Annotated in this window: 105 protein-coding genes and 3 tRNA genes (2 of these 108 only partly in view); 37 read left to right on the plus strand and 71 right to left on the minus strand. The window is 65.4% G+C overall.

Annotated elements, in window-relative coordinates; all coding sequences use genetic code 11:
- Positions 1–769, minus strand: partial view of a threonine--tRNA ligase gene (gene thrS, locus ACZK4H_RS15050; protein ID WP_099551922.1) — the 5' end (the start) only. 1,133 nt of this gene lie to the left of the window's left edge; 769 of the gene's 1,902 nt are visible here — the first part of the coding sequence; the start codon lies at positions 767–769; the stop codon falls past the left edge of the window.
- Between the two features lie 429 nt (positions 770–1,198).
- On the opposite strand from thrS, the gene ACZK4H_RS15055 reads away from it, so the two are divergent.
- The 3 genes from ACZK4H_RS15055 to ACZK4H_RS15065 are packed head-to-tail and all read left to right on the plus strand — an operon-like array spanning position 1,199 to position 3,328.
- The gene (locus ACZK4H_RS15055; protein ID WP_005410439.1) at positions 1,199–1,495 is read left to right on the plus strand and encodes a hypothetical protein; all 297 of its coding nucleotides are present in this window, start codon (positions 1,199–1,201) and stop codon (positions 1,493–1,495) included.
- A complete protein-coding gene (locus ACZK4H_RS15060; RefSeq protein WP_099551923.1) occupies positions 1,495–1,758 on the plus strand; it encodes a hypothetical protein in 264 nt (87 codons plus the stop codon). Before ACZK4H_RS15055 ends, ACZK4H_RS15060 begins: the two co-directional genes overlap by 1 nt.
- A gap of 10 nt (positions 1,759–1,768) precedes the next feature.
- The gene (locus tag ACZK4H_RS15065; RefSeq protein WP_099551924.1) at positions 1,769–3,328 is read left to right on the plus strand and encodes a PepSY-associated TM helix domain-containing protein; all 1,560 of its coding nucleotides are present in this window, start codon (positions 1,769–1,771) and stop codon (positions 3,326–3,328) included.
- A gap of 24 nt (positions 3,329–3,352) precedes the next feature.
- On the opposite strand, the gene ACZK4H_RS15070 is transcribed toward ACZK4H_RS15065, so the two are convergent.
- Both ACZK4H_RS15070 and ACZK4H_RS15075 read right to left on the minus strand, forming a co-directional pair.
- Complete coding sequence (locus tag ACZK4H_RS15070) at positions 3,353–3,757, minus strand: VOC family protein (protein WP_099551925.1); 405 nt, start codon at positions 3,755–3,757, stop codon at positions 3,353–3,355.
- 97 nt (positions 3,758–3,854) lie between these two features.
- Positions 3,855–5,045: a glycoside hydrolase family 18 protein gene (locus ACZK4H_RS15075; protein WP_099551926.1), complete on the minus strand. Its 1,191-nt coding sequence runs from the start codon at positions 5,043–5,045 to the stop codon at positions 3,855–3,857.
- Positions 5,046–5,267: 222 nt separating this feature from the next.
- On the opposite strand from ACZK4H_RS15075, the gene ACZK4H_RS15080 reads away from it, so the two are divergent.
- Entirely contained in the window at positions 5,268–6,263 is a 996-nt protein-coding gene (locus ACZK4H_RS15080) for a tetratricopeptide repeat protein (RefSeq protein ID WP_239503786.1), read from the plus strand.
- A gap of 125 nt (positions 6,264–6,388) precedes the next feature.
- Here the strand turns inward: ACZK4H_RS15080 and pnp are convergent, their stop codons facing one another.
- From pnp to ACZK4H_RS15215, 27 genes are all read right to left on the minus strand, one after another.
- The gene (pnp, locus tag ACZK4H_RS15085; protein ID WP_032128652.1) at positions 6,389–8,497 is read right to left on the minus strand and encodes a polyribonucleotide nucleotidyltransferase; all 2,109 of its coding nucleotides are present in this window, start codon (positions 8,495–8,497) and stop codon (positions 6,389–6,391) included.
- A gap of 151 nt (positions 8,498–8,648) precedes the next feature.
- Entirely contained in the window at positions 8,649–8,909 is a 261-nt protein-coding gene (rpsO, locus tag ACZK4H_RS15090) for a 30S ribosomal protein S15 (RefSeq protein WP_005410445.1), read from the minus strand.
- 173 nt (positions 8,910–9,082) lie between these two features.
- Positions 9,083–9,991, minus strand: a complete 909-nt coding sequence (truB, locus tag ACZK4H_RS15095) for a tRNA pseudouridine(55) synthase TruB (protein ID WP_099551928.1) — start codon at positions 9,989–9,991, stop codon at positions 9,083–9,085.
- Positions 9,992–10,100: 109 nt separating this feature from the next.
- Positions 10,101–10,484, minus strand: a complete 384-nt coding sequence (gene rbfA / locus ACZK4H_RS15100; protein WP_005410447.1) for a 30S ribosome-binding factor RbfA — start codon at positions 10,482–10,484, stop codon at positions 10,101–10,103.
- Positions 10,485–10,606: 122 nt separating this feature from the next.
- Positions 10,607–13,249: a translation initiation factor IF-2 gene (infB, locus tag ACZK4H_RS15105; RefSeq protein WP_099551929.1), complete on the minus strand. Its 2,643-nt coding sequence runs from the start codon at positions 13,247–13,249 to the stop codon at positions 10,607–10,609.
- A gap of 92 nt (positions 13,250–13,341) precedes the next feature.
- A complete protein-coding gene (nusA, locus tag ACZK4H_RS15110) occupies positions 13,342–14,853 on the minus strand; it encodes a transcription termination factor NusA (protein WP_006458580.1) in 1,512 nt (503 codons plus the stop codon).
- Between the two features lie 4 nt (positions 14,854–14,857).
- Positions 14,858–15,448 carry a ribosome maturation factor RimP gene (gene rimP, locus ACZK4H_RS15115; protein WP_005410450.1) on the minus strand — a complete coding sequence of 197 codons (591 nt, stop codon included), beginning with the start codon at positions 15,446–15,448 and terminating at the stop codon, positions 14,858–14,860.
- 356 nt (positions 15,449–15,804) lie between these two features.
- A tRNA-Met gene (locus ACZK4H_RS15120) sits at positions 15,805–15,881 on the minus strand.
- Positions 15,882–15,963: 82 nt separating this feature from the next.
- Positions 15,964–16,040, minus strand: a tRNA-Met gene (locus ACZK4H_RS15125).
- A 127-nt stretch (positions 16,041–16,167) separates the two neighbouring features.
- Complete coding sequence (nuoN, locus tag ACZK4H_RS15130) at positions 16,168–17,628, minus strand: NADH-quinone oxidoreductase subunit NuoN (protein ID WP_099551930.1); 1,461 nt, start codon at positions 17,626–17,628, stop codon at positions 16,168–16,170.
- 15 nt (positions 17,629–17,643) lie between these two features.
- Positions 17,644–19,152 (minus strand): NADH-quinone oxidoreductase subunit M, encoded by a 1,509-nt coding sequence (locus tag ACZK4H_RS15135; protein ID WP_005410452.1) that lies wholly within the window; start codon positions 19,150–19,152, stop codon positions 17,644–17,646.
- Between the two features lie 23 nt (positions 19,153–19,175).
- The gene (gene nuoL, locus ACZK4H_RS15140; RefSeq protein ID WP_099551931.1) at positions 19,176–21,350 is read right to left on the minus strand and encodes an NADH-quinone oxidoreductase subunit L; all 2,175 of its coding nucleotides are present in this window, start codon (positions 21,348–21,350) and stop codon (positions 19,176–19,178) included.
- Between the two features lie 7 nt (positions 21,351–21,357).
- Positions 21,358–21,663, minus strand: coding sequence for an NADH-quinone oxidoreductase subunit NuoK (gene nuoK, locus ACZK4H_RS15145; protein WP_005410454.1), 306 nt, complete (start codon positions 21,661–21,663; stop codon positions 21,358–21,360).
- Positions 21,660–22,316, minus strand: coding sequence for an NADH-quinone oxidoreductase subunit J (locus ACZK4H_RS15150; RefSeq protein WP_099551932.1), 657 nt, complete (start codon positions 22,314–22,316; stop codon positions 21,660–21,662). The genes nuoK and ACZK4H_RS15150 overlap by 4 nt, the downstream gene beginning before the upstream one ends.
- Before the next feature lie 9 nt (positions 22,317–22,325).
- Positions 22,326–22,814 carry an NADH-quinone oxidoreductase subunit NuoI gene (gene nuoI, locus ACZK4H_RS15155; RefSeq protein WP_005410456.1) on the minus strand — a complete coding sequence of 163 codons (489 nt, stop codon included), beginning with the start codon at positions 22,812–22,814 and terminating at the stop codon, positions 22,326–22,328.
- 4 nt (positions 22,815–22,818) lie between these two features.
- A complete protein-coding gene (gene nuoH / locus ACZK4H_RS15160; RefSeq protein ID WP_005410457.1) occupies positions 22,819–23,913 on the minus strand; it encodes an NADH-quinone oxidoreductase subunit NuoH in 1,095 nt (364 codons plus the stop codon).
- Positions 23,910–26,144, minus strand: a complete 2,235-nt coding sequence (nuoG, locus tag ACZK4H_RS15165; protein WP_099551933.1) for an NADH-quinone oxidoreductase subunit NuoG — start codon at positions 26,142–26,144, stop codon at positions 23,910–23,912. The genes nuoH and nuoG overlap by 4 nt, the downstream gene beginning before the upstream one ends.
- Positions 26,141–27,481, minus strand: coding sequence for an NADH-quinone oxidoreductase subunit NuoF (gene nuoF, locus ACZK4H_RS15170; RefSeq protein ID WP_005410459.1), 1,341 nt, complete (start codon positions 27,479–27,481; stop codon positions 26,141–26,143). Before nuoF ends, nuoG begins: the two co-directional genes overlap by 4 nt.
- A 4-nt stretch (positions 27,482–27,485) precedes the next feature.
- Positions 27,486–28,013: an NADH-quinone oxidoreductase subunit NuoE gene (nuoE, locus tag ACZK4H_RS15175; RefSeq protein WP_006381132.1), complete on the minus strand. Its 528-nt coding sequence runs from the start codon at positions 28,011–28,013 to the stop codon at positions 27,486–27,488.
- A gap of 97 nt (positions 28,014–28,110) precedes the next feature.
- Positions 28,111–29,418 carry an NADH-quinone oxidoreductase subunit D gene (locus ACZK4H_RS15180; RefSeq protein WP_099551934.1) on the minus strand — a complete coding sequence of 436 codons (1,308 nt, stop codon included), beginning with the start codon at positions 29,416–29,418 and terminating at the stop codon, positions 28,111–28,113.
- Complete coding sequence (locus ACZK4H_RS15185) at positions 29,415–30,164, minus strand: NADH-quinone oxidoreductase subunit C (protein ID WP_099551935.1); 750 nt, start codon at positions 30,162–30,164, stop codon at positions 29,415–29,417. Before ACZK4H_RS15185 ends, ACZK4H_RS15180 begins: the two co-directional genes overlap by 4 nt.
- Positions 30,165–30,197: 33 nt before the next feature.
- Complete coding sequence (locus ACZK4H_RS15190; protein WP_005410463.1) at positions 30,198–30,752, minus strand: NuoB/complex I 20 kDa subunit family protein; 555 nt, start codon at positions 30,750–30,752, stop codon at positions 30,198–30,200.
- Positions 30,743–31,099, minus strand: a complete 357-nt coding sequence (locus ACZK4H_RS15195; RefSeq protein WP_005414075.1) for an NADH-quinone oxidoreductase subunit A — start codon at positions 31,097–31,099, stop codon at positions 30,743–30,745. Before ACZK4H_RS15195 ends, ACZK4H_RS15190 begins: the two co-directional genes overlap by 10 nt.
- A 111-nt stretch (positions 31,100–31,210) precedes the next feature.
- Positions 31,211–31,295: transfer RNA gene (locus ACZK4H_RS15200), tRNA-Leu, on the minus strand.
- A gap of 51 nt (positions 31,296–31,346) precedes the next feature.
- Complete coding sequence (secG, locus tag ACZK4H_RS15205; protein ID WP_099551936.1) at positions 31,347–31,784, minus strand: preprotein translocase subunit SecG; 438 nt, start codon at positions 31,782–31,784, stop codon at positions 31,347–31,349.
- Between the two features lie 31 nt (positions 31,785–31,815).
- Positions 31,816–32,571, minus strand: a complete 756-nt coding sequence (gene tpiA / locus ACZK4H_RS15210) for a triose-phosphate isomerase (protein WP_099551937.1) — start codon at positions 32,569–32,571, stop codon at positions 31,816–31,818.
- A 429-nt stretch (positions 32,572–33,000) separates the two neighbouring features.
- Positions 33,001–33,978 (minus strand): isopenicillin N synthase family dioxygenase, encoded by a 978-nt coding sequence (locus ACZK4H_RS15215; RefSeq protein WP_099554899.1) that lies wholly within the window; start codon positions 33,976–33,978, stop codon positions 33,001–33,003.
- Positions 33,979–34,129: 151 nt separating this feature from the next.
- Here ACZK4H_RS15215 and ACZK4H_RS15220 point away from each other — a divergent pair, with 151 nt between their 5' ends.
- The 4 genes from ACZK4H_RS15220 to galE all read left to right on the plus strand — a co-directional run bounded on the left by ACZK4H_RS15220 (position 34,130) and on the right by galE (position 39,133).
- Entirely contained in the window at positions 34,130–36,010 is a 1,881-nt protein-coding gene (locus ACZK4H_RS15220) for a DUF3413 domain-containing protein (protein WP_099554901.1), read from the plus strand.
- An 18-nt stretch (positions 36,011–36,028) separates the two neighbouring features.
- Positions 36,029–37,174: a glycosyltransferase family 4 protein gene (locus ACZK4H_RS15225; RefSeq protein WP_099554903.1), complete on the plus strand. Its 1,146-nt coding sequence runs from the start codon at positions 36,029–36,031 to the stop codon at positions 37,172–37,174.
- Complete coding sequence (locus ACZK4H_RS15230) at positions 37,167–38,024, plus strand: polysaccharide deacetylase family protein (RefSeq protein ID WP_005410470.1); 858 nt, start codon at positions 37,167–37,169, stop codon at positions 38,022–38,024. The genes ACZK4H_RS15225 and ACZK4H_RS15230 overlap by 8 nt, the downstream gene beginning before the upstream one ends.
- Before the next feature lie 68 nt (positions 38,025–38,092).
- Positions 38,093–39,133, plus strand: a complete 1,041-nt coding sequence (gene galE / locus ACZK4H_RS15235) for a UDP-glucose 4-epimerase GalE (RefSeq protein WP_099554905.1) — start codon at positions 38,093–38,095, stop codon at positions 39,131–39,133.
- A gap of 169 nt (positions 39,134–39,302) precedes the next feature.
- Here galE and glmM read toward each other — a convergent pair whose 3' ends face one another.
- The 5 genes from glmM to trpB form a co-directional block, all read right to left on the minus strand.
- The gene (gene glmM, locus ACZK4H_RS15240; protein ID WP_099554907.1) at positions 39,303–40,664 is read right to left on the minus strand and encodes a phosphoglucosamine mutase; all 1,362 of its coding nucleotides are present in this window, start codon (positions 40,662–40,664) and stop codon (positions 39,303–39,305) included.
- Positions 40,664–41,539: an acetyl-CoA carboxylase, carboxyltransferase subunit beta gene (gene accD, locus ACZK4H_RS15245; protein WP_005410473.1), complete on the minus strand. Its 876-nt coding sequence runs from the start codon at positions 41,537–41,539 to the stop codon at positions 40,664–40,666. Before accD ends, glmM begins: the two co-directional genes overlap by 1 nt.
- A 260-nt stretch (positions 41,540–41,799) precedes the next feature.
- Positions 41,800–42,609 carry a tryptophan synthase subunit alpha gene (gene trpA / locus ACZK4H_RS15250; RefSeq protein WP_099554909.1) on the minus strand — a complete coding sequence of 270 codons (810 nt, stop codon included), beginning with the start codon at positions 42,607–42,609 and terminating at the stop codon, positions 41,800–41,802.
- A gap of 1 nt (position 42,610) precedes the next feature.
- On the minus strand, positions 42,611–43,291 hold the full coding sequence (locus ACZK4H_RS15255) for a hypothetical protein (RefSeq protein WP_099554911.1): 681 nt from the start codon (positions 43,289–43,291) through the stop codon (positions 42,611–42,613).
- Positions 43,288–44,505 carry a tryptophan synthase subunit beta gene (gene trpB / locus ACZK4H_RS15260; RefSeq protein ID WP_099554913.1) on the minus strand — a complete coding sequence of 406 codons (1,218 nt, stop codon included), beginning with the start codon at positions 44,503–44,505 and terminating at the stop codon, positions 43,288–43,290. The genes ACZK4H_RS15255 and trpB overlap by 4 nt, the downstream gene beginning before the upstream one ends.
- 96 nt (positions 44,506–44,601) lie before the next feature.
- On the opposite strand from trpB, the gene ACZK4H_RS15265 reads away from it, so the two are divergent.
- Positions 44,602–45,489, plus strand: a complete 888-nt coding sequence (locus tag ACZK4H_RS15265; protein WP_099554915.1) for a LysR family transcriptional regulator — start codon at positions 44,602–44,604, stop codon at positions 45,487–45,489.
- Between the two features lie 72 nt (positions 45,490–45,561).
- Here the strand turns inward: ACZK4H_RS15265 and ACZK4H_RS15270 are convergent, their stop codons facing one another.
- From ACZK4H_RS15270 to prmB, 13 genes are all read right to left on the minus strand, one after another.
- On the minus strand, positions 45,562–46,671 hold the full coding sequence (locus tag ACZK4H_RS15270) for a toxic anion resistance protein (RefSeq protein ID WP_099554917.1): 1,110 nt from the start codon (positions 46,669–46,671) through the stop codon (positions 45,562–45,564).
- Between the two features lie 40 nt (positions 46,672–46,711).
- Positions 46,712–47,419 (minus strand): cell division protein FtsY, encoded by a 708-nt coding sequence (locus tag ACZK4H_RS15275; protein ID WP_099554919.1) that lies wholly within the window; start codon positions 47,417–47,419, stop codon positions 46,712–46,714.
- Positions 47,416–52,812, minus strand: a complete 5,397-nt coding sequence (locus ACZK4H_RS15280; RefSeq protein ID WP_099554921.1) for a DNA repair ATPase — start codon at positions 52,810–52,812, stop codon at positions 47,416–47,418. The genes ACZK4H_RS15275 and ACZK4H_RS15280 overlap by 4 nt, the downstream gene beginning before the upstream one ends.
- Before the next feature lie 84 nt (positions 52,813–52,896).
- On the minus strand, positions 52,897–54,915 hold the full coding sequence (locus ACZK4H_RS15285; RefSeq protein ID WP_197577770.1) for a hypothetical protein: 2,019 nt from the start codon (positions 54,913–54,915) through the stop codon (positions 52,897–52,899).
- Positions 54,915–55,586 (minus strand): OB-fold-containig protein, encoded by a 672-nt coding sequence (locus ACZK4H_RS15290; protein WP_099554923.1) that lies wholly within the window; start codon positions 55,584–55,586, stop codon positions 54,915–54,917. The genes ACZK4H_RS15285 and ACZK4H_RS15290 overlap by 1 nt, the downstream gene beginning before the upstream one ends.
- Positions 55,587–55,754: 168 nt before the next feature.
- Positions 55,755–56,411: a phosphoribosylanthranilate isomerase gene (locus ACZK4H_RS15295; protein ID WP_019660598.1), complete on the minus strand. Its 657-nt coding sequence runs from the start codon at positions 56,409–56,411 to the stop codon at positions 55,755–55,757.
- Positions 56,408–57,178 (minus strand): tRNA pseudouridine(38-40) synthase TruA, encoded by a 771-nt coding sequence (gene truA, locus ACZK4H_RS15300; RefSeq protein WP_049429514.1) that lies wholly within the window; start codon positions 57,176–57,178, stop codon positions 56,408–56,410. The genes ACZK4H_RS15295 and truA overlap by 4 nt, the downstream gene beginning before the upstream one ends.
- Before the next feature lie 32 nt (positions 57,179–57,210).
- Complete coding sequence (locus ACZK4H_RS15305) at positions 57,211–57,573, minus strand: VOC family protein (RefSeq protein ID WP_049429540.1); 363 nt, start codon at positions 57,571–57,573, stop codon at positions 57,211–57,213.
- Positions 57,574–57,599: 26 nt separating this feature from the next.
- Positions 57,600–59,642, minus strand: coding sequence for a motility hub landmark protein FimV (locus ACZK4H_RS15310; RefSeq protein ID WP_099554925.1), 2,043 nt, complete (start codon positions 59,640–59,642; stop codon positions 57,600–57,602).
- 104 nt (positions 59,643–59,746) lie between these two features.
- Positions 59,747–60,775 carry an aspartate-semialdehyde dehydrogenase gene (locus ACZK4H_RS15315; RefSeq protein ID WP_099554927.1) on the minus strand — a complete coding sequence of 343 codons (1,029 nt, stop codon included), beginning with the start codon at positions 60,773–60,775 and terminating at the stop codon, positions 59,747–59,749.
- Between the two features lie 92 nt (positions 60,776–60,867).
- Positions 60,868–61,905, minus strand: coding sequence for a 2-hydroxyacid dehydrogenase (locus tag ACZK4H_RS15320; RefSeq protein WP_099554929.1), 1,038 nt, complete (start codon positions 61,903–61,905; stop codon positions 60,868–60,870).
- Positions 61,898–63,001, minus strand: a complete 1,104-nt coding sequence (aroC, locus tag ACZK4H_RS15325; RefSeq protein WP_099554931.1) for a chorismate synthase — start codon at positions 62,999–63,001, stop codon at positions 61,898–61,900. Before aroC ends, ACZK4H_RS15320 begins: the two co-directional genes overlap by 8 nt.
- Positions 62,998–63,927, minus strand: coding sequence for a 50S ribosomal protein L3 N(5)-glutamine methyltransferase (prmB, locus tag ACZK4H_RS15330; protein WP_005410487.1), 930 nt, complete (start codon positions 63,925–63,927; stop codon positions 62,998–63,000). The genes aroC and prmB overlap by 4 nt, the downstream gene beginning before the upstream one ends.
- A 122-nt stretch (positions 63,928–64,049) precedes the next feature.
- Here prmB and ACZK4H_RS15335 point away from each other — a divergent pair, with 122 nt between their 5' ends.
- The gene (locus tag ACZK4H_RS15335; RefSeq protein ID WP_049432390.1) at positions 64,050–64,700 is read left to right on the plus strand and encodes an SCO family protein; all 651 of its coding nucleotides are present in this window, start codon (positions 64,050–64,052) and stop codon (positions 64,698–64,700) included.
- Positions 64,697–65,539, plus strand: coding sequence for an archaetidylserine decarboxylase (gene asd / locus ACZK4H_RS15340; protein ID WP_099554933.1), 843 nt, complete (start codon positions 64,697–64,699; stop codon positions 65,537–65,539). The genes ACZK4H_RS15335 and asd overlap by 4 nt, the downstream gene beginning before the upstream one ends.
- Positions 65,540–65,650: 111 nt before the next feature.
- Here asd and ACZK4H_RS15345 read toward each other — a convergent pair whose 3' ends face one another.
- On the minus strand, positions 65,651–65,998 hold the full coding sequence (locus ACZK4H_RS15345; protein ID WP_099554935.1) for a ribonuclease E inhibitor RraB: 348 nt from the start codon (positions 65,996–65,998) through the stop codon (positions 65,651–65,653).
- A 24-nt stretch (positions 65,999–66,022) separates the two neighbouring features.
- On the minus strand, positions 66,023–67,627 hold the full coding sequence (locus tag ACZK4H_RS15350; RefSeq protein ID WP_099554937.1) for a transglycosylase SLT domain-containing protein: 1,605 nt from the start codon (positions 67,625–67,627) through the stop codon (positions 66,023–66,025).
- A 122-nt stretch (positions 67,628–67,749) separates the two neighbouring features.
- Here ACZK4H_RS15350 and ACZK4H_RS15355 point away from each other — a divergent pair, with 122 nt between their 5' ends.
- Positions 67,750–69,255 (plus strand): helicase HerA-like domain-containing protein, encoded by a 1,506-nt coding sequence (locus ACZK4H_RS15355; RefSeq protein ID WP_099554939.1) that lies wholly within the window; start codon positions 67,750–67,752, stop codon positions 69,253–69,255.
- Between the two features lie 85 nt (positions 69,256–69,340).
- Complete coding sequence (gene greB / locus ACZK4H_RS15360) at positions 69,341–69,847, plus strand: transcription elongation factor GreB (protein WP_099554942.1); 507 nt, start codon at positions 69,341–69,343, stop codon at positions 69,845–69,847.
- A 156-nt stretch (positions 69,848–70,003) separates the two neighbouring features.
- On the opposite strand, the gene ACZK4H_RS15365 is transcribed toward greB, so the two are convergent.
- Positions 70,004–70,840 carry a DUF3025 domain-containing protein gene (locus ACZK4H_RS15365; protein ID WP_099554944.1) on the minus strand — a complete coding sequence of 279 codons (837 nt, stop codon included), beginning with the start codon at positions 70,838–70,840 and terminating at the stop codon, positions 70,004–70,006.
- Positions 70,837–72,198, minus strand: a complete 1,362-nt coding sequence (gene rimO / locus ACZK4H_RS15370) for a 30S ribosomal protein S12 methylthiotransferase RimO (RefSeq protein WP_099554946.1) — start codon at positions 72,196–72,198, stop codon at positions 70,837–70,839. Before rimO ends, ACZK4H_RS15365 begins: the two co-directional genes overlap by 4 nt.
- Positions 72,199–72,306: 108 nt before the next feature.
- Between rimO and ACZK4H_RS15375 the strand changes: the two genes are divergently transcribed.
- The 3 genes from ACZK4H_RS15375 to ACZK4H_RS15385 all read left to right on the plus strand — a co-directional run bounded on the left by ACZK4H_RS15375 (position 72,307) and on the right by ACZK4H_RS15385 (position 73,842).
- On the plus strand, positions 72,307–72,630 hold the full coding sequence (locus ACZK4H_RS15375) for a recombinase family protein (protein WP_239503768.1): 324 nt from the start codon (positions 72,307–72,309) through the stop codon (positions 72,628–72,630).
- A 147-nt stretch (positions 72,631–72,777) separates the two neighbouring features.
- The gene (locus ACZK4H_RS15380; protein WP_239503767.1) at positions 72,778–73,062 is read left to right on the plus strand and encodes a recombinase family protein; all 285 of its coding nucleotides are present in this window, start codon (positions 72,778–72,780) and stop codon (positions 73,060–73,062) included.
- Positions 73,063–73,134: 72 nt separating this feature from the next.
- Positions 73,135–73,842 carry a hypothetical protein gene (locus ACZK4H_RS15385; protein ID WP_239503766.1) on the plus strand — a complete coding sequence of 236 codons (708 nt, stop codon included), beginning with the start codon at positions 73,135–73,137 and terminating at the stop codon, positions 73,840–73,842.
- Between the two features lie 32 nt (positions 73,843–73,874).
- On the opposite strand, the gene ACZK4H_RS15390 is transcribed toward ACZK4H_RS15385, so the two are convergent.
- Both ACZK4H_RS15390 and ACZK4H_RS15395 read right to left on the minus strand, forming a co-directional pair.
- Entirely contained in the window at positions 73,875–74,603 is a 729-nt protein-coding gene (locus ACZK4H_RS15390; RefSeq protein ID WP_099554948.1) for a hypothetical protein, read from the minus strand.
- Positions 74,604–74,697: 94 nt separating this feature from the next.
- Positions 74,698–75,204: a hypothetical protein gene (locus ACZK4H_RS15395; protein ID WP_197577771.1), complete on the minus strand. Its 507-nt coding sequence runs from the start codon at positions 75,202–75,204 to the stop codon at positions 74,698–74,700.
- Positions 75,205–75,674: 470 nt separating this feature from the next.
- On the opposite strand from ACZK4H_RS15395, the gene ACZK4H_RS15400 reads away from it, so the two are divergent.
- The 4 genes from ACZK4H_RS15400 to ACZK4H_RS15415 all read left to right on the plus strand — a co-directional run bounded on the left by ACZK4H_RS15400 (position 75,675) and on the right by ACZK4H_RS15415 (position 76,772).
- Positions 75,675–75,872 carry a hypothetical protein gene (locus ACZK4H_RS15400; protein ID WP_099554950.1) on the plus strand — a complete coding sequence of 66 codons (198 nt, stop codon included), beginning with the start codon at positions 75,675–75,677 and terminating at the stop codon, positions 75,870–75,872.
- Between the two features lie 92 nt (positions 75,873–75,964).
- A complete protein-coding gene (locus tag ACZK4H_RS15405; RefSeq protein WP_239503765.1) occupies positions 75,965–76,240 on the plus strand; it encodes a Ref family recombination enhancement nuclease in 276 nt (91 codons plus the stop codon).
- A complete protein-coding gene (locus tag ACZK4H_RS15410) occupies positions 76,237–76,440 on the plus strand; it encodes a hypothetical protein (protein WP_143567705.1) in 204 nt (67 codons plus the stop codon). Before ACZK4H_RS15405 ends, ACZK4H_RS15410 begins: the two co-directional genes overlap by 4 nt.
- Positions 76,437–76,772 (plus strand): Lar family restriction alleviation protein, encoded by a 336-nt coding sequence (locus tag ACZK4H_RS15415; RefSeq protein WP_099554952.1) that lies wholly within the window; start codon positions 76,437–76,439, stop codon positions 76,770–76,772. Before ACZK4H_RS15410 ends, ACZK4H_RS15415 begins: the two co-directional genes overlap by 4 nt.
- A gap of 23 nt (positions 76,773–76,795) precedes the next feature.
- Here ACZK4H_RS15415 and ACZK4H_RS15420 read toward each other — a convergent pair whose 3' ends face one another.
- Positions 76,796–77,416, minus strand: a complete 621-nt coding sequence (locus ACZK4H_RS15420; protein WP_143567707.1) for a hypothetical protein — start codon at positions 77,414–77,416, stop codon at positions 76,796–76,798.
- A 175-nt stretch (positions 77,417–77,591) separates the two neighbouring features.
- On the opposite strand from ACZK4H_RS15420, the gene ACZK4H_RS15425 reads away from it, so the two are divergent.
- Positions 77,592–78,302, plus strand: coding sequence for a hypothetical protein (locus ACZK4H_RS15425; protein ID WP_308304014.1), 711 nt, complete (start codon positions 77,592–77,594; stop codon positions 78,300–78,302).
- Positions 78,303–78,396: 94 nt separating this feature from the next.
- Here ACZK4H_RS15425 and ACZK4H_RS15430 read toward each other — a convergent pair whose 3' ends face one another.
- A complete protein-coding gene (locus tag ACZK4H_RS15430) occupies positions 78,397–78,615 on the minus strand; it encodes a hypothetical protein (protein WP_099554958.1) in 219 nt (72 codons plus the stop codon).
- A gap of 129 nt (positions 78,616–78,744) precedes the next feature.
- Between ACZK4H_RS15430 and ACZK4H_RS15435 the strand changes: the two genes are divergently transcribed.
- The gene (locus tag ACZK4H_RS15435; protein WP_099554960.1) at positions 78,745–79,194 is read left to right on the plus strand and encodes a glycoside hydrolase family 24 protein; all 450 of its coding nucleotides are present in this window, start codon (positions 78,745–78,747) and stop codon (positions 79,192–79,194) included.
- Here the strand turns inward: ACZK4H_RS15435 and ACZK4H_RS15440 are convergent.
- From ACZK4H_RS15440 to ACZK4H_RS15450, 3 genes are all read right to left on the minus strand, one after another.
- Positions 79,124–79,384 (minus strand): hypothetical protein, encoded by a 261-nt coding sequence (locus ACZK4H_RS15440; RefSeq protein WP_099554962.1) that lies wholly within the window; start codon positions 79,382–79,384, stop codon positions 79,124–79,126. The genes ACZK4H_RS15435 and ACZK4H_RS15440 overlap by 71 nt on opposite strands.
- A 688-nt stretch (positions 79,385–80,072) precedes the next feature.
- Positions 80,073–80,777, minus strand: coding sequence for a hypothetical protein (locus ACZK4H_RS15445; RefSeq protein ID WP_158230225.1), 705 nt, complete (start codon positions 80,775–80,777; stop codon positions 80,073–80,075).
- A 184-nt stretch (positions 80,778–80,961) separates the two neighbouring features.
- Positions 80,962–81,525: a hypothetical protein gene (locus ACZK4H_RS15450; protein WP_329813200.1), complete on the minus strand. Its 564-nt coding sequence runs from the start codon at positions 81,523–81,525 to the stop codon at positions 80,962–80,964.
- Positions 81,526–81,589: 64 nt separating this feature from the next.
- On the opposite strand from ACZK4H_RS15450, the gene ACZK4H_RS15455 reads away from it, so the two are divergent.
- The 3 genes from ACZK4H_RS15455 to ACZK4H_RS15465 all read left to right on the plus strand — a co-directional run bounded on the left by ACZK4H_RS15455 (position 81,590) and on the right by ACZK4H_RS15465 (position 82,695).
- A complete protein-coding gene (locus tag ACZK4H_RS15455) occupies positions 81,590–81,799 on the plus strand; it encodes a hypothetical protein (RefSeq protein ID WP_478472985.1) in 210 nt (69 codons plus the stop codon).
- 357 nt (positions 81,800–82,156) lie between these two features.
- Positions 82,157–82,381, plus strand: a complete 225-nt coding sequence (locus ACZK4H_RS15460) for a hypothetical protein (protein ID WP_239503764.1) — start codon at positions 82,157–82,159, stop codon at positions 82,379–82,381.
- Entirely contained in the window at positions 82,378–82,695 is a 318-nt protein-coding gene (locus tag ACZK4H_RS15465) for a hypothetical protein (RefSeq protein ID WP_099554965.1), read from the plus strand. The genes ACZK4H_RS15460 and ACZK4H_RS15465 overlap by 4 nt, the downstream gene beginning before the upstream one ends.
- 233 nt (positions 82,696–82,928) lie before the next feature.
- Here ACZK4H_RS15465 and ACZK4H_RS15470 read toward each other — a convergent pair whose 3' ends face one another.
- Both ACZK4H_RS15470 and ACZK4H_RS15475 read right to left on the minus strand, forming a co-directional pair.
- Entirely contained in the window at positions 82,929–83,396 is a 468-nt protein-coding gene (locus ACZK4H_RS15470; protein WP_143567709.1) for a hypothetical protein, read from the minus strand.
- A 141-nt stretch (positions 83,397–83,537) separates the two neighbouring features.
- Positions 83,538–84,374, minus strand: a complete 837-nt coding sequence (locus ACZK4H_RS15475; RefSeq protein WP_143567711.1) for a hypothetical protein — start codon at positions 84,372–84,374, stop codon at positions 83,538–83,540.
- A gap of 398 nt (positions 84,375–84,772) precedes the next feature.
- Between ACZK4H_RS15475 and ACZK4H_RS15480 the strand changes: the two genes are divergently transcribed.
- From ACZK4H_RS15480 to ACZK4H_RS15490, 3 genes are read left to right on the plus strand one after another with little or no spacing between them, the layout of a single operon-like run.
- Positions 84,773–85,444, plus strand: a complete 672-nt coding sequence (locus ACZK4H_RS15480; RefSeq protein ID WP_099555058.1) for a dienelactone hydrolase family protein — start codon at positions 84,773–84,775, stop codon at positions 85,442–85,444.
- A complete protein-coding gene (locus tag ACZK4H_RS15485; protein WP_010483023.1) occupies positions 85,441–85,863 on the plus strand; it encodes an HIT domain-containing protein in 423 nt (140 codons plus the stop codon). Before ACZK4H_RS15480 ends, ACZK4H_RS15485 begins: the two co-directional genes overlap by 4 nt.
- A gap of 15 nt (positions 85,864–85,878) precedes the next feature.
- A complete protein-coding gene (locus ACZK4H_RS15490) occupies positions 85,879–86,046 on the plus strand; it encodes a LiaI-LiaF-like domain-containing protein (RefSeq protein WP_005418011.1) in 168 nt (55 codons plus the stop codon).
- Positions 86,047–86,144: 98 nt separating this feature from the next.
- On the opposite strand, the gene dcd is transcribed toward ACZK4H_RS15490, so the two are convergent.
- Entirely contained in the window at positions 86,145–86,717 is a 573-nt protein-coding gene (gene dcd, locus ACZK4H_RS15495) for a dCTP deaminase (RefSeq protein ID WP_005410499.1), read from the minus strand.
- 421 nt (positions 86,718–87,138) lie between these two features.
- On the opposite strand from dcd, the gene ACZK4H_RS15500 reads away from it, so the two are divergent.
- A complete protein-coding gene (locus ACZK4H_RS15500) occupies positions 87,139–90,111 on the plus strand; it encodes a TonB-dependent receptor (protein WP_099554974.1) in 2,973 nt (990 codons plus the stop codon).
- Positions 90,112–90,183: 72 nt separating this feature from the next.
- On the opposite strand, the gene apbC is transcribed toward ACZK4H_RS15500, so the two are convergent.
- Positions 90,184–91,038, minus strand: a complete 855-nt coding sequence (gene apbC / locus ACZK4H_RS15505) for an iron-sulfur cluster carrier protein ApbC (RefSeq protein WP_099554976.1) — start codon at positions 91,036–91,038, stop codon at positions 90,184–90,186.
- Between the two features lie 212 nt (positions 91,039–91,250).
- Here apbC and ACZK4H_RS15510 point away from each other — a divergent pair, with 212 nt between their 5' ends.
- The 7 genes from ACZK4H_RS15510 to ACZK4H_RS15540 all read left to right on the plus strand — a co-directional run bounded on the left by ACZK4H_RS15510 (position 91,251) and on the right by ACZK4H_RS15540 (position 106,304).
- Entirely contained in the window at positions 91,251–94,058 is a 2,808-nt protein-coding gene (locus ACZK4H_RS15510) for a TonB-dependent receptor plug domain-containing protein (RefSeq protein ID WP_049433599.1), read from the plus strand.
- A 382-nt stretch (positions 94,059–94,440) separates the two neighbouring features.
- Complete coding sequence (locus ACZK4H_RS15515) at positions 94,441–97,389, plus strand: TonB-dependent receptor plug domain-containing protein (RefSeq protein ID WP_099554978.1); 2,949 nt, start codon at positions 94,441–94,443, stop codon at positions 97,387–97,389.
- Positions 97,390–97,486: 97 nt separating this feature from the next.
- A complete protein-coding gene (locus tag ACZK4H_RS15520) occupies positions 97,487–99,520 on the plus strand; it encodes an alpha/beta hydrolase family protein (RefSeq protein WP_099554980.1) in 2,034 nt (677 codons plus the stop codon).
- Positions 99,521–99,690: 170 nt separating this feature from the next.
- Positions 99,691–101,793 (plus strand): M13 family metallopeptidase, encoded by a 2,103-nt coding sequence (locus tag ACZK4H_RS15525; RefSeq protein ID WP_099555060.1) that lies wholly within the window; start codon positions 99,691–99,693, stop codon positions 101,791–101,793.
- A gap of 221 nt (positions 101,794–102,014) precedes the next feature.
- Positions 102,015–104,024: a M13 family metallopeptidase gene (locus tag ACZK4H_RS15530; RefSeq protein ID WP_099554982.1), complete on the plus strand. Its 2,010-nt coding sequence runs from the start codon at positions 102,015–102,017 to the stop codon at positions 104,022–104,024.
- A 125-nt stretch (positions 104,025–104,149) separates the two neighbouring features.
- Positions 104,150–104,644: a VOC family protein gene (locus tag ACZK4H_RS15535; RefSeq protein ID WP_099554984.1), complete on the plus strand. Its 495-nt coding sequence runs from the start codon at positions 104,150–104,152 to the stop codon at positions 104,642–104,644.
- A gap of 76 nt (positions 104,645–104,720) precedes the next feature.
- Entirely contained in the window at positions 104,721–106,304 is a 1,584-nt protein-coding gene (locus ACZK4H_RS15540) for a phytoene desaturase family protein (protein ID WP_099554986.1), read from the plus strand.
- A 65-nt stretch (positions 106,305–106,369) separates the two neighbouring features.
- Here ACZK4H_RS15540 and ACZK4H_RS15545 read toward each other — a convergent pair whose 3' ends face one another.
- The 8 genes from ACZK4H_RS15545 to ACZK4H_RS15580 form a co-directional block, all read right to left on the minus strand.
- Positions 106,370–106,960 carry an imm11 family protein gene (locus ACZK4H_RS15545; protein WP_099554988.1) on the minus strand — a complete coding sequence of 197 codons (591 nt, stop codon included), beginning with the start codon at positions 106,958–106,960 and terminating at the stop codon, positions 106,370–106,372.
- A gap of 167 nt (positions 106,961–107,127) precedes the next feature.
- Entirely contained in the window at positions 107,128–107,802 is a 675-nt protein-coding gene (locus tag ACZK4H_RS15550) for a rhomboid family intramembrane serine protease (RefSeq protein ID WP_032128229.1), read from the minus strand.
- Between the two features lie 93 nt (positions 107,803–107,895).
- The gene (locus tag ACZK4H_RS15555) at positions 107,896–108,324 is read right to left on the minus strand and encodes an MGMT family protein (RefSeq protein WP_428843478.1); all 429 of its coding nucleotides are present in this window, start codon (positions 108,322–108,324) and stop codon (positions 107,896–107,898) included.
- Positions 108,231–109,151 carry a DMT family transporter gene (locus ACZK4H_RS15560; protein ID WP_099555062.1) on the minus strand — a complete coding sequence of 307 codons (921 nt, stop codon included), beginning with the start codon at positions 109,149–109,151 and terminating at the stop codon, positions 108,231–108,233. The genes ACZK4H_RS15555 and ACZK4H_RS15560 overlap by 94 nt, the downstream gene beginning before the upstream one ends.
- A 160-nt stretch (positions 109,152–109,311) precedes the next feature.
- A complete protein-coding gene (gene gorA / locus ACZK4H_RS15565; RefSeq protein WP_099554990.1) occupies positions 109,312–110,670 on the minus strand; it encodes a glutathione-disulfide reductase in 1,359 nt (452 codons plus the stop codon).
- Entirely contained in the window at positions 110,667–111,917 is a 1,251-nt protein-coding gene (locus tag ACZK4H_RS15570; RefSeq protein WP_099554992.1) for an FAD-dependent oxidoreductase, read from the minus strand. Before ACZK4H_RS15570 ends, gorA begins: the two co-directional genes overlap by 4 nt.
- Positions 111,918–111,920: 3 nt before the next feature.
- Positions 111,921–113,165 (minus strand): DUF418 domain-containing protein, encoded by a 1,245-nt coding sequence (locus tag ACZK4H_RS15575; protein ID WP_099554994.1) that lies wholly within the window; start codon positions 113,163–113,165, stop codon positions 111,921–111,923.
- A gap of 99 nt (positions 113,166–113,264) precedes the next feature.
- Positions 113,265–113,747, minus strand: coding sequence for an FKBP-type peptidyl-prolyl cis-trans isomerase (locus ACZK4H_RS15580; protein WP_099554997.1), 483 nt, complete (start codon positions 113,745–113,747; stop codon positions 113,265–113,267).
- Positions 113,748–113,858: 111 nt separating this feature from the next.
- On the opposite strand from ACZK4H_RS15580, the gene ACZK4H_RS15585 reads away from it, so the two are divergent.
- A protein-coding gene (locus ACZK4H_RS15585) for a C40 family peptidase (protein ID WP_049430125.1) crosses the window boundary here: on the plus strand, positions 113,859–113,883 show its 5' end (the start). The gene runs 515 nt beyond the window's last position; the window shows 25 of its 540 coding nt (coding positions 1–25); the start codon lies at positions 113,859–113,861; its stop codon lies off the right edge, out of view.

Consider the following 113,883-nt stretch of genomic DNA (forward strand, 5'->3'; position numbering starts at 1 on the left):
GCAGGTGGAACAGGTCCTGCTGCTTGCCGATGCGGCGGTGGTCGCGCATTTCAGCTTCTTCGATGCGCTTGATGTACGCCTCAAGCTGCTTCTTGTCGGCCCAGGCGGTGCCGTAGATGCGCTGCAGCTGCTCGTTCTGCGCGTCGCCGCGCCAGTAGGCGCCGGAGATGCGGGTCAGCTTGAAGGCCTTCAGGAAGCGCGTGTTCGGCACGTGCGGGCCGCGGCACATGTCCACGTATTCCTGGTGGTAGTACATGCCCATCGCCTGGATGTCGTCGGACATGTCCTCGATCAGGCGCAGCTTGTAGTCCTCGCCGCGGGACTTGAAGATCTCGATCACTTCGGCGCGCGGCGTCATCTTCTTGATGACGTCGTAGTCCTGGGCGATCAGCTCACCCATGCGCTTCTCGATCGCGGCCATGTCGTCCGGGGTGAACGGGCGCTCGGAGTAGATGTCGTAATAGAAGCCTTCGGCGATCACCGGGCCGATCACCATCTTCACGTCCGGGTACAGCTGCTTGACGGCGTGGCCGACCAGGTGGGCGCAGGAGTGGCGGATGATCTCCACGCCCTCCTCGTCCTTGGCAGTGATGATGCGCAGGCTGGCATCGTGGTCGATGACGTCGCTGGCATCGACCAGCACGCCATCCACGGCACCGGCGATGGTGGCCTTGGCCAGGCCGGCGCCGATCGACTGGGCGACGTCCATGACGCTGACGGGGTTTTCGAATTCGCGGCGGCTGCCGTCGGGAAGAGTAATGTTGATCATCGCAGTGGCTTCGTGCGGGGCCCGCGGGGCGGGCTGGAAAGCGTTCCCGGGGCGGCGCCCGGGCAATAAAAAAGCGCCGCGAGGGCGCCTGGAACACAGGGCCTTCGGGGGCAGGTCAACAGTGGGCGGTGGTAGTGCTCATGTCACACGCTCGGCCGGCGCTGGGCGCGGGCCACCTTGTTCCAGTCAGGGTTCGGCGATGATCTTAAACCAGTGCACGGGAAAGCCCAAGGCCCACCGTACGGTCCCCTGAATGGGTCTCGCTGGCGGCGTGAAATTGCAATGATTACCATGTCGGCGCAGGCCGCCCCGTGCCAGCCTGCCCGCTTTCCCCCAGGACCCCGTGATGCGCCACCCGCTCCGACCGGCTCCCGCCGGCCCCGCCCGTGCCCCGCGTTCGCCGGCCCGCTGCCGCGCCGGCCGCCCGCGATGATCACCGTCGGCCTTTCCACGCTCGGCTTCTGCAGCCTGGGCATGCTGGCAGCGATGTTCTCGGCGCTGGCCTTCTATGCCGCCTCGCCGCACTGCCGCTGGCCGCGCCTGCGCCGCGCCGGCCGCCTGGGCCGCCAGATCGGCCTGGTCGCCGCTGCCGCCGCGCTGTGGCTGTGGATGGCCGAGCTCGGCTTTGCCGCAGGCCTGGTGGCGATGCTGTGCACCTGGATGCTGGCCGCCATGCTGCTACCGGCGCTGGCCGCCTGGCACCGCCCCGGCACGGAGTCGCCCTGATGTGGCCGCGCGCCCTTGCCGGCATCATCGCCGGCTTCCTCCTCGCCGCAGCCGCCACCGGCCTGCTGGCGTGGCTGCCGCCCGGCCCCTGGCAGCGGGCGCTGGTGCCGACCCTGATCGCCTTCATCCCGCTGTGGATGCTGGCCGCCCTGTGGGCGTTCAGTTTCCGCAGCGCGCTGCGCGCCTGGCTGGTGCTGGCCGGCAGCGCCGCCGCCGGCTTCGCCGTGCTCGGGCTGCTGCGCCTCACCGGCGCGGTGCAATGAGACCCGCCCCATGAAATTCAGTTCGCAGACCCTGCGCACGTTCACCACCCTGCACACCTGGGTCGGCCTGGTCGCCGGCTTCGGCCTGTTCGTGGCCTTCTATGCCGGCGCGTTGACCCTGTTCCACCACGACCTGCCGCTGTGGCAGACGCCTGGCGCAGCCACCGCGCTGCCGGCCGGGCTGGACGATGCGCAGTACCTGCTGGAGGACGTGCTGGCCACACATCCGGAAGCCCGCCGCCACGTCGGCATGACCTTCCCCGGCGCCGACCATCCGCAACCTCTGGCGTACTGGCAGGCCGATGACGGCAGCTGGCGCTACGCCTGGCCGGGGCAGATCGCCGGCAGCCCCACACCACCGCAGACCGGGCTGGCGGAACTGGTCAACGAGCTGCATTACAGCCTGGGCCTGCCGGTGGCCGGCATCTACGTGATGGGCATTGTCAGCCTGCTGTATGGCATGGCGCTGCTGAGCGGCCTGGTGATCCATCTGCCGAAGCTGTTCGGTGACCTGTTCGCGCTGCGTCCGGGCCGCAACCTGAAGCAGCTGTGGCAGGACGCGCACAACGTGATCGGCGTGCTGAGCCTGCCCTTCCACCTGATGTTCGCGGTGACCGGCGCCCTGCTCTGCCTGGTATTCGTGCAGATGGCCCTGCTCAACCCGCTGATCTTCGACGGCAAGGCCCTGCAGGCGGTGCCAACAGCAATGGACACCGCGCCGGTCCGGGAAGCCACCGGCATTCCGTCGCCGCCGGGCAGCCTGCGCGTGCTGCATGCGCGGGCGCTGGAAGTAGCACGCGCGCAGGGCGTGACCAGCTTCGAGCCGGCCTACCTGAAGCTGGCCAACGCCGGCGACGCCAACGCCACCATCGAGATCACCGGTGAATCCACTGGCACGCTCGGCCCACTCGGCGCCGTGGCGCTGGACGTTGCCACCGGCAATGTACTGGCGACCCAGCTGCCGGGCCAGCGTGACGCCAACCACGCCACGCTCAGCGCCGCCTATGCGCTGCACTTCGGCGAGTTCGGCAACGGCGTGGTGGTCTGGCTGTATTTCCTGCTCGGCCTTGGCGGCGCCTTCCTGTTCTACTCCGGCAACCTGTTGTGGATCGAGTCGCGGCGCAAGCGACGCCAGCCGCAGCAGCCACGCGCCGGTGTGAACATGGCGCGGGCCACGGTCGGCGTGTGCATCGGCCTGTGCGTGGCGATCTCGGTGGCATTCGCCAGCGCGCTGGTGCTGGAACGGCTGGCACCGGCGGCGGTCGATCACGGCATCCGCTGGGCCTGCTTCGGCAGCTGGGCAGCCTGTGCGTTGTGGGCGGCATTGCGCCGCCCGGCACAGGCCGCACGCGAGCTGCTGTGGGCTGCGGCGATCAGCACCGCGCTGGTGCCGGTGCTGCACGGCACACTCAGTGGCGACTGGCTGTGGCGCGCCGCCGCGCAGGGCCATTGGCCGCTGTTCTGGATCGATGCCATCGCGCTGGCCATGGCCTTTGGCTTCGCCCGCCTGGCAGTCGCCAGCCAGCATCGCGCCCGCAACGGCGATCCGAACAGCGTCTGGGCGAACTGAAGCCTTGCCGGGCATGGCCCGGCGCTATCGGAGCAGGTGCGCTTCGTCCGGGTAACGGCTGACTTCGATCAGGTTGCCATCCGGGTCGCGGAAGTACACCGATTCGATCGGACCCAGTGCGCCGGTGCGGGCCACCGGCCCTTCCTCCACCGCGACGACCTGCGCCTGCAGGTGCGCCAGCACATCGGCCATGGCGGTACGTGTGATCAGGCAGAGATCGGCGCTGCCCGGCGTGGGTTGCAGCGCATGCGGCTGCAGCGGGGCACTGGCCGGATGCAGGTTGATCTTCTGCCGGCCGAACTGCAGCGCGGTACGGCCGGCGCCGAAGCGCACGACCTGCATGCCGAGCACGCGCTGGTAGAAATCACAGCTGCGTTCGATGTCGGCCACGGTGAGGACCAGATGGTCCAGGCGTTCGAGATGGATCATGCCCGCAGCCTAGCGCTGCGGGCATTGCTTCGATGTGCGGGGTTGGGCCGATGACGTTGCGGCATCCGTCGGGCATGACCCACCGCCAGCGGGTGGCTCAATCGCCGACGCGTGCCTTCTGCCACGGGGCGAGCATGGCGTTGAGCAGGCTGGCCTGTTCGTCGTCGCCGGTCAGCTCCCACATGAACACGCCGGCCAGGCCTTGCTCGCGCGCGAACTGCGCACGCAGGCCGATCGAGCGCGGGTCCTCATAGCTGATGAAGATCTTCTGCGCGGCGTTGTACAGCCACGGGCTCTGTGCCTGCGGCTGCCAGTGCTTCGTCCAGCCCGGCTGGTCGAGATAGCGCGCCTTGATCACCCGCCAGTCGCCGGCATCGGCCGGTGCACTGTAGGCCTGGTACAGCCCATCCGGGGCGTCGCCGGTGACCTTGAAGCCGCGCCCGTAGAACGGCACGCCCAGCACCAGCTTGCCGGCCGGCACGCCGTGCTCGCGGTAGTACTGCACCGCGCCGGCCACGTTGTTCCAGCGCCGCAGCTCCGGTGCCAGTGGGTCGGCCGCCACCTCATGCAGCGGCGCGTTGAAGGTCGACACCGCCGAGAAGCCGGTGCCCATGTCGTAGCTCATCAGGTTGATGAAATCGAACACCTTGGCCAGCGCCGGCAGGTCGTAGCTGGCGGCCGGATCGTAGGGGCCATCGGTCTGCAGGCGACCGGCGGCCAGCGCGGCGGTCAGCAGCATCGGCTGCCCCGCCTTGCGACCGCGCGCATCGAGTGCCACGCGGAACGCCTGCGCGAGCCGGGTCAGGTTGGCGCGATCCTGCGGACGGTGCGCCAGCTCCCTGGGGCCGCCACTGACCGGGAACTCCCAGTCGATATCCACCCCATCAAAGCTGCCGGCGTGGCGATCGAAGAACAGCGCCATGCACGAATCCACCAACCGTTTGCGGCTGGCCTCGGTCAGCGCTGCATCGGAGAATCCACCTGCGCCCCATCCGCCGATTGAGATCAGCGTGCGCAGGTGCGGGTGCGCCTTCTTCAGCTCGGCCAGCGCAGCGAAATTCTTCGGCGCTTCGGCACCGATCGTGCAGCGCCCGTCCTCGATGGTCGAGAACGCGTAGAACAGGTGGGTGAGGCGCTCGGCCGGAATGCTCGACACCGGGTAGCGCTCGGCCGAACCACCGGGGTAGTAGGCACCGAAGATCGGTGGCTGCGCGGGCGCGGCGGGCGCGGCAATGGGCAGGGCGCCGGCAATCAGCACGGCAAGGACGGCCACGGTCTGGCGGAACATGGGATCTCCCGGTTCGAAGGCGCAGCCACGTTAGCAAACCGATGAGGCCGTGGGACCGATGTCGTGGCATGTCGTCCTGTGGACAGCAACGATCGGCCAGAGGGCGACAACGTGGCAGTCATGCCGCTGCCATCATGCATTGCAGCAGGACACGCACCGACGCAGCGCACCGGCTCCCCTGCATCGGCTATGGTGGCCGCGGATCTTCAACCGCACATGGACATGAGCACCGATCACGACACCACTCCCGACGGCGACCTGCTGGACGGCGCATCCCTCGACGAACACCAGATACTGGAAGCGCGCGCCTACGACGCATTCCACGAAGGCGACCTGCCGCAGGCGGTGGAGCTGTTCGGCGAACTGATCGCCATCGCTCCCGAGGTGCCTTACCTGCACTACATGCGCGGGCTGGCGCACAAGTACCTGCGCGACTGGCCGGCGTCGCTGCAGGACAACCTCCAATCGGAGCAGCTGCGCGGGGAATTCGATGTCGCCACCGCGTGGAATGCCGGAATCGCGGCCACCGGCATGGCGGACTGGGCCGAAGCACGACGCCAGTGGACCCGCTGTGGCATCACCCTGCCCGAGGGCGAAGGCCCGATCGAGGGCAACTTCGGCGTGGCCTGCATGCGCCTGGCGCCGTGGTCCGGCGCCGAAGTGGTGTACATGAGCCGCATTGATCCGGTGCGTGCACGCATCGACAACGTACCGCTGCCCGAAAGCGGCTTCCGCTTCGGCGACATCGTGCTGCATGACGGCGCATCGACCGGCCGCCGTACGTACGGCGAACACGAGGTGCCGGTGTTCAATGCACTGCAGCGCCTGCAGTCATCGGACATGGCGACCTTCACCGTGTTCGTGCAGTGCGATTCAGCCGACGACATCACTGCCCTGGGGGCCATGAACCTGCCCGGCATCGGCATGGTCGAGGACTGGACCGCGACCGTGCGCCGGCTGTGCCGCCGCTGCAGCTATGGCACCCCGCATCAACATGAAGACGATGCAGAGGCCGTCGAAGAAGGTACCTGGGCGCGCGGGCGAGATCTGGGCATTGCCGCGCAGGGCCGGGCTGCGGTGGAGAAGCTGCTGGCGACGTGGACCGCCGCGGCCCCGGGACGCGTGCTGGAGGCCATCGAACAGCGAGAGCATCCGCTGAGTGACCCCGAGCCGGGTCAGGTGTGGTGGCTGGGGGAGGAGGAAGACGAGAAAGCGTAGCTGCCCCGCCGGGCATGGCCCGGCGCTACCTGATGGCGGCAGGCAAAGAAAAAGCGGGCCGAAGCCCGCTTTTTCATTTCAGCGATTCCAGGAGCGTGTCAACCAAGGTTGACACCCACCGCCGATTACTCGGCGCTGACGGCGTCGCCTTCTTCCACGGCCTTCATCGACAGGCGGATACGGCCCTGCTTGTCGACTTCCAGCACCTTGACCTTGACCACATCGCCTTCCTTCAGCACGTCGCCGACCTTCTCGACGCGGTCGCTGGAGATCTGCGACACGTGGACCAGGCCGTCCTTGCCCGGCAGGATGGTGACGAACGCACCGAAGTCCATGATCTTGGCGACCTTGCCTTCGTAGATGCGGCCCGGCTCGACGTCCGAGGTGATCTGCTCGATGCGGGCCTTGGCGGCCTGGGCAGCGATGGCGTTGACCGAAGCGATGACGATGGTGCCGTCATCCTGGATGTCGATCTGCGTGCCGGTTTCCTTGGTGATGGCCTGGATGGTCGAACCACCCTTGCCGATCACTTCGCGGATCTTGTCCGGGTGGATCTTGATGGTCAGCAGGCGCGGCGCGTAGTCCGACAGCTCTTCACGCGGAGCGGTCAGGCCGTGGGCCATTTCGCCCAGGATGTGCAGACGGCCAGCCTTGGCCTGCTGCAGGGCCTGCTTCATGATCTCTTCGGTGATGCCTTCGATCTTGATGTCCATCTGCAGGGCAGAGATGCCCTCAGCGGTACCGGCCACCTTGAAGTCCATGTCGCCCAGGTGATCTTCGTCACCCAGGATGTCGGACAGGACGACGAAGCGCTCGCCTTCCTTGACCAGGCCCATGGCGATACCGGCAACCGGCGCCTTCACCGGCACGCCGGCGTCCATCAGGGCCAGCGAGGAACCGCAGACCGAGGCCATCGACGAGGAACCGTTCGACTCGGTGATTTCCGAGACGACGCGGATGGTGTACGGGAAGGCTTCCAGCGACGGCATGACAGCCAGCACGCCGCGCTTGGCCAGGCGACCGTGGCCGATTTCGCGGCGCTTCGGGCCCATCATGCGGCCGCACTCACCCACCGAGAACGGGGGGAAGTTGTAGTGGAACAGGAAGTTTTCCTTGTACTCACCGGCAACGGCGTCGATGACCTGGCCGTCACGGGCAGTGCCCAGGGTGATGGTCACGATGGCCTGGGTTTCGCCGCGGGTGAACAGCGAGGAACCGTGGGTACGCGGCAGCACGCCGGTCTTCACGGCGATCGGGCGGACGGTGTCCAGCGCACGGCCGTCGATGCGGACCTTGGTGTCCAGCACCGAGTCACGCATGGTGCGGTATTCCAGCTCGCCGAATTCCTTCGACAGCTCGGCCGGGTTCCAGCCCTCGGCAGCCACGCGGCCAGCCAGGGTTTCGACCACGTCCTTCTTGATCGCCGAGATGGCGTCGCGGCGCTGCAGCTTGTCGCGCACCTGGAAGGCTTCGCCCAGGCGCGGGCCGATGGCTTCCTTCAGGGCGGAGATCAGCGCGTCGTTCTTGGCCGGGGCTTCCCAGGTCGACGGCTTGGTGCCGGCTTCGACGGTCAGCTCGTTGATCGCGTTGATGACCTTCTGCATTTCGCGGTGACCGAAGGTCACGGCGCCCAGCATCACTTCTTCGGACAGCAGCGCGGCTTCGGATTCGACCATCAGCACGGCGTTGGAGGTACCGGCGACGACCAGCTCCAGCTGCGAGTCAGCCAGTTCGCTGACGGTCGGGTTCAGGATGTACTCGCCGTTCTTGTAACCGACCTTGGCAGCGCCGATCGGACCCATGAACGGGGTGCCGGCCAGGGCCAGGGCAGCCGAGGCGCCGATCAGGGCCGGGATGTCGCCGTCCACGTCCGGGTTCAGCGACATGACCGTGGCGATGATCTGCACTTCGTTCTTGTAGTCTTCCGGGAACAGCGGGCGGATCGGACGGTCGATCAGACGCGAGATCAGGGTTTCCTTCTCGGTCGCACGGCCTTCACGCTTGAAGAAACCACCCGGGATACGGCCGCCGGCGTAGAACTTTTCCTGATAATCGACGGTCAGCGGGAAGAAGTCCTGGCCTTCGCGCGCGCTCTTGGCGGCGACGGCGGTGACCAGCAGTACGGTGTCGTCCATCTTGACGATGACGGCACCGCTGGCCTGACGGGCGACTTCGCCGGTCTCGAGCGTGACGGTGTGCTTGCCGTACTGGAAGGTTTTGGTGATTTTTGCCACGGAGGGTGTCCTTGGGGATGCTGTCTGCGAATTTGGACCGTCGGCGACCCTTGCCGCCAGCGGGTGGCCGGATCGTTCCGGCCTGAATCGGGGATTGCGGTGCTACAAAACAAAACCGCGGCGCATCGCTGCGCCGCGGGGGATTCGTTGCTTAGCGACGCAGGCCAAGCTTTTCAATCAGGGCCTTGTAACGCTCGACGTCCTTCTTCTTCAGGTAGTCGAGCAGGCTGCGACGGCGGTTGACCATCTGCAGCAGGCCGCGGCGGCTGTGGTGGTCCTTCTTGTGGGTCTTGAAGTGGCCGGTCAGCAGTTCAATGCGGGCGGTCAGCAGGGCAACCTGGACTTCCGGGGAGCCGGTGTCAGCCGAGCTGCGCTTGTTGTCTTCAATGACCTTCTGGGTGTCGATCGACATTTCTTTTTTCTCTGTGATGCGTGGCCGGCAGGAACGCGCTTCGCGCACCGCCAGGCTCGCCGTGGACTACGAGGATGAAACCTGCGCGAGGCAGGCTGCCGGAAAACGGCCGCGAAATTGTAACGGTCGGGGGGGCCGGGAACAAGGTCCGGTGCTGAACCGCCCTGCCCGGTTCAGAGGTTGAAGCGGCGCTGCGGGGCCAGCAGCCCGCTGTCATCGACCTGCCCGAGCCCCTGGACAGCATCGTCCGGACCAAACACGGCGACCAGGCCATGCGGCCAGGACGGGTCGCGCTGGCGCTGGCCAACGCAGAAGCGGTGGGTCTGGTCCGCATCGAGGTCGACCCGCGGGTATTCCGCCAGCCCGGCCGCCAGCGGCAGCAGCAGCGCGTCCATGCCCGCCTCGTCGCCGGCCTCGACCATTGCCCGCAGCTGGTCCAGGGTGACCATGGCAGGTTCGCGGAACGGCTCCACCCAGAGCCGGCGCAGCGCGCTGATATGGGCGCCACAGCCCAGCACCTCGCCCAGATCGCGGGCCAGGCTGCGGATATAGGTACCCGAGCCGCAGGTCACGCGCAGGCGCAGCCGTTCCGGCTGCTGCTCCAGCACCGCGATGGCATGCACCTGGACCTCGCGTTCCGGCGCTTCGATGACATCGCCACGGCGGGCCTTCACATACAGCGGCTCACCGCCCTGCTTCAGCGCCGAATAGATCGGGGCACGCTGGCGGATGTTGCCGGTCAGCGGCGCCAGTGCGGCCTGCAGCGCCTCGGCACTGATGGCCGGCACCGGGCGCTGCAGCAGCACCTGGCCTTCGGCGTCATCGGTATCGGTGGTCTGTCCCAGCACGATCTCGGCGTCGTAGGCTTTGGCCGAGCCGAGCAGCAGGCCGGCAATCTTGGTCGCCTCGCCGAAGCACAGCGGCAGCAGGCCGGTGGCCAACGGGTCGAGGCTGCCGGTGTGGCCGCCCTTCTCGGCGCGGAACAGGCGACGGGCCACCTGCAGGGCGGCGTTGGAGCTCATGCCGGTCGACTTGTCGAGCAGCAGGATGCCATCCAGGCGGCGGAACTGAATTCGGGTCATGACAGGTACGGGTAGCGCCGGGCCATGCCCGGCGAGCGCGCAGCGCGGTCTGCATCAGACATCGCACAGCCGGAATGCAACAACGCCGGGCATGCCCGGCGTCGCGCGGTTATTCTTCGTCGCTCTCGCGGCGCTTCTCCGCGGCCAGCGTATCGGGCAGGTCGCGCAGGATGTTGTCGATGTGCTCACCACGGTCGACCGAATCGTCGTAGTGGAAATGCAGCTCCGGCACGTGGCGCAGCTTCATCGCGCGTGCCAGGTCCATGCGCAGGCGGTAGCCCAGCTCCTTCAGGCCGGCCACGGCCTCGGCCGAACGCTCCGGCATCAGCGCGGTGACGAATACCTTGGCATGGGCCATGTCGCGGGTGATTTCCACGTCGGACACGCTCACCGAGGGCAACCCGTGCTCGCGCACGGCGTTGTGCACCAGGGTGCCGAGTTCACGGCGCAGCTGGGCGGAGACACGGTCGGTTCGATGGAAAGTCTTGGGCACGCGGTCGGGCTCTCGATTCAAATGTGACCCGACCAAGGTCGGGCCCTACCAGGAGGAGCGGCCCGACCAAGGTCGGGCCCCACCAAGGGGGACCGGCCCGTGAGGGCCGGTCCGATGCAGCATTACAGGGTGCGCGGCACTTCGATACGCTCGAAGCACTCGATCTGGTCACCCGGCTTGACGTCGTTGTAGGCCTTCACCGCGATACCGCATTCGGTACCGTTGCGGACTTCCTCGACGTTTTCCTTGAAGCGGCGCAGCGATTCCAGCTCGCCTTCGAAGATCACCACGCTGTCGCGCAGGACGCGGATCGGCTTGTTGCGCTTGACCACGCCCTCGATGACCATCGAGCCGGCAACGGCGCCCAGCTTGGAGCTGCGGAACACGTCGCGGACCTCGGCGATACCGATGATCTCTTCGCGGATCTCCACGCCCAGCAGACCGGAGGCTACCTGCTTCACCTGATCGATCACGTCATAGATGATCGAGAAGTAACGCAGGTCCACGCCGTTGGATTCGATGATGCGACGGGCCGAAGCATCCGCACGCACGTTGAAGCCGATGACGGTGGCCTTCGAAGCGGCCGCCGAGTTGGCGTCCGATTCGGTGATGCCGCCCACGCCGGAGTGAATCACGTTGATGCGGATGTCTTCGTTGGACAGCGCGACCAGTGCCTGGCTCAGGGCCTGCACCGAACCCTGCACGTCGGCCTTGATGACCAGGTTGAGAACCTGCTGGCCCTCGCCCTTGCCCAGGGTCGCCATGATGTCTTCCATACGGCTGCCAGCGGTGGCGACCAGGCGCGATTCGCGGCGCTTGGTCTCACGCTGCTGGGCAACGTCCTTGGCCAGGCGCTCGTCCTCGACGACCACGAAGTCGTCACCGGCTTCCGGCACGCCGGACAGGCCCAGGACCTGCACCGGGATGGACGGGCCGGCGAACTCCGGCTGCTTGCCGGTTTCGTCGAACAGCGCACGCACGCGGCCGTACTGGATGCCGCACACCAGGTAGTCGCCCTTCTTCAGGCGGCCCTGCTGCACCAGCACGGTCGCGACCGGGCCGCGGCCCTTGTCCAGCGACGATTCGATCACCACGCCCGAGGCGCGGCCTTCGTCGACGGCCTTCAGTTCCAGCAGTTCGGCCTGGATCGAGATGGCGTCCAGCAGGTCGTCGATGCCCAGGCCGGTCTTGGCCGAGATCTCCACCATCTGGGTATCACCACCGAAATCTTCGGCCACGACCTGCTCGGACAGCAGTTCGTTCTTGACCCGCATCGGGTCGGCGTCGGACTTGTCGATCTTGTTGATCGCCACGATCAGCGGCACACCCGCCGAACGGGCGTGCTGGATCGCTTCCTTGGTCTGCGGCATGACGCCGTCATCGGCGGCCACGACCAGCACCACGATATCGGTCAGCTTGGCACCGCGGGCACGCATCGAGGTGAAGGCAGCATGGCCCGGGGTATCCAGGAAGCTGATCACGCCCTTCGGCGTATCCACGTGGTAGGCACCGATGTGCTGGGTGATGCCGCCGGCTTCGCCGGTGGCGACCTTGGTGCGGCGGATGTAATCCAGCAGCGAGGTCTTGCCGTGGTCGACGTGGCCCATGATGGTGACCACCGGCGGACGCTGGGTAGCTTCGCCCTGGTTTTCACCGGTCGAGGCCAGCAGTGCGTCTTCGGCGTCGTTGTCGTTGGCACGGATCGCCTTGTGGCCGAGTTCTTCGGTCACCAGCGCGGCGGTGTCATGGTCGATGGACTGGGTGATGGTGGCCATCACGCCCATCTTGAACAGCGCCTTGACCACCTCACCGCCCTTCAGCGCGAGCTTCTGCGCCAGGTCGGCCACGGTGATCGTGTCGCCGATCGCCACTTCACGCACCACCGGCGCGGTCGGACGCTCGAAGGCGTGCGGACCGGCATTGTTGCCACCGCGCGACATGTCGCGACGGCCACCGGCCTGGTTGCGCCCGCCCGGACGACCCCGGGTGTTGCTGTTGTTGCTGTTGCCACGACGCGCGCGGTCGGCAGCCGACAGGTGCATCTGGCCGGCGAAACGGTCGCCCGGGCCACGCTCGTTGCGCGGCGCGCTGCGGTTGTTGCGGTCGTCGTTGCGCGGCGGCGGTGCACTGCGCGGCGCAGCCGCAGCGGCAGCCGGAGCACGCGGCGGGCGCGGTGCGGTTTCATCGATCGGAGCACGCTTGGGCTTGCTGGCAGCCAGCGCCTCGGCGGCCTTGGCGGCGGCCGCAGCTTCCTCGGCGGCCTTCTTCTCGGCCTCTGCGCGCTCCTTGGCCGCAACCTCTTCCTCACGGGCACGGACGATGGCTTCGTCGCGCAGACGATCCTTCTCGGCCAGGGCCTGCTGTTCGGCGAGGTTGCGGGCACGCGACTCTTCCAGCTTGCGCAGGATGTCGGCGCGCTCTTCGTCCGGCGTCATGGCGCGCGCACCATCCTTGACGTAGGTCCGCTTCTGGCGGACCTCGACATTCACGGTCGTCTTGCTGCGACCGGAATTGACCGTCACTTCCTGCTGCTTCCGGCGGTTGAGCGTGATCTTCTTTGCAGACTGATCGGTCTCTTCCGGGGCCTGCTCGGGCTTGCCGTGCGAACGACGAAGGAAGCCCAGGAGCTTCACCTTCTCGGAGCTGGTCACGACCTGGTCGGGACCGCTGAACTTCATGCCGGCACCGGCCAGCTGTTCCAGCAGTTTTTCGACCGGCGTGTTGACCAGTTCGGCAAGCTTGCGGATGGTGGTTTGCTGCGACATTCGGATCCTATGATCTTGTGGGCGCCCCCCCGCATCTGGAGGTGGCGCGGATTCTACGCCCTGAGCGGCTCAGGGCCCTGTTCATTGCCGGCTCATTCGCCGCGTTCCAGTCGGGCGATCTCTTCGGCACGGGCGGCCAGGATCAGCGCAGCGGCGCGCGCCTGATCCAGTCCTTCGATGCCGAAGTCCATGACCTCGTCGGCGGCCAGGTCGGACAGGTCCTCACTGGTACGCACGCCGTGGCCGGCCAGCGCATATGCGGTGGCTTCGTCCATGCCCTTCAGGGACAGCAGGTCCTGCGCCGGCTGGCCGTCTTCAAGGCCTTCCTCGACTGCCAGGGCCTCATTGAGCAGCGCATCGCGGGCACGAGCGCGCAGCTCTTCGACGATGTCTTCGTCGAAACCTTCCACGGCCAGCAGTTCGCCGACCGGGACATAAGCGATTTCCTCGACGGTGCCGAAGCCTTCGCTGACCAGGATGCCGGCGATCTCTTCGTCCACTTCCAGCTTGTCCATGAACAACTGGCGGGCCGAAGCCTGCTCGGCTTCCGACTTGGCAGTGACCTGGTCCTGGGTCATCACATTGAGCTGCCATCCGGTCAGGCGGCTGGCCAGGCGCACGTTCTGGCCGCCCTTGCCGATCGCCTGGGCCAGGCGGTCTTCAGCGACAGCCAGGTCCATCGAGTGCTTGTCTTCATCGACGATGATCGACTGCACTTCGGCCGGCGCCATCGCGTTGATGACGAAGTTGGCCGGGTTGTCGTTCCACAGCACGATGTCCACGCGCTCGCCATTGAGCTCGTTGGACACGGCCTGCACGCGCGAACCGCGCATGCCGATGCAGGCGCCGATCGGATCGGTGCGCTGGTCGTGGGCCAGCACGGCGATCTTGGCGCGGTCGCCCGGATCGCGGGCACAGGCCTTGATTTCCACCAGGCCCTGGCCGACTTCCGGCACTTCCAGCTTGAACAGCTCGATCATGAATTCCGGAGCGGCACGGCTGATGAACAGCTGCGGGCCACGCGGTTCCGAACGGACTTCGGCCAGGTAGCCGCGCACGCGGTCGCCGGCGCGCAGCACGTCGCGCGGGATGCCCTTGTCCTTCGGGATGAAGCCTTCGGCATTGCCACCGAGGTCGACATAGATGTTGCCGCGCTCGGCGCGCTTGACCACACCGGTGATCAGTTCGCCGACGCGATCCTTCCACGCATCCACGACCTGCTGGCGCTCGGCTTCGCGCACGCGCTGGACGATGACCTGCTTGGCGGCCTGGGCAGCGATGCGGCCGAAGTCCGGGTTCTCGATCTGCTCTTCGATGTAGTCGCCGACGTCCACGCCTTCGGCTTCATCGACGGCGTCCATCAGGCGGATCTGGCGGTCCGGCGATTCCATGACCACGTCATCGGCCACCACTTCCCAGCGGCGGTAGGTTTCGTAGCTGCCATCCTTGTGGTCGATGACCACGCGGGTCAGCACTTCCTCGTCGGGATAGCGCTTCTTCGCTGCCGAGGCCAGGGCGGCCTCGATGGCATCGAAGATCACTTCACGCGGCACGCCCTTCTCGTTGGCGACCGCGTCGACTACCAGCAACAGTTCCTTGCTCATTGGCTCACTCCGCGCGCGGCTTCTTTGCCGCCGGCTCGTTGGAAGAAGAATTCGTGTTCGGCTTCGGACGCTTCGGTGCCGGACCGGTCGGCTTGCTCGGGGCCAGCCCCAGCGCCACCCAGTCGGGCATGATCCGTGCCTTGTCGATGTTGTCGGCCGACACCACCACTTCGGTCTTGTCGACGATGAAGGTGATGGTGCCTGCGGCCTCGTCGGTCGCCTCGATACGGCCCTGCAGGCGACGACGGTTGTCCTGCGGCAGCTTCAGCGTGACCTTGGCCGATTCACCCTGGTGGCGAGCGAACTGCTCCAGGTTGAACAGCGGGCGATCCACGCCAGGCGACGACACTTCCAGCGTGTAATTGCCGCTGATCGGGTCTTCGACGTCCAGCTGCGCCGACACTTCGCGGCTGACCCGCTCGCAGTCGTCGACATTGATGATGCGCTCTGGCTGTTCAGCCAGCGGCACGTCGATGTAAAGGCGCAGGGTCGCACCGCCGGGGGCCGGCAGATACTCAACGCCCAGCAGCTCCAGGCCCAGCGACACAACGGTCGGGGCGAGCAGATTCGCGATGTCGGTTGCCTTGTCGCTCACAGCCTGCCTTGATCTCTTGGTTGGGTGCCGGCCTTGGCCGGCGTGAAAACATGACGCCCCGGAAACGACAAAGGGCCCGCTGGGCCCCTTTTCCGGAAAGACTCCGGTGACTGGATTCCGGTTGCAACCTGCATTGCCTGCCGGTTGCGGCCCTCCTTCCGGGTCCGGACTCCCGCCGGGAGGCCGCCTTCAGGGGTACTGCTAGGCCGCTGATGATAGCGGCTGCACCGCGCTGGTGCAAGGTGCGGGACTACCCCGAAACGTCCGCTGCGCTCGCCGGGCATGGCCCGGCGGATCGAGCACCACCCCAAAGAAAAACGCCCTCGAAGCAGGACTTCGAAGGCGATCTCTTTACTTGGTAGCGGGGGCAGGATTTGAACCTGCGACCTTCGGGTTATGAGCCCGACGAGCTGCCAGACTGCTCCACCCCGCATCAGAAGCGGAATTATGAGTGATAGCTTCAAAACATGCAAGCCTTCCCTCATTCATCAACCCGGTTGGCGCCGGTTCGATGTTGGTAGCGGGGGCAGGATTTGAACCTGCGACCTTCGGGTTATGAGCCCGACGAGCTGCCAGACTGCTCCACCCCGCACCGGAAGTGTTTGAACTGCTGCCCTGCTCTTTCGAGGAGGGCTACCGCAACGATGTTCTGGCTGAACCGCTGCAGTGACAACTCAGGCTGCGCATATTACACGAATCGCGCAGCTTTGTGTCAACTTTTATGCAAGATGCGCAAAAGCCTTCTGGCACCACAGCATGATCGGGTTCCAGGACAGGCCCAGGGCCAGCAGCGCCAGTGCATTCACGCCCAGCACCACGCCCAGCACGCGGTCGTTGCTGCGCGGCATGGCCTCGCCCACCGGCTCATCGAAGTACATGACCTTGATGACGCGCAGGTAGTAGAAGCAGCCGACCACGGCGCACAGCACGCCGAGGATGGCCAGCCACAGCAGGCCGCCATTGACGGCTGCGCCCAGCACCGCCAGCTTGGTCCAGAAGCCCAGGAACGGCGGGATGCCGGCCAGCGACGCCATGATGCACAGCACCAGGCCGGCCATCCACGGGTTGCGGGCGTTCAGGCCCTTGAAGTCCTCGATGTTCTCGGCTTCAAAGCCGGCACGCGACAGCGCGATGATCGCGCCGAAGGCGGCGGTGGACATGATGGCGTAGGCCAGTGCGTAGAACAGCGCAGCGGCATAGCCCTGCGCGCCACCACCGGCGATGCCCATCAGCAGGAAACCGATGTGCGAGACGGTGGAGAACGCCAGCATGCGCTTGAGGTTGCTCTGCGCGATGGCCATCAGGTTGCCGATGACCAGCGAGACCGCGGCCAGGCCGGCAATCAGCAGCTGCAGTTCGGTCGACAGCGGACCCACGCCCATTTCCAGCAGGCGGTAGGCCATGCCGAAGGCGGCCAGCTTCGGCGCCGAGCTGATGAACAGTGCGATCGGTGCCGGGGCACCCTGGTACACGTCCGGCAGCCACATGTGGAACGGCGCGGCACCCAGCTTGAAGGCGACGCCGGCGATCATGAACACCGCACCGGTGATCAGCAGCACGCGCTCTTCCGAGTGCGGGATGGCGTCACGGATGACGTCCAGATGCAGGCTGCCGGTAGCGCCGTAGATCAGCGACATGCCGTACAGCAGCAGGCCCGAGGCCAGCGAGCCGAGCACGATGTACTTCATCGCCGCCTCGGAGGCCAGGCCGTTCTCGCGGTTGCTGGCGACCAGAGCGTAGGAGCACAGCGCCAGCAGTTCCAGGCCCAGGTAGACCATCAGCAGGCTGCCGGCCGAAACCAGGATCATCATGCCGGCGGTGCCGAACAGGATCAGCACCGGGATCTCGCCCTGGAACAGGTTGCGGTCACGCAGGTAGCGCCAGCCATAGACCAGGGTCAGGCCGCTGAGCAGCACGATCCCGGTCTTCATCACGTCCGCGGCGGTATCGCGCACGAACATGCCATGGAAGACCTCCCCCTGCCCGCCCACGCCGGTGGCCAGCATGAACAGCACCACGGCCAGCGCAGCGAGCGAGAACAGGTGGGTGACGATCTTGTTCCGGTTGCTGACGAACAGGTCGAGGATCATCAGGGCGAAGGCGCTGCCGATCAGCACCAGCTCGGGAGCGAGCGGTGGCAGGTCAGCGGCGGTCAATGGCAGCAGCGGCGAGGTGGTCATCATCAAATCCTGGAATTACAGCAGCTTGCTGGATGCGATCTGCATCGCCAGCTTCGCGATCGAGGGCTCCATCAGGTCGGTCAGCGGCTTGGGGTAGATGCCCAGGGCCAGCACGCCGATGGCGAACACGCCCAGCACCAGCCATTCGCGGCCGTTGATGTCCTTCAGTTCGGCCACGTGGCTGTTGGCCACTTCGCCGAAGAAGATGCGCTTGTACAGCCACAGGGTGTAGGCGGCGCCGATGATCAGGGTGGTGGCCGCACCCAGTGCGATCCACGGATTACGCTGGAAGGCCGACAGGATGACCATGAACTCGCCGACGAAACCGCTGGTGCCCGGCAGGCCCGCATTGGCCATGAAGAACAGCATGGCGAAGGTGGCGAACCACGGCATCACATTGACCACGCCGCCGTAATCGGCGATGCGGCGGCTGTGCATGCGGTCGTACAGCACGCCGACGCAGGAGAACATCGCACCGGACACGAAGCCGTGCGAGATCATCTGCACCATGGCGCCCTGCAGGCCCAGGCGGGCCGCATCGGCATTGCCGGCTTCACGCACCAGCCACAGGGCGATGAAGGTGCCCAGGGTGACGAAGCCCATGTGCGCGATCGACGAATAGGCGATCAGCTTCTTCATGTCGTCCTGCACCAGGGCGACCAGGCCGACGTAGATCACCGCGATCAGCGACAGCGCGATCACCAGCCAGGCCCATTCCTGCGACGCGTCCGGGACGATCGGCAGGTTGAAGCGCAGGAAGCCGTAGCCACCGATCTTCAGGGCGATGGCGGCCAGGATCACCGAACCGGCGGTCGGCGCTTCCACGTGGGCGTCCGGCAGCCAGGTGTGGACCGGGAACATCGGCACCTTGACCGCGAAGGCGATCAGGAAGGCGAAGAAGATCCAGGTCTGTTCCTTGGCCGACAGCGGCAGCGCGTACAGGTCGGCCAGCTGGAAGCTGCCGCCCTTCATGTACAGGTAGATCAGCGCCACCAGCATCAGCACCGAGCCGAGGAAGGTGTACAGGAAGAACTTCAGCGCAGCGTAGATGCGGCGCGGGCCGCCCCAGACACCGATGATCAGGAACATCGGGATCAGCATGGCTTCGAAGAACACGTAGAACAGCATCGCGTCCGTCGCGGCGAAGATGCCGACGGTGACGCCTTCCAGGATCAGGAAGGCAGCCACGTACTGGTTCACGCGCTTGTCGATGGCGCTCCAGGCACCGATCAGGGCAAGCACGCTGACCAGGGTGGTCAGCAGGATCAGCGCCACGGCAATGCCGTCCACGCCCAGGTTGTAGCCGATCTTGTACGCCGGGATCCACGCATGGGTCTCGACGAACTGCAGACCGTCGATGCCCGCGTTGTAGCCGCTCAGCAGCGAGAGGCTTGCAACGAAGGTGAGCACCGCGACGCCCAGCGACGCCCAACGGGCAGTCTGTGCATCACGGATCGCAAGGATCAGGGCGCCACCAATGATCGGCAGCCAGATGAGGACACTGAGTAGAGGCCAGTTCGACACGTCTTCTTATTCCGTACAGGTCATCAACGCAGGTAATGCATCAGCACGCCCAGCAGGGCAATCAGGCCGATGATCATCGCGAAGGCGTAGTGATAGAGGAAACCGGATTGGGTACGACGCAGCACGCCGGCTGCAACGTCCACAACACGTGCCGAGAGATTGACCACGCCGTCGACGATGTTGCTGTCGATCCAGCGCGAGACCTTGCCCAGCTTGACGCTGCCACCGGCAAAGCCATCGATCCACAGCTTGTCGAAGCCGTACTTGTTTTCCAGCACCGAAACGATCGGGGCGAAGGTCTTGCGCGCCTTGCCCGACAGGTCCGGCTTCCACAGGTAGAACAACGCGGCCAGCAGGAAGCCCGCCAGGGTGAGCCAGAACGGAGGCAGCATCATGCCGTGCAGCGCGAACGCGACCGGGCCATGGAACTCTTCACCCAGGAACGCGACGGTGTTCTTGGCCGGATCGTAGAAGTCGACGATGCCGGTAAAGAACGTCTGTGCCTGGCCCTTGATCGCCTCGTGCGCATGGTGGCCGGCCCAGTCGGTGCCGTGCAGCATCGGACCGATGCTGAAGAAACCGATGGCGATCGACGGGATGGCCAGCAGGATCAGCGGCAGGGTCACCACCCACGGGGTTTCGTGCGGCTCATGCGGACCGTGGCCATGGCCGTGGTCATCATGGGCATCGCCGTGGTGGGCATCGGCATGGTGCGCATCTGCGGCATGGTGATCGTCATGGCCGTGGCCATGGTCATCATGCGCGTCACGGAAGCGCTCCTTGCCATGGAAGGTCATGAACAGCAGGCGGAAGCTGTAGAAGCTGGTCACCAGCACGCCACCCAGCACCGCCCAGTAGCCATAGGTGGCCACCCAGCTGTTCTGCATGTGGGCGTGGATCTCGGCCGCCTCGATGATGGTGTCCTTCGAGTAGAAGCCGGAGAAGAACGGCGTGCCGACCAGGGCAAGCGTGCCGATCCACATGGTGATGAAGGTGATCGGCATGTACTTGCGCAGGCCGCCCATCTTGCGCATGTCCTGCTCGTGGTGCATCGCGATGATGACCGAACCGGCGCCCAGGAACAGCAGGGCCTTGAAGAAGGCGTGGGTCATCAGGTGGAACACGGCGGCCGAGTAGGCCGACACGCCCAGGGCGACGGTCATGTAGCCCAGCTGCGACAGCGTGGAGTACGCGACGACGCGCTTGATGTCGTTCTGCACGATGCCGATCAGGCCGGTGAAGAACGCGGTGGTGGCACCGATGAACAGCACGAAGTTCAGCGCGGTCTGCGACAGCTCGAACAGCGGCGACATGCGGGTGACCATGAAGATACCGGCGGTCACCATCGTCGCGGCGTGGATCAGTGCCGAGATCGGGGTCGGGCCTTCCATCGAGTCCGGCAGCCACACGTGCAGCGGGACCTGGGCCGACTTGCCCATGGCGCCGATGAACAGGCAGATGCAGATGACGGTGGCGATCGACCAGATCACCGGCTCGTTCAGCAGCTGCATGCCCAGGATGGTGCCGTCCCAGATCTGCAGCTGGGCGCGCGGGTCAGCCAGCATGCCGGCCTGCGAGAACACCTGCGAGTAGTCCAGGGTGCCGAACACCCACAGCACGCCGGCGATGCCCAGCAGGAAGCCGAAGTCACCGACGCGGTTGACCAGGAACGCCTTCATGTTGGCGAAGATCGCGGTCGGGCGCTTGAACCAGAAGCCGATCAGCAGGTACGACACCAGGCCCACCGCTTCCCAGCCGAAGAACAGCTGCAGGAAGTTGTTGCTCATCACCAGGGTGAGCATCGAGAAGGTGAACAGCGAGATGTAGCTGAAGAACCGCTGGTAGCCCGGATCGTCCTGCATGTAGCCGATCGTGTAGATGTGGACCAGCAGCGACACGAAGGTCACCACCACCATCATCATCGCGGTCAGCTTGTCGACCATGAAGCCGACATGGGCCGAATACTGGCCAACCTCGAAGAACGTGTAGATGTTCTGGTTGAACGGCTGCGCGCCGCCCCACATCAGCTGGTAGAACGTGTACATCGACAGGCCGCAGGCTACCGCGACGCCGAGGATGGTGATGGTCTGCGCGCCGAAGCGCTTGACCTGGCGACCGAACAGGCCGGCGATGATGCTGCCGAACAGCGGTGCAAGCACCACTGCGATCAACAGACTCTTGGAGAGAGTGATTTCCATCTGTGGATCAGCCCTTCAGCGAATCGACTTCGCCGACATTGATCGTGCGGCGGGTACGGAACAGGGTCACCAGGATCGCCAGGCCGATGGCGGCTTCCGCGGCGGCGACGGTCAGGATGAAGAACACGAACAGCTGGCCGGACGGATCGCCCAGCTGACGCGAGAAGCCGACGAAATTGATGTTCACCGACAGCAGCATCAGCTCGATCGACATCAGCAGGACAATGACGTTCTTCCGGTTGAGGAAGATGCCGGCCAGGCTGATGGCGAACAGCACCGCGCCAAGCGCAAGCATGTGGCCAAGGGTAATCACGGCTGGGTCTCCTCGCCGGTGGCCGGCTTGCTGTTGCTGTGCACGACCGGTGCTTCGGCGCCCATCTTGACCATGCGCAGGCGCTGGTCGGCCTTGACCATGGTCTGCTCACCCGGGTTCTGGCTCTTCACGCCGGTACGGCGACGCAGGGTCAGCATCACGGCGGCGACCACGGCCACGGTCAGGATGACGGCGGCGAACTCGAACGGCAGCAGGTATTCGGTGAACAGCGTGCGCGCCAGCCAGGTGACGTTGGAGCTGTCGGCAGCGACCGCAGCGGCGTTGTCGGCCGGGAACGGGGTGACCGCCCTGCCCTTCACGCCGATCAGGATCAGCATCTGCACCAGCATCGCCACCGCCACGATCAGACCGACCGGCAGGTAGCGCACCCACCCCTCACGCATCTTGGTGGGGTCGATGTCCAGCATCATCACCACGAACAGGAACAGCACCATCACCGCGCCGACGTAGACCAGCACCAGCGCCACGCCGAGGAACTCGGCGCCCACCAGCAGCCACACGCAGGCAATGGAGAAGAAGGTCAGCACCAGGCACAGCACTGCATGCACCGGGTTGCGCACGCTGATCACCGCACCGGCCGAAACCGTTGCCGCGATGGCGAACACCCAGAAAGCGATATTTACCCAATCCATCTCTCGACCTCAGCGGTAAGCGGCATCGGCGGCACGACGCTCGGCGATCTCGTTTTCGAGACGATCGCCAAGGGCCAGCAGCTGCGGCTTGGTAACGATGTTTTCGCCACGGTTCTCGAAGTGGTACTCGAGGATGTGGGTTTCGACGATCGAGTCCACCGGGCAGCTTTCTTCGCAGAAGCCGCAGAAGATGCACTTGAACAGGTCGATGTCGTAGCGGGTGGTGCGGCGGGTGCCGTCCTCGCGCTTGGCCGAGTCGATGGTGATGGCCAGGGCCGGGCACACCGCTTCGCACAGCTTGCAGGCAATGCAGCGCTCTTCGCCGTTGGGATAACGACGCAGCGCGTGCAGGCCACGGAAGCGCGGCGACTGCGGGAACTTCTCCATCGGGTACATCATCGTGTACTTCGGCTTGAAGCTGTACTTCAGCGTCAGCCAGAGGCCCGCCAGCAGTTCGAGCAGCAGCAGGCTCTTGAAGTAATGGGTAATCCTGTTCATCACTTTAGACGCCCTTTTGAATCACGCCGAAGAACACCATGACGGCGGTAACCGCGATCCACAGAATGGCCAGCGGGATGAAGACCTTCCAGCCCAGGCGCATGATCTGGTCATAGCGGAAGCGCGGGAAGCTGGCACGGAACCAGATGTAGGCACTGGCGAAGAAGAACACCTTGACGAACAGCCACGGTGCACCGCCCTTCCAGATCCAGTCGACCAGCGGCGAGACATCGCCGAAGTTGACCCAGCCCTGGACCGGGCTCAGCCAGCCACCGAGGAAGAAGATCGAGATCAGGAAGCTGATCAGGATCATGTTCGCGTATTCGGCCAGGAAGAACAGGGCGAACGCGCCGCCGGAGTATTCGACCATGTGGCCTGCAACGATTTCCGACTCGCCTTCCACCACGTCGAACGGCGCGCGGTTGGTTTCAGCCACGCCCGACACCCAGTAGATGACGAACAGCGGGAACAGCGGCAGCAGGAACCAGTCGAAGAAGCCAGAGCTGCCAGCCTGCGCCATCACGATGTTGCTCAGGTTCAGGCTGCCGGCGGCGATCATCACGCCGACCAGGGCGAAGCCCATGGCGATTTCGTAGCTGATCATCTGCGCCGAGGCGCGCATCGCACCCAGGAACGCGTACTTCGAGTTGGACGCCCAACCGGCCAGGATGATGCCGTAGATGCCCAGCGAGGTCATCGCCAACAGGTACAGCAGGCCAGCGTTGGCGTTGGACAGCACGATCTGCGAATCGAAGGGCACCACCGACCAGGCCGCGAAAGCCGGGGCCAGGGTGATCAGCGGCGCCAGCAGGTAGATCGCCTTGTTGGCGCTGCTCGGCTGGACCACTTCCTTAAACAGCAGTTTGAAGACGTCGGCGAAGGCCTGGAAGATGCCCATGCCCACGTACATCGGGCCGTGACGGACGTGCATCCAGCCGATCAGCTTGCGTTCCCAGACCACGTAGAAGGCCACCGAGATGATCACCGGCACGGTGATCACCAGGATCTTCAGGATGATCCAGATCAGCGCGCCGATGTCACCGAGGCCAAGCAGCCACTGGTGCAGCGGGTCGACCGCGTTCAACAGCAATTCGTTCATGCAGCCACCACCGATACACGAGCGGCACCCAGCGGCGCGGTCGCGCCGTGGCCCGATTCAATCCAGACCGAACCCGCAGCGACGCGGGCGTCGACCACCACCGGCAGGGTGGCCTTGCCGGCATCGGTGCCGACCTTGGCCATCTGCCCTTCCTGCAGCTGCAGGCGAGCGGCATCTTCAGCGTTCAGCACGATGCGCGGGGCGTTGTTGAGCGGATGCGACTGCAGCGCCGGCGCACGGCGGACCACCGCATCGGTGCGGTAGATCGCGGCGGTCGAAGCCACTTCCAGGCCTTCGCCGGCAACCACCGGCTGCGCCGAAGCGGCAACGGTGACCGACACCGGGGCCAGGCTGGCACGCAGGCCGGCCAGGTCGGTGAAGTCGAAACCGGCCAGCGCCATGTCGCCACCCAGGGCGCGCAGCACGCGCCAGCCTTCACGGGCCTCGCCCGGCAGCTTGCCGCCGGCACGGGCCGACTGCTCGCGACCATCGAGGTTGGTCAGGGTGGCGTCGATTTCCGGCAGCGCGCCGATCGGCAGGATGACGTCGGCAACGTCGCGGGTGGACACGCAGGCGAACTGGCTGAAGGCCACCACCTGGGCACCGGCCAGCGCCTTGCGCGCGGCGGGAGCGTCGGCGAAGTCCAGGCCCGGCTCCAGGCCGTACACCACGTAGGCCTGGCGTGGCTGCGCCAGCATCGCGGCGACGTCCTTGCCGGCCGGCAGCACGCCGGCGCGGGTCAGGCCAACGGCGTTGGCGCCCTGCGGGATGCGGCACAGCTTGGCGCCGGTGGCGGCTGCGAACTCACGCGCGGCAGCGCGGATCGCGGCAGCCTGCGGGTGGTTCTCGGCGATGCCACCGACGATCAGCACGGTGTTGTTGCCGCCCTGCACCGCCGAGCGCAGCTCGGCGTTGGCCAGCGCGTCGACGAACTTCGACGGCGCGACGATCTGCTTGCCAGCAATGCTGAAGGCAAAGTCGAAGTCCACCGGGTTGACGACGTGGATCTTCGCACCGTTGGTGGTCTGCGCCTTGCGCAGGCGGGCGTGCAGCAGCGGCAGTTCGTGGCGGATGTTGCTGCCCAGAACGACGATGCGGTCGGCGCCTTCGATCTCGGCCAGCGGCAGGCCGAACACTTCGGCGGTTGCGGCGTCGGAGAAATCGCGGTTGTTGATGCGGTGGTCGATGTTGCTCGAGCCCAGGCCCTTGGCCAGGCGGGCCAGCAGCGCGCCCTCCTCGTTCGAGGTGGACGGGTGCACCAGCACGCCCAGGTTGTCGCCCTGGTTGGCCTTGAGGATCTCGACGGCCGCGGCCAGGCCTTCGGCCCAGCTCACTTCCTTCCACTCGCCATTGACCTTGCGCAGCGGCTTGACCGCACGGTCTTCGCTGTACAGGCCCTGGTGCGAGTAGCGGTCACGGTCGGACAGCCAGCACTCGTTCACCGCTTCGTTGTCGCGCGGCACGGTGCGCAGCACTTCGCCGCGACGCACGTGCAGGAACAGGTTCGAACCCATCGCGTCGTGGTAACCCAGCGACTCGCGCGCGGTCAGTTCCCACGGGCGGGCGCGGAACTGGAACACCTTGTTGGTCAGCGCGCCGACCGGGCAGACGTCGACGACGTTGCCCGACAGCTCGGTGGTCAGCGGCTTGCCGTCGAAGGTACCGATCTGCAGGTTCTCACCGCGGTACATGCCACCCAGCTCGTAGGTACCGGCAACGTCAGCAGTGAAGCGGACGCAGCGGGTGCACTGGATGCAGCGGGTCATCTCGGTGGCGACCAGCGGACCCATGTCCTCGTCCGGCACCACGCGCTTGCGCTCGTTGAAGCGGCTGACCGAACGGCCATAGCCCAGCGATACGTCCTGCAGCTCGCACTCGCCGCCCTGATCGCAGATCGGGCAGTCCAGCGGGTGGTTGATGAGCAGGAACTCCATCACCGAGCGCTGGAACTTCAGTGCCTTCTCGCTGCGGGTGGCGACCTTCATGCCGTCCATCACCGGGGTGGCGCAGGCCGGCGCCGGCTTCGGCGACTTCTCCACGTCCACCAGGCACATGCGGCAGTTGGCGGCGATCGGCAGCTTCTCGTGGTAGCAGAAGCGCGGAATGGAGATGCCGGCCTTGTCGGCGGCCTGGATGATCATCGAGCCCTTGGGCACGACCAGCGACTTGCCATCGATCTCGATGGTGACGTGATCGGGTGGGACGCTCGGATTTACGGGTTGCGCGCTCATGCGGCGGCTGCCTCCACCTTCTTGCCGTCAACCATCGAATGACCGTTGACGATGTAGTACTCGAACTCGTCCCAGAACTGGCGCAGGAAGCCCTGGATGGGCCATGCAGCCGCTTCGCCGAACGCACAGATGGTGTGGCCTTCGATCTGGCCGGCCACCGCCTTCAGCTGGTGCAGGTCTTCCATCGTGGCCTTGCCGGCGACGATGCGCTCCAGCACGCGGTGCATCCAGCCGGTGCCTTCACGGCACGGGGTGCACTGGCCGCAGGATTCCTTGTGGAAGAACTGGCTGATGCGGCAGGCGAACTTCACGCAGCAGACGCTGTCGTCGAGCACCACGATCGCACCCGAACCCAGGCCGGAGCCCAGTGCGCGGATGGTGTCGTAGTCCATCGGCAGGTCCTTCAGCTCGGCCGCGGTCAGCACCGGCATCGACACGCCGCCCGGGATCGCGCCCTTCAGCGTGCGGCCCGGACGCAGGCCACCGGCCATTTCCAGCAGGTCGTGGAATTTGGTGCCGAGCGGCACTTCGAAGTTGCCGCCATTCTGCACGCAGCCGGACACCGAGAAGCACTTCGGGCCGCCGTTGGCGGTCAGGCTCAGGCCCTTGAACCACTCCGGACCGTTGCGGATGATCGCCGGCACCGAGCCATAGGTTTCGGTGTTGTTGATCGTCGACGGCTTGCCGTACAGGCCGAAATTGGCCGGGAACGGCGGCTTGTAGCGCGGCTGGCCCTTCTTGCCCTCCAGCGATTCCATCAGCGCGGTCTCTTCGCCGCAGATGTACGCGCCGGCGCCCAGCGCACCGTAGATGTCGATGTCCACGCCCGAGCCCATCACGTTCTTGCCCAGCCAGCCGTTCGCATAGGCGTCAGCCAGGGCCTGCTCGAAGTGCTCGAACGGCTCGTGGTGGAACTCACCGCGCAGATAGTTGTAACCCACGGTCGAACCGGTGGCGTAGCAGGCGATCGCCATGCCTTCCACCACCGAATGCGGGTTGTAGCGCAGGATGTCGCGATCCTTGCAGGTGCCCGGCTCGGATTCGTCCGAGTTGCAGAGGATGTACTTCTGCATGTTGCCCTTGGGCATGAAGGACCACTTCAGGCCGGTCGGGAAGCCTGCGCCACCGCGGCCACGCAGGCCCGAGGCCTTGACCATCTCGATGACCTGCTCCGGCGGGATCTTCTCTTCGAGGATCTTGCGCAGGGCGGCATAGCCACCGGTCTTCAGGTAGCTTTCGTACGACCACGGGGTGTCGTAATGCAGGGTGGTGTAGACCACCTGGTGCGGCAGCGGCGCGGGGCCGACCGGACCCTTGGATTCGTGGTGATGTGCCATGCCCTTACTCCAGCCCGTCCAGCAGCTCGTCGACCTTTTCCAGGGTCAGACGCTCATGGTAGTGACCGTTGATGACCATCATCGGCGCGCCACCGCAACCGGCCAGGCACTCTTCCTCGCGCTTGAGGTAGACGCGGCCGTCCGGGGTCGATTCACCGTGCTTGATGCCCAGCTTCTTCTCGCAATGGCGCACGATGTCCTCGGCGCCATTGAGCCAGCAGCTGATGTTGGTGCAGATGGCCACGTTGTTGCGGCCCACCTTCTCGGTCTCGAACATCGAGTAGAAGCTGGCGACCTCGTAGGCCCACACCGGCGGCAGGTCCAGGTACTTGGCCACGCCGGCGATCAGCTCGTCGGTCAGCCAGCCCTCGTTCTGCTCCTGGGCCGCATGCAGGCCCTGCAGCACGGCAGAGCGCTTGCGGTCCGGCGGGAACTTGGACAGCCAGTGATCGATGTGAGCGCGGGTCTTGTCGCTCAGCACCACCATCGGGTCGACGTCGCGCGCCGCCTCGAAATTACCTGTCGCCTTCATCGGCCGACCTCAGCGAAATGCATAACGTGAAATTCCAGAAACTGCGGCGCCGGCTTGCGCCGGCTGCCTGCAGCGGGCGTTGGCGTGGCGGACGGCATTACCGGTCAACCTCGCCGAACACCAGGTCGTAGGTACCGATCATCGCCACCACGTCGGCCAGCATGTGGCCGCGCACGATCGAATCGATCGAGGACAGGTGGGCGAAGCCCGGCGCACGCAGGTGCACGCGGAACGGCTTGTTGGCGCCATCGGAGACCAGGTAGCAGCCGAATTCGCCCTTCGGGGCTTCCACCGCCGAGTAGGTCTCGCCGGCCGGCACGCAGTAGCCTTCGCTGAACAGCTTGAAGTGGTGGATCAGCGCTTCCATGTCGTCCTTCATGTCCTCGCGCTTGGGCGGAGCGACCTTGAAGTTCTTCACCATCACCGGGCCCGGGTTGGCCTTCAGCCACGCCACGCACTGCTTGATGATGCGGTTGGATTCGCGCATTTCGGCAACGCGGACCAGGTAACGGTCGTAGCAGTCGCCTTCCTTGCCCAGCGGGATGTCGAAATCGACGGCATCGTACTTGGCGTACGGACGCTTCTTGCGCAGGTCCCAGGCGATGCCCGAGCCGCGCAGCATCACGCCGGTCATGCCCCACTGGTGGGCCAGCTCCGGAGTGACCACGCCGATGCCGACGGTACGCTGCTTCCAGATACGGTTGTCGGTCAGCAGGGTTTCGTATTCGTCGATGCGCTTGGGGAACTCGACGGTGAAGTTCTCCAGGAAGTCCAGCAGCGAGCCTTCGCGCGAAGCATTGAGCTGCTTCAGCGCCTTGCCCTTGTGCCAGCGCGATTCCTTGTACTTCGGCATGTGGTCCGGCAGGTCGCGGTAGACACCGCCCGGACGGTAGTACGCCGCGTGCATGCGCGCGCCGGAGACCGCTTCGTAGCAGTCCATCAGCTCTTCGCGCTCGCGGAAGGCGTACAGCATCACCGCCATCGCACCCAGGTCGAGCGCGTTGGAGCCCAGCCACATCAGGTGGTTGAGGATGCGGGTGATTTCGTCGTACATGGTGCGGATGTACTGCGCACGCTCCGGCGCCTCGATGCCCATCAGGGTCTCGATCGCGCGCACGTAGGCGTGCTCGTTGCACATCATCGACACGTAGTCCAGACGATCCATGTAACCGATCGACTGGTTGAACGGCTTGGACTCGGCCAGCTTTTCGGTACCACGATGCAGCAGACCCACGTGCGGGTCGGCGCGCATGATGGTTTCGCCGTCCATTTCCAGGATCAGGCGCAGCACACCGTGCGCGGCCGGATGCTGCGGGCCGAAGTTCATGGTGTAGTTGCGGATTTCCTGCCGGCTTTCGGCGGTGTTGCTGGCGAATGCTTCGCCGGCCTGGTGTACGTGGCTCACTTCACTGCCTCCTGCGCGCGCTCACCTTCTGCGGTCTGCAGACGGGCGTCGTCGCGGATCACGCGCGGCACGCCGACACGCGGCTCCACCGAGGTGACCGGTTCGTAGATCACGCGCTTCTTTTCTTCGTCGTAGCGGACTTCGACATTGCCGATCAGCGGGAAGTCCTTGCGGAACGGATGGCCGACGAAACCATAGTCGGTCAGGATCCGGCGCAGGTCCGGGTGGCCTTCGAAGATCACGCCGTACAGGTCGAACGCTTCGCGCTCGAACCAGTTCAGGCCCGGCCAGATGCCGGTCAGCGAGGACACCACCGGCAGCGCTTCGTCAGGGGCGAAGCAGCGCAGGTGCATCATCAGGTTGTGCCGGTACGAACGCAGCTGGGCGACCACGGCGAAGCGCTGGGTCGGCATGTGCTGCGGGCGGGCACCGTCGGCACCGTTTTCCTCGGTGGGGAACTCGCCCCACGCGAAACGGCCCTGGGCCTTGCCTTCGACACCACGGCTGAAGCCCTGCGAGGACACGTCGGCGGTGTCCCATTCGTCGGAGCCATAGCCGAGGTAGTCGACGCCGCAGAGATCCACGGCCTGCTCGAAACCAAACTCGTCACGCAGCGCCAGCGCGGTGGCATGCCACTCGGCGGCAGGCACCTCCAGCGTCACTTCGCCGCGGGGTTCGACCACGATGACCTTCGCACCAGCGAAACGTGCGGAGAGTCGGTCGATGAAGGATGCTTGCTCTGCCATGGGGGCTTGGCGCGCTCTTGTAGTGTGGAAGGGTCAGCGGGCGATGGTCTGTGTACGCCAGATCTTCTTCTGCAGCTGCAGGATCCCGTACACCAGCGCCTCGGCGGTCGGCGGGCAACCCGGGACGTAGACGTCCACCGGCACCACGCGATCACAGCCGCGCACGACAGAATAGGAGTAGTGGTAATAGCCGCCACCATTGGCGCAGCTACCCATCGAGATGACCCACTTCGGGTCCGGCATCTGGTCGTAGACCTTGCGCAGCGCCGGGGCCATCTTGTTGACCAGGGTACCGGCCACGATCATCACGTCGGACTGGCGCGGCGACGGGCGGAACACCACGCCGTAGCGGTCAAGGTCCAGGCGCGCGGCGCCGGCGTGCATCATCTCGACCGCGCAGCAGGCCAGGCCGAAGGTCATCGGCCACATCGAGCCGGTGCGCGCCCAGTTCAGCAGTGCGTCGACGCTGGTGGTGACGAAGCCCTTCTCCAGCAGCGGGTTGTCGCCTTCCGGCCGCAGGATGTCATCAACCCGGCCTTCCGGCGTGGGGTTGTTCATGAGGCCATCGAGAGTCTGAATCACTCCCATTCCAGCGCTCCCTTCTTCCAGACGTAAATGAAACCGAGGAACAGCATGCCGACGAACAGGCCCATGGTGACGAGCGAACGGGCGCCCAGCTCCATGAAGACCTGGGTCCACGGCACGATGAAGATGATTTCCAGGTCGAAGACGATGAACTGGATCGCGATCAGGTAGTAGCGCACGTCGAACTTCATGCGCGCGTCTTCGAAGGCCTCGAAGCCGCACTCGTACGGCGACAGCTTTTCCAGATCGGGGCGGCGGGGACCGAGGAATCGACCAACCAGCATCAGCGTAATGCCGATACCGGTGGCAACGATCAGAAACAGCAGAGACGGCAAATATTCGGCCAGCACAGCGATTCTCTCTTGCCTCTGCCGCTGCGCCTGCAGGCGCTTTGGCATGGGGGAGTGGACGGGAATCTACCTGGCGCCTTGCGCGCCAGGCGAACCCGCTTTACTTACAAATGGTGCCCAAGAGGGGACTCGAACCCCTACGACCTAAGTCGCTACCACCTCAAGGTAGTGCGTCTACCAATTCCGCCACCTGGGCAAACGATCACATCAGACTATCTTTCCGATGCGCCGCGTATTGTAACCGGCTTCAGTGTTTCTGGGAGCCTTCCGAAGGCTTTTCTTCACCAGAAACCGAAGATTCCGCCTGAGCCGGCACATTCGCGGCCGGAACCGGGGCTGCCGGGACCGTATCGGCCTTCGGAACGGCCGGCAGTTCGCCCGCCGGAGCCGCCGGAGCAGCCACCGCCGGGGCGGACATCAAGCCCAGGTCCTGATCGGCCGCCGGACGGCTGCCATGACCGGCATACCAGGCCATGAAGAGGCTGATGCCGAAGAACACGACGGCCAGCCACTTGGTCGACTTGGACAGGAAGTTCGAGGCGCCACGCGCACCGAACACCGTACCCGAGGCACCGGCACCAAAGCCCGAACCCGCCGCCGCACCCGAGCCACGCTGCATCAGGATCAGCGCGATCATGGCCACAGCGACCAGCACGTAGACGACATTGAGGATCAACATCAGCATTGGAAACCGCCCTCGGACAATACTTCTAGGATTAGTTCGCGGCCGCCGCCCTTGCGATGGCCAGGAAGTCCGCGGCCACCAGGGAGGCGCCGCCGACCAGCCCACCATCGACATCCGGCTGCGCGAACAGTTCCCCGGCATTGTCGGGCTTCACGCTACCGCCGTAAACAATGGGCAGTGAATCAGCGATTCTAGCATCGATACGCGCGACTTCGCCACGGATGAACGCGTGCACCTGCTGTGCCTGCTCCTTGGTGGCGGTACGGCCGGTACCGATGGCCCAGACCGGCTCATAGGCAACCACCGCCTGGGCGAAACCGGCGGCACCCACCAGTTCCAGCACAGGTGCCAGCTGGCTGGCGATGACCGCCTCGGTCTGCCCCGCTTCGCGCTGCTCCAGGGTCTCACCCACGCACAGCACCGGCACCAGGCCGGCGTGCTGGGCCGCGGCGAACTTGCGCGCGACCAGTTCGCTGCTTTCATGGTGGTACTGGCGGCGCTCGGAGTGGCCGACCAGGCCATAGCGGGCACCCACCTCGTGCAGCATGGCGGCACAGACCTCGCCGGTGTAGGCGCCCTTCTCGTTGCTGCTGACGTCCTGGGCACCGAACACCAGCCCGGTGTCACCAAAGTCCTCGACCAGCTCGCCCAGGTACGGCAGCGGCGGCAGGATCACCACGTCCACCCCGTCCAGCGGCAGCCCGGCGGCCACCTGCCCCAGCAGTTCATTGGCGAATTGACGGCTGCCATGCAGCTTCCAGTTTCCGGCGACGATCTTGCGGCGCATGAGCGGGTGGCTCCTGTGTGAAGTCAGCCGGTCATGATACCCGTTACGGCAAAAATCCGTTTCCGTGTAAGCGGTTACATGGATTTTCAGCCAACGGCGCAGCCCCTCGTGGCGGGGGTTGGGTTGTCGCGGAAGGCCCGGTTGGGTTGGTGGGATTGGCCGGGCGGGTGGGCTGCGCAGGGGACGCTGCAAGTACGTCCCTGTAAGCTCGTAGGCGCCATGGATGGCGCCTACGAGCCCCCATGGACGGGTTTACGGCGTGTCCTGCCCACCCACACCGCCCCGCCCAACCCGCAGAAACCCAGAGCCGCTTTGGCTTTGGCCTCTGCGGGTGCAGGGCGCAGCCCTGCCGAACACCCTCCGCTGCGCTCGCCGGGCACGGCCCGGCGCTACCCGTAATGAAAAAGCCGCCTTTCGGCGGCTTCTTCATTACTTCAGCTTGATCTCGCGCAGGCGTTCCTCGAGGAAGCCGTGGGCGGTGATCGGCTCCGGGTACCGGCTCGGGTTCTCCGCGGTGATGCACGACGGCAGCACATCGATCAGGAAATCCGGGTTCGGGTGCAGGAAGAACGGCACCGAGTAACGCGGCTGGCGGGCCAGCTCGCCCGGGGGGTTGACCACGCGGTGGATGGTGGACGGATACACGTGGTTGGTCAGGCGCTGCAGCATGTCGCCGATGTTGACCACGATGGTGTCCGCGTCCGAAGTGAACGGCACCCACTCGCCCTCATGCGACTGCACTTCCAGGCCCGCGGCGCTGGCGCCGACCAGCAGGGTGATGAAGTTGATGTCGCCATGGGCGCCGGCACGCACGTTCGGGATGTCGTCGGTGGTGATCGGCGGGTAATGGATCGGGCGCAGGATCGAATTGCCGAAGTTGGTCTTGTCGGCGAAGAAGGTCTCCGGCAGACCGATGTGCAGGGCCAGGGCCGACAGCACGCGCGAACCCAGGTTGTCCAGCGCCTGGTACAGGCCGTAACCCCGCTCACGGAAACCCTCGACCTCGGTCGGCCACAGGTTCGGCGCCATCACCTCACGGTACTTGGAGTCATCGGCGATCTCGCGGCCGATGTGCCAGAACTCCTTCAGGTCGAAGTGCTTGGAGCCCTTGGCGGTCTCCACGCCGAACGGGGTGTAGCCACGGGCGCCACCGCTGCCGGCGACGTGGTACTTGCGCTTGACCTCGTCCGGCAGGGCGAAGAAGGCCTTGAAGGCATCGTAGGCCGCGTCGATGTCGGCCTGCGGAATGCCGTGGTTGCGGATGCCCGCGAATCCCCATTGGCGGTAGGCCGCGCCCAGCTCGGCCACGAAGGCCTCGCGGTCGCTGTCAAAACGGGTGATGTCGAGGGTGGGGATCTGGCTCACAGCGATTCCTGGCTTGTCATTGGGTCTGGGGGGCCCGCGCATTCATGGCCCGCCTGAACATTGTGACAGATCGCCCGGCGGACGCTACTCGATCCTCGGAAACAAATCGATACAATGCGCGACCTGCGCACATTTAACGAATCCATCACGTTGGTAGCGCAAGCCCCGACCGCGCCTCCCGACCCGAAGCACCATGCCCGACGCCCCAGCCGCCATCGCCCTTCCCCCCGCAGGCCCTGCCCTTCGCTGGCGCCGGCTTGCGTGGTGGTCACTGTTCGTCCTGGGCAATGCACTGCTGGCGACGGTGATCACCCTCGGCAACGTGCCGCTGCACGACAACCCGGGCGGCCATCAGGGCCTGGCCTATCTCGCGATTGCCCTGCCGGGGCACCTGCTCGCCTTCGGCGCGCTGGCCGGTGCGCTGCCACTGCTGCTGGGCCTGTGGCCGCGCAGCGCGCGCACGCTGAGCATCAGTGCGGTACTGCTGCAGGGCGTGTGGCTGTGCCTGCTGCTGGTCGATGCCAAGGTGTTCACCCTGTACCGCTTCCACCTCAATGCCATGGTCGTGAACATGGTGTTCGGCGGCGCCCTGCAGGACCAGGTTGCGTTGTCGTGGAAGACCTGGGTGCAGGTCGGCCTGCTGGTGGCGGCCATTTTCACCGCCGAGGGCATCCTGGCCTGGGCGTGCTGGAAGCTGCTGCCGGCCGCGCCCCGCCGGCGCAGGGTGCTGCAGGCCTGGGCCGCGGCCGCCCTGCTGATGGCGAGCGGCCAGGTGGCCACCGCCTACTACGACGCACGCGGCGACCGTGACGTGATTGCCCAGTGGAACTACCTGCCGTGGGCCCAGCCGATCACCGCCAAGAGCTTCATGCGCAGGCTGGGCGTGGTCAGTGAACAACAGGTCGGCCTGCCCGATCCGCGCCATGCGCAGCTGCTGTATCCGCTGCAGCCGCTGCGCTGCCAGAACCCGCAGCGGCCCAACGTACTGATGGTCGTGCTGGAATCGCTGCGCCACGATGCGCTTACCCCGCAGATCATGCCGAACACCTCGGCACTGGCGACGTCCGCTCGCGTCTATGACCGCCATTTCAGCACAGGCAACGCCACCCGCTATGGCCTGTTCGGCCTGCTCTACGGCCTGCCGGGCGGCTACTGGCAAAGCATGCTTGACGAGCAGCGCGGCTCACAGCTGTTCAAAGTGCTGGGCCAGCAGGGGTACGACCTGCACCTGTACGGCAGCGCGCCGATGTACAGCCCGGAATTCGACCGCACTGCATTTGCGGATGTCCGCGACCAGCTGCACCAGGGACCTTCCGAGCTGGGTTCGGAAGGCCGTGACAGCAGCATCGTGGCCTCGCTTCAGAAGGACATCCGTGCCAGCCAGGCAGCGCACACGCCGTGGTTCGGCTTCGTCTTCCTCGATTCCACCCATGCGCCCTACCACATGCCCGCAGGCTACCCGCCGCTGGCGACCCCGATGGCGCAGGAAATCGACTTCCTCAAGTTCGGCCCGGACCACGACCCGGCCCCGGAACTGAACCGCTACCGGACCGCCGTGCATTACGCCGACAGCCTCGTCGGCACCCTGCTGGACGATCTGCGCGCGCAGGGCCTGGACCAGAACACCATCGTCCTGGTCACCGGCGACCACGCCGAGGAGTTCAACGACCTGAAGCTGAACTACTGGGGCCACAACGGCAACTTCTCCGACTACCAGCTCCAGGTGCCGTTCGTGCTGCACTGGCCCGGCCACGGCAGCGGCCACGAAGCACGCATCAGTTCGCACGAGGACTGGGTGCCGACCCTGATGCGGCACGCCCTGGGTTGCGAGAACGCACTGAGCGACTTCAGCACCGGCCAGGATCTGCTGGCCGAACCCGCAGGCGAGCGCGCACTGGTGGTGGAAAGCTGGTCACAACGTGCCGTCCGGCACGGCAACGCCATCTACGTGTTCGACAAGTTCGGCAATGCGACGGCGCTTGACCTGCACTACCGCCCGCTGCCGCAACAGGCCCCGGATGCCGGCGCCGTCCGTACCGCATGGGAAGCGCTTACCCGCTTCCGCAACCGCTGACCACAGAGGATGGATTCCATGAAACGCTCGCTGCGGATCCTGCATACCGAAGCCGCCCGGGGAATGGGTGGCCAGGAGATCTACATCTTCCGCCACATGCAGGTGATGCGTGCGCGTGGACACCAGGTGTCGCTGCTGTGCCAGCCCGATGCCCGCCTGGCCCAACTCGCGCGCGACGATGGCTTCACCGTGCATACCCTGCGCATGGGCGGCCTGGCACGGCTGCTGCGCGGCATCTGGTCGGTGTCACGCCTGGTGCGCCGCGAGCGCTACGACGTGGTCAACACCACCAGCCGCCGCGACGCACTGATCGCCGCGGCCGGCGCACGCCTGGGCGGCACGCCACTGGTGGTGCGCTCGCGCCACCTGATGAGCCCGGTCAATTCGCTGCTGACCTATACCGGTCTTCCGCACCGGATCATCACCGTCAGCGATTTCGTCAAGCGCCTGCTGGTCGATCGCGGCATTGCCGCCAAACACATCGGCATCGTGCCCCCCATGGCAACGCCCCCGCGCTGGGGCATGACCGAGCAGGGCGATCCCTGGAAGAACCTGCAGGACACCCGCGCACAGGTCCGCGCCGAACTCGGTTTCGCCGAGCGCGACATCGTGGTCGGCTGCGTGGCCGTGCTGCGCGAGCCCAAGGGCCATGCCGATCTGCTGCGCGCCATGGCACCCCTGTGCAAGGCCAATCCCGACCTGCACCTGGCCGTGGTCGGTGACGGCGAGCCGGTAATGGGCCGCCTGCAGGCCCTGCGCAGCGAACTCGGCCTGGAGCAGCAGGTCCACCTGCTCGGCTTCCGCAGCGATGCCCACCGGCTGATGGCCGGTTTCGACATCTTCGCCCTGGCCACCCACAAGGAAGCCTCGGGCACCGTGTTCCTCGAGGCTGCGCAGGCGGCACTGCCGATCGTCTCGCATCACGTTGGCGGCGTGCCTGAAATGGTGGTGGAAGGCAGCAATGCCATCCTCACCCGGCTGGGTGATGACGCCGCCCTCACTGGCGCGTTGCGGCTGCTGGTGGATGATCAGGAACGTCGACGGCAGATGGGCCGCGCCGGTTGGGACTGGATCCGCAGCGCCAGGCAGTTCAGCGCGACCGGCCACGGCGAGGCCACCGAAAACTACTACCTCCAATGGTTGAAGGAGCTGGGTCATGGCTAACGCCAGAACCGTACCGGTGCTGATGCACCACCATGTCAGCAACTCGCCGGGCATGATCACCGTGTCCCCGGAAAACTTCGAGAGCCAGATCGCCTGGCTCGCACGTACCGGCTGGACCTCGCTGACGCTGGACCAGTACGCCGGCTTTCTCGCCGGCAAGCCGGTGCCGCGCAAGTCGATCGTGATCACGTTCGACGACGGCTACCTGGACAACTGGGTCTACGCCCATCCGATCCTGCAGAAGTACGGCATGCATGCGGTGGTGTTCGTGGTCACCGGCTGGATGCACGAAGGCCCGATCCGCCCGCATGCAGGCATCGAAGGTGCCGAACTGCCGGCCACGCCGGAACATCGTGCCTGCGAAGACCTGATCTACAAGCAGGGCCGCAGCGACGAGGTAATGATGCGCTGGAGCGAAGCGCGTGCGGCAATCGAAGCCGGCACGTTCGAGGTCCACTGCCATACCCACAGCCACACCCGTTGGCTCAAGCGCGATGACCTGGACCGTGCACAGCGCCGCGAAGGCATCAGCGGCGACCTGGCCATGGCGAAGCAGACACTGCTGGAAAAGCTCGGCGAAGTCTCCGATACGCTGTGCTGGCCTTATGGTGACTTCGACGATGACTACATCGAAGTGGCACGCGAACAGGGCTTCCGCTACCTGCACACCACCCACCCGTTCGGCCGCAACGTGATTGGTGGCGATCCGGAGCGCATCTATCGCTTCGCGATCCGCAACCGGCCGGCCAGCTGGCTGCGCAAGCGCATCGCATGGAGCTACAACCCGTTGATCGCGCCGATCTTCAACGGCTTCAAGGCACGGCAGAAGAAGATGGTACCTGGCCCTTGAGAGGCCACGTCCATCCTCATCAAGGCAGCACCCGGTTTTCGAATGGACTCCAAGGAACAGTGAAGGCAATGAACGTACTGGTGACCGGCGGTGCTGGCTACATCGGCTCGCATGCCTGCGTGGAGCTGCAGCAGCGGGGGCACGGCGTGGTCATCGTGGACTCGCTGTGCAACAGCGACGCCAGCGTGGTCGAGCGCATCGGACGGATCACCGGCACGGCACCGGTGTTCGTGCAGGCTGACATCCGGGATCGACCGCGCATGGCCGCCTTGATGCAGGAACACGCGATCGATGCCGTGCTGCACTTCGCAGCGCTCAAGTCCGTGGGCGAATCCCAGAGGATTCCACTGCAGTACTTCGACAGCAACATCAGCGGTTCGATTGCCCTGCTCGGCGCCATGCAGGATGCAGGCGTGCAGTTGCTGGTCTTCAGCTCTTCGGCAACGGTGTACGGCAACCAGGACCACTGCCCGGTGGCCGAGACCGCTTCAACCTGTGCGATGACGCCCTATGGGCGCACCAAGCTGGTGGTCGAGCAGCTGCTCGCCGACCTGGCGGCAACGGGCCAGGACCTGCATGTCGCGACGCTGCGCTACTTCAACCCGGTCGGCGCCCACGCCAGCGCGCTGATCGGCGAGCTGCCGCATGGCACGCCGAGCAACCTGATGCCGTACATCGCGCAGGTTGCCGCCGGGCTGCTGCCGGAAGTGCAGGTCTTCGGGGATGACTATCCGACCCATGACGGTACCGGCGTGCGCGACTACATCCATGTGCAGGACGTCGCCAGCGCCCACGTGCTGGCCCTGCAGTTCCTCCGTGACCAGCGGCGCAGCATCACCCTCAACCTTGGCACCGGCCAGGGCCACAGCGTGCTGGAACTGATCCAGGCCTTCGAGCTCACCACCGGCATGCGGATTCCGTTCCGCATCGTGCCGCGACGCAATGGCGACATCGCGGTCAGCTTCGCCGATACCTCGCTGGCGCTGCGCGAGCTGGGCTGGAAGGCGCGTCACGATCTCACCGACATGTGCCGGGACACCTGGAAATGGCAGCGGGCGATGTCACAGGCCGCGCAAGGTGCAATGCCAACGCACCTGCCCGCGTGCTGATGCGGGCAGGACCCAGCGGTCGGAAACGCCCGTTCACGACGCGTCACAAAGTGCACAGCCGCAGCTGAACGCGATCGCGGGTCGCGCACGGTTCAGTCACCATCCCCAGAAAACGACATGGCCGCAAACGCGGCCATGTCGGGTGCAACACGCTGGACTCCCGCGGCACTCAGGCCGCTGCTTCACGCACCGCAGCGGACAGGCGATCCAGCGTTTCCTGCATCAGCGCGGCATCATCGGCTTCGACGGTAACCCGTACCACCGGCTCGGTACCGGACGGACGCAGGAACGCGCGACCGCGACCGGCAACCGACTGCTGCGCGGCCGCCAGCGCAGCCTGCACGCTGTCGGCCTGCACCGTGGCCTTGGCCGAGACATTGCCCAACCGCACGTTGACCGTTTTCTGCGGCACCCGCTCCAGGCCCTTCAGCGCCTGGCGCAGGGTCTGGCCGCTGTTGCGCAGTGCCACCAGCAACTGCAGGGCGCTGACAATACCGTCGCCGGTGGTGGCCCGGTCCAGGCACAGCAGGTGACCCGAGGCCTCGCCGCCGAGAACGCCCCCACCTTCGACCAGTGCCTGATGCACGTAGCGATCACCGACGTTGCTGCGCACGAACGGTATCTGCAGGTCGGCAAACGCCTTCTCCACGCCGTAGTTGCTCATCAGCGTCCCGACCACCGGGCCGCGCAGGCGGCCTTCAGCCTTCCACGCACGGGCCAGGATGTACAGCAGGTCATCGCCGTCCACCGGGTTGCCCTGGTCGTCAGCCATCAGCACGCGATCGCCATCACCGTCGAACGCGATGCCGAGATCGGCGCGGCTCTCGCGGACCTTGGCCGCCAGGTTGTCGATATGGGTGGAACCCACGCCGGCGTTGATGTTCACGCCATTGGGCTCGGCACCGATGCCGATCACCTCGGCACCCAGTTCGCGGAACAGCAGCGGCGCGATCTGGTAGGTGGCACCGTGCGCGCAATCCAGCACCAGGCGCAGGCCACGCAGGTCGAATGTGCGCGGCACGCTGGCCTTGCAGAACTCGATGTAGCGGCCGACCGCCTCGCGCGCCCGTGATGCCTTGCCCAGTTTTTCCGACTCAACGGTGGTGAACGGAACGTCCAGTGCCGCTTCCAGGGCCAGTTCGGTGGCATCGTCGAGCTTCTCGCCCTGGGCGGAGAAGAACTTGATGCCGTTGTCGTAATGCGGATTGTGCGAGGCACTGATGACGATGCCGGCGTCCACGCCCAGCGTGCGCGTCAGGAACGCCACTGCCGGCGTCGGCATCGGCCCCAGCAGCTGCACATCGGCACCGGCAGCGACCAGGCCGGCCTCCAGCGCCGCCTCGAACATGTAACCGGAAATGCGGGTGTCCTTGCCGATCACCACGATCGGTCGGCGCCCGTCCTGCCCACGCTGGGCCACCAGGACACGGCCCAGGGCATTGCCCAGGCGCAGCACGAAGTCGGCCGAAATCACGCCTTGGCCGACCCGTCCACGGATGCCGTCAGTACCGAAGTACTTGCGAGCACCCATCAAGCCACCTCCGGCGCCGGCTGCCGACCCAGCATCGCCAGCAGATCGGACAGGCGGTCGCGCATCTCGCGGCGGTCGCAGATCTGGTCGATGGCACCGTGCTCCAGCAGGAACTCCGAACGCTGGAAGCCTTCCGGCAGCTTCTCGCGCACGGTCTGCTCGATCACGCGCGGGCCGGCAAAGCCGATCAGCGCCTGCGGTTCGGCGATGTTGATGTCGCCCAGCATCGCGAACGACGCTGATACGCCACCGGTAGTCGGGTGGGTCAACACCGAGATGTACGGCAGGCCGGCTTCGCGCAGCTTGCCCAGCGCGGCCGAGGTCTTGGCCATCTGCATCAGCGAGAACAGGCCTTCCTGCATGCGCGCGCCGCCGCTCTGCGAGAAGCACACGTAAGGCGCACCGATCTCCACTGCGGTTTCAGCAGCCAGCGCGAAACGCTCACCCACCACCGAGCCCATCGAACCGCCCATGAAGGCGAAATCGAACGACGAGGCGACCAGCGCACGGCCCTTGAGCAGGCCGCGCATGGCGATCAGCGCGTCGTACTCACCCGTGTTCTTCTGTGCGATCTTGATGCGCTCGCTGTACTTCTTCTGGTCCTTGAACTTGAGCAGGTCGGTCGGACCCAGGCGCGCACCGATCTCGGTGGTGCTGTCGGCGTCGAACAGGGCGGCCAGGCGCGCGCGCGCGCGGATCGCCATGTGATGGCCGCACTTCGGGCAGACCTCCAGGTTCTCTTCCAGTTCCGGACGGTACAACGCGCTGCCGCAGTTGCTGCACTTTTCCCACAGGCCCTCGGGGACACTGCGCTTCTTGCTGGGGGTGTTGTCGGTGCGGATGCCGGACGGCATCAACTTGCTGAGCCAACTCATGCGGGAGGACACTTCCGTTCAGGGCGGCCCAGGGGCCGCAAAGGCGGACAGTCTAGCTCCGCTTTCCCTGCCCGTGCACCCCCTTGCCGGGCATGGGGGTGCTGGAAAAAACCATGCTGGGACGTACGTTTAGGTGTCGGGTAGCGCCGGCCGCTGGCCGGCAACCGTTACGTGTAGACCCATGGGTAGTGCCGGCCGCTGGCCGACAGCCCCTTACGTACAGACCCATGGGTAGTGCCGGCCAGCGGCCGGCCGTCCTGTTACGCGTCCAGCGCCTGCCGCAGCGGGGCCAGGAAGGTTCGGGCGCGCTGGGCTGCGTCTCCCGCCGAGTCCGCTTCGGCCAGCACCGCCACCAGCGCGCTGCCCACCACCACGCCGTCGGCCTGGCGGGCCATGGCAGCGGCACTGTCGGCATCCTTGATGCCGAAGCCGGCCACCACCGGCACTGAGGCGCGCGCGCGCAGCGCCTGCAGGCGGGCACTGGCGGCATCGCTGTCCAGGCGCTCGGAGGCGCCGGTGACGCCGGCAAAGCTGACGTAATAGAGATAGCCACGGGCCAGCGCCAGCAGCTTGTCGGCACGCGCCTCGCTGGTGGTCGGCGAGGCCAGCAGCACCAGCGCCAGGCCGGCCGCATCGAAGGCCTGCTGCGCTTCACCGGCCTCTTCCGGCGGCAGGTCGACCAGCAGCACACCATCCACGCCGGCCTCCACGGCTGCCTTGGCGAAGGCCGCGTAGCCGTGGATCTCCACCGGGTTCAGGTAGCCCATCAGTACCACCGGCGTCTGCGCGTCACGCTCGCGGAACTGCGCCACGGCCTGCAGCACGTAACGGCTGCCGGCGCCCCGTGCCAGCGCGCGCTCGGAGCTGCGCTGGATGGTCGGGCCGTCGGCCATGGGATCAGAGAACGGCACGCCCAGTTCGATCACATCGGCACCGGCCTCGACCAGCGCGTGCATGACCGGCACAGTGGCCTCCAACGAGGGATCACCGGCCGTGACGAAGGGGATAAGTGCCTTGCGCTGCTGTTCGCGCAGACGCTGGAAACAGGCATCGAGTCGGGATACGGACATTTCAGGCACATCCTTCAATCAGTTCAATCGCATCGCTGGTTCCCCAGTACATCTGAGTGACCCTCCCTTCAAACAGTTCCACGCGGATACCCAGGTCCGAACCCGGGTCCTGCCAGGTGAGGTACTCGCCCTGGTCACCGTCGTAGGCATGCGGGCTGGACACCGGCGGCTTCGGGAACTGGGCCATGGCCTGGGCGCGGGTCATGCCGACACGCAGGCCGAACGGACCGGGCTGCTGGGTCGGCGCCCCGCTCTCCGGATCCAGGCCTAGATCGAAACGGACGACGCGATCTTCATCAGTCATCATCGACACGCCAGGCGGCAGCCCCTTGCCGTCGTAGTACTCGCAACTGCCACCGATGGCTTCGACGGCCCCTTGCGCGGTCCACGGCCCGAGTGCCTTCAGATCGGCCATATGCTGGCCGATCAGCACCTCGCCGGCATGGTCCAGCGCCACCGAGACCACCGCGGGCGCGCCATCGCTGTCCGTGTCTTCCACTGACGGCGGATCGACGATCGGCGTACGCGCCATCGGGTCAAGGTCATCATTCGCAGCCGGCTGCTGTGCCGGCTGCGTAGTGGCCTTGGCGGCCGGTGCCAGCACCGGCGGCTCCGGCGGCTGGCACGCGGCCAACCCCAGCGCCAGCAGCAGCACGCCACTGTTCCGCAACAGCGCGCTCACAGCACCAGCCCTTCGCGCGCGGCAATGGTGTGCACGTCCTTGTCGCCACGGCCGGACAGATTGCAGAGGACGATCTGGTCACGCGGACGACCGCGCGCCAGCTTGATCGCCTGCGCCAGCGCATGGCTGGACTCCAGCGCCGGCAGGATGCCTTCGGTGTGGGCCAGCAGGTGGAAGGCCTGCAGCGCTTCTTCGTCGGTGATGCCGAGGTAGCGTGCACGGCCGGTATCGGCCAGGAACGCGTGCTCCGGGCCGACGCCCGGATAGTCCAGGCCGGCCGACACCGAATGGGTCTCGATGATCTGGCCGTCGTCGTCGCACAGTACATAGGTGCGGTTGCCGTGCAGCACGCCCGGGCGACCGGCAGCGATCGATGCTGCGTGACGGCCGGTGCTGATGCCATCACCTGCCGCTTCAGCGCCGACGATCTCGACCTGGCGGTCGTTGAGGAAGGCATGGAACAGGCCGATCGCATTGCTGCCGCCGCCCACGCAGGCGGTGATCGCATCCGGCAGGCGGCCGAACTCGGCCAGCATCTGCTCGCGCGCCTCACGGCCGACGATGGCATTGAAGTCACGGACCATGCGCGGATACGGATCCGGGCCGGCCACGGTGCCGATGATGTAGAAGGTGTCCTGCACGTTGGTCACCCAGTCGCGCATGGCTTCGTTGAGCGCGTCCTTCAGGGTGGCCGAGCCGGAGGTGACCGGCACCACCGTCGCACCGAGCAGCTTCATGCGGTAGACGTTGATCTTCTGCCGCTCGATGTCGGTGGCGCCCATGTACACCACGCATTCCAGGCCCAGCCGCGCGGCGACGGTGGCGCTGGCCACGCCATGCTGGCCGGCGCCGGTCTCGGCAATGATGCGCTTCTTGCCCATCCGCGCCGCCAGCAGGGCCTGGCCGATGGTGTTGTTGATCTTGTGCGCGCCGGTGTGATTCAGGTCCTCGCGCTTGAGCAGGATCTGCGCGCCGCCGACGTGATCGCTCAGGCGTTCAGCATGGTAGATCGGGCTCGGCCGGCCCACGTAATGGGCCAGGTCGCGGTCGTAGGCCAGCTGGAATGCGGGATCCTGCCGCGCCTGGTCATAGGCCTGGGCCAGTTCCTGCAGCGGGCCGACCAGGGTTTCGGCGACGAAGCTGCCGCCGTAGCGGCCGAAGTGGCCCTGGGCATCCGGGAAAGCGTGATAGTCGGCAATGGGGGAGGCAGACATGGATACGACCGATGGTTCAGACAGGTGGATACTCTAGCGCACGGGTCGTGACCGGAAAATGGATATTATCTGGCGCATATCGTCAGGAAATCTCACATGAGCCGTTCCCTGCTGCCTCCACTCAATGCACTGCGCGCGTTCGAGGCCACGGCCCGTCTCGGCGGCGTTGGTCGCGCCGCGCAGGATCTGCACGTCACCCACGGTGCGGTCAGTCGGCAGTTGAAGCTGCTGGAGGATCACCTTGGCCTGGCCTTGTTCCAGCGGGCCGGCCGTGGCCTGCGCCTGACCGTCGCCGGCACCCGCCTGCAGGCAGCCTGCGGCGAGGCCTTCAGCGGCATCGAAGACTGCGTGCGCGAACTGCGACGGCCGGCAGCCTCTCCAGCGCTGGTACTGGGCTGCAGTGGCAGCGTGCTGGCGCGCTGGATGATTCCACGCCTGCCAGCGCTGCAGGCCGCCCTGCCCGGCGTGCGCCTGCAGTGGTCGGCGCTGGATGGCAGTTTCACCGAAGCGCAGGCGGCGCTGGACGCCGTGCTGCTGCTGGCGCAGGGCCCGTGGCCACGGGGCTGGCAGGTATGCGAGTTGGCACCGGAACGGGTTGGCGTGGTGGTGGCACCATCGCATCCGGCGGCGCAGCGCCTGCGGCATGCACCGCCCTCGGCGCTGCTGCAGGAGACGCTGCTGCACACCAGCTCACGGCCGCAGGCATGGCCAGCATGGGCACAGGCGCACGCCCTGGACGTGTCGAAGCTGCAGCTGGGCACTGCCTTCGAGCACCTGTACTACCTGCTGGAAGCCGCTGTAGCCGGGCTGGGTCCGGCGATCGCGCCAGAGCCGCTGGTGGCCGAGGACCTGGCCGCGGGCCGCCTGGTCGCGCCCTGGGGATTTGCCGCCACCGGCGGCTTCTGGGTACTGGCATGGCCGGATGGTCCGGCCAACTCGCGCGTGCAAGCACTGGCGGACTGGGCGAGCCAGCAACTGCGCTGACAATGGAAAAGGGGACGGAAGGGATCAAGTCGTTTGTGCCACTGACGACGTGATCCCCTCCGTCCCCTTTTTTCAGCTGGCGGCCGGGGTGGCCAGTCGCTGCTGCAGGTCTTCGCGCAGGCGCGACAGTTCCACTTCCGCCTGCTGCCGCTGCTGCATCCCCTCACGATGGATGCTGCGCACTTCTTCCACCGTGGCGATCAGCTGGTCGTGAACATGGCGCAGCGTGGCCACGTCGATCACGCCGCGCTGGTTGCTGCGTGCGGTATCCACCGAGGCCTGGCGCATCAGGTCCGCGTTGCGGCGCATCAGTTCGTTGGTCGCGTCGTCGATGGCGCTGGCCAGCTCCGTGGCGGTCTTCTGCTCGCCCAGTGACAGCTGGATCGCGAACTGGCGCTTCCACGACGGGATGGTGATCTCGCGGACCGTGTTGAACTTCTCGATCAGCTGCAGTGCATTGGCCTGGATCAAGCGAATCATCGGCAGCGACTGGTCGGCGGCATGCTGCATCAGCTGCAGGTCGGACACCCGCTTGTCGATCAGGCGGATCGCATTTTCGACCTCGCCCAGGCGGATCCGCTGCTGCGGATCCTCACTGCCCTGCCCGGCCAGCTGCTCGGTCTGCAGTTCGGCCAGCCGCTGCTTGCCCGCAGCGGCGTACAGGCCCAGGGCATGGCGTTCCTCACGGACGATATCGTGCATGCGGTCGAACTCGCCCACACGCTTGCCCATCAGCACCTGCTGCGCGCCGACGTCTCCCAGCAGCTGCTCGATCTGCGCATTGGTGTCGCTGAACTTCTGCACCAGTTCACCCTTGGATGCGCGCAACCGATCGATCAGGCCTCCAATCAACGGCACCCTGGAACGCTGCGCGAATCCGTCGAGCTTGAGGCTGCGTGCGATGCGCACGACTTCGCCCAGCTTTTCACCACTGGCATCGAGATCACGATTGCGCACCTGGTCCAGCAGCTGGCTGGAGAACGCGGCGGTGCGGTTGGCGGCGTCGCGACCGAACACCTGCAGGTTGCCTGGACGCAGGTCATCCAGCTCACGGCGGATCTCGGCGATACGCGGCAGATCCTCATGGACCAGGCCAAGTGCCTTCAGCGTTCCTTCGTCGAGCGTGGAAACGGCAGTGTTGGCGGGTACCAGCGTGCCGGGGCTCTGACTGTCCTGGGCCATCGGGCGATCTCCTTGAAATGGGTAAGCGGCTGTGGCCGGTTCAGCGCAGTCTAGCCTGAGCGGCCGCAACCTCGTCATCGATCTGGGCGTGCAGCGCAGCCGCCTTCCCCGCCAATGCAGCACCTGCGGCGCTCTGGTCGGCCAGTGCGGCCTGTCGCCAGGCGGGCAGCAGGACATCATGGATGCGCGCGAAACGCTGCAGCAGCACCGTGTCCTGGTCCTGCAGCAGCTGCCATTGACCGGCTTCGACGCGATGCAGGGTCGCCAGCCGGCGCAGGTGATCCAACCGTTGCGACAGCGCGGCATGCCCGGCCGCGTCGCACTTCGCCAGCCGTGATGCGCCCAGCTCGACCCAGGCGTCCAGTGCTGTGGCCGCTTCTGAACGTTCATCGATGGCCAGAGCTCGCTGCTGCTGGTAATGCTGAAGGTGCTGGGCCTGCTCGCGCGCCTGCAGGGCCAGCACCCCCAGCTGCGACTGCAGCACATGCCCTTCCGCCTCGCGGTCAACATCGCGCCCAAGCAGGCGCCCCCACCAGCCTTCCTGTCGCCGGATCTGCGCAGGATTCCCCGCCTGCAGGGCCAGAGCGATACGCGCCAGCGCGGCCACCAGGCCTTCGCCCGCAACCGAGGGCAACATGACGGCCCGCTGCGCAAGTGCCTGCAGCAGCGGCGTACCGTAATCGCCCAGCACGGCGATATCGGCCGTGTCCGGCAATACCGGTGACGGCAGTGGCGCCTGCGGGATCACGGCAGCGGCGGCGGCTGCGGTGTCGATGCCAGGCTGCCTTCGCCGTCTTCCGGCGGCAGCGACTCGCCGTAGAAGTGGCGCATCAGCGCTTCATCCAATGCGCGTTCTTCCGGCGTCGTGGCACGGCGTACGCGAGCACGCGGCGGCACCGCGCCGCTGGAACCGCCGCGCTCGACCTGCTGCCGCGCCCAACCGGCGAACGCCGCCAGGGTCTGCGACACCTGTGCCTGCTGCGCCTGTGATGCCACCAGCAGTTCGACCAGAGGCGCCAATCCGGCCTGCAGATCTTCGGCCAGCAGCGTGGCCGGCGCGCTGTGGGCCACCGCGACCGGCTCCGGCGCAGCGGGTGCAGGGCGTGTTTCGGAGAGGCGCTGCAGGGCCTCGAGCAATGCCGGCCACGGCGCTGGATCGGCAACGGCAACGGGCGTCACGTCCGGCGCCGCCGGCGGCAACTGCAGCGCGCTGGCGATGTCCGCCAACTGCGCGACCACGCGTCCACCGACATCGCTGTCGTCGGCTCCCATGGCCTTGTTGCGCAGGAAATCACGCTTGATCTGAGCCCAGCGCTGCGACTGCACCTCATCCAGCACGCCGCGCAGTTCGGCCAGCTTCAGCAGGTTCTCCTCGGCGCCGGTGGTCAGCAGCTGCGCCTCGCCCAGGTAGTGGTCGGAGATCAACTGCTGCAGCTCGTCCTCGTTCATCACCGGCGAGATCTTCTCCGCCAGCTTGTTCATGTTGCGGTAGCTGCCCTGCAGCCGGAACGGCGGCTCGGTACGGTAACGATCGTCCTGCGCGGCACTGGCGATGTACTGCTGGTTGACCCGGTAGACCACGTCGCGAACGCGCAGCATGCGCTGCAGGGTGGCGGTGATCTCGTTGATCTCGGCGCTGCTGTAGGCGTGGCTGAGGCCATTGGTGGACACGTCCTTGCCCATCGCGCGATCGACCAGCACATACAGGTCGGCCATGTCACGCGTGGCCAGCGGCGCCAGCACCGGGTTGGAGGTCAGGCTGTTCTCGATGTAGCTCAGGGTGAACGACGCTTCCATGCCACCCAGCACATCGCCGAGGTTGTAGATGTCGGCGCGGTTGGCCAGCATGTCCGGAATCCTGAACACCTCACCGGACTCGGTGTACGGGTTGCCGGCCATGACCACGCAGAACTTCTTGCCACGCATGTCGTAGGTGCGGGTGCGGCCGCGCCACACGCCTTCGATGCGACGGGTGCCATCGCACAGCGAAATGAACTTCTGCAGGAACTCGGGATGGGTGTGCTGGATGTCGTCGACGTACAGCATGGTGTTGTTGCCCATCTCCAGCGCCAGGTTGAGCTTTTCCAGTTCCTGCCGCGAAGTGGCATCGGGCGCCTGTGCCGGGTCCAGCGAACGCACCTCGTGACCCAGCGCCGGGCCGTTGATCTTCATGAAGACCAGGCCCAGCCGGTGCGCCACGTATTCCATCAGCGTGGTCTTACCGTAGCCCGGGGGCGAGATCATCATCAGCAGGCCCATCAGGTCGCTGCGCTTGTTCTCGCCGACCGTGCCCATCTGCTTGGCCAGGTTGTCGCCGATCACGCCCAGGTAGACATCGTTGATCAGCTTGTTGCGTACGAACGAAGACAGCGGCCGCGCCTTGAACTCGGACAGGCGCAGGGTCTGCCGTTCGCGGTTGATGATGCCCTGGCGTACAGCTTGGTAGGCATGGAAATCGGGCACGAAGCGCTTCAGGTGGTGCTGCAGGCGTGCCAGGAAATCATCCAGTGACAGCGACAGCGAGCCGTTGTGGATGCGCGGGTGTTCGCCAAGCAGGCCCGGTACGTCCACGCGCAGCGGCGCGTCGCTGGCCCGCGTGCGCAGCTGGCGCTGCACCAGCAGCAGCGCAGCGGCCTCGTCGGCATGACCGGCATGCGCAGCCTGTGCAGGCAGACCGGCCAGCGCACGCAACCATTGCCCGGCCAGTGCCCAGCGTGCGGCCAGCGGATCCTGCGTACGTTGCAGCGCGCGCTCCAGTACTTCGCGCTGCCCAGCCTGGTCCAGTTGCTGGGTCAGGGCCTCCAGCAGGGCCTGGGCATGCTTGCTGGTGCTGAACACGGGTTCGCCGTTGACCAGTTCTTCGCCCAGATAGGCGGCCGCCGCCTCGGCGGCGTCTTCGTCGAAGGGCAACGACTGCGACTGCGCGAACGCACCAAGCGCAGCTGCCATTTCCGCGCGCAGGGCGACACGCCCTTCGTCCGAGCCGAACAGGCGGGCGATGGTTTCCGCCCCGGCCTGGCGGCTGGGCCATTGCAGTACCGCTTCTTCGCGCTGCTGCGCCGCCCAGAACAACAGGGCCAGCGCGCGCACCCGCGGGCCGTGACGCAGCGCGCCCGCAGACTGCTGCAAGGGCAGCAGCGCGCGCAGGATCAGCGCGGCGTCATGGTCATGGATACCGCGCTCGTAGCCTTCGCGATAGCGCGGCGCAGCGAAGGCACGGACGCGCTGGTCCAGTGCTTCGGGTGTGGCAACATCGTGCTGCAGCTGCGCCAGGTCCAGCCCATCGTGGCCCTGCTGTGCGGCCAGCAGCAGGCTGCCGGCCAGGTATTCGCCGCGGTAGATCGCATCGGATTCCGAATCCAGCGTCACCGGCCAGAACGGCCTGAGTGCCTCCAGTTCCGGGTCGTGCAGGGTTTCCAGGAAGTCGGTGCCGGTCAGGTGGATGGCCAGCGTATCGCCACGCGGCAACAGGGTCAGGTCCAGGGCCTGGGTGTTGACGCTGAAGCGGTGGCGCGGGCCAAGCCGGACCACGTTGCCACCGGCTTCGTAGAGGTCGCTGCGGTCGCGCAACTGGCGCACTGCCTGGTCGCGCACGCCCTTCAGGCGCGCCTCGATGTCATCGGCCTTGACGTTGTCGCGCAGGGTGCGCAGCCGCTCGGCCAGCTCGCGCAGCTTGAGGATCAGCGGGTCGCCGGCAAAGAACGCATTGAGTTCATCGGCGGTGGCAAAACGCTCGGTGCGCTTGGCCAGGCCGTCGAGGATGCGGTTGGCGGCATCCAGCACCGAACGCGCCTTGCGCTGGCGGTCGTCCAGCAACGCCTGCTTGTGCGTTTCGAAGGCCTCGACCAGTTCTTCGCGCTTGCTGAGGATGTCGCCGAGGAACTGCTCATGCTCGCCGAACTGGCTCTCCAGTTCTTCAAGCTGCACCAGCAGGCGTGACAGCTGTTCGTCGGCCCTTTCCGGATCGTTGGCCATCGCCAGCGCGCTGGTGATGGACTGCGAGAACAACGCGAACTGGGCGGCAAACTGCGCCACGGCCTCCGCCGAACCGAGGGTGCGGCGGCGCTGTTCGGCGCGGGTACGCGCCTGGTTCAGCCGCCCGTACAGCACGGAAATGGATTCAACTACGCGGGTGCGCGCGGTGGCATCGTCCACCTTCAGCCCGGCCATCAGTTCGGACAGCATGTCCAGATCGGCGGCCATGCCGCGCATGCCGTCCAGCTGCTCGTCCAGCTGGCGGGCGCTGCTGGCCTGCTGCGCGGCTTCATCCAGCGCCTGCAGGCGGCTGCCCAGCGGTGCCAGTGCGGCATCGCCGGCCAGGAATTCACCGGTTGCCGCGCCGACGCGGTCCTGCGCCTGCACCAGCTCGGAAGCCATGGCCTCGATGCGCGAGGTATCGATATAGCGCAGCTCGCGGATGGTCAGCAGCCGCCCGCGCAGCGCGGTGATTTCGTTCAGCGCCTCGACGAAGGCCTGCACCTCGTTCCAGTTCTGCGGCTGCAGGCGGCCCAGCAGGGCCTTGTGCGTGGCCTCGGCGTCGACCATCGCCTGCGCCGACTGTTGGCGGATCGACTGCACCTTCTCGTATTCGTCCAGCACCGATTCGCCGGTGGCACTGATCTGCCGCAGCAGCGCTTCGGCACCGTCGCAGGCCTCGTCACCGAGCCAGTGGTGGGTGTCGAACAGGCGGCGGGTATCGGCTACCAGGCGCTGGTAGCGCTGCACCGACACGTCCTGGCCGTCGATCTCGCGCGCCAGGTTGAACAGGTTGGAGATGCCGCGCACCAGTTCGGCATTGCCGATGCGGCCCATGAAGGTGTTGCCAGGCGGACGGCTGGCAGCGAACTCGTCGCTGCTGAACGGCGTCTGCCACACCTGCATCGGATGGATGCGGGTCGGTTCGGTGCCTTCGGCATGGAACAGCACCATGCGCCCATCCTGCAGGAAGGCGTAGCCGTGGCCGAACACGGGGTTCTGCAGCACGCGCTGGATGGTGTTGTAGACGAACAACGCCGAGCGACCGCCCTCGCGTTCGTAGAAGATGTACAGCACGTCCTCGCCGTTGGGCGAGCGGATGCTGCGCTTGAACTGCATGCCCGCCATCGAGGCGTCGAACGCCTTGTGCTCGCCGCCCTGCAGGTAGTAGCCGCCCGGGAAGATCACGCCGTGGTCTTCGGGCAGCTGCACGCAGGCCTGCACGATCGCATCGTTGCGCACGATGTCGCCGGTAAGCGTGTTGTAGATCAGCCCACGCCACACGGTTTCGCGATAGGGCAGCACCTTCAACAGCAGCAGCGAACCGACGCGGGCGAATTCGAACTGGGCGTCGTCCAGCGACTGCGTGCTGTCTTCGACCGGTTCGCTGTAGATGCCCTGCCCGGTCTCGGTGTTGTTCTCCACCTTGATGGTGAGGTCGCCGCCGGTGGTTTCCACGAACAGGGTGTCGAGGATGTTCAGGTGCGAATGGCGGCCATTGACCGCCAGGTCGCGGGTCGCCCTGCTCCATTCGAAGTCGAACGGCGGCGGCAGCGCGATGTCACGTTCGCCGCGCGCATCCAGATAGGTCAGTTCACCATCGCGCGACAGCGCCCAGCGGAACACGCGCACATCGCTGCTGCGCTCGCCGATCTGGAACGAGGCCAGCAGCTTGTCGCCGACCACGATCAGCTGCAGCAGGCGCGCGTGCTTGTAGTAGGCGTACAGCTCATTGAAGTCGTGCACGAAGCCGGGCTGGTCGAGGAAGCTGCCCTTCAGCTCCAGCGCAGCGACGTCGTAGCCATCACTGCCCTGCACCAGCCGGTACAGGCCGAACACGTCCTCGATACGGGTCTGGGTCTTCAGCCCGATGAACACGTTGTAGCCGAACAGCAGGCGGTCCGGACCCACCTGCACGATGTCGCGGCCGACGCAGTTGTTCTCGCTGCGGATGCGGAAACGCCCAACCACTTCCAGGCGGCTGTCGCCGAACTCGGCCAGGCGCTGGCGGTTGAGCGTTTCGGCCAGGCCCTGCAGGCGCTGGCCCTGTTCGGCCAGGCGGCGGCGCAGGACTTCGTAGGCACCGCCCTGGGCAACGGCCTGGTCGACGGTAGTGCCGCCGGCCTCCGCTGCGGTGGATTCGGCGGTCGGATGGGTTTCAGACATCAGCAGGCTTCCGGCTCACGGGCGAACGGCCGCAGTTGCGGCCGGCGCGGGCGGGCGATGGCGGCGTGGCCATCGCCCGATGCATCAACGGGCGCTGTCGACCACGGTGGCCGACACGGTGGGCACCGCTTCGGCGTCCTCGGCGATCTGGCGCGGTGCCGGCTCGGCCACGGCCACGCCCAGGTAGCGCTGCATCAGCTCCTGCACGATCGGGCTCTTGCCGGCAAAGCCTTCGATCGACTTGCCCAGCGACACCGCCTTGACCAGGTTCTCGAACATGCCACCGTCGCCACCGACCAGGTCGATGTCGGCGTTGCGCAGCGCGCTGGCGATGACGTTGGCGTTCTCGCGCGAGACTTCCTTGCCGGCTTCGATCGAGGCCAGCGCCTGCTTCAGGCTGTTGTCCAGCATCATGCGGAACTCTTCGTGGCCGCGTGCCTGGTCGCTCAGCGAGGCGATGGCCTCGAACTTGCGCACCAGGCCCTCGGCCTCGGCCAGCAGCTTCTTCTGCACCACGCCAGCCTCGGCGTTGCCCAGCGATTCGGTGGCGGTGGCACGGGCCAGGCCCATCTTCTCCTCACCCTGGGCCTGCGCCTGCAGGGTCTCAGCCAGCACGCGGGCCTCGTTGCTGCCCTGCTTCAGGCTGGCTTCGGCCTTGGCTTCGATCACCCGCGCCTCGGCGATACCGACCTTTTCGATGGCCAGCGCAGAGGCTTCACGCACCTGCGCTTCGGCCAGGCCCGGCGCGGCCTGTTCGGCACGGAACGCGTCGGCCAGCAGGCGCTTGGCCTCGGCCTGCTTGCCGGCCGCTTCGTGCTCGGCCTGGGCCAGGGTGGTCAGCTCCACGGCACGGTGCTTGGAGGCGGTTTCGCGCGCCTGCGCTTCCTTCACTTCGCGCACCAGCGCTTCCTGCGCCTTCGCTTCGGCTTCCAGGATCAGCACCTGCTTCTGGCGGTCGGCCTCGGAGACCTCGCGCACTTCCTTGATGCGCTCTTCTTCCTGGGCCACGGTCTTGTCGATGGAGATGCGTTCGCGGGTGATGTTGGCCACGTCCATCTTGCCCTGCTCGACCACCTTGTCACGCTCCACGCCCTGCAGCTGCACTTCACGATCGGTAGTGACCTGCTCAAGCTGGCGCGCTCGCTCGACGCGCTCGGCTTCGATGGCCACCGCGCGCTGGCGGTTCTGCTCGGCCACTTCCACTTCGCGCAGGCGGTTCTGGTCGCGGATCTCGATCAGCTGCTGCGCTTCGATACGGGCGTTCTCGGACAGCTGGCGCTGTTCTTCCTGCACCTTGGCGGTCTCGGCTTCCTCGCGCGCGCGGATGGTCTCGATCTCGCGCTTCTGGCGGGCTTCGGCCTCGGCCTGCTGGCGTTCCAGCGCCAGCAGCGCCTCACGCGCTTCCACGTTCTTCTTGGTGATGGCCAGCTTCTCGTTCTGCTCCAGCTCGTTGGTCACCACGTTCTGCGCGGCGGTCAACTCGGTGATCTTGCGGATGCCCTGCGCGTCGAGGATGTTGAACTGGTCCAGCAGCGACTTCGGCGTCTGTTCCAGATAGTCGATCGCCACGTCCTCCAGCACATAGCCGTTCAGGTCATTGCCGATCACCGCGATGATCTCGTCGCGGAATTCCTGGCGCTTCTCGAACAGTTCGGTGAAGTCGAACTTCTTGCCGACCGTCTTCAATGCTTCGGAGAACTTGGCGTTGAACAGCTCGTCGACGGCGTGCTTGTCCGAGGCACGGTCGGCGCCGATGGCCTTGGCCACGCGCAACACATCGGCCTGGGTTTCATTGACCCGCAGATAGAAGGCCACGGCGATATCGGCGCGCATGTTGTCGCGGCAGATCAGGCCTTCCTTGCCGCGGCGGTCGATCTGCAGGGTGATCAGGCTGATCCGCATCAGCTCGGCGCGGTACAGCACCGGGATGATCAGCGCGCCGGTGAAGTGCACCTTGGGCGTGGAGCTCATGTCGTTGACGATCAGGGCCACGCCCTGGTCGACCTTGCGGTAGAAGGCCTTGAACAGGCCGGCCAGGCCGAGCAGCCCGACCAGCAGGACGGCCACGCCGATCAGGAAGGGGGCCATGGTTGCCAACGTCATCAGTGATTCTCCTTGTTGCCCGGAAGCAGGTTGTCCTGGAAGTCGAGGGCGACCGCATCGGCGCGGACCACCCGGTAATGGTGTTGTGCGGCCACGTGCTCGACCAGCACGATGCGCTCGCCACGCTGCAGTTCGATGTCGCTGCGTACCTGCAGCACCAGCCCGGCGCCACCGTCATCGAAGGTGGCGTGGCCGCTGCGGGCATCCACTTTCGGTGAGGCGACCACACCGACGCGCCCCAGCAACGAGGCCTGGGCCACCGGCCGCAGGCGCAGCAGGAACCGGCGGATGGGGTGCAGCAGAAGCGCGGTGACCGGCACCGCAGGCAGGGGAGCCAGCACGGCCACGACCGCACCGATCGTCCAGCGCAACAGGTCCGGCAACGGCAGCAGCACGAAAAGATGGATGAAATAGGTCAGCGCCCAGCCGAAGAAACCCAGCAGGGTGACCACGACCATGACTGGCACTCCGCCGAGGCCGAAGCGCTGCAACAGGGCCGACAGGCCGCTGAGATCGTTGCCGCCGTCGAGGGCGCCATCGGCGCCAAGATCGCCGAAGCCATCGTCGACCAGGCCAAATGCGGCAAGCCCCCAATAGATCAGCGATACCGCCAGTACGATGCTGTACGGCAGGGTCGGGAAACCGAACACAACGCTGAGGAATTCCTGCATCGCTTGCCTTCCTGGGCTGTGGGCGGCGATCGCCCGTTCGGAACGCGCAGAGCGCGCCCCGTGGATCCCCGCGCCGGCCCTCATGGCTGGCGCGCTTGGGTCCATCCTATGTGAAGAATACGTGCAGGCTCAAATCCAGGTCCAGATCACGGCAGATGGCGACGCCGATCATTCCAGGACCGTGCAGTCCGCGCGGCGCACTTCCTCGACGAAGGTGCGCATCTTGTAACCGTCCTTGATGCCCGGCTCCAGTTCGATGCCGCTGGACACGTCCACGCCCCACGGCAGCGTCGCCAGCACGGCGTCGTAGACGTTTTCAGGATTCAGGCCGCCGGCCAGCAGGAACGGCCGGTGCAACCCGGTCGGAACGCGGCCCCAGTCGAAGGCCACGCCGGTACCACCACCGCCACCGGGGGCGTGGCTGTCGAACAGGAACCCCGCCGCGCTGGGGTAACGCAGCTGCAACGTGCGCGCATTGACCTCTTCCCGGCCGCCCATGGCAATCGCCTTCAGGTAGGGCATGTTGAAGCTGCGGCAGAAGCTCTCGTCCTCCTCGCCGTGGAACTGCAGCAGGGTCGGCCGCACCGTGCGCAGCACCTCGCGCACCTCTTCCTTGCTGTTGTTGCGGAACAGGGCCACCACATCGACCATCGGCGCAATCGCCTGGCGCATCGCGCGTGCTTCTGCAGGAGCAACCCGGCGGCTGCTCTCGCGGGCAAAGATGAAACCCACTGCGTCCACGCCCAGCTCACCGGCCAGGCGGACATCGCCGGCACGGGTCATGCCACAGAACTTGATGCGCGTGCGGTAGTAGGAGCGGCTCATAGCGTGACCTCGGCGGGCAGATGCCAGTTGTCGGGGTACAGGGGCCCAAGGAACACCAGGCCCTGCGGCGGTGCGGTGGGACCGGCTACGGTGCGATCGCGCCCGGCCAGCAGTTCGGCGATCCAGTCCACCGGTTTTTCGCCGCTGCCCACCAGGATCAACGATCCGACGATATTGCGGACCATGTGATGAAGGAATGCATTGCCCTGCACGGCCACTTCAATCACCTCGCCCTGGCGGCTGACCTGCAGTGATTGCAGCTCACGCCGCGCATGCAGCGCCTGGCACTGCACGGAGCGGAATGCGCTGAAGTCGTTCTCGCCGATCAGGGCCTGGCCGGCGGCGTGCATCAGGGTCTCGTCCAGCGCCCGGCGCTCCCAGCTGAGGGTCTGCCGGTCCAGCGCCGGCCGCACCTCGCGGTTGAGCAGGCGGTAGCGGTAGCGGCGCGCGCGTGCCGAGAAGCGGGCGTGGAAGTCGTCGGCCACCGGCACGCACCAGCGCACCGCGATCGAGCGCGGCAGCCGGGTGGTGGTGCCCAGCATCCAGGCGCGCGGGTCGCGCACCACGTCGGTATCGAAATGGACGACCTGGCACTGGCCATGCACGCCGGCATCGGTGCGGCCGGCGCAGACCACCTGCAGCGGCGCATCGGCCACCGACGACAGGGCCTGCTCAAGGCTGGCCTGCACGCTGGGACCGCCCTCGCCCAGGTTCTGCCAACCCCTGAAATCGCTGCCGTCGTATTCGACGCCAAGCGCGTAACGCATGTGCTACCTCGATCTTGCGTATGGGGCGGCGCTCAGGCCGGATCGCGTTCGGACCAGACCGCCAGTTCGTTGCCACCGGGCTCGACGAACTGGAAGCGGCTGCCGCCGGGGAAGGAAAACACCGGCCGCACGATCTCACCGCCAGCGTTGCGCACCGCCGCTTCGACCGGCACCAGCTGGTCGGCATACAGCACCAGCAGGGGTGCGCCGCTGTCGCTGGCCCGCTGGGGCTGGCCGCGGAAGAAGCCCCCTTGCAGGCGGCCATCGTCGAACGCGGTGTAGTCGCTGCCATAGTCGACGAACGACCAGCCGAACACCTTCTCGAAGAAGGCACGGCTGGCGGCCGGGTCGCTGGAGGCGAATTCAACGTAGTCGATGCGGCGCTCGCGGCTCATGGCAGGGTCCTTGTCGGCAGGTTCGGTCACGGCAGGCGGGCCAGCAGTTCGCGGGCCTGGGCCTGGCTGTGCGGATCGCCGCCTTCGGCGACCTCCAGCAGCAGGGTACGCGCGGTCTGCGCGTCGCCCAGGTCCAGATAGGCGATGGCAAGCTCGAGGCGCTCCTGGCCGGCACGCGGCAGCCAGCCAGCATCGCCGTTGTCCGCAGCCACGCTCGCCGCGGTCTCCTCGGGATGCGACGTGCCGAGACCGTCGATTCCGTCATGATGCCTGGCATCAACCGGGGGCTCGTTCTGATGCGCGTCGTCCGGCAGATCGAACACGCCGCGGAACTGCGGCTGCTGTTCGGCATGCAGCGCGTAGTCCGGCACCGCCACCTCAGATGGCGTCCCTGGTGTGGCCGATTCGTCCTGTACCGGCGCCACAACGACGTCATCGCGTTCGGCCGCAGGCTCGTCCCAGCGCGGCAGATCGGTCACCGCCTCGGGCAGTACGACCACGTCTTCGTCGCGCAGCATGTCAGCCTTCCAGTCAGCCTGCACCGCGTGGTCGGCGATCGGATCGACCGCTGCTTCGGCATGGCCCTCGGGCTCGCTCGCCCAGGCTGGCATCGCCGGTTCCTGGCGGCCGCCATCGACCACCGCCGACGACCACGAAGACTGCTCGGCCAGCGTATCCAGCGCCGCACCCGCAGGAACCGCAGCGGCCAGCCCGGCGGCATCACCCTCTTCGCGCAGCGGTGGCAGCGGCGAAGGCTTGCGACGGCGCAGCAACCAGGCTGCCGCTGCTGCCAGCAGCAGCACCGGCAGGCCCAGCCAGTACCACGGCGTCACTGCATCACGGGAACCCGGCGCCTGTGCCAGGCGCTGCTGCGCGGCAGCCAGGTCGTTGTCCTTCATCGCGATCAACGACTGCTGCTGCTCCTTCAGCTTCTCCAGATCGGCCACGCGCTGCTTCAGTTCACCGATCTCGGCATCGCGGGTGGCGATGTCCTCACGCGCCTGGCGCAGTTGTTCGTTGCCCAGCATGTCACCCTCGCTGCCGGCAGCGGTGCCGGTGGTTGTGCCCGCGTGCGCGGCGTCGGACGCCAGCGCCGGAGCGATCTCAAGTCGTGCCCCGTTGGCGGCAGCCGGGGAAGAAGCGTTCGCGGTTGCCGCCTTGGCGGCCGGCGCGACCGCACCGGCCGGTTGCGGCACGGTACGCGCCTGCCGCCATTGCGCGGCGTGCTCGCGCACCAGCGCTGCGGCCTCGGCGGCATCGACAGCGGCAAACGCATCGCTGCCCGGCATGCGCAGCACCGCGCCCTGCTTGAGCAGATTGACGTTGCCACGGATGAAGGCTTCGGGATTGGCGCGCAGCAGGGCGATCATCGCGCGGTCGCGGCTGACCTGGTTGCCACGCGCCACCGCGCTGGCGATCTGCGACAGGGTCTGACCGCGCTGTACGGTGATGCTGCCGTCGGCCGGCGCTGCCGCAACCGGTGCAGGTTCCGCACGCGGCCGTGGTGGTGCCGCCGCAGCTGTGGCGGCAGGTGCCCGTGACGGTGGATCGGGCAGCGCTGCAGCAGGTGCAGGTGCCGGCTCGCGCGCGATGGTATTGGACAGGGTGCCGGCCGGCGCCACGATCTCGGGCTCGGTCACGGCCAGCGCGCTGGACGGCGCGTCGACCAGCGCGGAGTACTCGCGCACCAGACGGCCCTGGCCCCAGTCGGCTTCGATCAGGAAGCTCAGCGACGGGGTCTCGACTGGCGCCTGCGAGGTCACCCGTACCACCGCCCTGCCCTGCGCATTGCGGGTCAGCTCGAACTGCAGCTCGCTGACCAGCCCGGTCGGCCGCTGCAGGCCGACGCGTTCGAAGGTAACCGGCGAGGCCAGCGCGACGCGCAGGTTCTCCAGCTCGGACGGATCGGCCGACACCACCGGGATTTCGGCCAGCAACGGCTGCCCCGGCTTGGACAGGACACGGATGTCCCCCAGGCCCAATGCGAGTGCCGAGCTGCTGGCCAGGGCCAGCAGCGCGGTGGAAAGATAGAGGAGCGGGCGCTTTGCGCCCCTGGCCCGTTTATTCATGGGCGACACTATAAAGCGTGCGGACCGGGGTCCGCACCCACCGATGGGGGACCTTCGGCAATGCCGGCCAGCGGCCGGCACTGCCGGTCAGGCAACCGCGGTGATCAGCGCTGCTCGGCGGCGACCAGCTCCGCCAGCTGCACGGCATTCAACGCCGCGCCCTTGCGCACGTTGTCCGACACGATCCACAGGTTCAGGCCGCGCGGGTGCGACAGGTCTTCACGGATACGGCCGACATACACCGCATCGGTGCCCGAGGCATGGGTGACCGGAGTCGGATAACCACCGGCTTCATGGCGGTCCACCACTTCGATGCCCGGCGACTGCTCCAGCAGCGCGCGTGCTTCGGCCACGGTGACCTTGTCGCGGGTCTCGATCGCCACCGACTCGGAATGGCCGTAGAACACCGGCACACGCACCGCGGTCGGGTTCACCAGGATGCTGTCATCGCCGAGGATCTTGCGGGTCTCCCAGATCAGCTTCATCTCTTCCTTGGTGAAACCGTTGTCCTGGAAGTCATCGATGTGCGGGATCAGGTTGAAGGCGATCTGCACCGGGAAGCGCTGCGGATCGATTTCCTGGAAGCTGAGCAGCTGGCCGGTCTGCTTGCCCAGCTCTTCGGTGGCCGAACGACCACCGCCGGACACCGACTGGTAGGTGGAGACGTTGATGCGCTCGATGCCGTACCTGCGGTGCAGCGGCGCCAGCGCCACCAGCATCTGCATGGTCGAGCAGTTCGGGTTGGCGATGATGCCGCGCGGACGGTTGGCCACCTGTTCCGGATTGACCTCGGACACCACCAGCGGCACGTCGTCGTCGTAACGGAAGGCCGAGGAGTTGTCGATCACCACTGCACCGGCAGCGGCGAACTTCGGCGCGTACTCCTTCGAAACGCTGCCACCGGCCGAGAACAGTGCGATCTCGACACCGGTCGGATCAAAGGTGGCCAGGTCCTGCACCTTGACCTTCTGGCCATTGAACTCGATCTCGCCGCCGGCCGAACGTTCCGAAGCGAGGACGCTCAGGGTGCCGACCGGGAAATCACGCTCGGCCAGGATCGACAACATGGTCTCGCCGACCGCACCGGTGGCACCGACGACGGCGACGTGGAAACTGCGCTGTGCATTGCTCATGGGGGAAACTCTCACGAAAACGGGAATGGGGAAGAAACACGCACGACAGCTGGGTTCGGGGAACCTCCTCAAGCGGGGCGCGCGGAGGTTCCCTATCGTTTCCCGGTTTTTTTGCCCAGGGTCACGCGCGCAGCCATGGCCGCGTCAGTGTTGATCGCGCTCGGCATGCACGAGGGTGCGCCATCCAGGCCGAGCCCGGCAACCAGATTATCGACGGCCAGCTGTACCATCGCCGTGCGCGTGGCCAGCGATGCACTTCCGATGTGCGGAGTCAGCACCACGTTGCGCAGCGCCAGCAGCTCCGGACGCACCACCGGCTCGCCCTCGTAGACATCCAGGCCGGCAGCGGCCAGCCGGCCGTGGGCCAGCGCGTCAGCCAGCGCCAGTTCGTCGACGATGCCACCGCGGGCGATGTTCACCAGGGTGGCAGACGGCTTCATCTTCGCCAGCGCCGCCGCATCGATGAGGTGATGCGAGGCCGGCGTGTAGGGCAGCACGGTGACCAGGTGGTCGGACTGCGCCAGCAGCGTGTCCAGGTCCACGTAGGTCGCGCCGAGCGCCGCCTCGGTATCGGCCGGCAACCGCGAACGGTTGTGGTACAGCACCTTCATGCCGAACCCGTGTGCACCGCGGCGGGCGATGCCCTGGCCGATGCGGCCCATGCCGAGGATGCCCAGCGTGCTGCCATGGACATCCGCGCCGAGCATGGTCTGGAACGACCACTGCTGCCACTGGCCTTCGCGCAGCCAGCGCTCGGACTCGGTGATCCGGCGCGCAGTGGCCATCAGCAACGCGAAGCCGAGATCGGCGGTGGTCTCGGTCAGGACGTCCGGCGTGTTGCTGGCGAGGATGCCGGCCGCACTGAGCGCGTCGACATCCAGATTGTTGTAGCCGACGCCGACATTGGCGATCACCTGCAGCTGCGCCGCGTCAGCCACCTGGGCCGCACCGATGCGCTCGTTGAGGGTGATGATCGCGCCGTCGGCGCTGGCCAGCTGTTCGGCGATCTGCGCGGGCGTCCAGGCGGTGACGGTGTCGGTGCTGCGCAGCTGTACGCGATCGCGCAACGGCGCGATGGCCGCGTCGATCAGCGGCTGGCTCACCCACACGGTCGGCCGCGTGTCAGCCATCGATCTGCCCGGGAATGCGCGGGGTGATCGTGCCGACATCGCCACACTGCGCGCGATGGCGCAGCGCCTGGTCCATCAGCACCATCGCCACCATCGCCTCGGCGATCGGCGTGGCGCGGATGCCGACGCAGGGATCGTGGCGGCCGGTGGTGACCACCTCGACCACGTTGCCGGCCGTATCCAGCGATGGGCCCGGCAGGCGCAGGCTGGAAGTCGGCTTCAGGGCAATCGACGCAACGACCGGCTGACCGGTGGAGATGCCACCGAGGATGCCGCCGGCATGGTTGCTGGCGAAGCCCTGCGGCGTCAGCAGGTCACGGTGCTCGGTGCCCTTCTGCGCGGCACTGGCGAAACCGTCACCGATTTCCACGCCCTTCACCGCGTTGATGCTCATCAGGGCAGCGGCCAGTTCACCGTCGAGCTTGCCGTAGATCGGCTCGCCCCAGCCCGGCGGCACGTTGTCGGCCACCACGTCCACGCGCGCACCAACCGAATCACCGGACTTGCGCAGCGCATCCATGTACGCCTCCAGCTCGGGCACCTGTGCGGCGTGCGGCCAGAAGAACGGATTGTCTTCCACCGCCGACCAGTCGAAACCGGCCGGGGTGACATCGCCCAGTTGCGACAGGTAGCCACGCACGGTCACGCCGAAGCGCTCGGCCAGCCACTTCTTGGCGACCACGCCGGCGGCAACGCGCATGGTGGTCTCGCGTGCCGAGGAGCGACCGCCACCGCGCGGGTCACGGATGCCGTACTTGTGCCAGTAGCTGTAGTCGGCATGACCCGGCCGGAACTGCTGGCCGATGTTGGCGTAGTCCTTGCTGCGCTGGTCGGTGTTGCGGATCAGCAGCGCGATCGGGGTGCCGGTGGTCAGGCCCTCGTATACGCCGGACAGGATCTCGACTTCATCGGCCTCGCGACGCGCCGAGGTGTGGCGGCTCTTGCCGGTGGCGCGACGCTGCAGGTCGTGGGCGAATTCGGCCGCGTCCAGCGCCAGCCCCGGAGGGCAGCCATCGATCACGCAGCCGATGGCCGGCCCGTGCGACTCGCCGAACGTGGTGACGGTGAACAGCTTGCCGAACGAATTGGAGCTCACGGGCGCTGCGCCGCCAGTTCGGTGATGCGCGCGCTGTGGGCGATCAGCTCGCGGCACTCGACCGCGAAGATGCCCATCTGGCCGACCTTGAACTCGATCCAGGCGAAATCGACTTCCGGCAGCAGCTTGATCAGGTGCTGCTCGGATTCACCCACTTCGCAGATCAGCAGGCCGTCCTCGCTCAGGTGCAGCGGGGCGTCGCGCAGGATCTTCAGCACCAGATCCAGGCCGTCGTCGCCGGCACGCAGGCCCATTTCCGGCTCGTAGGAGTATTCCTGCGGCAGGGCATCGGTCTCGTCGTTGGTGACGTACGGCGGATTGGTGACGATCAGGTCGTAATGGCGGCCGGTCAGGCCGTTGAACAGATCCGACTTGAGCAGGGTGACATTGTGCGCCTGCAGGCGTTCCTTGTTCTCTTCAGCCAGCGACAGTGCGTCGTCACTGAGGTCGACGCCATCCACTTCCCAGTTCGGGTAGTAGTGGCCCATGGCGATGGCGATGCAGCCCGAACCGGTGCACAGGTCCAGCGCACGGCTGACATCGCGGCCGGCCAGCCACGGCTCGAAGCCGCATTCAATCAGTTCGGCGATCGGCGAGCGCGGCACCAGGGCGCGCTTGTCGCTCTTGAAACTCAGGCCGGCGAACCAGGCCTCGCCGGTCAGGTAGGCGGCCGGGATGCGTTCGTCGATGCGGCGCTGGAACAGTTCCAGCACGCGCAGCTTCTCGGCCTGCAGCAGGCGCGCCTGGCCGTACGCCGGGCCGAGGTCGTGCGGCAGGTGCAGGCTGTGCAGCACCAGCTGGGTGGCCTCGTCCAGCGCATTGTCGTAGCTGTGACCGAAGGTCAGCCCGGCTTCGTTGAAACGGCTGGTGCCGTAGCGGATCAGATCGATGATCGTGTGGAGTTCGGCGGCCGTTTCAGCGGTCATGGCGGTACTGCGGGCAAAGTGGCCCCCGATTATAGGGGCTGGCGCCCGCGGCGGCATCCGTTGCGGCGGAAACGATCGGGCCGCAGCCGGTATGATGGAGCCCACTTCGCGCGGGGGCACCCATGTTCAATCGCAACGCCGGCATCATCCTGCTGATCGCCCTGGCGGCGGGCCTGGGCCTGCTGGCCGCCCAGCAGGTGTTTGCACCGAAGCCGCCGGCCAACGCCCCGGCCACCGAAGCGGTCACGCTGTACCCGCAGCCGCGTGAACTGCCCGACTTCAACCTGGCCCAGTCCGACGGCACCCGCCTGATCCCGGGCGAACTGAAGGGCCACTGGACCCTGGTGTTCCTGGGCTTCACCTTCTGCCCGGACGTGTGCCCGACCACCCTGGCCGAACTGGCCGGCGCGCAGAACCAGTGGGAAGCCCTGCCTGACACGCTGCGCCCGCGGGTGCTGTTCATCTCGGTCGACCCCGACCGCGACAGCGCCACGCGGCTGGGCGAGTACGTGCACGGCTTCCACAAGGACACCCTGGCTGCCACCGCTGATGTGCCCTCGCTGGAACGCTTCGCCACCTCGCTGGGCTTCGTGTTCCAGAAGGTGCCGGGCAAGCACTTCGACGAAAACCCCGAGGACTACACCGTCGAGCATTCGGCCAGCCTGGCGGTGCTCGACCCGCAGGGCCGCCTTGCCGGCCTGGTGCGCCCCCCGTTCAATGCGCCGGCCATTGCCCGCGACCTGCAGAAGCTGACCGAGAAAACCGCCCCATGAGCCTCACCACCGCCCTGACGTACGCCCTGCCCCACCGCCTGCTGTCCTCGATGGCGCGTTCGCTGGCGTACTCGGACGATCCGCGCGTGTCGCGCTGGCTGATCGACACGGTCACCCGCAAGTTCAACGTCAACCTGGACGAAGCGGCCAACCCGGACCCGCGCAGCTACGCCACCTTCAACCAGTTCTTCACCCGTGCGCTGAAGCCGGGCGCGCGCGTGGCCGATGCCGATCCGCGCAGCCTGGTGATGCCGGCCGACGGCCGCATCAGCCAGCTCGGCAGGATCGAGGCCGGCCGCATCTTCCAGGCCAAGGGCCAGTCGTTCACCGCCGCCGAGCTGCTGGGCAGCGACGAAGACGCCAAGCCGTACAATGACGGCCTCTACGCCACCGTGTACCTGTCGCCGCGCGACTACCACCGCGTGCACATGCCGTGGACCGGCACCCTGCGCGAGACCGTGCACGTGCCTGGCCGCCTGTTCAGCGTCGGCCCGGCTGCGGTGAATGGGGTGCCGCGCCTGTTCGCGCGCAACGAGCGCCTGGTCTGCCATTTCGATACCAGCTTCGGCCCGATGGTCAGCGTGATGGTGGGGGCACTGCTGGTGTCCGGCGTGGAAACCGTATGGAGCGGGGAGGAGATCCCGGCCTACGGTGACCGCATCACCCGCAAGGATTACCGCGGCCAGGGCATCAGGCTGGAGCGTTTCGCCGAGATGGCGCGCTTCAACTACGGTTCGACCGTGATCGTGCTGCTGCCGCCGGGCGTGGCCGACTTCGCCGCGCAGCTGGGCGCTGAAAGTCCGGTGCAGCTGGGCCAGGCGTTGGCCAGGCTGCGCTGACAAAAAGGGGACGGAGGGGATTAAGTCGTTTATGCATAAACGACTTAATCCCCTCCGTCCCCTTTTTCCACAACGGAATGCCGGCCAGCGGCCGGCATACCGGTACGCGCGTTACTGCAGGGACGGGGCCGGGCCGACGTCCATGCCATCGTAGTCTTCCACGCCCTTCTCCGCGGCCAGCGCCGCGAACTCCTGGTTGCGACGGTCCAGCGAGGCTTCGTCGTGAATCTCCACGCGCTCCACATGCAGCACGTGGAACCGCGCGTCGCCTTCTTCCGGCTCCTGCTCGAACAGTTCCACGAAGGTGTAGCCCTGCGCCTGCAGATGGTCAGCCAGCGCCTGCAACGGCTCAGCAGTGGAGTGCACGAAGAAGTACCCCCACAGCAACGGGCCGGTGATGTCCCAGTCGGTGTTTTCGCGGAGGTTGGCGAACAGGTTGCGGGTGTCTTCGAGGTCCATGCGGATTCCAGGGGTCGTGGGGGATTACTTGTCGCAGCCCTGCAGCTTCAGCGTCTGGCCGTGGCGCAGGCTGTAGGCCGGGGCTTTCAGGCCGTTGGCGCGGGCCAGGGTGGGCACGTCGCACTGGAATTTCGCCGCGATGGCGCCCAGGGTCTCGCCCTTGCCCACCTTGTGGCTGCGCACCGGCTTCGGCCGTGCCGCCGGGCGCGGCGTGGCTACCGGAGCGACCGGTGTGGTCGGCACGCTGGTGGAGGCCGCGGCGTCGGCCACCGGCACCACGCCCCCCACGGCCACACTGCCGGTGTAGCTGGCCGCGGTCGGGCGCTTGATCGCCGCGTTCAGATCGGCCGTGATCAGCGTACGGGCCAGATCGGCGCGCGGGCCGCTGACGCAGTTGCGCTGGTACAGGCCGGCGATGCGCGTCGTCGCGTTGATCAGCGTGCCGGCCGGGATCCAGCCGTCGGCCTCATAACGCGGGTTGAGGTTGCGCAGCACGCGCATGTAGCCATCACGCGTGCCGTGGCTGCCCAGGCAGATGGTCAGCTCGTAGATGGTGGTGGATTTGGCCAGGCGCAGCGTGGCCGGCTGTGCGCTGATCTTCGGGAACTCCACGCCGTACTGCTGCGGGTGCAGGAAGATCCACGCCGCGGCGATCACCATCGGCACGTAGTCCTTGGTCTCGCCCGGGAACTGGTTGTAGACGCTGTCGGTCCAGAAGCTCTGCCCGCCGCTCTGCTTGAACACGCGCGCCGCACGGCCCTCGCCACCGTTGTAGGCGGCCACCGACATCTCCACGTTGTTGTTCAATTCGCGCAGGCGTTCGTTGAGATAGCTGGCGCTGGCCTCGGCGGCACTGCGTGCATCGAAGCGCGTATCGAAGCCGGTGCCGTCCGGGCCCAGGCCGAAGCGGCGGCCGGTGGCCGGCATGAACTGCATCAGGCCCGCCGCGCCGGCGCGCGAGGAGGCATGCACGCGGCCATTGGATTCCTTGGCCATGATGCCGAACAGCAGCGCTTCGGGCAGGCCGCGCTTTTCCCACTCCGGCCACATCACCGCGCGCAGGTTCTGGTAGTTCTCGTAGCTGGTCAGCAGCGCCGGGCGCATGTCGGTCAGCCAGCGGCGGATGCCGGCCTGCACGGCCGGGTTGTACTCGACCATGGTGTCGAAGGCATGCCGCTTGTCGTTGAGCAGCGCGGCGGCGCGGGCGGCCTCGGGCACATCGGCGGTGAGCGGGCCGATATGGTCGGGGTCGGCTTCCAGGCGGTCACCACTCTCGTCGGCCACCTCATCGCTGCCCGCCGCATCGGCGTCGTGCTTGAGCAGGCGCTTGTAGCTGGCCAGCAGGGTGCCCATCTGGCAGCCCTTCTGCTTCACGCAGTCATTGAGGACGTCTTCCATGTCCTCCAGCGCGGCATCGGCCTCGTTGCTGCCCTTCGGGTCGGAATTGGCGACCAGCAACAGGGCGTCGCTGTAGCGCTTCTCGGCGGCGGTCATGCGCTGCTGCAGCGCATCCACCTTCACCTTGTCCCGGGCCGAAACCCGCTGCGCATGGGCGTCGGGCGCCAGGGAAACCAGGCCGGCCAGGGCCAGCAGCGGCCAACCACGGGAAATCAGGACAGGAACGGGCATTGATGGCACTGTGTGCGAAACAGGCAGGCAGAGTAGCGGCGCCGCCAAGGTCCGGGCAAGCCGACCTTCGGCCCGTCACCGCCGGCGGTTAACATTGGGCTATTCACCACAAGGGCTGGACCATGGATCCGATTCTGCTCGGCAAAGGCATTACCGACGATATTGCCGTCACCCTGCTGCCGAAACTCGGCAACCGCCACGGCCTGGTGGCCGGCGCCACCGGTACCGGCAAGACGGTGACCCTGATGACCCTGGCCGAGGGCTTCTCGCGGCTGGGCGTCCCGGTGTTCCTGGCCGATGTGAAGGGCGATGTATCCGGCCTGGCCGTGCCTGGCACCGGCGCCGAGAACCTGCTGCAGCGCGCCGCCGAGATCGGCGTGGCGGACTATGCGCCGGCCGCCAGCCCGACCATTTTCTGGGATCTGTACGGCAAGCTCGGCCACCCGGTGCGCACCACGGTCAGCGAGATGGGCCCGACCCTGCTGTCGCGCATCCTCGAATTGAACGATACCCAGGCCGGCGTGCTCGACATCGTCTTCAAGCTGGCCGACGACCGTGGCCTGCTGCTGCTGGACATGGACGATCTGCGTGCCCTGCTCGGCCTGGTGGCCGAGGAGCGCAAGGACATCTCCACCGAGTACGGCCTGGTCAGCGCGCAGTCGATCGCCGCGATCCAGCGCTCGGTGCTGCGCCTGGCACAGGACGGCGGCGAGAATTTCTTCGGCGAACCGGCACTGGAATTGGCCGACATCATGCGGGTCAATCACGACGGCCGCGGCATGATCGGCATCCTTGCCGCCGACCAGCTGGTGCTCAAGCCCAAGCTGTATTCGACCTTCCTGCTGTGGCTGCTGTCGGAACTGTTCGAGCAGCTGCCGGAAGTGGGCGACCTGGACAAGCCGAAGCTGGTCTTCATCTTCGACGAAGCCCACCTGCTGTTTGACGACGCGCCCGCGTCGCTGGTGCAGCGCATCGAGCAGGTGGTTCGACTGATCCGCTCCAAGGGCGTGGGCGTGTACTTCTGCTCGCAGTTCCCCGATGACGTGCCGGGCAACATCCTCGGCCAGCTGGGCAACCGCGTGCAGCACGCGCTGCGCGCCTTCACCCCGCGCGACCAGAAGGCGGTAAAGACCGCTGCCGAGACCTTCGTGCCGAACCCGAAGCTGGACGTGGCCAAGGTGCTGAGCCAGCTCGGCACCGGCGAGGCGCTGGTGTCCACGCTGCAGGACAAGGGCGTGCCGATGCCGGTGCAGCAGACGATGATCGCGCCGCCGCGCTGCCGGATGGGGCCGATCACCGACGCCGAGCGTGCGCAGGTACGTGCCGGAAGCCCGGTCGGCAGCCGCTACGACACCGCGATCAACCGCGAATCGGCCGCCGAACTGCTGGCCCAGCGCGCGCAGAAGGCGGTCGAGAAGGCCGAGGCACCTGCCGCGCGCAGTCGCGAGCAGGACGAGGCGCAGGAAGGAGGCTTCGGCCAGTCGATCAAGGATGCGATCTTCGGCACCAAGCGCCGCCAGGGCATGATCGAGACCATGGCCAAGCAGACCACGCGCACCGTCGGTACCAAGCTGGGCAACCAGATCGTGCGCGGCATCCTGGGTGGCATCTTCGGCGGCAAGCGCTGATCTGATCCGCCGCCGCTGGGGTCGGACTCCTTCCGGATGGAAGGGCTCCGACCCCAATCGTTCCCCTGGAAAGAAGTCTTACCGCATGTCCCGTTGGCGCCCGCCCGCAGAAAAAAGTACAGCCCTGATCACCGCTTCCGGCCACGCCCGGCTGAAAGCTGAACTGGATGACCTGTGGCGTGTACGCCGCCCCGAAGTGGTAAAGGCACTGGCCGCCGCTGCTGCGGAGGGCGACCGCTCCGAGAATGCCGAGTACACCTACCGCAAGAAGCAGCTGGGGGAGATCGACCGTCGCGTGCGCTACCTGACCAAGCGGCTGGAATCGCTGCGCGTGGTCGACACCACACCGACCGATCCGCAGGCAGTGTTCTTCGGTGCGTGGGTGGAGTTGGAGAACCTGGACAGCGGTGACGCCAGCCGCTACCGCATCGTCGGACCGGATGAGACCGACGCCGGACTGGGCTGGATCAGCATCGATTCGCCACTGGCACGGGCGCTGCTGAAGAAGCGGCTGGATGACGAGTTTTCAGTGGAGCTGCCCGGCGGCCAGTTCACCTTCACGGTGATCAGCGTGGAATACGAACCGCTGTAGCGTCGACTGTCCGTCGACTACCGCGCGAAGCGCGGCACAAACCTCCGCGGCCGGACGGCAAACACACCGTTGTCCCCATCGCGGCGATGACTCGCCGGAGCCATCTGTCGGGCGTTCACGGCCTCGGAACGAAGTGCAGTCGACTGACAGTCGACTTTACAGGAGCACGTGCAGCGGCGACGGGTACTTCCGCCCGGTACGCAACGGACGGAAGTAATCGCTGTTGGCGTAGAAGGCGGCATCCTGCCTCTGGTGCCAGCCCGGAACGCCAGCCAGTGGCAGCGGACGCAGCTGCAGTGGATCGGTCGCCGCCCTGCCCTCGCCGATGGCCGCAGCCACCGTGGCAATGCAGGCATCGTCATCGGCGCCCTGCACCACCACACACTTGCCGACCAGCAGGCGCCCCGGCAGCAGCGCCTGCTCCATCAGCGCGTGCCCGAATATCGCAGCGATAGCGATGTCACCACTCTGCCAGCACGCAGGCTCGAACAACGCCGGCCAATCATGCACGTCCCATGCGGCCAACACGTCCTCATCGCGCACGCGCACGATGACGCCGGTTTCATCGAACTGCGTCAGTGCAGCCTGTGCGCGATTGCGCTGGCCGGGCGGCATGGCAGCGATATGCAGGCACTGCTGTGCGTTGAGTGCCCGCTTCAGCTGCGGGTGGCATGCCCACACCAGCGAATTGAACAGGTCATGCCAGTTGCCGGCACGGGTGGCAATGCGCCCCTGGGCGATGCGCGTTTCATAGTGCAGGCCATCAACCAGCAACGCGGCGTCCTGTTCCACCAGGCGCTTGCCGGGCAATGCCAGGCGTGCATCGAGCGCAGCGATGGGCGGCCATGCCGTGCAGTCCAGCAGATCACGGAAGTCGTGCAAGCCGGCGAACAGCGGATGTTCAAACACCTGCAGATCGACCGCCGCACGCGGCGGCGGCACGAAGCGCCGGGAACCGCCGCCGTCGCCAGCGGCGGTCGTCGCTGCGGTCACAGCACCTTGAGGTCGAACGCAGGGCGGGTGTTGGCTGACAGCGCATCGCCGTACAGGTCGTGCTCGTCGCTCTCGGTGATCTCCACGTCGACGAACTCGCCCACGCGCAGCGACACCTGATCGGCGTTCTGGATGTGGACCAGGCCGTCGATCTCCGGCGCATCGGCCTTGGAACGGGCCACCGCGATGTCACCTTCGATGGCATCGACCAGGCACTGCTGCACGGTACCGATCTTCGCTTCCAGGCGCGCGGCGGAAATCTGCGCCTGCTTCTCCATGAAACGGGCCAGGCGCTCCTGCTTCACTTCTTCCGGCACAGCGTCGGGCAGGTCGTTGGCGGTGGCGCCCTCGACCGGTGAGTAGGCGAACGCACCGACGCGATCCAGCTGTGCTTCATCCAGGAACGACAGCAGTTCTTCGAACTCGGCCTCGGTCTCGCCCGGGAAGCCGACGATGAAGGTCGAACGCACGGTGATGTCCGGCGCGATGCGGCGCCAGTTCTGCACGCGCTCCAGGGTCTTCTCGACCGCGCCCGGGCGCTTCATCAGGCGCAGGATGCGCGGGCTCGCGTGCTGGAAGGGAATGTCCAGGTACGGCAGGATGCGGTTCTCGGCCATCAGCGGCACTACCTCGTCCACGTGCGGATACGGGTAGACGTAGTGCATGCGCACCCACGCATCCAGCTCGGACAGTCCTTCACAGAGCGCCTTCAGGCGGGTCTGGTAGGCCTTGTTGCGCCACATCTTCTCGGCGTACTTCACGTCCACGCCATAGGCCGAGGTGTCCTGCGACACCACCAGCAGCTCGCGCACACCGCCACGCACCAGGCGCTCGGCCTCACGCAGCACCTCATCGACCGGGCGCGAGACCAGCTTGCCGCGCATGGACGGAATGATGCAGAAGCTGCACTTGTGGTTGCAGCCTTCGGAAATCTTCAAGTAGGCGTAGTGGCGCGGGGTCAGCTTGATGCCGTAGTCGGGCACCAGGTCCACGAACGGATCGTGCTTGGGTGGCAGCGCTTCGTGCACCGCCTCCATCACGCTCTGGTAGTCCTGCGGGCCGGACACCGCCAGCACGTTCGGGTACGCCTCGCGGATCTGCTCCGGGCGCTTGCCCAGGCAGCCGGTGACGATGACCTTGCCGTTCTGGTTCATCGCCTCGCCGATCGCGTCCAGCGACTCGGTCACCGCCGAATCGATGAAGCCACAGGTGTTGACCACCACCACATCGGCCGAGTCGTAGGACGGGACGATGTCGTAGCCCTCCGAGCGGAGCTGGGTGAGGATGCGCTCGGAATCGACAAGGGCCTTCGGGCAGCCAAGGCTGACGAAGCCGACTTTGGGGTTCAGCTGGGACATGGAATCGCGGGACTCTGGGGGCCTGGGCCCCTGCCGGCATGGCAGGGGTTCCTGGGGGCCGGGGCCTGAAAGGGCGCCAGTATACCGGGGTTGGTGGCCGGGCTCTGAATGGCCCTTGATGCCGCCCTCTCCATGCAGGATGAGGGTCTGTCGGCCTACCACCAGCGACGTGTGACCAAGGGCGCCTTGGGCGTATTCCTCGCTGCGATCGTTGAGGGCCGCATTCCGGCCGGGTCCGTCCTGATCGTTGAAGGTCTCGATCGACTCAGCCGCGCGGAGCCCATTCAGGTCCAGGCTCAGTTGGCGCAGATCATCAATGCGGGGATCACGGTGGTGACCTCCAGCGACGGCCGCGAGTACAACCGCGCCAGGCTCAAGGCCCAGCCCATGGATCTGGTCTACAGACTGCTGGTGATGATCCGAGCGCACTAGGAATCGGACACCAAGAGCAAGCGCGTGCTCGCCGCCATCCACCGCCAATGCAAAGGGTGGCAGGACGGGACCTGACGCGGCGTCTTTCGGAACGGCAAGGATCCAAGCTGGACCCGACTGGACCCGCAGACCAAGGCGTTCCAGCTCGTGCCCGAGCGTGCCGAGGCTGTGAAGCTGGCGATCCGGATGTTCAGGGATGGCCACGGAGCCGTCAGGATCATGCGTCCCCTTGCTGAAGAGGGCCTGCAGATGACCAACGGCGGAAACCCGGCCGGCCAGCTCTACCGGATCCTCCACAACAGGGCCCAGATCGGCGAGAAGGTGTTGGAGATCGACGGCGAAGAGTACCGACTGGCCGGGTACTACCCTTCCCTGTTGAGCGCGGAACAGTTCGCTGACCTGCAGCAGGCGACTGAGCAGCGCGCGAAATAGAAGGGCACCGGGGAGATTCCCGGCCTGATCACTGGCCTGAGGATCTCCTACTGCGGCTATTGTGGATCGGCAATGGTCGCGCAGAACCTGATGAATCGCGGACGCCGTGAAGACGGCGGACCGCAGCAAGGGCACCGGCGGTTGATATGCGTGGGCAACTCCCAAGGCATGGGCTGCGCCGTTGCAGGCAGCTGCAGCGTCGTACCTATTGAACACGCGATCATGAACTACTGCGCGGACCAGATGAACCTGGCCCGGTTGTTCGAGGGTGGGGATAGATCTGAGGCGCTGGCTGGCAAATTGGCCATTGCGCGGGCACGGGTAGCTGACACTACCGCGAAGGTTGAGCGGATCACCGATGCCATGCTGGCAGATGACACAGGAGACGCGCCGGCCGCATTCATGCGCCGGGCAAGAGAATTGGAAGCATCGCTTGCCGAGCAACAAGCCGAAGTTGACGCGCTAGAGCTCGAACTTGCAGCAGTCGCGAGCTCACCCACACCTGCCGTGGCCAAGGCTTGGGCCGACCTGCAGGAAGGCGTGAAGGGACTGGACTATGACGCGCGGACCAAGGCGCGCCAGCTGGTAGCCGACACATTCGAGCGCATCACCATCTACCACAGGGGAACCGAGCCGGAGCAGACGCGGTCGTGGAATGGCACGATAGACCTAGTTCTGGTAGCCAAACGCGGAAGCTCTCGGATCTTGCACATTGATCGACGTACCGGCGAGTGGCGCAGTGGAGAGGAGGCGTCCATCTTTGACTTGATGGATCATTAGCGACCGCCAAGCTGGAAAAGGTACAAGATCGCCTATGCGGCATCCATTTCAATCGGGGTTGACCAAAGCCTGGACCGAATGACCGCCTCTAACTGGTTCATCTCCTTCCTACCAGCGTCCCTCATCCATTCGATTTTATCCGTGGAATCTTGTGAACTAGCTCGCACAGGATGCTTGAAGTAGATTTCATGCTGTACCAGTGCCGTGCTGATGTTCGACAAGATCCGAAGGAATTCGTTCTTCAGCGACTCCGGGAGGAAAATCGCGTGTCGACTTGTCTTGTTTAGCGCAGAGAGGTGCGCTCTGCGGGCGAGACTCGCCGTCCTCCAATAATCGAAAAAGCGGAATTTGGCCGACTTATCATCAGCCTCTAGAAGCTCGGCCTTTTGCCACGCATCAAGTTCACATTGGGCAACGAATTCCTTTAGATGCGCCGACGTCATCGCGTTGAGGTCGGGGTATGACTGGAAGGCGGAAACGAGTGATGCGACCCGCCAAAACGCCTCGTGCACTTCATCCCAAACAAGAGGCAGAATTTCAAACTCTTGTTGATGAAGCCTGGCAATCCGATCAAATGTTCTTGTCAGGTCACTTTTGAGGCGCTCGATCTCCTTATTCTGATCGTGGACCATCTCCTGAAGCCGGCTCTTAAACTTGTCTTCCAGCCAACTAGAGGCGAAGTGCTTGAGGGATTTATAGATAACAAGGCCGGCACCACCACCCGCAGTTACGACTGTGATAATGAATTCTGATGGCGTCAAAGGTGGACTCCGTTACGGCAACCGCCGGTTCACTTGACACTTTACTAAGCAACTTGGTCCGCCACTAGCTAGAATGGTTTGATCGCCCGGCGCCTCAAAATCGCGCTAATCTGTCCAGTTGCCTGCGCCCCGCACTCACCCACTGTTTCATCGGATCCGTCGCCCTAGGCTTGGTCTCCTTCGGGGGGCGGCGCAGTTCCAGCGCTTTCTTGACCCTTGCAGTGGCGGCTGCTGTTGCCTCGGCTAGGCGTCGCGCCTGTTGCTGCTGCTCGCGGGTTGGCGGCAGGCCTGGCAGTGGCGGTGTCGGCTGGATCGGCGCGGTGTCAGTCAGCCGGGCAACGGCCTCGCGAAAAGGAAGATCGGGATAGAGCCTGGCCGCGCACCAGCGCTCGGCGTACCGCTTCGCCTGCCGGACATTGGCCGCGCGCACTTCCTTCACTTCCCAAAACTTGTGGCCCTCCAGCCATAGGCGCACCCCAGGACCGCCATCGAGTTCGACGCCGGCCGTCTCCCGGCCGCTGTACCAGAGCGCCCAGCGCTCGCCGGTCTGGACCCAGCCAGAGGAAATCGGAGCAGTGCGGAAGTCATGGGAGCACTGCATGGCCGGAAGGATACGACCGGCCGTCGCAGATCCTGCGAACGCGGCGGCGACCCGCCTGAATCGTTTGGAGACGGTGCCGGCGCGGCGCTGCTCAAGCGCCCCTAGGTTGAGCTGCCTGCGGCCCCGGATCCGGCAAGGTCAGAATGCCCTCACCGCCCGGCCGGCGCTATCGGGCAACCACCCGCTGAAGTTCAGGGTTCTCCCTACGCCGCCAGTTTGTGCTCATAGAACGGATGCCGCTTGTCGTCAAAGATCCGGTACAACGCGGCCAGCTCAGCCGGGTCCGGATGAGCCAGGCATGCGGTACGGCACATCGCCCGTTGCGTTGTACGTGTCCGCGAACGACAGCTGCGGCCATTCCCAGGTCTGGGTTGTTAGCGTTCGGTTCGAGTCGGGCTCATAGACGTTGTCCACTCCTCCACCCGCGCGCACCTGGCAAAGATCGCTGAGCTGCTGGGAGACAAAGCGGCATGACCAGCGCCGATCACTTCGGCCTGGAAGTGCGCCTAGTCAGCGAGCCAGTGGTCGTGGCCGGTTGGTATCTGGCCTACCGCTATGGGGTGAAGCCACTGGTGATGTACGCCTCGCGCGGGATGACGGTGTGGCGCGAAGGCATGCGGCAGATCCCAATCACGCGCTATGCCGGCCCTATCCCGGAACTGCGCTGATGTGGTCGAAGGCGCCGCCGCCGACGAGGGAAGAGGGCGCCCGCATCGAGCTGGCCATGACCGGCCCGTGTATGGCCTGCCTCGCGCTGTAGATGCAGGAGCTGCTGGAGCCGGAGCTTGTGGTCTACGGCTGCGACTACAACCACGCCAAGAGCGGGAACCTGCGGCGGGGCCACATGTTCGGCTACGCCCTCTGCAAATGGCACCACATGCGGCATCCAATGAAGGGGAACACCTTCGCGACGATGCGCCAGATCTACGGCCCGAGCCTGCTGGATGGCTCGCGGACCTTCCACGAGACGTACGGCTCCGACGACGAGCTGATTGCAAACCAGACCTACATCAAAGAACTGAGGGCGGCATCATGAAGAAGACGAACGCACTGGCGCCGAGGTTGAACCCTCAAGTCGCGCCACGCGAACGGCGGATGAACCACAACACGGTGTCCCGACCCAGGCGAGTGAAGGCCCGGGTGGTCGCCGATGGCCCGGCCGAGACGGTGGACCAGTTCGAGGCCCGTGGCGGCCAGGTGCAGCGCCTTCCTGCCAGCTGGGAGCAGCGAGCATGACTGCGCCCGCTTTGAAGCCATGCCCTTGGTGCGGCCGCGAACCCTCGGTGATGGCCAGCCGAAGCGGGATTGGGTTTCTCATCATGTGCGACGCCGCATTGGATGAATGCCCAGCGACGCCTGCCGTCGATGAAGGCTCAATGGAGAAAGCCAGCCGCGCCTGGAACAAGCGAGCGTCCCGGTGGAAGCCCATCTCCGACGCGCCGCAGGACGGCACGCGGCTGATGCTATGGGACTCGGTGAGTAAGCGATCGGTGTTCGGCAGCTGGCGGGGTGACAACCCCAAGATCACGCACTATGACGCTGAGCCGGCCTGCCCGGAGCGTGACTGATGCACCCGAACAAATCCTTTCGATCATTCACGCTTGATGAGACTTTCAATGGCCTTCTCGGCCTCCTCAGCCAATGGCATCAGCTTCTTCGAACACGACTCGAAGAATTTGTAGTCCTTCTCCTCGAAGTTCTCCTGAGGTCTGCAAGTAACCAGATACCCGTAGACAGTTTGAGCTCCCGAAACTACGTCCAGCACAGGATGAATTGCATCGCCGAGGTCCAGAGCGTCCATCGCACGATGTCTGATATCAAGGTATGCGCCATACTCCGCGAATGCTGCGGCAGGGCTTTTCAGGTTGTCTCGAAGATGGATTGTAGACACGACGGAGAAGAATCCTGTCATCTCAATTCGCATAGAGACTGCAATAGCACGGGCTCTTATCGCCGCATTCGCGGTCTTTTCTTGCTGCAGCAAATCGGCGGCGGTCTTCCGCTCCAAGGCGCTCTTTTGCCGCTCCGCCCTCAGCTTTTCGTTAGATTCGGCTTTCTCTCTGGCGGCCTTTTCGCTCGCTACCTTCTGGCGCCACATTGCAAATGCAAAGGTCCCCACAGTCAATCCTGCCTGGGTCCATGTCGCCCATTCGCTTTGCGTCATGCAGAGCGAGCTGGTGAACCAGCTGCAGTAGTTAATCGGATCGGCCACGCCACGTTCCCCGTTTTCAGTCGCGCGATTGTATGCGGGGGGAAGGCTTGATGCACGGCATGGGCTTCGGTTGTCGCCTGATCTAGAGAGAGGGTCTCAATAGGGCCGCAGCAAGTAACCACCTGGCGCGATCGCGCGCTGCACGAGCAAACCACCAGGGGGAAGGCGCATGGAAATGAACAAGGCACTCGAACTGTTGGCAAATCGCATGGGGCCAGCCACGCAGAGGTTCGACGCATGCGGCGGCGGCGGACGCCCCGAGCTGACGACGCAGGACATTGCCGCTGCCATGGCGTACGTGCAGGACGGTCTTGGCCGGGAGCTGATGGAGGCGCTGTGGTGGCCAGAGAACGCATCTCGCCGCCGCGAGCATCTGCGCAAAGCGGTAATCGGGCTGGTTGCCCCGGAGTTCATCCGGCAGATGCATGGCTTGGCTACCGCACGGACAGAGTTCGGCATCGCCAAGGCATGCATGGGGTGGGGTGGCAGCCAGGTGACGGAGGCGCAGCGGCGCGAACTACAGAGGACCGAGAACGCGCTGGACGAGGCGCGCGCTGCAGCCTGGCCGAACAACACTATGGAGCAGCTTGGGGTACTGGCCGGCGCAGTGATTGCGGAATTGGCCAGCTGCGGCTGCTGCAAGTCCTGCGAGGGCACGCGGGTTCAGGCCGCGCCGACCGGGAGTGGTGTCGTTGAATGCGAGGTATGCGGCGGCATGGGGTTGGAGCAGCTCAGCGGGCGCAAGCGCGGGGTGGCGATCGGCGCTGACGATGCGGCGTATCGACGGTTCTGGCGCCCGGTATACGAGTGGATGCATGAGCGCATGCGTAGTGCGGAGCATGTTGCTGCGGAGCAGTTTTCGAGGGCGCTGAATCGCGCCGCTTAGTGAGGACTTGCAGGGTCCGTAGATTGGCGGGCAAATTGACCACCATCCAGACTCAAGCCCCGGCCCAGCCGGGGCTTTTTCGTTGCAGAGGGCTTTAGCAGCTCTCCAGGGCGTCAAAGATCTCAGAACGAGCTTGCAGGGCGGATTTCTCAGAAGGATAGGCCTCCGACAACGTGACGCCGGCGACAATGATGTTGACCTGATAGCGACTGCTGCCAGCTTGCGGTCCGCAATCAACTACGTCGCTGATTGCACTGATGTGAGCAAGGCGAATGGTGTAAGCGGCGAAGTCGGTGAAATCGTCGGCGGTCATGCCCAATGGTCCGTTCTGAATGAGTGCCCATCGTGCGCCATGGGCAGCACAAGCACAAAGAAAAGCTGCAGAGATTCCATGAATTCCACGCCCCACTTTGACCGGGGCGTTCTCTTTTTCGGAGGCGCCATGGCGCAGATCGCACCCCAACAGTCTGGCGGCGTGAACGTCGTGGCCTTCCTCGACATGCTGGCCTGGTCCGAAGGTACGGACAATGGCAAGCAGCCCACCCAGGATCGCGGCTATGACGTGATCGTCGGCGGCCAACTGTTCAAGAGCTACACCGACCACCCACGCGTGCTGGTGGACCTGCCGAAGCTCAAGATCCAGTCCACTGCAGCCGGCCGCTACCAGCTGCTGCGTCGCTACTACGACACCTACAGGAAGACGCTCGGCCTGAAGGACTTCTCACCGCTGAGCCAAGACCTGATCGCGCTGCAGCAGATCCGGGAGCGCCGGGCGCTGCCGCTGATCCAGGCGGGCAAGATCCCAGAGGCCATCAAGGCGGTCAGCAACATATGCGCGCGTCTGCGGTTGGCGAGGCCTCGACCGTGCCAGCCAACAGCGCCACCGGGTTGAACGCCGGGATTGCCGGCGGCAGCGCCAGATGCTCAGCCACCTGCTCGTGTGTCAGCTGGGCAGCCGCCACCGCCTGCTTCAGCACCCCATCCCGCCCGGACACGTCGGAGCCCAGCGAGATCAGCACGGCCTTCTGCATGACGCTCAGGCCCTGCAGCGGCCAGCACTGCGACATGATGATGGTCGACATGTCAAAGCCCCAGCGGCATGTTCTGGCCCGGGGCCACTGGCCACCAGGTACAGGTGGGCTTACCGGTCGTAGCGCACGGCGCAGACCGGCCGCGCCAGATGCGGCCCTCTCGGGCCAGCTCTGGCAGGCGACGGCCCAGCATGTGGCGGTCAAGGCCAGTCAGCGTCGACAGGTGGAGACTGCTCTGCCCCGTATGGCGGATCACCGCAGCCTCGGTCTGCGAAGCGGTCGCGCACGCCCTGAAGCAGCACGGAGACCTCTGATGCGCCACCTGGCCCTGCCCTTCTTCTGCGCCGTCGCCGTCGGCCTGCTGCTCGCCCTCTTGGCGCGGGCGCTGTGCACCGGCGTCGATTCCGTCGCCTTAGCTTGCGCCAACAGCGCGGTGTTTTTCGCCAGGCGATGCTGGGAGGAGCTACGCACCGCCTGGCCGGCCATCAAGGCCGAACTGGGGCATCGCAGCAATGCTCGGCAGCGCGCCCATGTCGACCGGCGACGCGCCATTAGCAGACATCCGCTCGGAAAATCTTGGTCCGTGCCAGCCGGACATATACACGTCGGCTACACACTCCTGGGTTTGGTGAGAGCAGCCACGAGAACTTCTTTCGCTGTCAATTTCACCCGAGAACCTACCCGAGTCCAATTGTCCGGCGTCAGAATAGAAACCGCGCCGGAATTCAGTGATGGTTCTTCAAGAAGGAACCTTGTCGTCTCTGGAAGGTGCCACGCTTGCACGTCTCGTAACGCGGTTTGCCTCGGCCTCGGCATCACCACTCAAGGTCAAGAGCAGAGTTGTCGCTGTTGTTCCGTCATTTGCCCACTCCATGCGAAACCCTTCCCAAAGCTCCAAACGATTCCTCGGCGGACTGGGCTCAGTAAATCTGCGCGCCTGACGTGCAACATACCCAGCCAATGCAATTGCACCGGTGACGCGCTGAGCGAGCTCGATGTCCAGGGAGCTCGTCGATGCCCCGATCCTGCCCAACTCATCCTCCAAAGCATCAATCATGACAGTCAGTTTCTCTGCTTCAGCTGCTGCGGGAACATGCTCTTGACACCGCAGAAAGCCACTGATGCCGGACACTTGAGCCTGAGCTCGATGAAGGCGAGGCCAAAGCGAAATAAACGCGATCCTGCCGGCTTCTACGCGCTCAGCACGCTGCCGCCGCCTCGCTTCGCTTGCCAGCCAGAGGGCTACTACAACAGCAGCAATCGCTGCGATGGCAGAAGCCCAGCTAGCGGCCTCAGCAGACCGAAGTTCCGGGACACCAACAAACAGAGTTGCCGCTGCGGCTCCAGCACCAAAAGCAACCATCAGCGCTCCAACAACGTACCTCCGAGTCCATTCGGCAATTTGCATAGATTTTTTTCGAGCCCATCGAAGCAGTTCGCTCATGTCCTTACTTCCGAATCCATTGCGGAGCGCATTCTGCCATGACCTACATCCATCCAGACGATCGGGACCACCCGCTCGCGCGCGCCTTGGCCGCTACCGCGCCCCAAGGACATCGCAGCAACTCCAACACTGCACTGATCGACAGCAAGGCGGAGGGCAAATGATCTTTGGCCCCCTCCCTACCTCATTGCAACAGCACATCAATTGCAGCAGAGGCGCTAGCCAGGCGTTCCGAACTTTGATTGATGAACTTCACCATAGCTTTGTAGGTTTCTGCCTCAATAATGCCTTGACTCTTCTCCTCAAAATCTCCTATTACAGCAGCCTGCTCGAGTCGCTTGATCGCTGCGAAGGCACTTTGCATCGGGGCAGCCGCCGCCCCAAACTCGTGCAGCTGCGGCATCGCAGCATGCAAGGCCGGAGACAGGTTCGTCACGATCTGAACTTTGTCCAGCAGCTCACGAGTTTGGTCACCGTGGAGCTTCTTTGCCGAGTCAAGCACTGCACGAAGCATGAGAACGTCCGTAACGACGCTGACAGCATACGTTCTTGCCTTCAGTTGTTTGTCGGCAAGTCGATCTTTGCGATCACGCACATGCAACACCGTAGGTACGGCTATAGCCACTGCCAAGCCCAGCACACTAGCCCAGAACTGCGCCCAAGCTGGGTCCAGCCAAGCCTGCTGCCCTGCAGGCAAAGCGCAAGTTATCGAGTTCTTGATCTCAACCGCCCATTGCATCGTCGGCACGCCAGCACCCTAGTCGTTTCTGCCGAGCATTCTGCCATGCCAATGCAGCCGGAGGAGATCACCCATGGCTGACCAGCTGCTCACCGCTGCACAGGCCAAGCACACCGCGCGCGTGCTGCTGACCGAATGCTGGGCACGCCGGCACGGTCTCGGCTTCTGGTTCGCCTTCAACGCTGCACAGCGCGCGCATACGTGCCACCGCCCCCCCCCCTCTCCACTGCCGGCACCGCCGCGCGCACCGGCACTGCCGGTCCAATTGGACCTGTTCGCATGACCGCACCACTGCCCATTTCCCCGGCCACGGCTGTCGAGGCCACCAAGGCATCGTCGCCTGTCGCCGCGGTTGTCTCTGCCATGCGTCGCGTCGATCCGGCCACCGCTGTTGACGGGCGCGAGGTGCGCGCTTGGGCTGACACCCTGTTGAAAGCGCTCTACACCGCTCAGCCAGTGCGCTGCGAGTATCGCAACAAGGACGATCACCGGCCAGGCTGCTGGATGCAGGCCGACGCAGGGCACGTGTACGGCGCCCACCAGCGTGAGCTCGTTGTCCGCGCACTGTTCGAGACACCGCGCGTAATCCAGCCCGAGAAGGTCCACGACTTCCAGCGGCGCGTGTGCACGCGCTTGGGGGATGAGCGAGGACTGGGCAGGGCCAGATTGCTTCCCACCCGACAACAAGGCCGTCCCGCGCCAGCTGCTGCCTGTCGACCCGAGTTGGTTCCTTGAGCCGCTGAAGTGGATCCGGGACGCCGACGAGGCTCCGGTCAGCACGCACGAGCGCCGCCGCAGGGCGACCGAAGCCACCTTCCTGATCGAACAGCTCGAAGCCCACATCGAGGAGTGCAACAAGCCATGACCCAGGAACATATCAGCCACCTGGAAGGGTTGCCGAACTGCGCCGCCGGCCACCGCGCGCGCCACATCCACGACAAGCGCTGCGCCTCCGCTGGCGGTGGCCACTTGGTCGAGTGCGACTGCAGGTCGACCAGCAAGCATGCCGACCTCGCCAAGGCGGTCGAGGCATGGCGCCGGCTCAACCGGCCTGCACGCAGCGTGCGCGCGTCGGCCTCACCGGCTGTCGTCGACAACGTCGTGCAGTTTAAGCTCGGTCTGGCGGAAGAATCGCCGGAGCGGCAGCGCGCGGCAGGAGGCGGCCATGGGCGCGGCTGAAAAGCTTGCAGCACCGCCGACTATCGGTGCTGTGGTCTTTGAAGGGATCACAGTCACCGATGATGAGGGTATGCCGGCACAGCTCGCCGTTGTGGATCATCGCGGCTGCGTGATTGCGACCGGTCCCGAAGTAGCAAAGGCCGCGTGGGCAGCGACGGTTGAGGCGTATCGAAACCACCTACGTGGCCATGGCCACCTGCGCGCCATACGGCGACCTGGCACACCCTAGCGCGTCAGGTCAATGTTTCCGTGAGAGAGTAGGTGCCGGGACCCACGAGAGTCCAGAATTCTTCTTTAACTAGCAGCGCGATCGCTTGATCAAGGACCGCTTCTTGTCTTGGATTCAGCCGCTGAGGAACTTCTACCATGTACTCCTGCAGCTCAAACAACGAGGTCGGGCGAATGGTCAGCATGTAGTTCTTGAGGTCGAAAACAACCTCAGCGACATTCTCCCAAATCGCTCCAGGGTAGACACGTTGCTCCCCTTCCTTAGTCAGCCGGTACTTCTTGTCGCACTCGGACAGCACCTGATCCGAGGCGATAGTCCTTAGAACGCCATCGACAATCCGGCTCTGAAATGGTGCTAGCCCAATCCCTCGGGTCGCATCAGCCGCAGTGAACTCCCTTTCTTGGTCGAACCGCTGAGCGGCCATCCATTCGTAGATCGGCCGAATCAATTTCCCAGGATCTACTGCATTCATCCTTGCCTCCCTCGTTCCTAAGTCTATCTCAGCGCGCGATTCTACGCCACGTGCGAATGTACCAGACAGCCTTCGGGCCGCCTCGAGGCAAGAAACATCCCTCTGCGTAGCGTGGAGCAACCGCTATCCTTGGCGGGCCGACTAAGGCCATAGGACCAAACCACTAGCACCGACTAGTCGTGGCGAGCACTTGTCCAAGTCAATGCCGTTTGTCTCCACAACCTCTATTGGCGAGAGTATCTCACCAGTCTTGGGATTAAAGCTCTTCAGAAGCAAGCTATCCCCGCGAACGTCTGCCACGAAACGATCTGCCAAGCAGAGACGGGAGTTGTAGCTGCGTTCCACTCTGTAGCCGAGTCCTGCAAAGACGACGGCCGTCCAGAACAACAACCCGATGGCTGCAAGAAACTTCCACGGAGAAAGGAACGCTACGGGCGCACGCTTCGACAACTGCTTTCCAGCTTGGATCTGCGGCACGCCTTGAACCTCTGTGTCGGCCTCATCCTTAGCAGCTCGTCCAATAGCACCTTTGGCACCGATGTCCGCAGATCTATTAGCATTAATCGCCGCAATACGCGCCGCTATATTCGTTCGTTCGACGCTGCGACGGACGACATCGACGACTGCGCTTGCTACAGCGAACGATACGAAGCCGACTAACATCGCAATCACGTCCTTCAAAAGAGTGGGAGGCCCACTTTTAATAAGAAATGAAGGGACTTCTTGAAGCCATAGCAGCACCGGAAGAGCCACAAAAACTGAGAGTGCTAGAAAAGCAGCCAGCAATCGCTTATCGAGCCTACCGTTCGCACTGTATCTCCACATCCAAAGCGTAAACCCCACCAATGTCACTGCCAGCGCACCGATGACGGCGCCACCGGCCAAAAGGCGATTCAGAGAAAGATCGATGAACTCCGGGGCAACCTTCAGAAAGTAATAGCGGCCGTTCTCATACGCGTATACACCGAGGAAAACCACGGCGGGCGCTACTGCCACTATGTATGCATCCCTTCGATGTAGATCCAAGCTTCCTGCTCCCTGTTTGGAGCCAGCAACTCTACACATTGACAAGCTCTTTCAGAAGTCACGACGATGCCCAATAAAGTCTATTTCAGACCACCTTCGGGCAGCCAAGGCTGACGAAGCCGACTTTGGGGTTCAGCTGGGACATGGAATCGCGGGACTCTGGGGGCTTGGGCCCCTGCCGTCGCGGCAGGGGTTCCTGGGGGCCGGGGCCTGAAAGGGCGCCGGTACGCCGGGGTTGGCGGCCGGGCTCTGAATGGCCAGCCGCCCGATCGCGCACAGCCGCTGACACCGTGCTAACCCACGCAACACCGACAATGCAGTCCTGTTCCCTGCAACTGAGGTAGATGACGATGGCCGAGTGGATCACCCTGGATACGCACCACGGCGCGGTACGGGCCTGGCAGGCACTCCCCGAGGGCACCCCGCGTGGCGGGCTGGTGGTGGTGCAGGAAATTTTCGGCGCCAACCCGCACATCCGCGGCGTAGCAGAGCGCTTCGCGGCCGAAGGCTACGCGGTGCTGGCGCCTTCGTTCTTCGACCTGGTCGATGGACCCGAGGCCGATCCGGATGCCCTGCCCTACGACGCCGACGGCGTGAAGCAGGGGCTGGAACGGGTAGCCGCGCTGGGCATGGAACGGGCGCTGGAAGTGGTCCGCGCGGCGGCCACCCGCCTGGCCCCCTACGGCAAGGTCGGCACCGTCGGCTACTGCTGGGGCGGTACGGTGGCGATGCTGTCCGCAGTGCGTCTGGGCCTCCCCTCTGTCAGCTACTACGGTGCGCGCAACGTCCAGTTCCTCGATGAGACGCCGAAGGCACCGGTGATCTTCCACTTCGGCGCCCAGGACCGGAGCATCCCTCCGGAGGCCGTCCAGGCCCACCGCGAGAAGCTGCCGCAGATGGCCACCTTCGTCTATCCGGCCGACCACGCCTTCAACCGGGAGGTCGGACATGCGTATGATCCAGACAGCGCCACCCTGGCGCTGCAACGCACCCTGGACTTCTTCTCGGAGCATCTTGGATGAGCGATTTCGAACTCGATTCACGCCTGGCCACCGATAGCGTGCTGGTGGCGGAAGGACCGTTGTCGCAAGTGCGGCTGATGAACGACGAACGATTCCCCTGGCTGGTGCTGGTACCGCGCCTGGCCGGGGTGACCGAGTGGATCGAGCTGGACGGCGAGCAGCAGGACAAGCTGCGCACCGAGCTCAACCGCGCCTGCAAGGCCCTGAAGGGCGCCGACGGGGTGGAGAAGATCAATATCGGTGCGCTGGGCAACATCGTGCGCCAGCTGCATTTCCATGTGATCGGCCGCCATGACGGCGACCCCGCGTGGCCGGGCCCGGTCTGGGGCAGCGGCCCCGCGCACCGCTACGAGCCGGGTGCGCTGGACCAGCATGTCGCCTACTGGAAGGAACGGCTAGGATATCCAGCCCAGTCCTGAGCGTTTGCCGACCCGATGCGATTCAACCTCGTTGCCGCCGTCCTGCTGATCCTGATCGGCCTGTTCATGCTCGCCAGCAACCTCGGCTGGACGCATCTGAACCTGTCCAAGCTGCTGTTGACCTGGTGGCCGGTGGCGCTGGTGGGTGTCGGCATCGCGATGCTGTTCGGTCGCGGGAAATAAGCTGGTGCCGGGCCATGCCCGGCGAGCGCAGCATGTGGCCGCACCCATGAAAACGCCGGGCATGCCCGGCGTTTTCTCGTCATGCGATGGCGCGCCGGTCAGGTCCGCGGCAGGGTCACGCCGGTCTGGCCCTGGTACTTGCCGCCGCGATCGCGGTATGAGGTCTCGCAGATGTCATCGGCGGCGGCCTGGAAGAACAGCATCTGCGCGACGCCCTCATTGGCATAGATGCGCGCCGGCAGCGGCGTGGTGTTGCTGAATTCCAGGGTGACGTGGCCTTCCCACTCCGGTTCCAGCGGGGTCACGTTGACGATGATGCCGCAGCGCGCATAGGTGCTCTTGCCCAGGCACACCACCAGGGTGTCGCGGGGAATGCGGAAGTACTCCACGGTGCGCGCCAGCGCGAAGCTGTTCGGCGGGATGATGCACTCATCGGCGGTGATGTCGACGAAGCTGCCCGAGTCGAAATGCTTGGGATCGACGATGGTTGAGTTGATGTTGGTGAACACCTTGAACTCACGCGAGCAGCGCACGTCGTAACCGTAGCTGGACGTGCCATAGCTGACGATGCGCTCGCCGTTGGCCTGCTTGACCTGCCCTGCCTCGAACGGCTCGATCATGCCGTGCTGCTCGGACATGCGGCGGATCCAACGGTCACTCTTGATGCTCATGCTCTGTCCTGTTGAACGAGGGGGAATGGGGCTGCGCCCGAGGCGGCGATTCTACAGGCGGCCTCCCTGTGGCGGCCATGCTTGTTCCTCGGCCCAGCGAGCCACTTCACGGCACCGCGCGCAAGATCGATGCCCCACAACCATGAATAACAAATGAGACTTATCGTCGCATTTCAGTTCAATTAGCATACACTTGTGTCACTTTCAATCATCTCATCAGACACGAAACAAACCGAAACAAAAAATAGAATTTCTTTTAATTCAACAACCTGAGAGCATTTTCCAGCGCCCAGCTATTCATGAGCGCCAGATGAACGTTGCACGAAGAAAAATTCATCGTTACGGTTTCATTCATCCTGAACAATTCGTTCAGGTCCGCTTGAATTGAACCGATTTCCCTCTGCAACCGCAAAGGAACACGATGAATCTGAACTTCAATGGACGCGCCCTGAAGCGCACCGCTCTCGCGGTCGTCCTGGGCGCCCTGGCCGGCACCAGCTATGCCCAGAGCACTGCTGGTGACATCGTCGGTACGGCATCCTCCGCCGACAAGGTCCAGGTCAAGAGCCTGGCCTCGGGTGCGACCCGCGAAACCAACGTCAGCAGCGACGGGCGCTTCCGCCTCTCCCAGCTGCCGACCGGCACCTATGAGGTGATCAGCTACAGCGGCGGCACCCAGGTAGGCAGCACCCGCGTCAATGTCGTCGCCGGTCAGACGGCCACGGCCACCTTTGCCGCTGGCAGCGCCACCTCGCTGGATACCGTCAATGTACGCGCGGCCGCCGTTGCTCCGATCGACCTGAGCAGCGTGGAAACCCGCACCACTTTCACCGCCGAGCAGCTCAACTCGCTGCCGGTTGGCCGCGATGTGACCAGCGTTTCGCTGCTGACGCCGGGCACCGTCTCCTCCAGCGGCTACTTCGGCCCGGCATCGTTCGGCGGTGCCTCGGCGGCAGAGAACAGCTACTACGTCAACGGCTTCAATGTCACCAACCTGTATGACAGCCTGTCCTTCTCGGAAATCCCCTACCAGGCGATCGACCAGCTGGACGTGCAGACCGGCGGCTATGGCGCGAAGTACGGCTTCTCCACCGGCGGCGTGACCAGCGTCAATGTCAAGCGCGGCACCAATGAATGGAAGGGCGGTTTCTCGTGGACCGGTGCGCCATCGTGGGGGCGTGACCACCTCCCGAACTCGCACCGCAATGACGGCGAGATCTTCCGCGATTACAGCCAGGCCGACAGCTCCTCCAACGTCTACTCGGCCTGGGCCGGTGGTCCACTGATCGAAGACAAGCTGTTCGTGTTCGCCATGGGCCAGTTCAGCAACTCCAAGAGCTCGGTCTATGGCGGGCGCTCGGAGTACACCGACGCTGCCACCGGCGGCACCTCGTACGACTACCAGGTCAAGACGCCCTACTGGCTGCTGAAGGTCGACTGGTACCTCAACGAGAACAACCACCTGGAATACACCGGGTTCGACAATGGCAACCGCTATACCTACGACTACTACAACAATGTCTATGACGTGGAAGCCGAACGTTCCAACCGGACCAGCTACAAGGGTCAGCTGATCGGCAAGCGCGGCGGCCAGACCGACATCTTCAAGTGGACCAGCTACCTCACCGACAACCTGACCGCCTCGCTGCAGTACGGCCAGATGCGCAATACGGCCTCAGAGTTCACCGTCGACCGCAATGGCGTGATGAGCTACTACAACGGCGACGTCCACTCCCCGGACGGTGCCTGCCCGTACGTCGTCTACAACGGCAACCCGATCGGTTGCTCGGTCGCCTCGTCGGTCGACATGATGGGCGGCAAGAACGAGCGCAAGGGCGGCAAACTGGACTTCGAATGGCAGCTCGGCAACCACCGCCTGGCATTCGGCTACAGCGACGAGAAATGGGAATCCACCCAGGGCACGGCTTACTCTTCCGGCGCCTACTGGGTCGTTCGCCCGACGCGCGCGCGCCCTGACGCATACCGGATCAACTACCGCACTGGCGGCAGCGTCAGCATCGACCAGAAGTCGTGGTATGTGCAGGACAACTGGCAGATCACGGACAACTTCATGCTCTACCTGGGCATGCGCAATGATTCGTTCAACAACAAGAACACCGACGGCGTGAGCTTCGTCAAGCAGGACGACATCTGGCAGCCGCGTCTGGGCTTCTCGTGGGATGTCACCGGCGACGGCCGCAGCAAGCTGTTCGGTTCACTGGGCCGCTACTCGCTGCCGGTCGCGGCGAACGTCTCCCTGCGCGCCGCCAGCCCGTCGTACTACACCGTCGATTACTACGATTACCTGGGTTCCTACGACCCGGTTTCGGGCAAGCCCAATGTCGCCGCAACGCCTTACAACAGCCTGGTGTACAACGGCGAGAACGGCTCGACTCCGGACCCCAAGGCCGTCGCCAGCCGTGGCCTGAAGCCGTACACGCAGGATGAAGCCATCCTGGGCTACCAGTACCAGCTGTCCAGCGCCAATGATTTCTTCAATGACTGGACGGTCGGCATCAAGGCCACCTACCGCAAGATCCACAACGTCATCGACGATACCTGCGACTCCCGCGCCATCTACAACGCCGCCGTGGCCGCCGGCTACGACGTATCGAGCTGGGACAGCGAATGGAGCGTGCCGGGCAGTCTGCCGGGCTGCTACCTGTTCAATCCGGGCCAGGATCTGAACATCTCCCTGGATGTCAACGGCGATGGCACTCCGGAAGACATCCACGTGCCGGGCAACGTGCTGGGGCCGAAGGCCAAGCGCACGTACAAGGCACTGACACTCAGCGCGGACAAGCGCACCGATCGCTGGTACGCCAGCCTGTCGTATACCTGGTCCAAGCTCGATGGCAACTATGAAGGCCTGGTCAAGAGCGCCAATGGCCAGGACGATACCGGCACCACGTCGGACTTCGACTTCGCCGAGATCATGTACGGCGCGGACGGCTACCTGTTCAATGACCACCGTCATTCGATCAAGCTGTTCGGTTCGTATGATTTCACGCCCGAGTGGCAGCTGGGCCTGAACATCCAGGCACAGTCCGGCTCCCCGATCAGCTGCTTCGGCGGCGGTACCGGCACATTTGACACCGAATACGGCTACGGCGCTGCCTTCCACTACTGCAATGGCCAGTTGTCGCCGCAGGGCACCACCGGTCGCACGCCGTGGACGCTGAATGTCAGCCCGAGCCTGACCTATCGTCCAAACTGGCTGTCGGGCCTGAGCATCCAGGCATCGGTGCTCAATGCCTTCAACAGCATCAAGCCGTTGCAGGTCTATGAGGTGACCCGCGACGAAGACTACGACCGCACCTACAACAACGTGGGCGTGGGCAAGTACTACACCACTCCGCGCTATGTCCGCTTCCAGGTCCAGTACGACTGGTAAGCCGTTCCCTCTCCAGGAACGCCTCTGATTGCCGCCGGCCTCGCGCCGGCGGCTTTTTCTTTGCGGCCGCGGTCAGAGCAACGACGACAGGATCGGGATCGATGCCCGCGGGCGCTTGCCCACTTCCTCGATCAGGCGCTGCGCGGCATGGCGGTACGCCTGGGCCGGTATCGAATCGGGCTGCGCCACGGTGATCGGGGTACCGCTATCGCCCTGCTCGCGGATGCCGATCTGCAGCGGCAACGAACCCAGCAGCGGTACGCCGTACTGGGCCGCCATGCGCTCGCCGCCGCCTTCACCGAACAGGTGCTCGACATGCCCGCAGTTGCTGCAGGTATGCACCGCCATGTTCTCGACGATGCCCAGCACCGGCACCTCGACCTTCTCGAACATCTTCAGCGCCTTCTTTGCATCCAGCGTGGCGATGTCCTGCGGCGTGGTGACGATCACCGCACCGGCCAGCGGGATCTTCTGGGTCAGGGTCAGCTGGATGTCACCGGTGCCTGGCGGCAGATCGATCAGCAGGAAATCCAGATCGTCCCACAGGGTGTCGTTGAACAGCTGGGTCATTGCCGAGGTGGCCATCGGCCCACGCCAGATCATCGGCGTGTCCTCTTCGATCAGATAGCCGATCGACATGGTGTCCACACCGAACGCGCGCAGCGGTTCGATGCTCTTGTTGTCGGGACTTTCCGGGCGACCGGACAAGCCCAGCATGGCGGGCACGCTGGGGCCGTAGATGTCCGCGTCCAGCACGCCAACACGTGCGCCCAGCTGCTGCAGCGCGACGGCCAGATTGACCGCCGTGGTCGACTTGCCCACACCGCCCTTGCCCGAGCCGACCGCGATGACATTGCGGATGCGGGCATGTGGCGTCAGTCCCTTCTGGACCTGGCTGGCATGGGGGCGGCGGGGGGAACTGTTCACAACGGGCACCAGCTGTATCAGGGGGAATAACCCAACATCATACAAGCTGGACGTAGCCTGACTGAAATTCAGGATTGCTACAGATTCGTGCACAGATTGTTAAGTTCATGTTACGTTCCTGAAGCACTGTTTTGGGCTGCGAAGCTGGTTCCCAGCGCGCACGATGGCGCATGCGCAGTGCCGTTTTTGTTTTTGCTCTCTATTGGAACTACATGAAATACGTAAGCAACACCGCACGTCGCAACACGCTCGCTGTCGCCCTGATTTCCGCCCTGATGGCCGCCGCCCCGGCAATGGCCCAGGACAAGGCGACCAACCTGGACAAGATCACCGTCACCGGTTCGCTGATCCCGCAGACCCAGGTTGAAACCCAGACCCCGGTGATGTCCATCACCGCCGAAGACATCCAGACCCGCGGCTTCAGCAGCGTTGCTGAAGTGCTGCAGCAGTCGTCGCTGACCACCGGCGGCCTGCAGGGCGGCCAGACCTCGGGTTCGTTCACGCAGGGCGCTGAAGCAGCCGGCATGTTCGGCCTGAACCCGGGTTACACCAAGTACCTGATCAACGGCCGCCCGATGCTCTCGTATCCGGCGCTGTACAACGGTAGCGACACCTTCAACAACATCAGCGGCATTCCGATCGACATCGTCGAGCGCATCGAAGTGCTGCCGGGTGGCCAGTCCTCGCTGTACGGCTCGGACGCGATCGCCGGTGTGGTCAACATCATCCTGAAGGAGCGCATGGACGGCGGTACGATGACCGTCCGTGGCGGCACCTACACCGAAGGCGGCGGCAGCAACATCCGCTTCAGCGCAGCCAAGGGCTTCAACGCGTTCGACGACCGCTTCCACGCGCTGGTCAACGTGCAGATCGAGAACGGCAGCCCGATCTGGGGCTACCAGCGTGACATCACCAAGCAGAACAACCCGGTCGGCTACACCGCGCAGGTGCCGTCGAACGACTTCGCCGTCATCACCAATGCAGACAACAAGCTGCTGATGATGGACCCGAGCCGCTGCGCCAACGTGGCAGGCCTGTACGACGGCACCACCGTCGTCGGCAAGCGCGCGTCGGGCGAGTCCTGCGGTTCGGTGTACAGCGCCGGCTACAAGACCCTGAAGAACGGCAAGAACAGCGGCCAGTTCTACTCGTCGATGACCTTCGACGTGAACGACAACTTCCAGCTGTTCGCCGACGTGCTGTACAGCAAGGAAAAGACCGAGTTCACCTCCGGCTCCAGCGCCCTGTGGTGGGGCACGAAGTCGGTCATGGGCGGCTTCTACGACCAGGGCGCCGGCAAGGTCGTGAACCTGCAGCGCGCCTTCGCGCCGGAGGAGATCGGCGCGGGCGACTACAACAACATCCTGAACTCCGATGAGAGCCGCGCCTACCAGGTCACCCTGGGCGGCAAGGGCATGGTCGGCGACTGGGATTACAGCGCCAGCTTCACCCGTGGCGAGTACCGCCTGGACCAGAACCGCTTCGTGCGCTGGAAGGACAAGATCGAGGACTTCTTCGGCCAGACCGTGCTGGGCCCGCGCCTGGGCACCTACACCGACCCGAAGGACCCGACCGCCACGTTCGGCATCTACAACCCGAACTACGCTGCCTTCTACTCGCCGATCACCCCGGACCAGTTCGCCAGCTTCACCGGCTACGGTACCCACCGCAGCAAGACCTGGCAGAACCTGGGTCGCGTGCAGGTGACCAACGGCTCGCTGTTCAGCCTGCCGGGCGGTGACGCCGGCCTGGCCGTCGTGCTGGAAGGTGGCAGCGAAGGTTGGGACTACTCGCCGGACCAGGCCTTCGTCGACGGCAACGTGTGGGGCACCACCGCCGTCGCCGGTGCCGGCCACCGCAGCAACTACGCGGTCACCAGCGAACTGCGCATGCCGCTGCTGGAGAAGCTGACCGTCAGCGCCTCGGGCCGTTATGACGCGTTCAAGATCGCCGACAAGACCGTCGACAAGGCTACTTACAGCATCGGTCTGGAATTCCGTCCGATCGAGAGCCTGCTGCTGCGCGGCAAGTACGGCACCGCCTTCCGTGCACCGACCCTGTCCGATGCCTTCCAGGGCATGAGCGGCTCGTACTCGTCCGGCCAGAACGACTACTACCGCTGCAGCCAGCTGGGCTACGGCCTGCGTGACGAGGCCTGCTCGTTCTACAAGAACACCTCGGTGTACAGCGAAAAGTCCGGCAATCCGGACCTGAAGCCGATCACCGCCGACGTGTGGAGCGCAGGCGTGGTGTGGGCCCCTGTGAGCAACTTCTCGCTGTCGGCCGACTACTACAACTGGAAGATCAAGAACGAGGTCAAGACCCTGAGCACCGACCAGCTGCTGCTGGCCGAGTACCAGTGCCACAACGGCCTGCCGAACAACACCTCGGCCAGCTGCCAGAACGTCACCGACTGGGTGTCGCGCGATGCCGGCGGCAACCTGACCCGCGTGTACACGCCGAAGCTCAACGTCGCCAGCCAGAACCTGGAAGCGGTGACGGTGGCGGCCAAGTACCAGCAGGATATCGGTCGCTTCGGCTCGCTGATGTTCTCCGGCAACTACACCAACATGCTGAAGCGTGAAGTGCAGCCGATGCCGGGCGCCGCCAAGCTCGACCTGCTGAGCGATCCGTACAACATGTGGTACTACGACAACTTCGCCAAGGTCCGTGGCGATCTGTCGGTGGCCTGGAACATCGCCAAGTTCACCACCACCGTGTACGCCAACTACGTCGGCAGCACTCCGAACTACCTGGCCTACACCGGCCGCAGCTACGGCTACGTCCACTCGTCCGGCGCCAAGGCCGGCAAGTGGGGTTCGTACACCACGTACAACCTGAGCATGAACTACCAGGCACAGGACGATCTGGTCCTGTCGCTGATGGTCAACAACGTGTTCAACAAGCTGCCGGAAGGCCAGCGCTACAACTACCCGGGCAACGAATCGACCCCGTTCAATGACGGCTTCTACAGCGTCTACGGCCGCCAGATCTCGGCCCAGGTCAAGTACAACTTCTGATCCCGTCGTTTTCCGGACTTCGTGTCTGGACCAGGCCCCGCTTCGGCGGGGCCTTTTTTTTGGGGACGGGCTCCGATCGCCCGTCCATTCAGCATCCAGACACCATCGAGCGTATCAATAAAATTTATTGAAAATCAAATAGATATAACAAAGACAGGCGAATTTCCCGGGGGCGGAAAGCGTCTTTGCAAAAATTTGATGACTGCGCAATGAACGTTTGACAGGCTCGGTTAATGTCATGTTAATCTCGAGTTACCGGCCCGTGAAGCCGGTGCAACCGGGGGCAGAACCACTGCCAACACCGGGCAAGGGGCACACGGAGACGCCCGCAAGGCAATGTCCCCGGTGTACGACGCAATCATTGGATTCAAGGGGATTTCAGATGATCAATCGCAAGTCGCTCGGCAGGCATCCGCTGAGCTTTGCCCTCGCTTCTGCCGTGCTGCTCATCGCAGCCGCTCCGGCATTCGCCCAGGACGCGGGTTCGACGCAGACGGCACAAGACACACCGAAAGAAACACCGAAGTCCAAGGCGACCAACCTGGACACGGTGACCGTCACCGGTTCGCGCATCAGCCGCGACGTGTTCAACTCGGTTTCGCCGGTGCAGGTCGTAACCCGTGAGGAAACCACCCTGGCGGGCTTCAACTCGACCGCCGCCGCGCTGCAGAGCAACAGCGTCACTGCCGGCAGCGCACAGATCAACAACTCCTTCGGTGGCTATGTCACCAATGGCGGCCCGGGTGCCAATACCCTGTCGCTGCGTGGCCTGGGCGCCACCCGTACTCTGATCCTGCTCAACGGCCGCCGCGTTGCACCGGCAGGCTCGCGCGGCTCGGTCGGCTCGGCCGACCTGAACGTGCTGCCCAGCGCGATGGTCGACCGCGTGGAAATCCTGAAGGACGGTGCTTCGTCCATCTACGGTTCGGACGCTGTGGCCGGCGTTGTCAACATCATCACCCGCAAGAACGTGGACGGTGTTGAGGCCGAGTTCCAGCACAACGCCACCGAGAGCGGTGGCGGTGACGAAACCCGATACTCGATCGTGTTCGGCAGCACCGGCGAACGCTCGCACTTCTCCGGCTCATACGAGCACTACCGCCGCAATGAAATGACCGTGGGTGATCGCAGCTGGGCCAGCTGTCCGACCGACAACCTGCGCGACATGACCGTGGGCAACTACTTCGGTAGCGGCGACTACATCGATCCGACCACCGGCAAGTCGAAGTGCTTCACGCTCGATTCCGGCGGCGTGACCATCAATACCCTGGGCACCGCCACCTTTGGTGGGTTCAACCGCTGGCGTCCGAATCCCGCCGTCACCACCGGCCGCCTGCCGGGCTATGAGTCTGTCGGCTACTACGACCGCGACACCTTCGATCCAGGCCTGCTGAAGGAATCGCTGGTGTCCCCGGCCACCACCCACACTCTGTTCTTCCAGGGTGGCGTGGATCTGGGCGTGATGGGAGATGCCGAGTTCTACTACGAGTTCCTCGGCAACAAGCGCGACTCCACCCAGACCGGCTACCGCCAGCTGTCCTATGACTACTCGGTCGGCAATCCGCTGCTCGGTGACCTGGCCAACCTGCCGGCCTTCGCCCTGCCGACGGAAACGTCCAATGGCAAGAACGTGTCGGCCCGCACCTTCATCGGCTTCGGCAACGACCGCAGCAAGCAGTCGGTGGACTTCTTCCGTGCCACCGCCGGCGTGCGCGGCCGGCTCGGTTCGGAGTGGAACTATGACTTCATGGTCAGCCATGCCGACTCCGATGCGGACTACACCTTCAACACGTTCCTGACTGATCGCCTGGCACAGAGCCTGAACGTGGTGTCCGACGGCGCCGGTGGCTTCAGGTGCGTGGACCCGGCCAACGGCTGCGTTGCCGCACCGATGCTCAACGCGCAGACGCTGGCCGGCAAACTGCCGTACGAGTGGAAGAACTTCGTCTACACCCCGGTCACCGGCAACACCAGTTACAAGGAATCGACCGCGAACCTGAACGTCAATGGTCCGTTGTTCGACCTGCCGGGCGGTACCGCCGCCGGCGCCTTCGGTGTCGAATACCGCAAGGCCAAGATCGACGATACCCCGAGCATCCACTCGATCAACCGCAACCTGTACAACCTGACCAGCTCCGACCCGACCCGCGGCAGCGATTCGGTGTGGGAAGCCTACGGCGAAATCGAGCTGCCGCTGCTGTCCGGCGTCACCGCTGCCGAGGAACTGACCTTCAACGCCTCGGCCCGATACACCGACTACAAGTCGTATGGTTCGGACACCACCTGGAAGCTGGGTGGCCTGTGGACGCCGGTCAAGTGGCTGTCGCTGCGTGCCTCCTACGGCACCTCGTACCGTGCCCCGGCGCTGTTCGAACAGTTCCTGGGCGCCACCAGCGGCTTCCTGAACGCTTCCAGCGATCCCTGCAATAACTACGGGTCGCGCAATCCGACCAGCCCGCGTTACATCAACTGCGCGTCCCAGGGCCTGCCCACCAGCTTCACCGCGACCAACTCGGTACGTGTGGACTCCATCGGTGGTGGCCTGGTCGGTGCCAACCTGAAGGCCGAAACCTCCGACGCGTTCACCGTCGGCCTGGTGTTGCAGCCGGAGTTCGGCAGCGGCTTCGGTGATCTGTCCTTCGCCGTCGATTACTACGACATCGAAGTGGAGAACGGCGTTGCCCAGATGGGTGCCACCTACATCCTGAGCACCTGCTACAACGGCACCACCGGCGACTTCGCCGCCAACAATGGTCTGTGCCGCCTGATCAGCCGTTCGCCCAACAACACCCTGACCGTCCAGAACGGCTATGCCAACCTGGCCACCGACAAGGTGCGCGGTCTGGACTTCACCACCCGCTACGTTCGCGACATCGGTCCGGGCGAATTCCGCGCCAACGTGCAGGTCTCGCGGTTCCTGGAGCAGTCCGGCAAGGTGTTCGAGGACGATCCGCTGGTTGACGCCAACGGCCGGATCAACAACCCGAAGTTCACCGGCCAGCTGGACCTGACCTACAAGTTCAAGGAATGGCGTGTGCGCTATGGCATGAACTGGGTGGACAACATGTCCAGCTATGCGTACTACGAGGAAGATCCCGCAACCTCGGCGTACAAGCTGGCCGTGCCGAACTACATCACCCAGGACTTCTCGGTTCAGTACACCGCCGACAAGTGGCAGGCCACCGCTGGCGTGCGCAACTTCGCTGACAAGGAACCGCCGACCATCAGCCCGGGTGCCGGCATCTACAACACCATCGGCAATGCCCCGCTGTACAGTGGCTACGACTACTTCGGCCGTACGTTCTTCGTGAACCTCAGCAAGAAGTTCTAAGCCTGCACCACCAGCCGCCGCCCTTCCGGGCGGCGGCTGTATTTTGGGGTGGGTGCAACGCCCACTCTCCCATCGCTCGGATACAGTGAGACGTAGCATGAAGCACTATCTGCTGCTGGCCGCGCTGGCCGTCGCCGCGCCGCTGCACCTCCATGCCAAGCCGACGGTCCCCACGATCGAACAGCTGGCCGCCTTCCCGGACATATCAAGTCTTTCCGTGTCTCCAGACGGTACTCAGATCGCCGGGCTTCAAGCCCGCGGCGAAGATCGCGTGATCCTGGTCTGGAAGACCGACAACCTCAGCGCAGCGCCTACCACGATCGGCGCAGGCCGCATGAAGTTCCAGAGCGTGAGTTTCATCAAGGACGGACTGCTGGCAGTCACCCTCTGGCAGCCATTCGACCTGCGCACCGACCGGGTCAACAAGACGTTCATCAGCAAGTTCTTCATCACTGATACCGAAGGCAAGCAGTGGAAGGAACCGATCAGCGTTCCACGTGCCACCAGCCGCAATGAAGAACTGGAGCAGGCACTGTCCAATGCCACGGTGCTGGACACGCTGCCCAACGACCCGGATCACATCCTGGTGGTCAACGGCTCGGGCAGCAACTCGGGAGACGTCTACAAGGTCAACCTGCGCAGCTTCACATCCCAGCGCATCCAGAAGACCGAAGAACGCGTCGCCGGTTACCTCACCGACCTGAACAGCGAACTGCGCGCACGCCTGCGCCAGGACGTGGACGGTACCGGTGCCTACGTCGCCACCGAATTCCGCAACCCGGCCACCAACGCGTGGGAAGAACACTTCCGCTCGCACGTGAAGGACCGCGACATCACCCAGGTCGTCGGTTTCGCCGATGACCCGAACATCGCCTTCATCCAGAGCAACGTCGGCCGCGACAAGACCATCATCTACGAGTACGACATCACTGCGCGCAAACAGCGGGAAGTGCTGTTCGAACACAAATTCTTCAATGCGGGTTCGGTTCATGTGAACCGCTACAAGGATGTGGAGGGCGTGCCGTTCGGCGCACTGCTTGGCGTGACCTACAGTGGCCCTCGCGAGAACGAAGTTGAGTGGACCCATCCGGTATTCAAGGGCCTCAACCAAGGCGTGCGCCAGGCTCTGGGCATCCAGTCCAGCGACGTCACCTTGGTCGATCCCGCGACGGGCCAGCGCGCGACCACCCAGGCCGACACAGGCCGTGCGGTGCGTGTCGTTGACTACAGCAAGGACCTGAAGACCTTCGTGCTGGCCGTCTCTGGACCGGCCAATCCGCCTGAGTACCACCTGCTGCGCAACGGCAAGCTGACCCTGCTGGCCAAGTCCTATCCAAAGATTGATCCGGCTGCGCTGGGCGATACCAGGCTGGTCTATTACAAGGCCCGCGATGGGCTGGATATTCCGGCGTTCCTGACCACACCGAACACCGAACTGTGCGGTGCTGGCCCGTGGAAGGCGGTGGTGCATCCGCACGGCGGCCCATGGGCGCGCGACGGCATGGACTTCGATGGCTCGATGTGGGTGCCGCTGATGGCATCGCGCTGCATGGCGGTCCTGCGCCCACAGTTCCGCGGTTCGGCCGACTGGAGCCGCAAGCTGTGGATGGCCGGTGACGCCGAATGGGGCCAGAAGATGCAGGACGACAAGGATGATGGCGCCAAGTGGATGATCGACCAGAAGATCGCCCAGCCCGGCCACATCGCCATGTTCGGCTTCTCCTATGGCGGCTACTCAGCGTTTGCGGCCTCGGTCCGCCCGAACGGCCTGTACAAGTGCGCGATTGCCGGCGCCGGCGTCTCGGACATCAAGAAGATCTGGGCGCGTTTCTATACCAATCCGTTCTTCCGCCAAGCGCAGTCGAAGACCGTGGACGGCCTGAACCCGCTGGACAAGGCGGGAGAGATGAAGATTCCGCTGATGGTCTACCACGGTGACCGCGATCGTACGGTTCCCATCGAGCAGTCGGAGTGGTTCGTGAACAAGGCCAAGGGCTCGGGGCAGCCGGTCGAGTTCCACGCCATCGCCGACTATGCGCATGGGCCGGCCTGGACCCGCGCGATCATGGGTGACCAGCTCAGGTTGATCGACGACTACCTGGGCAAGGGCTGCGGCGGCGGCGGCCTGTAATCGATGCGTTACCCACGCAAGGGCGCCCCACCGGGCGCCCTTGCTCGTTCTGGCCCTTGCGCCCGGCCATGACCTTCGACACCCTTGCAGGGCAGGCCGGCGGCGTATCGTTCGGCCCACGGCCGTCCCTGCGGCCCTTCCCTGACTCACTCGGCCTGGAGGCCATCAAAGTGACCCGTACTCCCAAGATCGTGCTGCTGACCCTGGCCGTTTCGGCCGCGCTGGTTGGCTGCGGCAAGAACGAAACCCCGGCCAAGGACGCCACCGCCTCCACGCCGGCTGCCGCCGAAGCCACCCAGTACACCCTGGACGAGAGCAAGCTGCCGGCCTACAACGCCTTCCAGCCCAGCGACCTCGATACCAGCAAGGACGCCTGTGGCGCCTTCGGCGACTACGTCAACAGCAAGTGGCTGGCCGCCAATGAAATCCCGGGCGACCGCACCAGCTGGGGCGCCTTCACCATCCTCGACGAGCGTTCGGTGGCCGTGCAGCACCAGCTGGCCGAACAGGTGGCGCAGGTGAAGACCCCGAACCACATCGAGAAGATCGTCGGCGACCTGTGGGCCACCGGCATGGACGAGGCCAAGATCAACGCCCAGGGCATCGAGCCGCTGAAGGCCGACCTGACCGCGATCGATGGCCTGCAGGACAAGGCGGCCATTGCCAACTACCTGCGCACCAGCGCAGCCAAGGGTGACAACGTCCTGTTCGGCTTCGGCGCTGAAGCCGACTTCAAGAACTCGGCCGTGAACCTGGCCTACGCCAGCCAGGGCGGCCTGGGCCTGCCGGACAGCACCTACTACACCGACGCCAAGAACGCCGACAAGCTGAAGGCCTACCAGGCGCACGTCGCCAAGGTGCTGGAGCTGTCCGGCGTCGCCGCTGCCGACGCTGCCAAGCAGGCCGAGGACGTGGTCAAGTTCGAGACCCGCCTGGCCAAGGCCTCCAAGTCGCGCGTCGAACTGTCGCGCAACGTCGAGCTGTACTACAACCCGGTCACCCTGGCCGACGCCGACAAGCTGACCCCGAACTTCAGCTGGACCGAGTTCTTCAAGTCGCAGGGCGTGGCCACACCGGAGAAGTTCTCGCTGGCCATGCCGGCCTTCCATGAGGAAGTGAGCAAGGCGCTGGGCGACACCGATCCGTCGGTGTGGCGTGCCTACCTGCGCTTCCACACCGTGGACAGTGCCTCGCCGTACCTGGCCGACGCCTTCGTGCAGGAGAACTACGAGTTCTACGGCAAGACCCTCAACGGCCAGAAGGAACAGAAGCCGCGCTGGAAGCGCGTGCTGGGCACCATTGAAAACGACGCCGGTGAAGCCTTCGGCCAACTGTACGTGAAGGTGGCCTTCTCGCCCGAAGCCAAGGCCAAGATGGAAGAGCTGGTGAAGAACCTGGCCGCCTCGCTGAAGGAACGCATCCAGGGCCTGAGCTGGATGAGCGATGAGACCAAGGCCAAGGCCATCGCCAAGTGGGAAACCTTCACCCCGAAGATCGGCTACCCGGACAAGTGGCGTGACTGGTCGGGCCTGCAGACCCAGCGCGACAGCTTCCTGGGCAACGTGCGCGCGGCCAACGAGTTCAACTACAAGTTCAACCTGTCCAAGATCGGCAAGCCGGTGGACAAGACCGAGTGGGGCATGACCCCGCAGACGGTCAACGCCTACTACAACCCGCTGCAGAACGAGATCGTGTTCCCGGCCGCCATCCTGCAGCCGCCGTTCTTCGATCCGAAGGCCGACGACGCGCTGAACTACGGCGGCATCGGCGCGGTGATCGGCCACGAAATGACCCACGGTTACGACGACCAGGGCGCACGTTTCGGGCCGACCGGCAACATGGAAGACTGGTGGACCGCCGCTGACAAGAAGAACTTCGAAGGCCTGACCGGCAAGCTGGTCAAGCAGTTCGACCAGTACAAGGTCGACGGCCAGGCGGTGAACGGCCACCTGACCCTGGGCGAGAACATCGCGGACCTGGGCGGCCTGGCCACTGCTTACGACGCACTGCAGAAGGCCAGCGCAGGCAAGGAAGACGCGAAGGTGGACGGCTTCACCCGCGACCAGCGCTTCTTCTTCAACTGGGCCACCGTGTGGCGTACCAAGTACACCCCGGAGAACGCCAAGGTCCGCCTGGCGACCGACCCGCACGCCCCGGCGCAGTTCCGCGCCATGGGTGCGCCGTCGAACCTGCCGACCTTCGCGGCCGCCTTCCAGTGCAAGGCCGGTTCGCCGATGGCCCGCAGCGGCGACCAGCAGGTGGTGATCTGGTAAGCCACGGCTGACGCTGTTGCAGACCTGCAGAGGCCCGGGAATTCCCGGGCCTTTGTTTTTGGCGGTGAATGTCGTCCACGCATGGCGTGGATCTACTGATCCCGGCGCTCCCCGGTCGCTGCCGACCTTGGTCGGCGAATGCACCGCGACGCGTGCATCCCGCGCCCATGCCCGGCTTGCTATAGTGCGCGCGCCCTCAATCCATCACGGATTCGTTCCACATGCCCAATTTCCGTCCGCTTGCCATCGCCCTGGGCATCAGCCTGGCGACCCTGGTCCCGACCCACGATGCGTTCGCCGCCGCCAAGAAGAAGGCCGCCCGCGCCCCGGCTGTCAGTGCCCAGTGCAGCGACTTCTATGACGCCACCAACGCAGGCTGGCTGAAGGCCAACCCGGTGCCGCAGACCGGTGCCACCACCGCGCTGGGCCAGCTGGTCGACCGCAGCCGCCAGCAGCAGCGTGAACTGCTCGACGCAGCGATGAAGGCGCCGCAGGGCAACGTGCAGAAACTGCTGGGCGACTTCTGGGCCAGCGGCCTGGACGAAGCTGCCGTGGAAGCCGACGGCTCCAATCCGATCGCCCCGCTGCTGACCCGCATCAACGCCATCAAGAAGGCCAAGGATGTGCCGGCTTCGATCGCCGCGCTGCACCAGGTTGGCATTCCCGTAGCCTTCAACTTCGGCCCCGACGTCGATCTGAAGGCGCTGGACCGCCACATCGGCTACTTCATGCAGGGCGGCATGGGCCTGCCGGACCCGGCGTTCTACACCCGCACCGACGCTGATACCGTGGCCCTGATGGGCCGCTACCGCAACTACGTCAAGCAGATCCTGGCACTGACCGGTACCCCGGCCGCCAAGCTGGATGCCGAGTCGCAATCGGTGATCGCGCTGGAAACCGAGCTGGCGCGCAATGCACAGTCGCTGGCCGGCATCAACAACCCGTTCAACAACTACGCGCCGATCTCCACCAAGGAGCTCAACAGCCGCTACCGCAACCTGCAGCTGGATGCCTTCCTGAAGGCACAGGGCGTGGATGACGATCTGGTCTCGCTGGCCGACCCGGGCCTGTTCAAGCAGCTCGACGGCATGGTCACCAAGCTCAAGCCGGACCAGTGGAAGGCCTACCTGCGCTGGCGCGTGGGCGACTCGATGGCGCCGTACCTGTCCAAGGCCTACCGCGACGCCGAGTTCGAATTCCGCGGCCGCGTGCTGCGTGGCGAAACCCTGCCGCCGCAGCGCTGGGAAGACGTGCTGGACGCGATCAACGTGGCCGCCGGCCCGATGGTCGGCCGCGAGTACGCCGCCCGCTACCTGTCGGCCGAGGACCGTCGCCAGGCGGCGTGGATCGTCGACAAGGTGCGCGAAGTGCAGATCGAAGCGGTCAAGAACAGCAGCTGGATGAGCGCCGAAGCCAAGACCGAAGCGCAGGCCAAGCTGGCCGCGCTGAAGATCGAGATCGGCACCCCGCTGCGTGACCTCGATTACAGCGTGCAGCCGATGGGCCGCGGTTCGTTCGGCGGCAACATGCTGATCGCTTCGACCTGGCGCCATCGCGAGGAAATGAAGCGCATCGGCAAGGGCAACGCCGACCGTCGCTGGGACGTGCTGCCGCAGCAGCCGTCGCTGGCCTACGACCTGGCGCAGAACCGGCTGATCGTCACCGCCGCGATCCTGCAGGGCCCCGTGTTCAACGCCAAGGCCGATGCTGCCGACAAGTTCGGCAGCTTCGGTGGCCTGGTCGGCCACGAACTGACCCGTGCCATCGACGCCAAGGGTGCACTGGTCGATGCCAAGGGCGAGCTGCGCAGCTGGTGGACCCCGGCCGACAAGACCGCCTGGACCCTGCTCGGCAATCGCGTGGCCGCGCAGTACAGCGCCTACGACTTCCCGGGCGTGAAGGGGGCCAAGGTCAACGGCACGCTCACCCAGGAAGAAAACCTGGCCGACATCGCCGGCCTGGAACTGGCCTGGGCCGCGTACACCGCGCAGGAGCCGAAGGCCAAGCAGGCTCAGCAGCAGGGCTTCTTCCGCGCCTGGTCGGCGCTTTGGGCGCAGCAGCTGGCACCGAACGAGGCCGTGCGCCGCCTGACTGCTGACATCCGCGCACCGGGCCTGTGGCGCAGCAACGGCACGCTGGCCAACCTGCCGGCGTTCGGCGCTACTTTCAGCTGCAAGGCCGGCCAGCCGATGCAGCGCAGCGAAGCCGAGCAGATCAAGGTCTGGCGCTGAGCCAGCTGCCACACGGGTAATGCAGAGGGCGCCTTCGGGCGCCCTTTTTTTTGCGGGTGCAGCACGATCCCGGGTTAACACCCGGCGTGCTATCGCTGCGGCTTCGTCCATCGCGGAGACCCGACATGGCACACAAGAACACGATCTGCATCTGGTATGACAACGGCGCACTCGAGGCCGCCACCTTCTATGCCAGCATCCTGCCCGACAGCGCGGTGACCGCCGTGCATCACGCACCTGGCGACTACCCCGACGGCAAGGAAGGCAACGTTCTGACCGTCGAATTCACTGTCTGCGGCATTCCCTGCGTCGGCCTCAACGGCGGCACCGCGTTCAAGCACAGCGAAGCCTTCTCCTTCCAGATCCAGACCGAAGACCAGGCCGAGACCGACCGCCTGTGGAACGCGATCGTCGGCAACGGTGGCCAGGAGAGCCAGTGCGGCTGGTGCAAGGACCGCTGGGGCATTTCCTGGCAGATCAGCCCGCGCATGCTGATCGAAGCGGTGACCAGCAAAGACAAGGCACTGGCCAAGCGCGCGTTCAACGCGATGATGCCGATGAAGAAGATCGACATCGCCACCATCCAGGCCGCAATCCAAAAAGGGGACGGAGGGGATTAAGTCGTTTCTCCCCATCGCCGCTGGCCCCGTGCCAATTGCGACTTAATCCCCTCCGTCCCCTTTTCCCGAGGTGTTGATGTCCTGGGATGTGATCATCATCGGTGGTGGCCACAACGGCCTGGTCTGCGCGGCTTATCTGGCGCGCGCTGGCAAGCAGGTACTGGTACTGGAACGTCGCGGCGTCCTTGGCGGCGCTGCAGTCACCGAGGAATTCCATCCCGGCTTCCGCAACTCGGTGGCGTCCTACACGGTGTCATTGCTGCAGCCGAAGGTGATCGACGACCTGCAGCTGCATGCGCATGGGCTGCGCATCGTCGCGCGTCCGGCCAACAACTTCCTGCCATTGCCCGACGACCGCTACCTGCTGTCGGCACCTGGCCGTACCCGGGCTGAAGTCGCGAAATTTTCCGAACGCGATGCGCAGGTGCTGCCAGCGTATGAAGCGCGTCTGGAGATCTTCGCCGACGTACTGCGTGCGTGGGCCCTGCGCGCGCCGCCAGACATCGGCATTGCAGGTGGCTGGCGCGCCCTGCCCGCGCTGTGGCAGATGGGCCGTCTCGGCCGCGAACTGGCAGCGCTGGATGCTTCGCTACGCCAGGAACTGCTGGACCTGTTCACGCTTTCGGCAGCGGAGTACCTGGACCGCTGGTTCGAGAGCGCCCCCATCAAGGCGCTGTTCGGCTTCGACGGCATCGTCGGCAACTACGCCAGTCCGTACACTCCGGGCAGCGCTTACGTGTTGCTGCACCACGTGTTCGGCCAGTGCAATGGCGTGAAGGGTGCATGGGGCCATGCAATTGGTGGCATGGGCGCGATAAGCCAGGCCATCGCCTCGGCCGCACGCCAGGCCGGTGCAGAACTGCGTGTCGATGCGCCGGTGCAACGGCTGCAGATCGAAGGCGGACGCACGGTGGGCGTGGTGCTGGGCGATGGGCAGACTTTGCGCGCGCGTGCGGTGGTCGCCAACGTCAATCCGAAGCTGCTGTACGAGCAGCTGCTGGAACCGGCGCAGGTGCCCGCCCCCACGCGCGAACGCATGGCGCAGTGGCGCTGCGGCTCGGGTACCTTCCGGATGAACGTGGCACTGTCGCGGCTGCCGGAGTTCAGCGCCCTGCCCGGCCCCGGCGATCACCTCAGTGCCGGCATCATCATGGCACCCAGCCTGGACTACATGGATCGCGCCTGGCTGGATGCCCGCCGCGATGGCTGGTCACGCGAACCGATCGTGGAAATGCTGATTCCCAGCACCCTGGACGATTCGCTGGCGCCGCCTGGCCAGCATGTGGCCAGCCTGTTCTGCCAGCACGTGGCGCCGGTGCTGCCTGATGGGCGTCACTGGGATGACCACCGCGAGACCGTGGCCGACCTGATGATCGCCACCGTTGAACGCTATGCGCCAGGTTTCGCTGACAGCGTACTGGGCCGCCAAGTGCTGTCGCCGCTGGATCTGGAGCGTACCTTCGGCCTGATCGGTGGCGACATCTTCCACGGTGCGCTCAGTGCCAACCAGTTGTTCTCGGCACGGCCGATGGTCGGCCAGGCCGGCTATCGCGGTGCCCTGCCCGGGTTGTACCTGTGTGGGTCGGGCACCCATCCCGGCGGCGGCGTCACCGGCGCACCGGGACATAATGCAGCGCAGGTGGTGCTGCAGGATCTGTAGGCAGCCCCTGTGTGAATGCGGTACTCAACCGGCGACTGCATGGATCGTGGGGAGAGCAAACGCGTCTAGCAGTATTCGTAGATAGTTCTACCTTGCGGGGTTAGGTCCAGCGACCTGCAGAAGGCCAATCCCGACAAGCCGCTCTTCATCAATTGCTCTTTCATGCGGTTGCTTACGATGATGGAAGCAGGCCTTTCACGACACCTGACAACATCGAAATCGTCGGGCGACTCTTCCCTGATCACGGTATACAAGAACATATAGCTCGGGTTCGCGGGATCAAAGTTCGTAAGCTCGTACTCGCTCACCGTCATGTCGCAGCAACCGGCGAGGTTCGGGATATTGATCGCGCTGTAGCCTTCTACGACATCGTCACCGAATACAACCGCGGCGTCGAAAAATTCGACATCCGAAGGCGCCAAGGCTTCCAAGGCTGTCCTGAGCTCTCTGCTGACCAGGTCAGGTCCAGTGCTTGAGACAATGTGGTGCTTCCTTAGGCGCTTCAGAGCCGCCCGGCTTGTAGCCTGGTAGGAAAGCACAGGCTCTAGCCCTTCAAGCCGGATGCCCGCCCTGAACAGCAGGTAGTCCTCCGATTCATCATGAGCATAATTCAATAGCCCGTATGAGTTTCCGACAGTCGTCAGCAGATAGCCCATACCGAATTTCCAATTGATGTAAGAAACATCATTCGAAGCCCGGGGATGCAAAGTCAATTACCTGATTGCCTGTGCAACAGCCACTCTCAACGCCATCCGACAACCCGGAACAGCGCCCGGACGTCAGATGATTCTCTGGCACCTACAGCGTCAAATGATCCTTCGGATCATTTGACGCTGCGCAGATGGTTCGGGCGCTTCGGCGGGCCCGGCGGGCGGCGCTTGTTGAACGGCGATTGCCCGCGCCAGTAGCGGATCAGCAGCCAGCCGAACAGCATGCCGCCCAGATGCGCGAAGTGGGCCACGCCCGGCTGCCAGCCGGTCATGCCCAGCACCAGCTCACCCACGCCGAACAGGATCACGAAGGTCCGCGCCTTCATCGGGATCGGCGGGAACAGCAGCATCACCCGCTGGTTCGGGAACAGCATGCCGTAGGCCAGCAGCAGGCCGAACACGCCGCCGGAGGCGCCCAGCACCGTCGCCGGGTTTTCCAGTAGCGTACCCACCAGCAGCTGGCAGACACCGGCACCGGCCACGCACACCAGGTAATACAGCAGGAAGCGCTTCTCGCCCCAGGTCTGCTCCAGTGGTGCGCCGAACATGAAGACCGCCAGCATGTTGAAGAACAGATGCCCGAAGCTGCCATGCAGGAAGCCATAGGTCAGCAGCTGCCACGGCTGGAAATTACCGCCCGGCGAGAACGCGTCGAAGCCCTGCTGCAGCGGTTGCAGCATGAACGGCTCGAAGGTCTGCATGCCGAGCAGGAACGGCTGCTGCAGCAGGAACAGGATCGCGTTGGCGATCAGCAGGGCCTTGGTGACGGTAGGCAGTCGCGGGAACATGGGAGCACCGGCATGGAACGGCCTCCATCATAGCCGCAGCACCGTGTCTTGTTGGCGACCCGCAGGCGTGGCCCGTTCAGTCGCCAGCGGCGCTCAGCCGGGTCCCCACACGGCCGCATCCAGCGCCGCGGCCGGATCGGTGGGCGGCATACGCACCCGGCCCTTCTCCACCACCACGCCTTCGGCGCGTAGCCGCTGTGACTGCTCTCGCCAACCGGCCGACCCTTCTTCCATGGCAATGCGCCCGTCCGAGCGCAGCACGCGATGCCAGGGCAGGTCGGGATCGTCGTTCTGGCCCAGGATGCGAGCGGTCAAGCGCGCACGCCCCGGCAGGCCGGCACGCATCGCCACCTGGCCATAGCCCATCACCTGCCCCGCCGGGATCGCGCGGATCACCGCCAGGATGCGCGCACGCGCCTGCTCCGGCGTCAGCGCCGCAGGCGGGTCACCAGCAATACGCCGATCAGCACCAGCACGGTGCCGGCGATCTGCGCCGGCCCCATCGGTTCGTCGAGCAGCCATAGGCTCATCACGATGGTGGAAACAGGGCCCAGCATACCGACCTGCGCGGCCAGCGACGAACCCACGCGCTGCACCGCCAGCATGATCGCCAGCACCGGCAGCACCGTGCACACGGTGGCATTGACCAGCGACAGCCACTGCACCGGTGGCGGCGCCTGCCACAGCAGCGGCAGCGGATGGGTCACCGCAAAGTGCAGCAGCACCAGCACGCTGGCCACGCAGCTGGCGTGGGCGGTCAGCCGTACCGCGCCGATGCGCGCCACCACCTGGCCGCTGCCGAACAGGTACAGCGCGTAGCTGAGCGCACTGCCCAGTACCAGCAGGCTGCCGACGATGATCTGCCCACCCTCGCGCTGCAGGTCATGGCCGAAGGCCAGCAGCACGCCCAGATAGCTCAGCACCAGCGCGCCGATCTGCCAGCGGCCGGGGCGCTGCCGCGCCAGCAACACGTTGATCAGCAGCACCAGGGTCGGATTCAAGTACAGGATCAACCGCTCCAGCGTGACGCTGATGTACTGCAGGCCCTGGAAGTCGAGCAGGCTCGACAGGTAGTAGCCGGTGAAACCCAGCCACAGCACGCGGACGCGGTCGGCCCAGGACAGCGGCTCGGCCCGGCGCGCGGCCCACAACGCCATCAGCGCGAACAAGGGCAGCGCCATCAGCATGCGCAGCGCCAGCAGCGTGGTGGCATCGACGCCGTGACGCAGGCCGAGCTTGACGATGATGGCCTTGCCGGAGGCGGCGATGGCGCCGATCGCGGCCAGGCCGATGCCCCCCAGCGCGATGCGTGGGGAAGCGGTAGCGATACGGGAGACGGGGCTGGACATCAGGACGACGGCGGGCCGCATAGGGCGGCCCGGAAACGCATGGGGGCACCCATTATCGCATGGGGGCGCCAGGTGACCTGTAGAGCCGAGCCTGCGCTCAGCTGCACCATGTCTGCACGGAACGCAGCCGAGCATAGGCTCGGCTCTACAACCGCCCAGCTCAGCGCATCAACACCACTTCCTCGGCAGACGTCGGATGGATCGCCACGGTATCGTCGAACTGGGCCTTGGTCGCGCCCATCTTCACCGCCACCGCGAAACCCTGCAGGATCTCGTCGGCCGCTTCACCCAGCAGATGGATGCCCACCACCCGCTCTTCCGGGCCCGCGCAGACCATCTTGAACAGGCTGCGCTGGGTGCCGTTGGCCAGCGCTTGCAGCATCGGGCGGAAACGGCTGTGGTACACGCTCACCTGATCGAAACGGGCGCGCGCCTCTTCTTCGCTCATGCCCACCGCGCCCAGCGGAGGATGCGAGAACACCACGCTGGCTACGTTTTCATAGTCCATCTTCGACTGCGGGCGGCCGCCGAAAAGGCGATCCATCAGGCGCCGCGATGCAGCCACCGCCACCGGCGTCAGGCCGACCTTGCCGGCGATGTCACCGACTGCATGCACGCTCGGCACGCTCGTGGTCTGCCATTCATCCACCTCCACCTGTTGATGCTCTCCGATCCCGATGCCCAGCGCTTCCAGGCCCAGGTCACGACTGTTGCCGCGACGACCGGTGGCGAAGAACACTGCGTCGAACACGCTGTCGATCGGGCCGTCATGGCCGAACGCACGCACGCGTTCGCCATCGCGCTGCAGTTCGCGCAGGCGGTAGTCGAAATGGATGCGCACGCCCTGCTGCTTCAGGTTCTCGGCCAGCTGGTCGGTCAGCTCGTAGTCGAAGCGTTCCAGCAAGCGCTTTCCGCGCACAAGCAGGCTCACCCTGCTGCCCAGCGCCTGCAGCAGGCCGGCCAGTTCCACTGCAATGTAGCCACCGCCGATGATCGCGACCTCGGCCGGTGCCGCGCGCAGATCGAAGAAGTCATCGGAAACCAGGCCCAGTTCGGCACCGGGAATATCCGGGCGCAGCGGGTGCGCGCCGGTGGCGATCAGGATGTGTTCGGCGCTGTAACGCACGCCATCGCTGCAGGCCACCGTATGCGCATCAAGCAGATGGCCACGCGCCGGAATGCGCACCACACCGGTTTCATCCAGGCGTTTGTGGTAGCTGACGTGGATATTGCTGATGTAGGCCTGGCGATGGATCACCAGTTCCTTCCACGACAACGCCGGGCGTGCCTCGACATCGAAACCCATCGCACTGGCCAGGCCGATGCGCTCGTGCAGGTCGGCCGCCAGCCACATCGCCTTCTTCGGCACGCAGCCAACATTGACACAGGTACCGCCCAGTTCACCGGGCTCCAGCATCGCCACGCGCTTGCCATGCTGCGCCGCGCGGATCGCACCGGCCAGGCCGGCGGAGCCACCGCCAAGGACAATCAGGTCGTAATCATAGGGTGCAGTGCTCATCGGAATCGCTCGGGTCGGTAAGGGGCAGGATCGATCGCTGGGGTGCGGCCGCAGACGAGATCGGCGATCAGCTGGCCGGTGCCGGCGCTCATGCTGATGCCGAGCATGCCATGCCCCGCTGCAAGCCAGACGTGAGGATGCGCGGGTGCACGGCCGATCAATGGCACGTCGTCCACGCTCATGGGGCGCCACCCGCACCACTGCTCCTGCAGCTGCGCACCGCGTGGCGCGCGCAGGTAGTGGTCGGCGGCCTGCTGCAAAGCCTGCAGGCGGGCCGTGCGCAGCTGCGGATCGGCACCGGCGAATTCCATGGTGCCGCCCAGCCGCAGCGCGTCGCGCCAGGCGATCACGAACACGGAATGGTCTTTCAGCACCACCGGGCGCTGTGGCACCTGCGCCGGTCGCGACCAGGTCAGCGAGTAGCCCTTGCCGGGCTGGATCGGCACGCGCAGATCCAGTTGCCGTGCCCAGTCGCGCGACCACGGCCCGGTGGCCAGCACCAGCTCACGTGCCCGCAGGGTCTGCCCGCCAACCTGCACGCGTACCCCCTGTACATCGTCGCTGAAGCCCTGCACGTCCTTCTGCTCGTCGATCATCACGCCCTGCGCGCGCAGTACACGCGCCAGCTCCGCGGTGTAGCGGTCCGGCCGCAGCTGCGCATCACCGGGAAAGTGGATCGCGCCGGCCAGACGGTCGTGGAAGGCCGGATTGGCACGTGCGTAGCCGGCCCCGTCGATGCAGGCCATGGCGATACCCTGCCTGTTCAGTGCTTCGCACTCGGCCGCGTAGTGGTCGAAGTTGCGCGCATCGCCGAACACATAGTCCAGCCCGCGCGTATCGAATTCGCATTCCAGTGCATGCGCCTGCACCCAATCGGCCAAGCGCAACCGCGAGTCGTTCAGCAATGCACCCCGTGCCCGCGTGGATTGCAGCCAGTCACGCGCGTTGCAGCGCGCACCGAACTGAAGCAACCAGCGCCACAACGCCGGATCCAGCCGGGTGCGCACATACAGCGGCGCGCGCGGATCGAGCATCCAGCGCAATGCGCGCAGTGGCACGCCAGGCGCAGCCAGTGGAGGTGCATGGCTGGGGGTGACGGTGCCGCAGTTGCCGTGCGAGGTTGCCGCACCAATGCGGCCACGCTCGATCACACGCACCTGCCGGCCCTGCGCGCACAGTGCGAGCGCGGCGGCCAGACCGATGGCACCGGCGCCCACCACGATCACATCCTCGCGCGCGCCCAGCATCGATCAGCCCTGCCCGGCTCCGCGCCGCATCGGCGGCCACTGCCGGTAGGTCATCGCGCGCCACAGCCATTCCATCGGCCCAAAGCGGAAGTGGCGCAGCCAGACGTGCGAGATGCCCACCTGCACGGCGAACAGCAGCAGCGCGAACAGCAGCTGCACACTGCGTGGCATCATTTCGAACGCGCCCAGGCCGTAGTGGTAGAACAACCAGGTGCACAGCAGGGACTGGCCGAGGTAATGGGTCAACGCCATGCGCCCGACCGGCGCCAGCCAGCCCAGCCGCGCGCGCCAGTGCACGATCCAGGCCAGGTAGCCCAGGCACATCGGCAGGCCGCCGATCGTCAGCAGCGCCATCGCCGCCGTCACCGGCAGATCGTAGGCACCCGGCGCCAGATACGGCTTCCAGGCAACACCCAACAGCGTGACCAGCAGGCCGAGGGGCAGCGCCACCCAACGCAACACCGCATACAGCCGCGGGAAGCGCTCTGGCGCCGACAGCGCACCGCTACCGGCAAACCAGCTGCCGATCAGGAACATGCCCAGCACTTCCGGGCCGGTGATCAGCATCGCCCCCATCGACGTGCCAAACTCGCTCAGCCGCTGCGCATTGGCCTGCATCCAGCTGCCGTGCCCGTACACCTGGCGCTGCAGATCGATGCTCTGCTGCGCCTCGGTGAGCATTCCCCGCACCTCGTCCGCCGAGGCCATCGACACCATCGCGCCGACCAGCAGCATCATCGCCACGCCGCCGAGGTAGAGCGTCGCGCCCATCCACGGCAGCCAGCTGCGCGGCGCCTCGCGGCAGGCCAGCAGCGGCAACGAGACCAGTGCGTACAGCACAAGGATGTCGCCGGACCAGACCAGCAGCGCGTGGCACAGGCCGATCAGCAGCAGACCGGCACTGCGACGCAGGTAGAACGGGGTGAAATCACGCCCCGCCAGCTCGGCGCGTTGCGCCATCACCGCAAAGCCGGCGCCGAACAACAGCGAGAACAGGGTGAAGAACTTGCCCTGCACGAACACATAGACAAAGGCATCGGCCCAGTAGTCGATGCCATGCCAATGCACGTCGATGGCAGTGAACGCCAGGTCCAGCGGCCCGCTGAAGGCCTCGATGTTCATCAGCAGGATGCCCAGCAGCGCGGCACCGCGCAGCACGTCCAGCACGGCGATGCGTTCGCCGGAGGCCATCGGCTGCAGGGAAGGAGAAGCGGCGTTCACGGGGCATCCGTCGGTCAGGTCCACCATTATGCCGTCGGCCCGCGCGCCGTGGATGGGCGCGCCGTATTCCAGAAACGCAACGGCCCGCCGAAGCGGGCCGTTGCTGACATCACGATCGCGCTGCGATCAGTGGTGGTGACCACCGTCGCCGTGGACGTGGCCGTGATCGATCTCTTCCTGGCCGGCTTCGCGCACATCGACGATTTCCACGTCGAAGTGCAGATCCTTGCCAGCCATCGGGTGGTTCAGGTCCACGTCGACGACGCTCATGCCGACCTTCTGCACGGTCACCGCACGCGGGCCGAAATTGGTCTGCAGCACGACCTGCTGGCCCGGAGCCAGCTTGGTGTTGCCGAAGTGCTTCTTCGGCACGCGCTGGGACAGGCCCTCACGGCGCTCGCCGTAGGCGTCGGCAGCATTGACATCGACGCTGAAGGTCGCGCCGGCTTCCTTGTCCATCATGGCGTTTTCCAGGCCCGGGATGATGTTGCCGTGGCCGATCAGGATCGCCAGCGGCTCGCCGCGGTCCTTGGACGATTCGATCGGCTCCTGGCCGACTTCGGAAACGGTGTAGTGGAAGCGGACAACGCGGTCTTTTTCGATCTTCATGCGCAACTCTGTCTGGATCTGCCGGAGGCAGGCGGGTTGGGGCGGGTTGTCGCCCGGCGGGGACGCCGCCATCATGACGGCCAATCCAAGGTGGCGCATTATCCGGAGATCATGCACATCACGCCAGTTTCGTCCG

The organism is Stenotrophomonas sp. 78350_Sma, from assembly GCF_056482105.1.

Bases quoted from the DNA above. Each gene is read 5' to 3' on its own strand.
- ACZK4H_RS15055 (WP_005410439.1), top strand. From the start codon at position 1,199: ATGATCACCGTCGGCCTTTCCACGCTCGGCTTCTGCAGCCTGGGCATG.
- ACZK4H_RS15060 (WP_099551923.1), top strand. From the start codon at position 1,495: ATGTGGCCGCGCGCCCTTGCCGGCATCATCGCCGGCTTCCTCCTCGCC.
- ACZK4H_RS15065 (WP_099551924.1), top strand. From the start codon at position 1,769: ATGAAATTCAGTTCGCAGACCCTGCGCACGTTCACCACCCTGCACACC.
- ACZK4H_RS15070 (WP_099551925.1), bottom strand. From the start codon at position 3,757: ATGATCCATCTCGAACGCCTGGACCATCTGGTCCTCACCGTGGCCGAC.
- ACZK4H_RS15075 (WP_099551926.1), bottom strand. From the start codon at position 5,045: ATGTTCCGCCAGACCGTGGCCGTCCTTGCCGTGCTGATTGCCGGCGCC.
- ACZK4H_RS15080 (WP_239503786.1), top strand. From the start codon at position 5,268: ATGAGCACCGATCACGACACCACTCCCGACGGCGACCTGCTGGACGGC.
- rpsO (WP_005410445.1), bottom strand. From the start codon at position 8,909: ATGTCGATCGACACCCAGAAGGTCATTGAAGACAACAAGCGCAGCTCG.
- truB (WP_099551928.1), bottom strand. From the start codon at position 9,991: ATGACCCGAATTCAGTTCCGCCGCCTGGATGGCATCCTGCTGCTCGAC.
- infB (WP_099551929.1), bottom strand. From the start codon at position 13,249: ATGTCGCAGCAAACCACCATCCGCAAGCTTGCCGAACTGGTCAACACG.
- nusA (WP_006458580.1), bottom strand. From the start codon at position 14,853: ATGAGCAAGGAACTGTTGCTGGTAGTCGACGCGGTCGCCAACGAGAAG.
- nuoN (WP_099551930.1), bottom strand. From the start codon at position 17,628: ATGACCACCTCGCCGCTGCTGCCATTGACCGCCGCTGACCTGCCACCG.
- nuoL (WP_099551931.1), bottom strand. From the start codon at position 21,350: ATGGAAATCACTCTCTCCAAGAGTCTGTTGATCGCAGTGGTGCTTGCA.
- ACZK4H_RS15150 (WP_099551932.1), bottom strand. From the start codon at position 22,316: ATGGATTGGGTAAATATCGCTTTCTGGGTGTTCGCCATCGCGGCAACG.
- nuoI (WP_005410456.1), bottom strand. From the start codon at position 22,814: ATGAACAGGATTACCCATTACTTCAAGAGCCTGCTGCTGCTCGAACTG.
- nuoH (WP_005410457.1), bottom strand. From the start codon at position 23,913: ATGAACGAATTGCTGTTGAACGCGGTCGACCCGCTGCACCAGTGGCTG.
- nuoG (WP_099551933.1), bottom strand. From the start codon at position 26,144: ATGAGCGCGCAACCCGTAAATCCGAGCGTCCCACCCGATCACGTCACC.
- nuoF (WP_005410459.1), bottom strand. From the start codon at position 27,481: ATGGCACATCACCACGAATCCAAGGGTCCGGTCGGCCCCGCGCCGCTG.
- nuoE (WP_006381132.1), bottom strand. From the start codon at position 28,013: ATGAAGGCGACAGGTAATTTCGAGGCGGCGCGCGACGTCGACCCGATG.
- ACZK4H_RS15185 (WP_099551935.1), bottom strand. From the start codon at position 30,164: ATGGCAGAGCAAGCATCCTTCATCGACCGACTCTCCGCACGTTTCGCT.
- ACZK4H_RS15190 (WP_005410463.1), bottom strand. From the start codon at position 30,752: ATGGGAGTGATTCAGACTCTCGATGGCCTCATGAACAACCCCACGCCG.
- secG (WP_099551936.1), bottom strand. From the start codon at position 31,784: ATGCTGATGTTGATCCTCAATGTCGTCTACGTGCTGGTCGCTGTGGCC.
- tpiA (WP_099551937.1), bottom strand. From the start codon at position 32,571: ATGCGCCGCAAGATCGTCGCCGGAAACTGGAAGCTGCATGGCAGCCGT.
- ACZK4H_RS15215 (WP_099554899.1), bottom strand. From the start codon at position 33,978: ATGCGCGGGCCCCCCAGACCCAATGACAAGCCAGGAATCGCTGTGAGC.
- ACZK4H_RS15220 (WP_099554901.1), top strand. From the start codon at position 34,130: ATGCCCGACGCCCCAGCCGCCATCGCCCTTCCCCCCGCAGGCCCTGCC.
- ACZK4H_RS15225 (WP_099554903.1), top strand. From the start codon at position 36,029: ATGAAACGCTCGCTGCGGATCCTGCATACCGAAGCCGCCCGGGGAATG.
- ACZK4H_RS15230 (WP_005410470.1), top strand. From the start codon at position 37,167: ATGGCTAACGCCAGAACCGTACCGGTGCTGATGCACCACCATGTCAGC.
- galE (WP_099554905.1), top strand. From the start codon at position 38,093: ATGAACGTACTGGTGACCGGCGGTGCTGGCTACATCGGCTCGCATGCC.
- glmM (WP_099554907.1), bottom strand. From the start codon at position 40,664: ATGGGTGCTCGCAAGTACTTCGGTACTGACGGCATCCGTGGACGGGTC.
- accD (WP_005410473.1), bottom strand. From the start codon at position 41,539: ATGAGTTGGCTCAGCAAGTTGATGCCGTCCGGCATCCGCACCGACAAC.
- trpA (WP_099554909.1), bottom strand. From the start codon at position 42,609: ATGTCCGTATCCCGACTCGATGCCTGTTTCCAGCGTCTGCGCGAACAG.
- trpB (WP_099554913.1), bottom strand. From the start codon at position 44,505: ATGTCTGCCTCCCCCATTGCCGACTATCACGCTTTCCCGGATGCCCAG.
- ACZK4H_RS15265 (WP_099554915.1), top strand. From the start codon at position 44,602: ATGAGCCGTTCCCTGCTGCCTCCACTCAATGCACTGCGCGCGTTCGAG.
- ACZK4H_RS15270 (WP_099554917.1), bottom strand. From the start codon at position 46,671: ATGGCCCAGGACAGTCAGAGCCCCGGCACGCTGGTACCCGCCAACACT.
- ACZK4H_RS15280 (WP_099554921.1), bottom strand. From the start codon at position 52,812: ATGTCTGAAACCCATCCGACCGCCGAATCCACCGCAGCGGAGGCCGGC.
- ACZK4H_RS15285 (WP_197577770.1), bottom strand. From the start codon at position 54,915: ATGACGTTGGCAACCATGGCCCCCTTCCTGATCGGCGTGGCCGTCCTG.
- ACZK4H_RS15290 (WP_099554923.1), bottom strand. From the start codon at position 55,586: ATGCAGGAATTCCTCAGCGTTGTGTTCGGTTTCCCGACCCTGCCGTAC.
- ACZK4H_RS15295 (WP_019660598.1), bottom strand. From the start codon at position 56,411: ATGAGCCGCTCCTACTACCGCACGCGCATCAAGTTCTGTGGCATGACC.
- truA (WP_049429514.1), bottom strand. From the start codon at position 57,178: ATGCGTTACGCGCTTGGCGTCGAATACGACGGCAGCGATTTCAGGGGT.
- ACZK4H_RS15305 (WP_049429540.1), bottom strand. From the start codon at position 57,573: ATGAGCCGCGAGCGCCGCATCGACTACGTTGAATTCGCCTCCAGCGAC.
- ACZK4H_RS15310 (WP_099554925.1), bottom strand. From the start codon at position 59,642: ATGAATAAACGGGCCAGGGGCGCAAAGCGCCCGCTCCTCTATCTTTCC.
- ACZK4H_RS15315 (WP_099554927.1), bottom strand. From the start codon at position 60,775: ATGAGCAATGCACAGCGCAGTTTCCACGTCGCCGTCGTCGGTGCCACC.
- ACZK4H_RS15320 (WP_099554929.1), bottom strand. From the start codon at position 61,905: ATGGCTGACACGCGGCCGACCGTGTGGGTGAGCCAGCCGCTGATCGAC.
- prmB (WP_005410487.1), bottom strand. From the start codon at position 63,927: ATGACCGCTGAAACGGCCGCCGAACTCCACACGATCATCGATCTGATC.
- ACZK4H_RS15335 (WP_049432390.1), top strand. From the start codon at position 64,050: ATGTTCAATCGCAACGCCGGCATCATCCTGCTGATCGCCCTGGCGGCG.
- asd (WP_099554933.1), top strand. From the start codon at position 64,697: ATGAGCCTCACCACCGCCCTGACGTACGCCCTGCCCCACCGCCTGCTG.
- ACZK4H_RS15345 (WP_099554935.1), bottom strand. From the start codon at position 65,998: ATGGACCTCGAAGACACCCGCAACCTGTTCGCCAACCTCCGCGAAAAC.
- ACZK4H_RS15350 (WP_099554937.1), bottom strand. From the start codon at position 67,627: ATGCCCGTTCCTGTCCTGATTTCCCGTGGTTGGCCGCTGCTGGCCCTG.
- ACZK4H_RS15355 (WP_099554939.1), top strand. From the start codon at position 67,750: ATGGATCCGATTCTGCTCGGCAAAGGCATTACCGACGATATTGCCGTC.
- greB (WP_099554942.1), top strand. From the start codon at position 69,341: ATGTCCCGTTGGCGCCCGCCCGCAGAAAAAAGTACAGCCCTGATCACC.
- rimO (WP_099554946.1), bottom strand. From the start codon at position 72,198: ATGTCCCAGCTGAACCCCAAAGTCGGCTTCGTCAGCCTTGGCTGCCCG.
- ACZK4H_RS15375 (WP_239503768.1), top strand. From the start codon at position 72,307: ATGGCCCTTGATGCCGCCCTCTCCATGCAGGATGAGGGTCTGTCGGCC.
- ACZK4H_RS15385 (WP_239503766.1), top strand. From the start codon at position 73,135: ATGGTCGCGCAGAACCTGATGAATCGCGGACGCCGTGAAGACGGCGGA.
- ACZK4H_RS15395 (WP_197577771.1), bottom strand. From the start codon at position 75,204: ATGCAGTGCTCCCATGACTTCCGCACTGCTCCGATTTCCTCTGGCTGG.
- ACZK4H_RS15400 (WP_099554950.1), top strand. From the start codon at position 75,675: ATGACCAGCGCCGATCACTTCGGCCTGGAAGTGCGCCTAGTCAGCGAG.
- ACZK4H_RS15405 (WP_239503765.1), top strand. From the start codon at position 75,965: ATGCAGGAGCTGCTGGAGCCGGAGCTTGTGGTCTACGGCTGCGACTAC.
- ACZK4H_RS15410 (WP_143567705.1), top strand. From the start codon at position 76,237: ATGAAGAAGACGAACGCACTGGCGCCGAGGTTGAACCCTCAAGTCGCG.
- ACZK4H_RS15415 (WP_099554952.1), top strand. From the start codon at position 76,437: ATGACTGCGCCCGCTTTGAAGCCATGCCCTTGGTGCGGCCGCGAACCC.
- ACZK4H_RS15425 (WP_308304014.1), top strand. From the start codon at position 77,592: ATGAACAAGGCACTCGAACTGTTGGCAAATCGCATGGGGCCAGCCACG.
- ACZK4H_RS15430 (WP_099554958.1), bottom strand. From the start codon at position 78,615: ATGACCGCCGACGATTTCACCGACTTCGCCGCTTACACCATTCGCCTT.
- ACZK4H_RS15435 (WP_099554960.1), top strand. From the start codon at position 78,745: ATGGCGCAGATCGCACCCCAACAGTCTGGCGGCGTGAACGTCGTGGCC.
- ACZK4H_RS15440 (WP_099554962.1), bottom strand. From the start codon at position 79,384: ATGTCGACCATCATCATGTCGCAGTGCTGGCCGCTGCAGGGCCTGAGC.
- ACZK4H_RS15445 (WP_158230225.1), bottom strand. From the start codon at position 80,777: ATGAGCGAACTGCTTCGATGGGCTCGAAAAAAATCTATGCAAATTGCC.
- ACZK4H_RS15455 (WP_478472985.1), top strand. From the start codon at position 81,590: ATGGCTGACCAGCTGCTCACCGCTGCACAGGCCAAGCACACCGCGCGC.
- ACZK4H_RS15460 (WP_239503764.1), top strand. From the start codon at position 82,157: ATGAGCGAGGACTGGGCAGGGCCAGATTGCTTCCCACCCGACAACAAG.
- ACZK4H_RS15465 (WP_099554965.1), top strand. From the start codon at position 82,378: ATGACCCAGGAACATATCAGCCACCTGGAAGGGTTGCCGAACTGCGCC.
- ACZK4H_RS15470 (WP_143567709.1), bottom strand. From the start codon at position 83,396: ATGAATGCAGTAGATCCTGGGAAATTGATTCGGCCGATCTACGAATGG.
- ACZK4H_RS15480 (WP_099555058.1), top strand. From the start codon at position 84,773: ATGGCCGAGTGGATCACCCTGGATACGCACCACGGCGCGGTACGGGCC.
- ACZK4H_RS15485 (WP_010483023.1), top strand. From the start codon at position 85,441: ATGAGCGATTTCGAACTCGATTCACGCCTGGCCACCGATAGCGTGCTG.
- ACZK4H_RS15490 (WP_005418011.1), top strand. From the start codon at position 85,879: ATGCGATTCAACCTCGTTGCCGCCGTCCTGCTGATCCTGATCGGCCTG.
- dcd (WP_005410499.1), bottom strand. From the start codon at position 86,717: ATGAGCATCAAGAGTGACCGTTGGATCCGCCGCATGTCCGAGCAGCAC.
- ACZK4H_RS15500 (WP_099554974.1), top strand. From the start codon at position 87,139: ATGAATCTGAACTTCAATGGACGCGCCCTGAAGCGCACCGCTCTCGCG.
- ACZK4H_RS15510 (WP_049433599.1), top strand. From the start codon at position 91,251: ATGAAATACGTAAGCAACACCGCACGTCGCAACACGCTCGCTGTCGCC.
- ACZK4H_RS15515 (WP_099554978.1), top strand. From the start codon at position 94,441: ATGATCAATCGCAAGTCGCTCGGCAGGCATCCGCTGAGCTTTGCCCTC.
- ACZK4H_RS15520 (WP_099554980.1), top strand. From the start codon at position 97,487: ATGAAGCACTATCTGCTGCTGGCCGCGCTGGCCGTCGCCGCGCCGCTG.
- ACZK4H_RS15530 (WP_099554982.1), top strand. From the start codon at position 102,015: ATGCCCAATTTCCGTCCGCTTGCCATCGCCCTGGGCATCAGCCTGGCG.
- ACZK4H_RS15535 (WP_099554984.1), top strand. From the start codon at position 104,150: ATGGCACACAAGAACACGATCTGCATCTGGTATGACAACGGCGCACTC.
- ACZK4H_RS15540 (WP_099554986.1), top strand. From the start codon at position 104,721: ATGTCCTGGGATGTGATCATCATCGGTGGTGGCCACAACGGCCTGGTC.
- ACZK4H_RS15545 (WP_099554988.1), bottom strand. From the start codon at position 106,960: ATGGGCTATCTGCTGACGACTGTCGGAAACTCATACGGGCTATTGAAT.
- ACZK4H_RS15550 (WP_032128229.1), bottom strand. From the start codon at position 107,802: ATGTTCCCGCGACTGCCTACCGTCACCAAGGCCCTGCTGATCGCCAAC.
- ACZK4H_RS15555 (WP_428843478.1), bottom strand. From the start codon at position 108,324: ATGGCTGCTCGACGAACCGATGGGGCCGGCGCAGATCGCCGGCACCGT.
- ACZK4H_RS15560 (WP_099555062.1), bottom strand. From the start codon at position 109,151: ATGTCCAGCCCCGTCTCCCGTATCGCTACCGCTTCCCCACGCATCGCG.
- gorA (WP_099554990.1), bottom strand. From the start codon at position 110,670: ATGAGCACTGCACCCTATGATTACGACCTGATTGTCCTTGGCGGTGGC.
- ACZK4H_RS15570 (WP_099554992.1), bottom strand. From the start codon at position 111,917: ATGCTGGGCGCGCGCGAGGATGTGATCGTGGTGGGCGCCGGTGCCATC.
- ACZK4H_RS15575 (WP_099554994.1), bottom strand. From the start codon at position 113,165: ATGGTGGACCTGACCGACGGATGCCCCGTGAACGCCGCTTCTCCTTCC.
- ACZK4H_RS15580 (WP_099554997.1), bottom strand. From the start codon at position 113,747: ATGAAGATCGAAAAAGACCGCGTTGTCCGCTTCCACTACACCGTTTCC.